Origin of the sequence: Sphingomonas sp. YR710, assembly GCF_900101455.1 — a bacterium.
Taxonomy (GTDB): domain Bacteria; phylum Pseudomonadota; class Alphaproteobacteria; order Sphingomonadales; family Sphingomonadaceae; genus Rhizorhabdus.
In genome coordinates this window covers 113,428-200,005 of record NZ_FMZJ01000008.1, presented here as the reverse complement: position 1 = coordinate 200,005, position 86,578 = coordinate 113,428, and the positions used below count along the sequence as shown (strand labels likewise).

General features: G+C 63.5%; 77 protein-coding genes, 1 tRNA gene and 1 pseudogene (1 of these 79 cut by a window edge). 39 read left to right on the top strand and 40 right to left on the bottom strand.

Annotated features, from left to right (window positions below):
- Positions 1-221: 221 nt before the first annotated feature.
- Together rpoC and rpoB are read right to left on the bottom strand one after the other, a co-directional pair.
- Positions 222-4,475, bottom strand: coding sequence for a DNA-directed RNA polymerase subunit beta' (rpoC, locus tag BLS13_RS11710; protein ID WP_093452278.1), 4,254 nt, complete (start codon positions 4,473-4,475; stop codon positions 222-224).
- A gap of 150 nt (positions 4,476-4,625) precedes the next feature.
- Positions 4,626-8,768 carry a DNA-directed RNA polymerase subunit beta gene (gene rpoB, locus BLS13_RS11705; RefSeq protein ID WP_093452276.1) on the bottom strand — a complete coding sequence of 1,381 codons (4,143 nt, stop codon included), beginning with the start codon at positions 8,766-8,768 and terminating at the stop codon, positions 4,626-4,628.
- Between the two features lie 369 nt (positions 8,769-9,137).
- On the opposite strand from rpoB, the gene BLS13_RS11700 reads away from it, so the two are divergent.
- The gene (locus BLS13_RS11700) at positions 9,138-9,545 is read left to right on the top strand and encodes an endonuclease domain-containing protein (protein WP_093452274.1); all 408 of its coding nucleotides are present in this window, start codon (positions 9,138-9,140) and stop codon (positions 9,543-9,545) included.
- A 67-nt stretch (positions 9,546-9,612) separates the two neighbouring features.
- Here the strand turns inward: BLS13_RS11700 and rplL are convergent, their stop codons facing one another.
- The 7 genes from rplL to BLS13_RS11665 form a co-directional block, all read right to left on the bottom strand.
- Complete coding sequence (rplL, locus tag BLS13_RS11695; RefSeq protein ID WP_093452272.1) at positions 9,613-9,987, bottom strand: 50S ribosomal protein L7/L12; 375 nt, start codon at positions 9,985-9,987, stop codon at positions 9,613-9,615.
- A 58-nt stretch (positions 9,988-10,045) separates the two neighbouring features.
- Positions 10,046-10,573, bottom strand: coding sequence for a 50S ribosomal protein L10 (gene rplJ, locus BLS13_RS11690; RefSeq protein WP_093452270.1), 528 nt, complete (start codon positions 10,571-10,573; stop codon positions 10,046-10,048).
- A gap of 265 nt (positions 10,574-10,838) precedes the next feature.
- Complete coding sequence (rplA, locus tag BLS13_RS11685; RefSeq protein ID WP_093452268.1) at positions 10,839-11,534, bottom strand: 50S ribosomal protein L1; 696 nt, start codon at positions 11,532-11,534, stop codon at positions 10,839-10,841.
- A 4-nt stretch (positions 11,535-11,538) separates the two neighbouring features.
- The gene (gene rplK, locus BLS13_RS11680) at positions 11,539-11,970 is read right to left on the bottom strand and encodes a 50S ribosomal protein L11 (protein WP_037526157.1); all 432 of its coding nucleotides are present in this window, start codon (positions 11,968-11,970) and stop codon (positions 11,539-11,541) included.
- An 86-nt stretch (positions 11,971-12,056) separates the two neighbouring features.
- Positions 12,057-12,596: a transcription termination/antitermination protein NusG gene (nusG, locus tag BLS13_RS11675; RefSeq protein WP_037526245.1), complete on the bottom strand. Its 540-nt coding sequence runs from the start codon at positions 12,594-12,596 to the stop codon at positions 12,057-12,059.
- A 22-nt stretch (positions 12,597-12,618) separates the two neighbouring features.
- On the bottom strand, positions 12,619-12,816 hold the full coding sequence (gene secE / locus BLS13_RS11670) for a preprotein translocase subunit SecE (protein WP_093452322.1): 198 nt from the start codon (positions 12,814-12,816) through the stop codon (positions 12,619-12,621).
- A gap of 155 nt (positions 12,817-12,971) precedes the next feature.
- Positions 12,972-13,047: transfer RNA gene (locus tag BLS13_RS11665), tRNA-Trp, on the bottom strand.
- Between the two features lie 160 nt (positions 13,048-13,207).
- Here BLS13_RS11665 and BLS13_RS11660 point away from each other — a divergent pair.
- Positions 13,208-13,552 (top strand): hypothetical protein, encoded by a 345-nt coding sequence (locus tag BLS13_RS11660; protein WP_093452320.1) that lies wholly within the window; start codon positions 13,208-13,210, stop codon positions 13,550-13,552.
- On the opposite strand, the gene BLS13_RS11655 is transcribed toward BLS13_RS11660, so the two are convergent.
- Positions 13,549-14,607, bottom strand: coding sequence for a DUF3667 domain-containing protein (locus tag BLS13_RS11655; protein WP_176943554.1), 1,059 nt, complete (start codon positions 14,605-14,607; stop codon positions 13,549-13,551). The genes BLS13_RS11660 and BLS13_RS11655 overlap by 4 nt on opposite strands.
- Positions 14,608-14,686: 79 nt before the next feature.
- On the opposite strand from BLS13_RS11655, the gene BLS13_RS11650 reads away from it, so the two are divergent.
- From BLS13_RS11650 to aat, 12 genes are all read left to right on the top strand, one after another.
- Complete coding sequence (locus tag BLS13_RS11650) at positions 14,687-15,967, top strand: glutamate-5-semialdehyde dehydrogenase (protein WP_093452266.1); 1,281 nt, start codon at positions 14,687-14,689, stop codon at positions 15,965-15,967.
- Entirely contained in the window at positions 15,964-17,277 is a 1,314-nt protein-coding gene (locus BLS13_RS11645) for a dicarboxylate/amino acid:cation symporter (RefSeq protein ID WP_093452264.1), read from the top strand. The genes BLS13_RS11650 and BLS13_RS11645 overlap by 4 nt, the downstream gene beginning before the upstream one ends.
- Before the next feature lie 67 nt (positions 17,278-17,344).
- Positions 17,345-17,974 carry a nicotinate-nucleotide adenylyltransferase gene (locus BLS13_RS11640; RefSeq protein ID WP_093452263.1) on the top strand — a complete coding sequence of 210 codons (630 nt, stop codon included), beginning with the start codon at positions 17,345-17,347 and terminating at the stop codon, positions 17,972-17,974.
- A gap of 8 nt (positions 17,975-17,982) precedes the next feature.
- A complete protein-coding gene (gene rsfS / locus BLS13_RS11635; RefSeq protein ID WP_037526164.1) occupies positions 17,983-18,375 on the top strand; it encodes a ribosome silencing factor in 393 nt (130 codons plus the stop codon).
- A 19-nt stretch (positions 18,376-18,394) separates the two neighbouring features.
- Positions 18,395-18,817, top strand: coding sequence for a 23S rRNA (pseudouridine(1915)-N(3))-methyltransferase RlmH (locus tag BLS13_RS11630; protein WP_093452261.1), 423 nt, complete (start codon positions 18,395-18,397; stop codon positions 18,815-18,817).
- A 374-nt stretch (positions 18,818-19,191) separates the two neighbouring features.
- Complete coding sequence (locus BLS13_RS11625; protein WP_256325833.1) at positions 19,192-20,223, top strand: murein hydrolase activator EnvC family protein; 1,032 nt, start codon at positions 19,192-19,194, stop codon at positions 20,221-20,223.
- A gap of 84 nt (positions 20,224-20,307) precedes the next feature.
- Positions 20,308-21,651, top strand: coding sequence for a S41 family peptidase (locus BLS13_RS11620; RefSeq protein WP_093452258.1), 1,344 nt, complete (start codon positions 20,308-20,310; stop codon positions 21,649-21,651).
- Positions 21,652-21,867: 216 nt separating this feature from the next.
- Entirely contained in the window at positions 21,868-22,341 is a 474-nt protein-coding gene (locus BLS13_RS11615) for a disulfide bond formation protein B (protein ID WP_093452256.1), read from the top strand.
- Positions 22,341-22,862 (top strand): demethoxyubiquinone hydroxylase family protein, encoded by a 522-nt coding sequence (locus BLS13_RS11610; RefSeq protein WP_093452255.1) that lies wholly within the window; start codon positions 22,341-22,343, stop codon positions 22,860-22,862. Before BLS13_RS11615 ends, BLS13_RS11610 begins: the two co-directional genes overlap by 1 nt.
- A gap of 43 nt (positions 22,863-22,905) precedes the next feature.
- Positions 22,906-23,301: a hypothetical protein gene (locus tag BLS13_RS11605; RefSeq protein WP_093452316.1), complete on the top strand. Its 396-nt coding sequence runs from the start codon at positions 22,906-22,908 to the stop codon at positions 23,299-23,301.
- Between the two features lie 95 nt (positions 23,302-23,396).
- Positions 23,397-23,810, top strand: coding sequence for a hypothetical protein (locus BLS13_RS11600; protein ID WP_093452253.1), 414 nt, complete (start codon positions 23,397-23,399; stop codon positions 23,808-23,810).
- A gap of 87 nt (positions 23,811-23,897) precedes the next feature.
- The gene (aat, locus tag BLS13_RS11595; protein ID WP_093452252.1) at positions 23,898-24,626 is read left to right on the top strand and encodes a leucyl/phenylalanyl-tRNA--protein transferase; all 729 of its coding nucleotides are present in this window, start codon (positions 23,898-23,900) and stop codon (positions 24,624-24,626) included.
- Between the two features lie 35 nt (positions 24,627-24,661).
- Here aat and BLS13_RS21210 read toward each other — a convergent pair.
- The 6 genes and pseudogenes from BLS13_RS21210 to BLS13_RS11565 all read right to left on the bottom strand — a co-directional run.
- Positions 24,662-24,877: pseudogene (locus BLS13_RS21210) on the bottom strand (DUF2155 domain-containing protein); the annotation flags it as partial.
- Positions 24,878-25,116: 239 nt separating this feature from the next.
- Positions 25,117-25,614 carry an outer membrane lipid asymmetry maintenance protein MlaD gene (gene mlaD, locus BLS13_RS11585; protein WP_093452250.1) on the bottom strand — a complete coding sequence of 166 codons (498 nt, stop codon included), beginning with the start codon at positions 25,612-25,614 and terminating at the stop codon, positions 25,117-25,119.
- A 3-nt stretch (positions 25,615-25,617) separates the two neighbouring features.
- Complete coding sequence (locus BLS13_RS11580) at positions 25,618-26,007, bottom strand: NADH:ubiquinone oxidoreductase subunit NDUFA12 (RefSeq protein WP_093452249.1); 390 nt, start codon at positions 26,005-26,007, stop codon at positions 25,618-25,620.
- 54 nt (positions 26,008-26,061) lie between these two features.
- Positions 26,062-26,550, bottom strand: coding sequence for a DUF192 domain-containing protein (locus tag BLS13_RS11575; RefSeq protein ID WP_176943553.1), 489 nt, complete (start codon positions 26,548-26,550; stop codon positions 26,062-26,064).
- Positions 26,551-26,552: 2 nt separating this feature from the next.
- Positions 26,553-27,149, bottom strand: a complete 597-nt coding sequence (locus tag BLS13_RS11570) for a cold-shock protein (RefSeq protein ID WP_093452247.1) — start codon at positions 27,147-27,149, stop codon at positions 26,553-26,555.
- A gap of 75 nt (positions 27,150-27,224) precedes the next feature.
- Entirely contained in the window at positions 27,225-27,779 is a 555-nt protein-coding gene (locus tag BLS13_RS11565) for a regulatory protein RecX (RefSeq protein ID WP_176943552.1), read from the bottom strand.
- 172 nt (positions 27,780-27,951) lie between these two features.
- Here BLS13_RS11565 and BLS13_RS11560 point away from each other — a divergent pair, with 172 nt between their 5' ends.
- Positions 27,952-29,676, top strand: coding sequence for a fatty acyl-AMP ligase (locus BLS13_RS11560; protein ID WP_093452244.1), 1,725 nt, complete (start codon positions 27,952-27,954; stop codon positions 29,674-29,676).
- 80 nt (positions 29,677-29,756) lie between these two features.
- Complete coding sequence (locus BLS13_RS11555) at positions 29,757-30,644, top strand: HpcH/HpaI aldolase/citrate lyase family protein (RefSeq protein ID WP_093452242.1); 888 nt, start codon at positions 29,757-29,759, stop codon at positions 30,642-30,644.
- A 6-nt stretch (positions 30,645-30,650) separates the two neighbouring features.
- On the opposite strand, the gene BLS13_RS11550 is transcribed toward BLS13_RS11555, so the two are convergent.
- The 3 genes from BLS13_RS11550 to BLS13_RS11540 form a co-directional block, all read right to left on the bottom strand.
- Entirely contained in the window at positions 30,651-31,103 is a 453-nt protein-coding gene (locus BLS13_RS11550; RefSeq protein WP_093452241.1) for a MaoC family dehydratase, read from the bottom strand.
- Positions 31,103-32,944: an acetyl/propionyl/methylcrotonyl-CoA carboxylase subunit alpha gene (locus BLS13_RS11545; protein ID WP_093452239.1), complete on the bottom strand. Its 1,842-nt coding sequence runs from the start codon at positions 32,942-32,944 to the stop codon at positions 31,103-31,105. The genes BLS13_RS11550 and BLS13_RS11545 overlap by 1 nt, the downstream gene beginning before the upstream one ends.
- A 118-nt stretch (positions 32,945-33,062) precedes the next feature.
- On the bottom strand, positions 33,063-34,664 hold the full coding sequence (locus tag BLS13_RS11540; protein WP_093452237.1) for a carboxyl transferase domain-containing protein: 1,602 nt from the start codon (positions 34,662-34,664) through the stop codon (positions 33,063-33,065).
- 242 nt (positions 34,665-34,906) lie between these two features.
- Here BLS13_RS11540 and BLS13_RS11535 point away from each other — a divergent pair, with 242 nt between their 5' ends.
- From BLS13_RS11535 to BLS13_RS11515, 5 genes are all read left to right on the top strand, one after another.
- On the top strand, positions 34,907-35,236 hold the full coding sequence (locus BLS13_RS11535; RefSeq protein WP_093452236.1) for a helix-turn-helix domain-containing protein: 330 nt from the start codon (positions 34,907-34,909) through the stop codon (positions 35,234-35,236).
- Positions 35,226-36,941 (top strand): SulP family inorganic anion transporter, encoded by a 1,716-nt coding sequence (locus tag BLS13_RS11530; RefSeq protein WP_093452234.1) that lies wholly within the window; start codon positions 35,226-35,228, stop codon positions 36,939-36,941. The genes BLS13_RS11535 and BLS13_RS11530 overlap by 11 nt, the downstream gene beginning before the upstream one ends.
- Positions 36,938-37,255, top strand: coding sequence for an alkylphosphonate utilization protein (locus BLS13_RS11525; protein WP_093452233.1), 318 nt, complete (start codon positions 36,938-36,940; stop codon positions 37,253-37,255). The genes BLS13_RS11530 and BLS13_RS11525 overlap by 4 nt, the downstream gene beginning before the upstream one ends.
- Positions 37,256-37,448: 193 nt before the next feature.
- Positions 37,449-38,183 (top strand): alpha/beta hydrolase, encoded by a 735-nt coding sequence (locus tag BLS13_RS11520; RefSeq protein ID WP_093452231.1) that lies wholly within the window; start codon positions 37,449-37,451, stop codon positions 38,181-38,183.
- 80 nt (positions 38,184-38,263) lie between these two features.
- Positions 38,264-39,439, top strand: a complete 1,176-nt coding sequence (locus BLS13_RS11515; protein ID WP_093452229.1) for an acetyl-CoA C-acetyltransferase — start codon at positions 38,264-38,266, stop codon at positions 39,437-39,439.
- A gap of 53 nt (positions 39,440-39,492) precedes the next feature.
- Here BLS13_RS11515 and BLS13_RS11510 read toward each other — a convergent pair whose 3' ends face one another.
- The 4 genes from BLS13_RS11510 to BLS13_RS11495 form a co-directional block, all read right to left on the bottom strand.
- Positions 39,493-39,894 carry a PRC-barrel domain-containing protein gene (locus tag BLS13_RS11510; RefSeq protein ID WP_093452228.1) on the bottom strand — a complete coding sequence of 134 codons (402 nt, stop codon included), beginning with the start codon at positions 39,892-39,894 and terminating at the stop codon, positions 39,493-39,495.
- A gap of 335 nt (positions 39,895-40,229) precedes the next feature.
- Positions 40,230-41,114, bottom strand: a complete 885-nt coding sequence (locus BLS13_RS11505) for a crotonase/enoyl-CoA hydratase family protein (protein ID WP_093452226.1) — start codon at positions 41,112-41,114, stop codon at positions 40,230-40,232.
- A gap of 97 nt (positions 41,115-41,211) precedes the next feature.
- Positions 41,212-42,099, bottom strand: a complete 888-nt coding sequence (locus tag BLS13_RS11500) for an LLM class flavin-dependent oxidoreductase (protein WP_093452225.1) — start codon at positions 42,097-42,099, stop codon at positions 41,212-41,214.
- 96 nt (positions 42,100-42,195) lie between these two features.
- Positions 42,196-43,020 (bottom strand): class I SAM-dependent methyltransferase, encoded by an 825-nt coding sequence (locus tag BLS13_RS11495; protein ID WP_176943551.1) that lies wholly within the window; start codon positions 43,018-43,020, stop codon positions 42,196-42,198.
- 534 nt (positions 43,021-43,554) lie between these two features.
- Between BLS13_RS11495 and BLS13_RS11490 the strand changes: the two genes are divergently transcribed.
- From BLS13_RS11490 to BLS13_RS11475, 4 genes are all read left to right on the top strand, one after another.
- Positions 43,555-44,844, top strand: coding sequence for a CmpA/NrtA family ABC transporter substrate-binding protein (locus BLS13_RS11490; protein ID WP_093452221.1), 1,290 nt, complete (start codon positions 43,555-43,557; stop codon positions 44,842-44,844).
- Between the two features lie 28 nt (positions 44,845-44,872).
- The gene (gene ntrB, locus BLS13_RS11485) at positions 44,873-45,829 is read left to right on the top strand and encodes a nitrate ABC transporter permease (RefSeq protein ID WP_093452220.1); all 957 of its coding nucleotides are present in this window, start codon (positions 44,873-44,875) and stop codon (positions 45,827-45,829) included.
- Between the two features lie 36 nt (positions 45,830-45,865).
- Positions 45,866-46,669, top strand: coding sequence for an ABC transporter ATP-binding protein (locus BLS13_RS11480; protein ID WP_093452218.1), 804 nt, complete (start codon positions 45,866-45,868; stop codon positions 46,667-46,669).
- Positions 46,670-46,872: 203 nt separating this feature from the next.
- Positions 46,873-48,141 (top strand): alginate export family protein, encoded by a 1,269-nt coding sequence (locus tag BLS13_RS11475; RefSeq protein ID WP_093452217.1) that lies wholly within the window; start codon positions 46,873-46,875, stop codon positions 48,139-48,141.
- Between the two features lie 419 nt (positions 48,142-48,560).
- Here the strand turns inward: BLS13_RS11475 and BLS13_RS11470 are convergent, their stop codons facing one another.
- Entirely contained in the window at positions 48,561-50,255 is a 1,695-nt protein-coding gene (locus BLS13_RS11470; protein ID WP_093452215.1) for a bifunctional protein-serine/threonine kinase/phosphatase, read from the bottom strand.
- Positions 50,256-50,329: 74 nt separating this feature from the next.
- Here BLS13_RS11470 and BLS13_RS11465 point away from each other — a divergent pair, with 74 nt between their 5' ends.
- Complete coding sequence (locus BLS13_RS11465) at positions 50,330-51,538, top strand: nitrate/nitrite transporter (RefSeq protein WP_093452214.1); 1,209 nt, start codon at positions 50,330-50,332, stop codon at positions 51,536-51,538.
- Between the two features lie 151 nt (positions 51,539-51,689).
- Here BLS13_RS11465 and BLS13_RS11460 read toward each other — a convergent pair whose 3' ends face one another.
- Positions 51,690-52,118 (bottom strand): PIN domain-containing protein, encoded by a 429-nt coding sequence (locus BLS13_RS11460; RefSeq protein WP_093452212.1) that lies wholly within the window; start codon positions 52,116-52,118, stop codon positions 51,690-51,692.
- Positions 52,115-52,417 (bottom strand): hypothetical protein, encoded by a 303-nt coding sequence (locus BLS13_RS11455; RefSeq protein ID WP_093452312.1) that lies wholly within the window; start codon positions 52,415-52,417, stop codon positions 52,115-52,117. The genes BLS13_RS11460 and BLS13_RS11455 overlap by 4 nt, the downstream gene beginning before the upstream one ends.
- 343 nt (positions 52,418-52,760) lie before the next feature.
- Here BLS13_RS11455 and nirB point away from each other — a divergent pair, with 343 nt between their 5' ends.
- The 4 genes from nirB to cobA are packed head-to-tail and all read left to right on the top strand — an operon-like array spanning position 52,761 to position 58,992.
- A complete protein-coding gene (nirB, locus tag BLS13_RS11450; RefSeq protein WP_256325832.1) occupies positions 52,761-55,262 on the top strand; it encodes a nitrite reductase large subunit NirB in 2,502 nt (833 codons plus the stop codon).
- 5 nt (positions 55,263-55,267) lie between these two features.
- A complete protein-coding gene (nirD, locus tag BLS13_RS11445; protein ID WP_093452211.1) occupies positions 55,268-55,609 on the top strand; it encodes a nitrite reductase small subunit NirD in 342 nt (113 codons plus the stop codon).
- A 1-nt stretch (position 55,610) separates the two neighbouring features.
- Entirely contained in the window at positions 55,611-58,190 is a 2,580-nt protein-coding gene (locus BLS13_RS11440) for a nitrate reductase (RefSeq protein ID WP_093452209.1), read from the top strand.
- Positions 58,177-58,992 carry a uroporphyrinogen-III C-methyltransferase gene (cobA, locus tag BLS13_RS11435; protein WP_093452207.1) on the top strand — a complete coding sequence of 272 codons (816 nt, stop codon included), beginning with the start codon at positions 58,177-58,179 and terminating at the stop codon, positions 58,990-58,992. Before BLS13_RS11440 ends, cobA begins: the two co-directional genes overlap by 14 nt.
- Positions 58,993-59,371: 379 nt before the next feature.
- On the opposite strand, the gene BLS13_RS11430 is transcribed toward cobA, so the two are convergent.
- The 3 genes from BLS13_RS11430 to BLS13_RS11420 form a co-directional block, all read right to left on the bottom strand.
- Positions 59,372-60,181 carry a MipA/OmpV family protein gene (locus BLS13_RS11430; protein WP_093452205.1) on the bottom strand — a complete coding sequence of 270 codons (810 nt, stop codon included), beginning with the start codon at positions 60,179-60,181 and terminating at the stop codon, positions 59,372-59,374.
- A gap of 111 nt (positions 60,182-60,292) precedes the next feature.
- The gene (locus tag BLS13_RS11425; RefSeq protein WP_093452203.1) at positions 60,293-60,802 is read right to left on the bottom strand and encodes a hypothetical protein; all 510 of its coding nucleotides are present in this window, start codon (positions 60,800-60,802) and stop codon (positions 60,293-60,295) included.
- A gap of 130 nt (positions 60,803-60,932) precedes the next feature.
- Positions 60,933-61,118 carry a hypothetical protein gene (locus tag BLS13_RS11420; RefSeq protein WP_143011940.1) on the bottom strand — a complete coding sequence of 62 codons (186 nt, stop codon included), beginning with the start codon at positions 61,116-61,118 and terminating at the stop codon, positions 60,933-60,935.
- Between the two features lie 351 nt (positions 61,119-61,469).
- Between BLS13_RS11420 and BLS13_RS11415 the strand changes: the two genes are divergently transcribed.
- The 4 genes from BLS13_RS11415 to BLS13_RS11400 all read left to right on the top strand — a co-directional run bounded on the left by BLS13_RS11415 (position 61,470) and on the right by BLS13_RS11400 (position 65,984).
- The gene (locus BLS13_RS11415) at positions 61,470-62,084 is read left to right on the top strand and encodes an RNA polymerase sigma factor (protein WP_093452199.1); all 615 of its coding nucleotides are present in this window, start codon (positions 61,470-61,472) and stop codon (positions 62,082-62,084) included.
- Positions 62,074-63,045 carry a FecR family protein gene (locus BLS13_RS11410; protein ID WP_176943550.1) on the top strand — a complete coding sequence of 324 codons (972 nt, stop codon included), beginning with the start codon at positions 62,074-62,076 and terminating at the stop codon, positions 63,043-63,045. Before BLS13_RS11415 ends, BLS13_RS11410 begins: the two co-directional genes overlap by 11 nt.
- Complete coding sequence (locus BLS13_RS11405) at positions 63,032-65,410, top strand: TonB-dependent receptor (protein ID WP_093452195.1); 2,379 nt, start codon at positions 63,032-63,034, stop codon at positions 65,408-65,410. The genes BLS13_RS11410 and BLS13_RS11405 overlap by 14 nt, the downstream gene beginning before the upstream one ends.
- 145 nt (positions 65,411-65,555) lie before the next feature.
- Positions 65,556-65,984 carry a GlcG/HbpS family heme-binding protein gene (locus BLS13_RS11400; RefSeq protein ID WP_093452193.1) on the top strand — a complete coding sequence of 143 codons (429 nt, stop codon included), beginning with the start codon at positions 65,556-65,558 and terminating at the stop codon, positions 65,982-65,984.
- A gap of 173 nt (positions 65,985-66,157) precedes the next feature.
- Here BLS13_RS11400 and BLS13_RS11395 read toward each other — a convergent pair whose 3' ends face one another.
- The 9 genes from BLS13_RS11395 to BLS13_RS11355 form a co-directional block, all read right to left on the bottom strand.
- The gene (locus BLS13_RS11395; RefSeq protein WP_218123271.1) at positions 66,158-67,189 is read right to left on the bottom strand and encodes a diguanylate cyclase domain-containing protein; all 1,032 of its coding nucleotides are present in this window, start codon (positions 67,187-67,189) and stop codon (positions 66,158-66,160) included.
- Positions 67,186-68,220, bottom strand: a complete 1,035-nt coding sequence (cheB, locus tag BLS13_RS11390; RefSeq protein ID WP_093452192.1) for a chemotaxis-specific protein-glutamate methyltransferase CheB — start codon at positions 68,218-68,220, stop codon at positions 67,186-67,188. The genes BLS13_RS11395 and cheB overlap by 4 nt, the downstream gene beginning before the upstream one ends.
- Positions 68,217-70,463, bottom strand: a complete 2,247-nt coding sequence (locus BLS13_RS11385) for a hybrid sensor histidine kinase/response regulator (RefSeq protein WP_093452190.1) — start codon at positions 70,461-70,463, stop codon at positions 68,217-68,219. Before BLS13_RS11385 ends, cheB begins: the two co-directional genes overlap by 4 nt.
- Positions 70,460-71,164 (bottom strand): chemotaxis protein CheW, encoded by a 705-nt coding sequence (locus BLS13_RS11380; protein WP_093452189.1) that lies wholly within the window; start codon positions 71,162-71,164, stop codon positions 70,460-70,462. The genes BLS13_RS11385 and BLS13_RS11380 overlap by 4 nt, the downstream gene beginning before the upstream one ends.
- Before the next feature lies 1 nt (position 71,165).
- Complete coding sequence (locus BLS13_RS11375) at positions 71,166-72,386, bottom strand: CheR family methyltransferase (protein ID WP_093452187.1); 1,221 nt, start codon at positions 72,384-72,386, stop codon at positions 71,166-71,168.
- Positions 72,383-72,883 carry a chemotaxis protein CheW gene (locus BLS13_RS11370; RefSeq protein ID WP_093452186.1) on the bottom strand — a complete coding sequence of 167 codons (501 nt, stop codon included), beginning with the start codon at positions 72,881-72,883 and terminating at the stop codon, positions 72,383-72,385. Before BLS13_RS11370 ends, BLS13_RS11375 begins: the two co-directional genes overlap by 4 nt.
- Positions 72,880-74,511, bottom strand: coding sequence for a methyl-accepting chemotaxis protein (locus BLS13_RS11365; RefSeq protein ID WP_093452185.1), 1,632 nt, complete (start codon positions 74,509-74,511; stop codon positions 72,880-72,882). Before BLS13_RS11365 ends, BLS13_RS11370 begins: the two co-directional genes overlap by 4 nt.
- Before the next feature lie 413 nt (positions 74,512-74,924).
- Positions 74,925-75,878, bottom strand: a complete 954-nt coding sequence (locus BLS13_RS11360; RefSeq protein ID WP_093452183.1) for an SDR family NAD(P)-dependent oxidoreductase — start codon at positions 75,876-75,878, stop codon at positions 74,925-74,927.
- A gap of 158 nt (positions 75,879-76,036) precedes the next feature.
- Positions 76,037-78,163, bottom strand: a complete 2,127-nt coding sequence (locus BLS13_RS11355; RefSeq protein ID WP_093452182.1) for a beta-glucosidase family protein — start codon at positions 78,161-78,163, stop codon at positions 76,037-76,039.
- Between the two features lie 370 nt (positions 78,164-78,533).
- Between BLS13_RS11355 and BLS13_RS11350 the strand changes: the two genes are divergently transcribed.
- Together BLS13_RS11350 and BLS13_RS11345 are read left to right on the top strand one after the other, a co-directional pair.
- Positions 78,534-80,963: a TonB-dependent receptor gene (locus tag BLS13_RS11350; protein WP_256325831.1), complete on the top strand. Its 2,430-nt coding sequence runs from the start codon at positions 78,534-78,536 to the stop codon at positions 80,961-80,963.
- An 82-nt stretch (positions 80,964-81,045) separates the two neighbouring features.
- Positions 81,046-82,440, top strand: coding sequence for a DUF1593 domain-containing protein (locus BLS13_RS11345; RefSeq protein ID WP_218123270.1), 1,395 nt, complete (start codon positions 81,046-81,048; stop codon positions 82,438-82,440).
- A gap of 13 nt (positions 82,441-82,453) precedes the next feature.
- On the opposite strand, the gene BLS13_RS11340 is transcribed toward BLS13_RS11345, so the two are convergent.
- Entirely contained in the window at positions 82,454-83,485 is a 1,032-nt protein-coding gene (locus tag BLS13_RS11340) for a LacI family DNA-binding transcriptional regulator (RefSeq protein ID WP_093452178.1), read from the bottom strand.
- 228 nt (positions 83,486-83,713) lie between these two features.
- Between BLS13_RS11340 and gtdA the strand changes: the two genes are divergently transcribed.
- Genes gtdA through maiA form a run of 3 tightly spaced genes read left to right on the top strand, consistent with a single transcriptional unit; the run spans position 83,714 to position 86,083 of the window.
- Positions 83,714-84,760, top strand: coding sequence for a gentisate 1,2-dioxygenase (gene gtdA, locus BLS13_RS11335; RefSeq protein WP_093452176.1), 1,047 nt, complete (start codon positions 83,714-83,716; stop codon positions 84,758-84,760).
- Complete coding sequence (locus BLS13_RS11330; protein ID WP_093452174.1) at positions 84,757-85,455, top strand: fumarylacetoacetate hydrolase family protein; 699 nt, start codon at positions 84,757-84,759, stop codon at positions 85,453-85,455. The genes gtdA and BLS13_RS11330 overlap by 4 nt, the downstream gene beginning before the upstream one ends.
- The gene (maiA, locus tag BLS13_RS11325) at positions 85,448-86,083 is read left to right on the top strand and encodes a maleylacetoacetate isomerase (RefSeq protein ID WP_093452173.1); all 636 of its coding nucleotides are present in this window, start codon (positions 85,448-85,450) and stop codon (positions 86,081-86,083) included. Before BLS13_RS11330 ends, maiA begins: the two co-directional genes overlap by 8 nt.
- A 247-nt stretch (positions 86,084-86,330) precedes the next feature.
- On the opposite strand, the gene BLS13_RS11320 is transcribed toward maiA, so the two are convergent.
- On the bottom strand, positions 86,331-86,578 hold the final stretch of the coding sequence (locus BLS13_RS11320; RefSeq protein WP_256325830.1) for an MFS transporter. The gene runs 1,027 nt beyond the window's last position; 248 of the gene's 1,275 nt are visible here — the last part of the coding sequence; its start codon lies off the right edge, out of view; the stop codon is at positions 86,331-86,333.

The following is an 86,578-nucleotide window of genomic DNA, read 5'->3' as shown; positions in this document are numbered from 1 at the left end:
TAAGGGCTGGCCTCCAAACCCAGCCCAAAGCTTGAATCACATCCAGGCCGCTTTGGGAATCCACCCTCGATTCAAGCTATTCACAGTGCGCTCTAGCAGAAATTTGGGGGCGGCGCGAAGGATATGTTGCGCCGCACAATCGAGCATCGCGAAGCCCAGCCAAAAACAAAACCCCGCCGGATCGCTCCGGCGGGGTTTCATTTACATCAGCCTATCGAACCTCAGATCGCTTCGGCATCCGTGCCATGGCTTTCGCCGACGACCGCGCCCAGCGCATCGTCACCGGTATCGGCTTCGATCGGCTGACGCAGTTCGGCTGCTCGCTCCTCGGCCGCGGACTGCGGCGCGATCAGCGATTCCTGCCAATTGCGCTGCTGCACGCGGAGCGCAGCGTCGCGGCTGGAGGCGGTGACGCGCAGGCGGCTCATGCCGGCGCCGGTGCCCGCCGGGATCAGCCGGCCGACGATGACGTTTTCCTTCAGGCCCGTCAGCGTGTCGATCTTGCCCTGCACCGAAGCCTCGGTGAGAACGCGGGTCGTTTCCTGGAAGGACGCCGCCGAGATGAAGCTGCGGGTCTGCAGCGACGCCTTGGTGATGCCCAGCAGAATCGGCTTGCCCGTGGCGGGCTCGCGACCTTCGGCGACGGCCTTGGCGTTCAGCTCGTCCATTTCCTCACGGTCGACCTGCTCGCCGGCCAGCAAAGTGGTATCGCCGCCGAACGTGATCTCAACCTTCTGCAGCATCTGACGAACGATCGTCTCGATGTGCTTGTCGTTGATCTTCACGCCCTGGAGTCGATAGACTTCCTGGATTTCCGACACGAGATATTCGGCGAGCGGCTCGATGCCGAGCACCTCGAGAATATCGTGCGGATCGGGTGAACCGCCGATCAGATTATCGCCGCGCTTGACGTAGTCGCCTTCCTGAACGTCGATCACCTTCGACTTCGGCACCAGATATTCGACGGCGTCCGATCCGTCGTCCGGGCGGATGATGATCTTGCGCTTGGCCTTATAGTCCTTGCCGAATTCGACACGGCCCGAGACCTTGGCGATGATCGCATTTTCCTTCGGCTTGCGCGCTTCGAACAGTTCGGCAACGCGCGGCAGACCGCCGGTGATGTCGCGGGTCTTGGCGGACTCGCGGCTGACACGGGCGAGCACTTCACCCGCCTGCACCGTCTGACCGTCCTCGACCGAAAGCATCGCACCCGGCGCCAGCATGTAGCGCGCGGTTTCACCCGAGCTTTCGTCAAGCAGGGTCAGGCGCGGACGAAGATCCTCCTTGCGGCTGGTGACGCGATATTCGATCACGACCTTCTGGCTGATGCCGGTGGCTTCGTCGGTCTGCTCGGTCAGGGTCTGGTTCTCGATCAGATCCTGGTACTTCACCACGCCGCCGGTTTCCGTAATCACCGGCATGGTGAACGGATCCCATTCGGCGATGCGATCGCCCTTGGTGACGATCGCCTGGTCTTCGAGCAGCAGATAAGCACCATAAGGGAGGCGGTGCACCGAGCGCTCACGACCTTCGCTGTCGATGATCGCCAGTTCGCCATTGCGGCTGAGCGACACACGCCGGCCGCGATGATCGGTGATCGTGCGCAGTTCGCGATATTCGATCTTGCCGTCCGCGATCGCCTCGAGGTTCGACTGCTCGTTGATCTGCGCCGCGCCGCCGATGTGGAAGGTCCGCATCGTCAGCTGGGTGCCCGGTTCACCGATCGACTGCGCCGCGATGACGCCGACCGCTTCGCCGATGTTCACCGGCGTACCACGGGCGAGATCACGCCCGTAGCAGGCCGCGCAGACGCCGCCCTTCGATTCGCACACCAGCGGCGAGCGGATCTTGACGCCGAGGATGCCGATGCTCTCGATCAGCGTGATATGCGCTTCGTCGAGCAAGGTGCCCTCGTGGATCGCGACCTGATTGGTCTTCGAATCGACGATGTCCTCGGCCGTGGTGCGGCCCAGGATGCGCTCGCCCAGCGACGCGATGGTCGCGCCGCCCTGAACGATCGCCTTCATGTCGAGCGCGCGCTCGGTGCCGCAATCGAGTTCGACGACGACGCAATCCTGCGACACGTCGACCAGACGGCGGGTGAGATATCCCGAGTTCGCGGTCTTCAACGCCGTATCCGCGAGGCCCTTGCGGGCGCCGTGGGTGGAGTTGAAATATTCGAGGACGGTCAGGCCTTCCTTGAAGTTCGAGATGATCGGCGTCTCGATGATCTCGCCCGACGGCTTGGCCATCAGGCCGCGCATGCCGGCAAGCTGCTTGATCTGCGCCGCCGAGCCACGGGCACCCGAATGCGCCATCATGTAGATCGCGTTGATCGGGGCTTCGCGGCCGTTGGGCAGCTTCTTGACCGCCTGGATCTCCTTCATCATCTCGGCCGCAACACGGTCGCCGCAACGCGACCAGGCATCGATCACCTTGTTATACTTTTCCTGCTGGGTGATCAGGCCGTCCTGATATTGCTGCTCGAAATCCTTGACGAGGCCCTTGGTCTCATCGACCAGCGGCACCTTCGAGTCCGGAATGATCATGTCGTCCTTGCCGAACGAGATACCGGCCTGGAACGCGTGGCGGAAGCCGAGCGACATGATCGCGTCCGCGAACAGCACGGTCTCCTTCTGGCCGGTGTGGCGATAGACGATGTCGATGACGTCGCCGATCTCCTTCTTGGTCAGCAAGCGGTTGATCGTCTCGAACGGAACCTTGTGGCTCTTCGGCAGGGTTTCGCCCAGCAGCATACGGCCGGGCGTGGTTTCCACCCGCTTCATATACTGCTTACCGTCTTCGTCGGTCTGGGGCACGCGGGTGATGACCTTGGTGTGCAGGGTCACCGCCTTGGCGGCGATTGCATGATGCACTTCCTGCATGTCGGACATCAGCATGCCCTCGCCGGGCTCGCCTTCCTTGAGCATCGACAGATAATAGAGACCCAACACCATGTCCTGCGACGGCACGATGATCGGCTTGCCGTTCGCGGGCGACAGGATGTTGTTGGTCGACATCATCAGCACGCGCGCTTCCAGCTGCGCTTCGAGCGACAGCGGAACATGGACGGCCATCTGATCGCCGTCGAAGTCGGCGTTGAACGCCGAGCAGACCAGCGGGTGAAGCTGGATCGCCTTGCCCTCGATCAGCACCGGCTCGAATGCCTGGATGCCGAGACGGTGGAGCGTCGGCGCGCGGTTCAGAAGCACCGGATGCTCGCGGATCACCTCGTCGAGGATGTCCCAGACTTCCTTGCGCTCCTTCTCGACCCACTTCTTCGCCTGCTTGAGGGTCATCGACAGACCCTTGGCATCGAGGCGGGCGTAGATGAACGGCTTGAACAGCTCGAGCGCCATCTTCTTCGGCAGGCCGCACTGGTGAAGCTTGAGCTCCGGACCGGTGACGATGACTGAACGGCCCGAATAGTCGACGCGCTTGCCGAGCAGATTCTGGCGGAAGCGGCCCTGCTTGCCCTTGAGCATGTCGGACAGCGACTTGAGCGGACGCTTGTTGGCGCCCGTGATCGTGCGACCGCGACGACCGTTATCGAACAGAGCGTCGACGGACTCCTGCAGCATGCGCTTTTCATTGCGGACGATGATGTCCGGCGCGCGCAGCTCCATGAGGCGCTTGAGGCGGTTGTTACGGTTGATCACGCGGCGATAAAGATCGTTGAGATCCGACGTCGCGAAGCGACCGCCGTCGAGCGGCACCAGCGGGCGCAGCTCGGGCGGAATGACGGGGACGACTTCGAGGATCATCCATTCGGGGCGGTTGCCCGAATCGATGAAGCTCTCGACGACCTTCAGCCGCTTGATGATCTTCTTGGGCTTCAGCTCGGACTTGGTCTCGGCAAGTTCCTTGAGCAGTTCCTCGCGCTCGCCGACCAGATCGAGGTCTTCGAGCATGCGGCGGACCGCCTCGGCGCCGATGCCGGCGGAGAAGGCGTCTTCACCGTACTGGTCCTGCGCTTCGAGCAGCTCGTCTTCGGTCAGCAGCTGATATTTGTCGAGCGCGGTCAGGCCGGGCTCGATCACGATATAGGCTTCGAAATAGAGCACGCGCTCGAGCTGCTTGAGCTGCATGTCGAGCAGCAGGCCGATGCGCGATGGCAGCGACTTCAGGAACCAGATGTGCGCGACCGGAGCGGCGAGCTCGATATGGCCCATCCGCTCGCGGCGAACCTTCGAGACGGTAACCTCGACGCCGCACTTCTCGCAGACGATGCCCTTATACTTCATCCGCTTATACTTGCCGCACAGGCACTCGTAATCCTTGATCGGACCGAAGATGCGCGCGCAGAACAGGCCGTCACGCTCGGGCTTGAACGTGCGATAGTTGATGGTTTCCGGCTTCTTGATCTCACCGAAGGACCAGGAGCGGATGCGCTCGGGCGATGCGATGCCGATCTGAATCTGGTCGAAGGTTTCCGGCTTCGCCATCGGATTCGCGAAATTGGTCAGTTCGTTCATAGTCCCGCTTCCTTTCTAGGCCCTCTCCCGCTTGCGGGAGAGGAGGGGCCCACCGCCTTGGCGGTGGGAGGTGAGGGTCTTCTTCGTTGAAGAAGAAAGAAGACCCTCATCCAACCTTCTCCCGCAAGCGGGAGAAGGCTCTGTTGTTTGTTACTCGGCTGCTTCGGCCAAACCGGTCTTGTCCTCGATCGCCGAAAGCTCGACGTTGAGGCCCAGCGACCGCATTTCCTTGACGAGCACGTTGAAGCTCTCCGGAATGCCGGCCTCGAAGGTATCGTCACCCTTGACGATCGCCTCATAGACCTTGGTGCGACCGACGACGTCATCGGACTTCACCGTCAGCATTTCCTGCAAGGTGTACGCCGCGCCATAAGCCTGCAGCGCCCACACTTCCATTTCACCGAAGCGCTGGCCACCGAACTGCGCCTTACCGCCCAGCGGCTGCTGGGTGACGAGGCTGTACGGCCCGATCGAACGTGCATGGATCTTGTCGTCGACCAGATGGTGGAGCTTCAGCATATAGATGTAGCCCACCGTGACCTTGCGATCGAACTCCTCACCGGTGCGTCCGTCGAACAGTTCGACCTGGCCCGAGGTGTTGAGCCCGGCAAGCGTCAGCATCTGCGAAACATCGGCCTCGCGGGCGCCATCGAACACCGGCGTTGCCATCGGCACGCCGTTCTTCAGCAACCGCGCCATCTCGACGATCTGATCGGGCGTCCGTGCGTCGATCTCGGCGTGATACTGCTCGCCATAGACCGTCTTGAGACGATCGATCACCACCTGGGGCGCCAGGCCAGGTTCCGGATTCGGATTGGCTTCGCGCCACCCTTCCAGAGCCTCGGTGATCTGCTTGCCCAGACCGCGCGATGCCCAGCCCAGATGCGTTTCGAAGATCTGGCCGACGTTCATGCGCGACGGCACGCCCAGCGGGTTCAGCACGATATCGACCGGCGTCCCGTCGGCAAGGAACGGCATGTCCTCGTTCGGCAGAATGCGGCTGATCACGCCCTTATTGCCGTGACGGCCGGCCATCTTGTCGCCTGGCTGCAGCTTGCGCTTCACCGCAACGAACACCTTGACCATCTTGAGCACGCCCGGGGGCAGCTCGTCGCCGCGTTGGAGCTTCTCGACACGATCCTCGAACTTCTTGACGATCAGGCTGACGGCTTCGTCATACTGCGCCTTGACCGCTTCCAGATCGCTCTGGCGCGCATCGTCGGCGACCGCGAACTTCCACCATTCGCGACGCTCGACCGTTTCCAGCAGGTCGTCGTCGATCGTGGCACCCTTGCGGACGCCCTTCGGTGCGGCGGTCGCAACCTGGCCGAGCAGCATTTCGCGCAGACGCGCAAAGTTGGCACGGTTCAGGATCGCGCGTTCGTCCTCGCGGTCCTTGGTCAGCCGATCGATCTCTTCGCGCTCGATCGCCATCGCGCGCTCGTCCTTGTCGATGCCGTGACGGTTGAACACCCGGACGTCGACGACGGTGCCCGAAACACCCGGCGGCAGGCGCAGCGACGTATCGCGCACGTCCGACGCCTTTTCACCGAAGATCGCGCGGAGGAGCTTTTCCTCGGGCGTCATCGGGCTTTCGCCCTTCGGCGTGATCTTGCCGCACAGGATGTCGCCCGGCTCAACCTCGGCCCCGATATAGACGATGCCGGCCTCGTCAAGGTTGCGCAGGGCTTCCTCGCCGACGTTCGGGATATCGCGGGTGATGTCTTCCGGCCCGAGCTTGGTGTCGCGCGCCATCACTTCGAACTCGTCGATGTGGATGGAGGTGAACACGTCGTCCTTCACGATCCGTTCGGAAATGAGGATCGAATCCTCATAATTATAGCCGTTCCAGGGCATGAACGCGACCAGCACATTGCGGCCGAGCGCGAGTTCACCGAACTCGGTCGAAGGACCGTCGGCGATGATGTCGCCGGCCTCGACCACTTCGCCGACCTTCACCAGCGGACGCTGGTTGATACAGGTCGACTGGTTCGAGCGCTGGAACTTCATCAGCGTGTAGATGTCGACGCCCGACTTGCCGGCATCGATATCGCCCGAAGCGCGGATCACGATACGGGTCGCATCGACCTGATCGACGATACCCGCCCGACGGGCGCCGATCGCGGCACCCGAATCGCGCGCAACCGTCTCTTCCATGCCGGTGCCCACGAACGGGGCCTCGGCGCGGACGAGCGGCACCGCCTGCCGCTGCATGTTCGATCCCATCAGCGCGCGGTTGGCGTCATCGTTTTCCAGGAACGGGATCAGCGATGCCGCCACCGACACGAGCTGCTTCGGACTCACGTCCATCAGCGTGATCTGATCGCGCGGGGCGATCAGGAATTCGCCGGCTTCGCGCGACGAAATCAGATCCTCGACGAACCGGCCTTCGCTGTCGAGCTCGGCATTGGCCTGCGCGATCGTGTGCTTGGCCTCTTCCATCGCCGACAGATAGACGACGTCATCGGTGACCTTGTGATCGACAACCTTCCGATACGGCGTCTCGATGAAGCCGTACTTGTTGACCCGGCTGAACGACGCCAGCGAGTTGATCAGACCGATGTTCGGGCCTTCCGGCGTTTCGATCGGGCAGATACGGCCATAATGGGTCGGGTGAACGTCGCGGACTTCGAAGCCCGCGCGCTCGCGCGTCAGACCGCCCGGCCCGAGCGCCGACACGCGACGCTTGTGGGTAACTTCGGACAGCGGGTTGGTCTGATCCATGAACTGCGACAGCTGCGACGAGCCGAAGAATTCGCGGACCGCGGCCACTGCCGGCTTGGCGTTGATCAGGTCGTTCGGCATTGCCGTCGACACGTCGACCGACGACATACGCTCCTTGACCGCACGCTCCATGCGCAGCAGGCCGACGCGATACTGGTTTTCCAGAAGCTCGCCCACCGAACGCACGCGGCGGTTGCCGAGATTGTCGATATCGTCGATCTCGCCCTTGCCGTCCTTCAGATCGACGAGCGTCTTGACGACAGCCAGGATATCCTCGCCGCGCAAGGTCGTGATCGTGTCTTCGACATCGAGCTCGAGGCGCATGTTGAGCTTGACGCGGCCGACGGCCGACAGGTCATAGCGTTCCGGATCGAAGAACAGGCCGGAGAACAGAGCCTCGGCCGTTTCCTTCGTCGGCGGTTCGCCAGGACGCATCACGCGATAGATTTCGGACAGCGCATGATCGCGCTCCTCGACCTTGTCGGCCTTCAGCGTGTTGCGGATCCACGGACCGGTCGAGACATGATCGATATCGAGCAGTTCGATATGATCGATCCCGGCCTTATCGAGCAGTTCGAGATTTTCGGGCGAAACCTCGTCACCGGCCTCGATGTAGATGCGGCCGGTGCTCTCGTCGATCAGGTCCAGCGCCGAATAGCGGCCGAAGATCTGGTCGGTGGGGATCAGCAGCGTGGTGAGGCCATCCTTGCCGGCCTTGTTGGCGGCACGCGGACTGATCTTGGTGCCGGCCGGGAATACGACTTCGCCGGTCTCGCCGTTGACGACATCGAACTGCGGCTTCTGGCCACGCCAGTTCTCCGACAGGTACGGAACCTTCCAGCCGCCATCGCCGCGGACATAGGTCGCGGTTTTGTAGAAATGGTTGAGAATTTCCTCGCCATTCAGGCCCAGCGCATAGAGCAGCGTCGTGACCGGCAGCTTGCGCTTGCGATCGATGCGGACGTTGACGATGTCCTTGGCGTCGAATTCGAAATCGAGCCACGAACCGCGATACGGAATCACGCGGGCAGCGAACAGATATTTGCCCGACGAATGGGTCTTGCCACGATCATGATCGAACAGCACACCCGGCGAACGGTGCATCTGGCTGACGATCACGCGCTCGGTGCCGTTGACGATGAACGTACCGTTCTGCGTCATGAGCGGCATGTCGCCCATGTAGACGTCCTGCTCCTTGATATCGAGCACCGAACGGGTTTCGGTATCGGGATCGACCTCGAACACAATGAGGCGGAGCGTCACGCGCATCGGCGCCGCATAGGTCATGCCGCGATGACGGCATTCCTCAGTGTCGTACTTGGGATCTTCGAGTTCATACTGGACGAAATCGAGTTCGGCGGTGCCGGCGAAGTCGCGGATCGGGAAAACCGACCGCAGCGTCTTTTCAAGCCCCGAAACATAGCCATCGGCCGGGCGCGAGCGCAGGAAATGCTCATAGCTTTCACGCTGCACCTCGATGAGGTTCGGCATCTGCACGACTTCGTGAATATTTCCGAAGACCTTGCGGATGCGCTTCTTGGCGGTTGTCGGAACTGCCTGGGTTGCCATTAAATCGTCCCTCGCATCGTCAAAAAAAGTCCGCCTCGCAGCGGGATCGCGGCCGATTCGCAGGACAAGTCCCACGAAAAAAAGTGCGGGTCCGGGCCTTCGGAACCGCACTGCCTGCGTTTGGTGAAACCCTTGAAATCCTTCTCCAATTCGTCGCGTCCCGTTCGCAAGGCGGGCCGTGTCCCGGAGAGGCAAGGGCGGCGCTCCCTTTTAACGGGCGAGCATCTGCCGATGTCTGTAGATGGCGCTATATAGTTAGCGTGCCCTTCGAAGGGAAGCCCCCTTCTACTCCCCTTTTTTGCTCCCCTCCCTGCAAGGGAGGGGTTGGGGGTGGGTAGCGAGCGCCAGCGAGCATGCTACGCTGTGGAAATGAAACGTGTTGCCGAACACATGACCGCCAACGCCCGCGCACTCCGCAACGGCACGACCAGGACGGAACGCGATCTCTGGCACGCCCTATCTCGCTACCGGCCGAAATTCACGCGCCAGTTGCCCATTGGACCTTACATTATCGATTTCGCCTGCCGCGAGGCGAAGCTGGCGATCGAACTGGACGGAAGCCAGCATCTCGACACAACTGCATATGATGAGCGGCGCTCGGATTACCTCGCCAGCCTCGGCTGGAAAGTCATCCGCTACTGGAACGGTGACATCATCGAGAACCTTGACGGTGTCGTCCAACAAATCCTCTCGGAAGCCGCCGAGTGCCTCGGCGGCACCCACCCCCAGCCCCTCCCTGCAAGCAGGGAGGGGAGGAGGAGAAGAAACGGCAAATAGAAAAAGGCGACCTCCTTTCGGAAGCCGCCCCTTTCGATCCGATCGCCCCGAGGGGCAACCAAAAAGCTTACTTGAGTTCGACGGTCGCGCCGGCTTCCTCGAGCTGCTTCTTGATCTTCTCGGCTTCGTCCTTGCTGATGCCTTCCTTGACGGCCTTCGGAGCCGACTCGACCAGCGTCTTGGCTTCGGTCAGGCCGAGGCCGGTGATCACGCGAACTTCCTTGATCACGTTGATCTTCTTGCCACCGTCGCCGGTCAGGATGACGTCGAATTCGGTCTTCTCTTCGGCAGCCGGAGCGGCTGCGCCGGCACCGGCAGGTGCTACTGCAACAGCGGCAGCAGCGGAAACGCCCCACTTCTCTTCGAGGAGCTTGGAAAGCTCCGCGGCTTCGAGAACGGTCAGGGCCGAAAGGTCGTCAACAAGCTTCTGAAGGTCTGCCATTTTAAGTCTCCATGCGGGCGATCACGCCCAATATGTTTCAGTCAGTTGATATCGAAGATCAGGCGGCTTCCGCCGTCTCGTCCTTCGCCGCATAAGCGGCGAGTACCCGCGCAAGCTGGCCGGCCGGAGCCTGAACGATCTGGACGATCTTGGTCGCGGGCGCCTGTACGAGGCCCACGATCTTGGCGCGCAGTTCGTCGAGCGACGGCAGCTCGGCCAGCGCCTTCACGCCGGCCACGTCGAGGACCGTGTCACCCATCGCGCCGCCGACGATTTCCAACTTGTCGTTGGTCTTCGCGAAATCCACGATGACCTTGGCAGGTGCAACGGGATCGACAGACGTGCTGAGTGCGGTCGGGCCTACGAGCAAGTCATGCAGACTGCTGTAGGTCGTGCCCTCGACGGCAATGCGGGCGAGCTTGTTCTTCGATACCTTGTAGCTGGCACCGGCTTCGCGCATCTTCGTACGGAGCACAGTGGACTGTGCGACCGTAAGCCCAAGATTGCGGGTGATGATCACCACGCTGGTCTTGGAGAAGCTGCTCTTCAGATCGGCGACCAGCTCGGCTTTTTGAGCTCGATCCATGCCTTACTCCTTAGAACACCCGGCAGAACATCTGCCGGGCTGTTGAGCCACGGGACCGATACGCCGTCCCATGACCCGTCCGAGGGGTCGGTCGCCTGACTGAAAGACTCGTGGAGCCTTCTGGCAGACCCGGGCCATCCGAAGATGGAACCCGGAAAACTTTTCCCCGTCTTGGCAGGACATTAAGCCGGGCGGATTCCCGGCACCTGCTGTCTCGGACGGTACTATTCCCCTCCCCCGCGCAGGCGGGAGAGGGGGAATTCGGTTACGCCGAAATCTCGGCGACATCGACCTTGACGCCAGGGCCCATCGACGAGCTCAGGGCGACCTTCTGGAGGTACTTGCCCTTGGCGCCCGCCGGCTTGGCCTTGACGATCGCATCGACGAACGCGTCGAAATTCGCGCGCAGGTCGGCGGCCGGGAAGCTGGCCTTGCCGATGCCGCTGTGGATGATGCCGGCCTTCTCGACGCGGAACTCGACCTGACCGCCCTTGGCGGCCTTGACGGCCTCACCGACGTTCATGGTCACGGTGCCCAGCTTCGGGTTCGGCATCAGGCCCTTCGGACCCAGGATCTTGCCGAGACGGCCGACGATTCCCATCATGTCCGGGGTCGCAATGCAGCGATCGAAATCGACCGTGCCACCCTGGATGGTTTCGAGCAGGTCTTCGGCACCGACGACTTCGGCGCCAGCGGCGCGGGCTTCGTCAGCTTTGGCGCCACGGGCGAACACGCCGACGCGAACGTCCTTGCCGGTGCCCTTGGGCAGCGTGACGACGCCGCGGACCATCTGGTCAGCGTGACGCGGATCGACGCCGAGGTTCAGCGCGACTTCGATCGTCTCGTCAAACTTGGCGGTGGCATTCTTCTGCGCCAGCGCGATCGCTTCGTCGATCGCATGCAGCTTCAGCGGGTTGACCGCCGCGGCCATGGCTTTCGCCTTCTTGCTCAGCTTTGCCATGATATCAGCCCTCCACCACTTCGAGGCCCATCGCGCGGGCAGAGCCTTCGATGATGCGGGTTGCCGCCTCGAGATCGTTGGCGTTGAGATCCTTCATCTTCGCGGTCGCGACTTCGGCGAGCTGCGAACGCTTGATCTTGCCCGCGACCAGCTTGCCCGGCTCCTTCGAACCCGACTTCAGGCCGGCGGCCTTCTTGAGCAGATAGGTTGCCGGCGGCGTCTTGGTGACGAAGCTGAACGAACGGTCCGCATAGACCGTGATGACGGTCGGCAGCGGGGTACCTACATCATGATCGCCGGTCGACGCATTGAACGCCTTGCAGAATTCCATGATGTTCACGCCGCGCTGACCCAGCGCAGGGCCGATCGGCGGCGACGGATTGGCCTTTCCGGCCGGAACCTGGAGCTTGATATAGCCCGTAATCTTCTTTGCCATTACTCTTCACCCTTCAAGGTTTAGCGGTCCATGCGGCTTCCCGAAGGTCGCCTCCCGCAACATTCCCCGGCCAAAGCCGGAAAAACTCATTTCATTCGTTCGACCTGCTCGAACTCGAGCTCGACCGGGGTTGCGCGACCGAAGATCGATACCGACACCTTCACGCGACTGCGGTCGAAGTCCAGTTCCTCGACGACGCCGTTGAAGCTGGCGAACGGACCGTCCAGCACCTTCACCTGGTCGCCGATCTCGTAATCGACCTTCAGCTTCGCCTTCGGCGCAGCCGCTGCGGCTTCATCCTTGGTATTCAGGATGCGCGCGGCCTCGGCTTCGGTGATCGGCTGGGGCTTGCCCATCGACCCCAGAAAGCCCGTTACCTTCGGCGTGTTCTTCACCAGGTGATAGACATCGTCGTTCATGCTCAGCTTCGCCAGCACATAGCCGGGGAAGAATTTGCGATCGGACGTAATCTTCTTGCCACGGCGAACTTCGGTGATCTTCTCGGTCGGAACCTCGACGGCTTCGACCAACGCTTCCAGCCCGAGGCGGGTCGCGTCCGAAAGGATCGCTTCCTTCACCTTGTTCTCGAAGCCCGAATAGGCGTGAATGATGTACCAACGCGCCATGAACGCCATCGTCTCCGTTTAATCAGTTCAGCATCGACAGGAGCAACCGGACGATCCGGCTGAAAATCTGATCGATACCGAAGAAGAATACCCCCAGCAGCATCGTCATGATCCCCACCATGATGGTGGTCGTCACGGTTTCCTTGCGGGTTGGCCAAACGATTTTCCGTCGTTCTGCCTGCACCTGCTTCCAGAATTCGCCGGGTGAAGTCTTCGCCACGCCCAAACCTTTTCAATCGAAGCCCGACGAATCGGACCTCGTGATAACCCAAAAACACGACATGAGGCCATGTTCCGCTTCAGCCTTCCGGCCGGCGGACCAGACCTCATCTCACACTCGACCCCGTCGGCCTTAACCCGTCATCCCCGAAAGGATGGCAGGAGTGGGGGGACTCGAACCCACGGCCCTCGGTTTTGGAGACCGATGCTCTACCAACTGAGCTACACTCCTCCGGCGCCGAGACGCGGGCACATAGCGAGGGGGGCAGACTAAGGCAAGGGGCGAGTAACGCCGACACGAAGATCCGCGCGATCATCTTATGCCCGATGATCATGGGCTGCCGCGCCCATCCGCGGGTGACAGCCGCCGCAGGAATGGTATGCTGTGCCCCATGAGACCGCTCCTCGCCTCGCTGCTTCTTATTGTCACGTCGTCGGCCGTGGCCACCGTACCGGCCGCGCAAAATTATAGCGACCAGGTGGCGAAGCTGTCGGACATCCAACAACGGGCCGTGATGCGGCGCGCGATTCTCGATGGCGGGCAATATTGCCGGCAAGTGCTCTCCACCCACCGACAGGGGCCTTACAAAAATCTGGTGATGTGGACCGCCCATTGCGCCAAGGGCGGCGACTATGCCGTCTATATCGGCCCCGACGGATCGGCCCAGGTGCGGCCATGCGCCGACCTCGCCAAGCTCAAGCTGCCGGTTTGCCAGCTGCCGCCTGCCCGGCCCTAGTGAGCGCCCACGGTTACCAGGAAGATGAAGAAGATCAGCGCCGACGTGTAAGCTGATATGACCAGCGCCACCATGCGCCACGCCGCGCGGAACCGGCCAAGGCTATAGGCCTCCTTCAACTGGCGATACATGTGCCACGGCGGGAAGAAAAAGAGGATGAGCCAGACGAGAGCCTGAGGGACGCCGATTGCGGCGGCGATGCTCAGGATGGCCACCGTCAGGGTCATCGCCGACAGCGAATAGGTCGCGAAGATCGCATGGTCGTACATGCCGACGTCGCGCCGGAACATGAACAGCATCCAGATGAACGGCAGCGAGATCGGAATCAATGCCCAGGAAAATTTATAGGCGCTCGACTGCAGTTTATACGCCATCAGCCCCGGATTTTCCTTGGCGTGGCTGAGGATTCGATCGATCTGCTCGATGCGCGAACTCGGCACGAAATTGACGGCTGCCGCTCCCGGAGCCTTGCCGTCCGCCACGATCGCGAGGCCGGCCATCTCGCCGCGAAGGTCCGATAGCTCCTCGTCAATATCCTCGGTCGATTTCGCGGCGGCCACGGCCGCGGCGCGGCGTGCGAGTAATTTGGTCAGTTGGTCATTATCCTTGACCAGCTCCCGTTTTGCGTCGGCTCGGGCATCAGCTGTGGCGGGCCTTGCTTGATGGCCGGTCGGCCCGCCCACCCAGGAAAAGGTCGCCGCCATCAGGAAGACCGAGAACAGGAACAACGCCATCGGGGACACGAACTTCACACGCTCGCCCTGCACATAGCGGCGGGTCAGGTCGCCCGGATGCCAGAACAGCATCGGTAATGTGTGCCAGGTACGCCCTTCGAAGTGGAACACCCCGTGGGCAATGTCGTGGAACAGGGCCATCGCCGTACGATGGACATGGCCCGATTGCCCGCATCGATGGCAATGCGCGCCCATCAGTTGCGCGCCGCAGTTCAGGCAGGCGCTACCTTCGACATGATCGTGCGCACCGGCGCCAGCGATCGCGCGCGCGGCCAATGTCCCGGTGGCGACATCGGCGATTGCTTCGAATTCCCCAGTCATGGGGCTGATAGCTAACATTGACCCGATCCAAGCGCGAGTGGGTTTGGGGCGGAATGACGAATATGCTAGGGCTTCCGGCATGTCCGCTACAGCTACACTCGACCGCCCTCTGGATGCCACCGCCCTGATCGCCGATATGGGCGGGCGGGCGCGCCGTGCCGCCGCGATTCTGGCCGGCGTGCCAACCGCGCAGAAGGCGGCCGCGCTGACCGCCGCTGCCCGGGCCATCCGGGCCGGCGTCGACGATGTCGTTGCCGCCAATGCCGCCGATGTCGCCAGCGCCCGCGCTGGTGGCCTGTCGGCAGCGATGATCGATCGGCTTGTCCTCAATCCGGAGCGGATCGAAGGCATTGCGGCAGCGCTCGACGCGGTTGCAGCGCTCCCCGATCCCGTCGGTCAGCAGATCGACGAAACGGTACGGCCTAACGGCCTGGTGCTGCAACGGGTCCGCGTGCCGCTCGGCGTTATCGGCATCATCTATGAAAGCCGGCCGAACGTAACGGCCGATGCCGGCGCATTATCATTGATGTCGGGCAACGCCTGCATCCTGCGCGGCGGATCGGAAGCGAGCGGCAGCAACAAGGCCATCCACGCCGCGATGCTCACCGGCCTGCGCGTGGCCGGGCTGCCCGAAGACGCGATCCAGCTGATCCCCACCACCGATCGCGCGGCCGTGGGCGCGATGCTCACCGCCGCCGGACTGATCGACATCATCGTGCCACGCGGCGGCAAGAGTCTGGTCGCGCGCGTACAGGATGAAGCGCGCGTGCCGGTGCTCGCGCATCTCGACGGCATCGTCCATCTCTATATCGATCGCGCCGCCGATCCCACCAAGGCGCAGGCGATCGCGGTCAATTCCAAGATGCGCCGCACGGGCGTCTGCGGCGCGACCGAAACCGTGCTGATCGACCGCGCCTTCGCCGATCCCGCTCCGATCCTGGCCGGGTTGATCGACGCCGGGTGCGAGGTCCGCGGCGACGCTGCGGCGCGGGCGATCGACACGCGGGTACTGCCCGCTTCGGCCGAGGACTGGGATACCGAATATCTCGATTCGATCGTCTCGGTCGCCATGGTCGACGGCGTCGACGGCGCGATGACGCATATCGCCGCCCATTCGTCGCACCATACCGATGCGATCATCACGGAAGACCAGCCGACCGCCGATCGCTTCCTGCGCACGGTCGACAGCGCTATCGTCATGCACAACGCCTCGACGCAATTTGCCGATGGCGGCGAATTCGGGCTGGGCGCGGAAATCGGCATATCCACCGGCCGGCTCCATGCGCGCGGCCCCGTCGCGCTGGAAGGGCTCACCACATATAAGTGGGTGGTGCGTGGCACCGGGCAGCAGCGCCCATGACCGCAGCCGCCAAAGGATCGGTCTTCCGCTCGTTCGGCTTTCAGGTTCTGGCCGGCATGGTGGCGGGACTCGTACTCGGTCTCGTTGCCCGCGCGCTGGGCCCGGGTCCCGGCGGTGACCCCAACGCGCTCGCACAAGCACTCGATACAATCGGGACGATCTTCGTCCAGTTGCTGAGGGCGCTGGTGGCGCCGCTGATCTTCGCCGCGATCGTCACCAGCATCGTCAACCTGCGCAACCTCAACAACGCCGCCCGGCTCGTCTCGCAGACCTTGCTGTGGTTCGCGCTGACGGCCTTGATCGCCGTTTCGATCGGCATCACGCTCGGCCTGCTGATCCAGCCCGGCCTGTCCAGCGGCGTGGCGATCGCCGAGGCGACAACGCCGAAGACGATCGGATCCTGGCTCGATTTTCTCAAAGGGCTTGTGCCCGCCAATGCGCTGGGCCTCTATGCAACCAGCAAACCGCTGAGCAGCGGCGCGATCACGACCAACCTGAATTTCAACGTGCTGCAGATCATCGTGATCTCGATCGCGGTTGGCGCGGCGGCGCTGCGCGCAGGTGCGGCCGCCGAGCCGTTTCTGGCGTTCGTCAAATCGCTGCTGGTGGTGATGCGCAAATTGCTCTGGTGGGTGATCCGGCTGACCCCGATCGGCAGCATCGGCATGTTCGGGAACGCCGTCGCCAATTATGGCTGGGACGCGCTGGCGAGGCTCGGCTGGTTTGCAGCAGCGGTCTATGTCGGCCTCGCGATCGTACTGCTGGTCGTTTACCCGACCCTGCTGCTGTTCAACGGAATTTCGCCGCGGCGTTTCTTCGCGGGCGCCTGGCCGGCAATCCAGCTCGGCTTCGTCTCGCGCTCGTCGGTGGGAACACTCCCCGTCACCGAACGCTCGGCCGAGGTCCTCGGCGTGCCGAACAACTACGCCGCCTTCGCCGTGCCGCTCGCCGCCACCACGAAGATGGACGGCTGCGCGGCGATCTATCCGGCGATCTCGGCGATATTCGTCGCGCAATTCTATGGCCTGCCGCTGCACCTGATTGATTACGGATTGATCGTCTTCGTCTCGGTGATCGGATCGGCGGCAACGGCGGGGCTGACCGGCGCTGTGGTGATGCTGACCCTGACGCTCTCGACACTCGGCCTCCCGCTCGAAGGCGCCGGCCTGTTGCTTGCAATCGATCCGATCCTCGACATGGGGCGAACGGCCGTAAACGTCGCGGGCCAGATCCTGGTGCCGATGATCGTGGCGAAGCGCGAGGGGATATTGCAGGAGCCGCTGCCGCAGGGATTGCCGGCGGAGGCGTGATATTTTCGGCGAAACATTTGCGGAGCGCGCCGCCTCTCCCTGCACAAGGAAGGGGTGATCTAGCGTCATGATCCCCACCGGCTTGCTCGGGGGCAGCTTCAATCCCGCCCATAACAGCCATCGCCGTATCAGCCTGTTCGTGATCGACGCGATGGGGCTCGATGAGATGTGGTGGCTGGTCTCGCCGGGCAATCCGCTGAAGCCGGTCGAGGGGATGGCCCCGCTGTCCGCCCGGCTCGCCTCGGCGCGGAAAATGGCACGCCGGGCACCGATTCACGCGACCGCGATCGAACAGCGACTCGGCACGCGCTACACCGCCGATACGCTCAAAAAACTGGTACGGGCCTATCCCAATCGCCGCTTCCTGTGGGTGATGGGAGCAGACAATCTGGCGCAATTCCACCGTTGGCGCGACTGGCGGGAGATCGCCCGCACGGTCACCATTGCTGTTGTCGCCCGTCCGGGGTATGATAGCCATGCCCGCGCTTCGAGGGCGATGGGTTGGTTGCGGCGCTTCGTCCGGCCCGGGACCAAGGCAAAAGACTGGACAACATGGAGTCCGCCAGCGCTCGTGCTGTTGCGCTTTTATCCCGATCGCGGTTCCGCAACCCGGCTTCGCGCCAAGGCACCATGCTGGCATTCGTCATATAACCAAAAGGCGCTGCGCGATCCGGTTTCGCGCAGGCCGGTTCGTTAGGAGGTACATTGACCGCCCAAAGTAGCATCAAGCCCCGTGCTTTGGATGCAGATCCTTCAGCCGCGCTCCATGAGCTCGTTCTGAAATCGCTCGACGACGACCAGGCCGTCGAAACCGTCACCATTCCGCTCGCCGGCAAATCGTCGATCGCCGATCACATGGTGATCGCCAGCGGCCGTTCGACGCGCCAGGTGGCATCGATGGCTGCCAAGCTGGTCGATCGGATCAAGGCCGAAACGGGCCGTGCCGCCCGGATCGAAGGCCTGCCGACGGCTGACTGGGTGCTGATCGATGCAGGAGACGTGATCGTCCACCTGTTCCGTCCCGAAGTGCGCAGCTTTTACAATCTTGAACGCATGTGGAATTTCGGCGACGCCCCGGCTCCGGTGGCCGAGGTCTGACGCCCGACAGCAGACCCAATTGCTGCTCCACATCGTCGCGCGGGGGAAGATCGGCCGTAGTCCCGAGGCCGATCTGGTCGATCGCTATATGCGGCGTATCAGCTGGCCGACGCGTGTCACCGAGCTCCCCGATCAGGGCGGCAGGATGCCACCGCGTGATCCGGGTACGATCCTGATCATGCTCGACGAGAAAGGCGAAGCGATGGGTTCGCTCGCCTTTGCCGAGAAGCTCGGCCGCTGGCGCGACGACGGCCGACGCGAGGCGCGTTTCCTGATCGGCGCGGCGGACGGCTTCGACGAGAGCCAGCGGGCCGACGCCGATATATTGCTGTCGTTCGGCAAGGCGACCTGGCCCCACATGCTGGCCCGCGCGATGCTCGCCGAGCAATTGTGGCGCGCGACGAGCATATTGGCCGGTCACCCGTACCATCGGGAGGGGTGAGGATGATACATGAAACCCCCTCCCATTCGTCACCCCCGCGAGGGCAGGAATCTGTTCTGTTGGCAAGCCCCTCCCCTTCAGGGGAGGGGTTGGGGTGGGGCGTCCGCGTCTCACCGAGACCAGCGCCGAGGAGGAGAGGCCCCACCCCAACCCCTCCCCTGAAGGGGAGGGGCTTAGGTTTCTCTAAACTCTTCGTGGGGATGGCGGCTTTGATTGAAGCGGGTACACTCTTGCTCTCTCCAATCATGCTCACCGCTGCCGAACGGGCCCGCGATCCATCCGTTATCGAACAACGACAGGCTCTCTCTGCATCCCGGCGCATCGCAGCCCAGGCCGAACGCCGCTCGGCCCAACTGGAGGCCCAGGCCAGGGCAATGACCGAAGCTGCGGGCCGCTCGCGCGCCGAGCAGGTCGCCGCAGCCGCCGCCATCCAGTCCGCCGAAGCGCGCATAGCCGCGGCCGAGAGCCAGGTCGCACTGATCGATCGACTCCGCGCCGAGCAACGGGCCCGGCTGGCCGATCAGCAAGGGCCGATCATCAAATTGACCGCAGCGTTGCAGACGATGGCCCAGCGGCCATCGGCGCTTGCGCTCGTGCAACCCGGATCGGTGACCGACATGATCCACGTGCGGGCACTGCTGGGCTCCACACTGCCGATCATCCGCGAGCGCACCGCAAGTCTTCGCGCCGAGGTGGCCCGCGGCAATGCCTTGCGCCGCCGCGCCGATCTCGCCGTCGCCGAGCTCCAGCATGATCGCGAGCAGCTCGAAATCCGCCGCAAGGCGTTGGCCCAGCTCGAAGCCGATCAGCGCCGCCGGTCGCAGCAATATGTCGACAGCGCCATGATCGAGCAGGATCGCGTGATCGCGATGAGCGAAAAGGCCAGGGACATCACCCAGTTGATCGCCGACCTGGGCGATCAGGCCGATATCCGCGCGCGGCTGGCGAGCCTGCCCGGGCCGATATTGCGCCCGGCGGTGCCCGGCGCTGCCGCGATGCCGGCGCCGCGTCCGCCCGATGCCGGCACTTCGGGCGCCCTGCCGTCCTATCGCCTTCCGGTAATCGGCAAGATCGTCGCCGGCATGGGCGAAATCTCCGACGCCGGCGTCCGCGCGAAGGGGATTACGTTGACGACCGCCCGCGGGGCGCAGGTGGTGGCGCCCGCCAAAGGCCGGATCGCCTTCGCCGGCCCGTTCCGTAGCTATGCCGCGATCGTCATCATCGATCATGACGGCGGCTGGACCACCTTGATCACCGGCATGCGCGCGCTGGCCGTCAAACCTGGCGAGACCATCTGGCAGGGCAGCCCGATCGGCACCGCCGATGGCGCCCAGCCACGCATCACCGTCGAGTTGCGTCATGCCGGCCAGCCCGTCGACATCCTGCCGATCGCTTCGGCGGGATGATAGATTTCGGCAAGGATTTGGGGATATTTCCAGAACGTGAAAATAGCTGTACCATGGCGGTACTCCGGGAAAGAGCGTGAATCGATGAAGAAGACCTTGTTGCGTTCGATCGGCCTTGTCAGCGTGTTCGCGCTGATCCCGGCATTCACCACCGCCTTCGCCGCCGTTGACGTCAGCACATACAAGGAACTCGATCAGTTCATGAGCGTGTTCGAGCGGGTGCGATCGGACTATGTCGACAAGGTGGACGATCGCACCTTGATCAAGGGCGCGATCGACGGAATGCTGGCCAGCCTCGATCCACACAGCGCATATCTCGATGCGCGCGACCGGCAGAATATGCGCACGCAGACGCAGGGCGCCTATGGCGGCCTGGGCCTCTCCGTCACAATGGAGGATGGCGCCGTCAAAATCATGACCCCGCAACAGGACACGCCAGCCTGGCGTGCCGGCCTGAAATCGGGCGACTATATCACCCATCTCGACGGCAATCTGCTCTATGGCGGGACGCTCGACGAAGCCGTCGACCAGATGCGCGGCAAGCCCGGAAGCAAGATTTCGCTGACGATCGTCCGGCCCGGCCGTGACAAGCCGTTCGACGTCATCCTCACCCGCGAACTGATCCAGCTCAAGCCCGTCAAATGGGAGGTGAAGGATCAGGTCGGCATCATCAACATCAACACCTTCGTCAACAGCGGCACCGGCGATGCGGTCCGTTCGGCGATCTCGGGCATCCAGAAGTCGATCGGCCACGAACCGCTTGGCTATGTGATTGATCTGCGTTCAAACCCCGGTGGCCTGCTCGATCAGGCGATCGACGTGTCCGACATCTTCCTCGATCATGGCGAAATCGTCTCGCAACGCGGCCGCGAGAAGACCGATATCGAACGGCGCTATGCGACGTCTGGCGATCTGGCGCGCGGCCTGCCGATCATCGTGCTGGTCGATGCCGGCAGCGCGTCGGCCGCCGAAATCGTTGCCGGCGCGTTGCAGGACAATAAGCGGGCTTTGGTGATGGGCGAACGCAGCTTCGGCAAGGGTTCGGTCCAGACGGTGATCGAACTGTCCGACGATACCGCGCTCAAGCTGACCACCGCACGTTATTATACCCCGTCCGGCCGTTCGGTGCAGGAAGGCGGCATCAAGCCGGATATCGCCGTGCCGCAGCTCAGCGATCCCGATTACAAGGATCGCCCGCGCCTGCGCGAAGCCGATTTGCGCAAGCATCTGATCAACGAGGCGAAGGTCGACGACAAGGTGCTCGAGGACGACGGTAAACCCGATCCGCGCTTCATCCTGACCGCCGACGCGCTCAAGAAGCAGGGGATCGAGGATTTCCAGCTCAACTATGCGATCAAGACGATCTCGCGCATGGCCCAGGCGCCGCTGCGGACGGCGCTTGCCTCGGTCAAGCGCGGGGCACGGTAATTCACCTTAATTCCTCCCCGAGCTTGCTCGGGGAGGGGGACCGCCGAAGGTGGTGGTGGGGTAATCCCCAACTCTCCTCCCCGATGTCTTCGCGTGTTCAATCGTTGCGCCACCCCCTCCACCATCCTGCGGATGGTCCCCCCTCCCCGAGCAAGCTCGAGGAGGAAATTAGGAAGCGACTAGCGCATTCCGATACGATCAGAGTAAACACATCCCATGACTTCGTTCGCGAAAGCCCGTCTCGCCACGCTGATCCTGCCGACCGCGCTGATGGCGGGGGCGCTGGGATCGCAATATATCGGCCATCTCTTTCCATGCGAGATGTGCCACTGGCAGCGCTGGCCACATTATGCGGCAATCGTTCTCGCGTTGCTCGCCTTCCTGGTGCCCGAAAAGCCATTGGGCCGGATCTGTGTCGCACTGGCCATCGCCGCGATCTTGACGAGCGGCGCGATCGGCGTGTTCCATGCCGGCGTCGAATATCATTGGTGGAAGGGCATCACCCGCTGCGCCGCCACCGTCACCGGCGGCAGCCAGACCGATATCCTCGCGCAGATCATGGCAACCCCGATGATCCAGTGCGATCAGCCGCAATGGACCCTGTTCGGCATTTCGCTGGCGGGCTTCAATGCCTTCTTTTCGATCCTCGGAGGCCTGACGATCATCAACCTGTGGCGAAAGGGCGCCTGATGCCGACCGACAAGCGCCAGCGCGCGGACATGCTGCGGGTCGATCAGGCCGGCGAATATGGCGCGACCCGCATCTATGCGGGCCAACTCGCGGTGATGGGCGGACGCGGCCCCGATGCCCGCACGATCGCCCGCATGGCCGATCAGGAGGCCCGACATCGGCAGATCTTCGATGCGATGTTGGCCAAACGCGGCGTGCGGCCGACAGCGCTGCAGCCGCTGTGGAACGTCGCCGGGTTCGCGCTAGGGGCAGCGACCGCGTTGATCGGGCCGAAAGCGGCGATGGCATGCACAGCAGCGATCGAAACCGAAATCGATCGCCATTATGGCGAACAGCTCGACGCGCTCGGCACCGACGACCCTGAACTCAGCGAAAAAATCGCCGAATTTCGCAGTGAAGAAGTCGATCATCGCGATACTGCGCTGGCGGCTGGCGCGGAGCAGGCGCCGGTCTATCCGTTGCTCTCCGGCGCAATTCGTCTCGGCTGCCGCATTGCCATCGGGCTGTCGCGCCACATATAACGGTCCGGGATCAAGTCCCCAATTTCTCAGCAGGATGCCGCCGATGATCACGAACCGCACATTCCTCTCGGCGCTTTCTGCTGCACTGGCGCTATCCGCCACACCCTTGCTTGTGGCCCCGGCGGCAGCGGCAGATCGTGTATTGGTGATCTATGGCAATGACAAATGCCCGACCAGCAATGGCGAGGAGATCGTCGTCTGCTCGCGCAAGCCCGAAGGCGAGCGCTATCGCATCCCCGAAGAGCTGCGCCACACCACCAATCGCGGCAATGAGAATTGGGGCGATCGGGCATCCAGCCTCGAATATGTCGGCCGCACGGGCATCCAGAGCTGCTCTACGAGCGGATCGGGCGGCGCCACCGGCTGTTTCAAGGAACTCGCCCGCAAGGCATGCGACGAGCATAAGGATGACGGCAAGAAATGTGGCCTCAAATTCTGACCGTTCAGCACTGCGAAAGCCCGTTGGCGTAAGCGAAGCCGCACGGAACATGTGCGTCGCTGTGGCGTCTGTTCCGCAACCGATCGGAGACCGACATGCGCAACCGCTTTCTTGCCGCTTTGGCGCCGATCGCTTTGCCCCTGCTCTTCGCTCAGCCGGTGGTCGGTGCCGAGCTGAACGAGCCCGCTCCGGCCCGGATCAGCGCCCTTGTCGTTTATGGCAACGATCCATGCCCGAACAGCAAGGATGACGAGATCGTCGTCTGCGCGCGCCAGCCGGAAAACGAACGCTATCGCATTCCCAAGGAACTACGGAAAAAGAAGCCCGAAGCCGTCGCGCAAAGCTGGGTCGCGCGGGCGCGGACACTGGACATGGTGAGCCGCCTTGGCACCCCCGACAGTTGCTCACCGCAGGGATCAGGCGGGCAGACCGGCTGTTTCCGCCAATTCCAGGAACTCGCGCGGCAGGAGCGAGAGGCACAAAAGGCGCAAGCCGCCGATCAGCCTTGATCCTGTTGCGGACGCAGGGAAATCGGCTAGACTTCACATCGTCCGCATATTGCCGCTTCGGCAGGAGGGGATGAAGGGGCTATATCGATGAAGATGATCGATCCCGAACTCCTGCTGCGGGCCTATTCGATCGGCGTCTTCCCGATGGCCGACAGCCGCGGTGCCGATGATGTCTATTGGGTGGAGCCGAAAAAGCGCGGCATCCTTCCGCTCGATAGCTTTCGGCTGTCGCGATCGCTGGCCAAAGTGCTGAAATCGGACCGGTTCACAGTGACAGCCGATACCGCCTTCGCTGACGTCGTATCGCACTGCGCCGAACGCACATCGGATCGCCCCGACACATGGATCAACCCGGCGATCGAGACGGCCTATGCCGATTTACATCGGCGCGGCCATGCTCACTCAATCGAAACGTGGCAGAATGGGGAATTGGTCGGCGGCCTTTATGGCGTGCGGCTTGGCGGCGCTTTTTTCGGCGAGAGTATGTTCAGCCGCGAGAGCAACGCCTCCAAGGTTGCCTTGGCGCACCTCGTGGCACGCCTGAAAGTCGGCAGCTTCCAGCTGCTCGACTGCCAGTTCATTACCGATCACCTGGCCTCGCTGGGCGCGATCGAGGTCAGTCGCGACATCTATGTCGGATTGCTGGATGCGGCGCTCGGCGTCGGCAAGGGGCCGGTCGTACCCGGCGAAATGGCGGGGGCCTTTTCGTCGCCGGCCGACTTCTTCGCGCTCGACGGAATCGAGCCGGTAATCCGTACGGTATCGGGGCCGATATCGGGATGGACCATCGCACAGCTTTTGGGCCAAACGTCATAAACCGCATCTTCGACGGCGTTGAGTGAGGGTGATTCCTTGTACAACCATCCGGAAAATGGCCGACGCCAGCTGCCGTCACGGTTCCGTACATCGACCTGGACGAACGCACCGGTGAGCTTCTGATCCTCCCACGGCGCGGTTGTCTCGCAGGTGCGCAGCCGCACCACGACATCGCCCACACGAACCGCCTGGCCGGGCCGTAAGGTCAGGTCCCGCGATTCACCGCTTCGCTTGTTGAGCAGGCCGAGCACCGCCACACGTTCGGCCAGCGGTGTTTCGGCCGTGACCAAAGGCCGCTCGGGCGGCGGCGCGGGCTTCGATAGGGCCTCCGTCGCATTGTCACCGGACTCGGACGGCCCCGCAGGCGCCGGGGCCACGGTGCTTTCCTCATCCGGAACCACCGCCTCGACCGGCTGACTGCCCAGGGCATAGGCTTGCCACGCGGCCAATCCGAGCCCGCCGAGCGCGAGCGCGCCCAGCGCGATCCGCTTCACGGTGCTTTCTTTTCCGCTGGCTTGGCATCGGTCGAGGAACTGCCGGATTTGTTGATGAACTGGCCCACCATGCTCATCAGATCCATCGCGCCCTGCGTATCGGCGATTGTGTCGCCATCCTTGAGCGGCGCCGGATCGCCACCGGGCAGCAGCGAGATGAATGTCGCCCCGAGAAACCCCTCGGACGTGATCGCGGCGCTGCTGTCGGCAGGCAGCTTCACCGCAGGATCGAGCGCCAGCGTGATCTTCACCTGAAAGCTTTGCGGATCGAGCTCCTGTTGTGTGACAGTACCGATCTTCATGCCAGCGACACGTACGTCGCTGCCGACATTCACGCCCGTGCTGTTCGGAAACAGCGCGGTGACGTGAATAGCGCCCGGCCTGTCGCCGCCGCCCGTCCGCGCCCATGCAAACCAGACGAACCAGATCGCGAAAATAACGACGAACAGACCGACCAGGGCTTCGCCCAGATTTTCACGAAACAGGGTCTTCATAGCTCAGTTCGGGCTCCACGCCTCATAATCGCCAGTAGCGGCCGCACGGATGCCGCCGCGCTCCAGCGCGCCCGACGGCCGATAGGCAGCCTCGCTGCCTGTAAGATTAGGGACCGCCGGCTTTTGCCAGACGCGTGGCGACGGCAAATGATCCGGCGTAACATCCACACTGTGATGCAACCAGCCATGCCATTCGGCAGGAACCCGGCTGGCATCGTTGGGGCCACTGTAGATTACCCAGCGGCGCTTGCGGCCGTCGGTGGTCTCCCCGCCCTCATAATAGATGTTGCCCAATGCGTCCGCGCCCACGCGCGTCCCATTGCGGCGGCTGAACAGCAGGGTGCCGATCGTTGCGCCATCCCACCAGGTGAAGATTTTCCCGAGTATCGCCATATCCCCGCTTAGCCCGGACGAGTGCGCCGGCGCAACCGATTCAGATCATGTCTTTCAGGAAGCCGGTCCGCCGGGCCACCGGACAAGATCACCCGCCTGTAGGCCATCCTTCTCGGCACCGCCCCCGATGATCTCCAATACCGCGATCACCGGCTCTCCCGACGATACCTGATCCAGGCTCTGCGGCGTGGTATTGGCGGCGATCCGCGCAATATGGCCATCGGCACGGATGAAGATCATGTCGAGCGGGATCAGCGTATTTTTCATCCAGAACACCGCCCAGCGCGGCGATGCCATCGGGAAGATCATGCCGCCATGATCGGGCAAGCCGGTGCGGAACATCAGCCCACGCTCCTGCTCCGCATCGGTCCGCGCCACTTCGACGTGAAAGTGGACTGTCTTGTTCCTGTTCGCGGTCACGATATCCAGCGGCGTCAGCTTCGCCGCGACGACAGAGGTTCCGGGTTTGGCCGACGACGGCGCACACCCGGCAACCGCGATCAGCGCACAGACGAGCGCGGTACGAACCTTCGATGCGGTCACGATCAATCCTGAAACAATTCCACGGCAAGCGGCCCCTTGCGCCCCTCGGCAATCCGGGCCTTCATCCGCGTTTCCGGGATGAGATCGGCCAGCCCGGCACGGCGAACTGTTTCCATATGGACGAAGATATCCTGCGGATCATTGTCGCGCACGACAAATCCGTAGCCCTTCAACCGGTTGAACCACTTTACCGTCACGTTCTCAGGCGCGCCGGCGCGATCTACCAGCGCCGCGGGATCGACACGATCGGCATTGCGCTTGGCGATCAGATCAGGGTCAGGGCCGGTAGCGGTCGAAAGATCGATCGCCAGAATGCGGCGCGCCTGCAATCCCCGATCGCGCGCCACGACCTCGCACGCAATCCGCGCGCCTTCGGGCAAGGTGCGGCGACCATGATCGCGCAGAACGGAAAAATGAACCAGCACATCGCCACGATCGCCATCAGCAGCGATGAAGCCGAAGCCACGGGTGGCATCGAACCATTTGACGGCCCCCACAACCGTTTCCGCTGGCTCGTTCGCGCCGAATCCCGCGCGGTCATCCGAACCCTCAAGGCCCAGATCGCGCAGCGAAACAGACGCAACAAACTGTTCATTCATCGTTACGACACCCGCTGTTCTTGCTGCTTTTTATCATAGTTCCGCAACGAAGCGAAACCGCTTTTATTATCGGCCTCAATCGGCGTCCGGCGAAACGTTTTCCTCATCAGGATAGCCCCCCTGATCAACCGCTCTCAATATCCTTAGTGAGACGCCGAGCCCGTGCCCGGCCCGCATCATCGCGGCAAGAGATTTGCGAATTTCATCGGAATTTTGCGGTTTTTTTGAAAATGGGCCGAGCTTTCGCCGCCGCGCGCAGGCCAACGCCGCCGCATCCGCCGATTGTTCGAGCGTGCCCTGCAGCATATCGGCTGTCTCTCGATCGATCCCGGCGGCCCGCAAACTGGCCTCGATCCGCCTCCCGCCATAGCCGCGCCGCAACAACGATGCGGCTTTGCTTTCGGCATAAGCAGCATCGTTCACATAGCCGCGTTGCGAAAATCGTTCCACCAACGACTCGACATCGGCAGGCTCCTCGCCATCCCACCCTCGATCCGCGAGCTTGCGTTGCAAGTAAGTGTTCAGCTTCGCGCGGGTAGTGGCGTAGCGCGCTGCATAACGCAGCGCGGCCTGTTCGAGGCTGCTTGCCGTATAGGGTTTCGATGACGGCTTTGTGATGATAGGCGACATACGCCATGATTGTGCCACAGTCGGGCCGGATTTTGAACGCGGCTTGTCCCTACGAAGTCAGCTGTGAAGGCTCGTCTGTTCGATATGCGGGCCGAATTGCCGAATGAAGGGACCTGCGAACGTGCTCGATCAGCTTAGCCGCAGGACAAGTGCGAAAGGAAATCGCGATATTATGGCATTGGAGCCGACGCCGACGGTCGATGCGCTGCCGCGCCGCTTTGCCGATTTCGAGACGCTGATCGATGCGCTCGATTATGCCGCGAGCGGCGAGCGTGGGCTGAACTTCCACGATGCCCGCGGCCAGCTTTCACAAGCTTACCCCTTTTCCACGCTGCGCACCGACGCGCTCGCAAATGCCTGCCGCCTGATCGAACATGGCATCCGGCCCGGCGATCGCATCGCGCTGGTTGCGGAGACGGGGCGCGACTTTGCCGCAATGTTCTTCGGCGCCGTCTATGCCGGTGCCTGGCCGGTGCCGTTGCCGCTGCCGACATCCTTCGGTGGCAAGGACAGCTATATCGATCAGCTTGCTGTGCAATTGGGTAGCTCGGATCCGAAAATGCTCTTCTATCCGATCGAGCTCGCCGAAATGGCCGGCGCCGCAGCCGCGCAACGCAAGGTCAACGGGCTCGATTACGAAGGCTTCGCGGCACGTGACGTGAAGCCCGCCACCCTGCCGACGCTATCGCCCGACGATATCGCCTATCTGCAATATTCGAGCGGATCGACCCGCTTCCCGCACGGCGTGGCCGTCACCCATCGCGCGCTGCTCAACAACCTTGCGGCACATGCCTGGGGGATGATGCTGGAACCGCAGGACCGCTGCGTCTCGTGGCTGCCATGGTATCATGACATGGGACTGGTCGGGTGTTTCCTGTCACCGGTCGCCAACCAGGTTTCGACCGATTACCTGAAGACCGAAGATTTCGCGCGCCGGCCGCTTGCCTGGCTCGATATGATCAGCCGCCATCAGGGCACCACCGTCAGCTATTCGCCGACCTTCGGCTACGATATCTGCGCGCGGCGCATGTCGAGCCAGACCAAGGCGTCGGACCGGTTCGATCTGTCGCGCTGGCGGCTGGCCGGCAACGGCGCCGACATGATCCGCCCCGATGTCATGCAGAATTTCGTCGATGCCTTTGCCGAGGCCGGCTTCAAGGCAAACGCCTTCCTGCCCAGCTATGGCCTGGCCGAGGCGACGCTTGCGGTGTCGATCATGCCACCGGGCGAAGGCATTGTCGTCGAACTGGTAGAAGAGACGCAATTGTCGGGCGGCAGCGATCCGCAGGATCGTCCGCGCCGCTTCCGCGCGATCGTCAATTGCGGCAAGCCGGTGCGCGACATGAGCGTCGAGATCCGCGACGAGGATGGGGTGCCTTTGCCCGAGAAGATGATCGGCAAATTATGGGCGAAAGGCCCGTCGATCATGCAGGGCTATTTCCGCGACGATGAGGCGACCGCCGCCTGCATGTCCGACGGCTGGCTCGATACTGGCGACATGGCCTATCTGAGCAACGGTTCGATCTACATCGTCGGTCGTGCCAAGGACATGATCATCATCAACGGCAAGAACCACTGGCCGCAGGATATCGAATGGGCGGTCGAACAATTGCCCGGTTTCAAGGCGGGCGATATCGCGGCCTTCGCGATCACCACGCCAGGCGGCGAGGAAACCCCGGCCGTGCTCGTCCAGTGCCGCACCTCCGATCAGCAGGAACGCGCGCGTCTGCGCGATCAGATTCGCGAGAAGGTCCGCGCGATCACCGGCATGCATTGCGTTGTCGAACTGGTGCCGCCGCGCACCCTGCCCAAGACGAGTTCGGGCAAGCTCAGCCGCGCCAAGGCCCGCAACCTCTATCTGGCCGGCGAAATTCAGGGCTATGATATCGCGGCCTGACCTGGCGCGACGCTTCCGTGGCCGCACGAACAGGCCTCCCAACGAAAAAATGGCGGCCTAAGCCCCGAGAGGAACAGAAAATGGCAGTTCGCGGAGAAGTCTTCAGCGCACGATCATGGCTGTTCGCCCCGGGCGACAGCGAGAAGAAGATGGAGAAGGCGGCGGCCGGTCCGGCCGACATCGTCCTTATCGATCTTGAAGACGCGGTCGCCGATTCCGAAAAGCCGACGGCGCGGACGATGGTCCTCGATTTCCTGAAGAGCCAACAATCGGGCCACGAACGGCTGTGGGTCCGCGTCAATCCGCTGGATGGCCCCCATACGCTGGCGGATCTGGTGGCGGTGATGCCAGGGCGTCCAGGCGGCATCATGCTGCCCAAGGCCTGCGGCCGCCCCGACGTCGAACGGCTCGACCATTATCTGTCGGCGCTCGAAGCCGCCAACGGCATCGAGCAGGGCGCGACCAAGGTGATCGTGCTCGCGACCGAAACCGCCGCGGCCATGTTCACGACCGGCGACTATGCCGGCGCGCCGCGGGTCGTCGCGCTGACCTGGGGGGCCGAGGATCTGGCCGCCTCGATCGGCGCCAGCGAGAATTACACGCCCGACGGGGCCTATAGCTTCACCTTCGAACTGGCACGCAGCCTGTGCCTGCTCGGTGCCGCAGCCGCGGGCGTCGCACCGATCGACACGATCCAGGGCGATTTTCGCGATCTCGACGGGCTGCGCAAGCGTGCGGAGATGGTGCGGCGCTCCGGCTACCGCGGTATGTTGGCCATCCATCCGGCGCAGGTCGACGTGATCAACGAAGCCTTCGCGCCCAATGCGGACGAACTCGCGGCCGCGCAGGAGATCGTCGATCTGTTTGCCGCCAATCCGGGGGTCGGCGCGATCGGCTATAAGGGCGGCATGCTCGACCGCCCCTATCTCGCCCGCGCGCAGCAATTGCTCAAGCTGGCGCGCCGCTGACGGCGGTCAGCCGTCCTTGCGCTTGAGCAGGGCCATACGCAGGCAGCGGCACACGACTTCGCCCCGCTGGTTGATCAGTTCGTGGGTGAAGGTGACGATTCCCGCGTTCGGGCGCGATTTCGATTCCCGCAACTCGCTGATCTCGCTGGTCGCCCGCATCGTATCGCCGAGGAATACCGGCTTGGGCATGACGAGCTTGTCATAGCCGAGATTGGCGACGAGCGTGCCCAAAGTCGTGTCGCTGATCGTCAGCCCGATCATCAGCGCGAAGGTGAAGGTGCCGTTGACGAGGATCTGGCCGAACTCGGATGCCCGGGCCGCCTCGGCATCGATATGCAGCGGCTGCGGATTGTGGGTCATCACCGAGAAAAGCAGATTGTCAGTCTCGGTGACCGTGCGCCTGATTTCATGATCGATCCGGTCGCCGATCTGCCACTCGTCGAAATGCCGCCCCGCCATCAGATATCCTTCTCGATCCGCGCCAGCACGGCCTCGACCTGAACCTGCGCGCCGGGCGCCGCATTGAGTTCGGCCACCACGCCGTCGAACGGCGCGGCCAGGCTATGTTCCATCTTCATCGCCTCGAGGGTCAGCAGCTTCTGGCCCTTCATCACCCTGTCGCCGGCCGCGACCGCGACCGCGATCACCCTGCCCGGCATGGGCGAAAGGATCACCCCCGACGATGCCACCCCGCCGGTCGAACCATCCTTGCGCCAGGGCGTCAGCAGCCAGGCCTGCCCCTGGTCGGTGACGAGCGCCGATGCGGCGGGCTTATCGCACCCCTCGCCCTCCAGCATGACGTCGACCGGGTTGCCATCGAGCAGAAAGAGGGCGCTTCGGACCCGTGCCGCGTTGAGCCGGAAACCCGCCTGATCCGCCTGCGGCACCAGCGCGATGGCCGCACGCGTCAGCGCTTCGGGCGATGGTGTCGGCGGCGCCCCCATTGTCTCACCGTCGCGGCCGATCAGGCCGGTATCGACATCGCCGGCGACGAACGCCGGATGCTCGAGCGCCTTCACGAGGAATGATGCATTGGTCTTGACCGGCCACACCGCGGTGCCAGCGAGGATCCGCCCCAGCCTCTTGCGCGCCTGATCGCGATCATCGCCACGCGCAATCAGCTTGGCGATCATCGGGTCATAGAAAGGCGAAACTTCGCCACCCTGATAGACGCCGGTATCGACGCGGCGCCCCTCGCCTTCGCCGAAGCGCAGCACATCGAGCGCGCCGATACTCGGCAGGAAGCCCCTCGCGGGATCCTCGGCATAGAGCCGCGCTTCCATCGCCCAGCCGTCGATCGAAAGCTCGCCCTGCGCCTTCGGCAATTTCTCGCCACTGGCGACGCGAAGCTGCCATTCGACGAGGTCGACGCCGGTGATCTCCTCAGTCACCGGATGCTCGACCTGCAGCCGCGTGTTCATTTCCATGAACCAGATGCGGTCCGCGCGCAGCCCTTCCGACGCATCCGCGATGAACTCGACCGTGCCTGCGCCGACATAGTCGACCGCCTTGGCCGCGCGTACCGCTGCGGCGCAGAGCGCGGCACGTGTGTCCGCATCCATGCCTGGCGCCGGCGCCTCCTCGATCACCTTCTGGTGACGACGCTGGAGCGAGCAGTCGCGTTCGAACAGGTGGACGATGTTGCCATGGCTATCGCCGAACACCTGCACCTCGATATGGCGCGGACGCGGGATATATTTCTCGATCAGCACATGGGCGTTGCCGAACGACTCAATGGCCTCACGCTGGCACGAGGCTAGCGCATCGACGAAATCCGCAGGGCTTTCAACGAGCCGCATGCCCTTGCCGCCGCCGCCGGCAACCGCCTTGATCAGCACAGGATAGCCGATCTCGCCGGCCTGTTCCGCGAGGAATGCCGGATTCTGATCCTCGCCCATATAGCCGGGCGTAATCGGCACGCCGGCCTCGGCCATCAGTTTCTTGGCCGCGTCCTTGAGGCCCATCGCACGGATCGCATGCGGCATCGGCCCGACCCAGACGAGCCCCGCCGCGAGTACGGCTTCCGCGAACCCGGCGTTTTCCGAGAGGAAGCCATAACCTGGATGGATAGCCTCGGCGCCGATCGCCCCGGCCGCAGCAAGGATCTTCTCACCGACCAGATAGCTTTCACGCGCTGGGGATGGGCCGATATGGACAGCCTCATCAGCCTCGCGAACATGCAATGCCGAGGCGTCGGCATCCGAGTAAACCGCAACGGTGCGTATGCCCATCTGGCGCGCAGTGCGGATGATCCGGCACGCGATTTCGCCACGATTGGCGATGAGGAGGGAGCCGATCATGATGCGAGCCTGCCAGGGCAGCGGCTGCGGAAACCGCCCGCCTGCCCCACCACCATCCTGCGGATGGTCCCCCTCCCCGTTCCGGGGAGGAATGAAGAAGAGTAGTACGCCATCGTCATTACATCCTGAAAATGCCGAAGGCCGGCCGTTCCGGGATCGGTGCTTCGAGCGTCGCCGTCAGCGCGAGCACGAGCACGTCGCGCGTCTGCGCGGGATCGATCACGCCATCGTCCCACAGCCGCGCCGTCGCGTGATAGGGATTGCCCTCATCCTCATATTTCTGACGGATCGGCGCCTTGAAGGCCTCGGCTTCCTCTGGCGTCCATTTGGCGGCGTCACGGTGGACGGTCGCGAGGACGCTTGCCGCCTGTTCGCCGCCCATCACCGAGATCCTGCTGTTCGGCCACGTGAACAGGAAGCGCGGGCTATAGGCCCTGCCGCACATCCCGTAATTTCCGGCGCCGAAGCTCCCGCCGATCAGCACGGTGATTTTGGGCACCGAAGCCGTTGCCACGGCCGTCACCAACTTGGCGCCATGCTTGGCGATACCCTCGGCCTCATATTTGCCGCCCACCATGAAGCCCGAGATATTCTGGAGGAACAGCAAGGGAATCCGCCGGTGGCAGGCCAATTCGATGAAATGCGCGCCCTTCTGCGCGCTTTCGGAAAACAGCACGCCGTTGTTCGCCAGGATCGCGACCGGCATGCCCCCGATATGCGCGAAACCGCAGACCAAAGTGGCGCCGTAGTTCGCCTTGAACTCGTGAAACTCACTGGCGTCGACGATCCGCGCGATCACCTCGTGGACGTCATAAGGCGCGCGCACATCATCGGGGATGATCGCGTAGATGTCCTCGGCCGGATAAAGCGGCGCACGCGGTTCGCGTAGCGGCAGGCCGTGCGGATGGACGGGCCCCAGATGGCTGACGATGTCGCGCACGATGGTCAGCGCATGCTCGTCATTTTCGGCAAGATGATCGGCGACGCCCGACCTGCGCGCATGCAACTCGCCACCACCCAGATCCTCGGCGCTGATCACCTCGCCGGTGGCCGCCTGAACGAGCGGCGGACCGGCGAGGAAGATCGTGCCCTGATTCTTCACGATCACGGTCTCGTCGCTCATCGCGGGAACGTAAGCGCCCCCCGCGGTGCAGCTTCCCATCACGCAGGCGATCTGCGGGATGCCCCTGGCGCTCATATTCGCCTGGTTGAAGAAGATCCGGCCGAAATGATCGCGATCCGGGAACACTTCGGACTGGTGCGGTAGGTTGGCGCCGCCGCTATCGACAAGATAGATGCAGGGAAGATGATTTTCCGCCGCGATCTCCTGCGCGCGCAGGTGCTTCTTCACCGTCATCGGATAATAGGTGCCGCCCTTCACCGTCGCATCGTTGGCAACGATCATGCACTGGCGACCGGATACGCGGCCGATCGCAGTGATGATGCCGGCGCCGGGGATTTCGCCCTCATACATGTCGCAGGCGGCGAGTTGCCCGAACTCGAGCAGTGGCGAGCCCGGATCGAGCAACCGTTCGACCCGTTCGCGTGGGAGCAGCTTGCCACGGCTCGCGTGGCGCTTGCGGGAGGCCGTATTGCCGCCCAGCGCCGCTTCGGCCACCCGGGCACGCAGTTCGTCGGCAAGCCCGCGATTATGGCACAGCCGCGCTTTGGCCTCGGCGCTCTCCGCGTTGAGCGAAGTCGGCAATATCGGCGCGCTCACAGGCCCGACCCGTTTCCGTCGAAGCCAGAAGCTGTTTCACCCATCGACGACACCCTCTTCCCGATCTGTCGATCGCTTCTAGCCGCTCGCGTAGCCCCGCGGAAATTGAAATGTCGATATCCACGAAAGGCATCATCGGCTGGCTTCATCCTGGCCCTCATCGCCGCATCATTATAGGTGTACATAATATCTTTTACCTATTATATATATGTATATTGATGTATAAAACATCATGAGGCACCATGATCACGTCGCAACAAATGCGCGCAGCGCGCGCGCTTCTCGGGATCGACCAGCGCCAGCTCGCTGCCTTGGCGACGGTTTCGCTGCCGACGATCCAGCGTATGGAGGCCTCTGACGGGCAGGTCCGCGGCGTCGTGGAAACGCTGGTCAAGGTCATCCGCGCCCTTGAAGATGCCGGCGTCGAACTGATCGGCGAAAATGCCCCAAGCAGCGGCGCCGGACGCGGCGTTCGGCTCAAGGAAAGCCTCGCCGGGCGCTCCCCGAAGCGTGTGATGTCGATGTTGTTCGATCAGGCCGAGAGCAGCGGGGAGGACGGCAATGGCCACTGACTCGCCCTGGGCCGCCTTCACGCCGAAGCTGGTCACCGTGTTTCGCGAAGGCTATTCGCTTTCGCGGCTGCGCAAGGATGCGGTGGCCGGCCTCACGGTCGCGATCGTCGCCTTGCCGCTGGCGATGGCGCTGGGCATTGCCAGCGGGGCGTCGCCCGACAAGGGGCTGATCACCGCCGTCATCGCGGGATTTCTGATCTCGGCGCTCGGCGGTTCGCGGGTGCAGGTCGGCGGACCGACCGGCGCCTTTGTCGTCGTCGTGTTCAATGTCATCGCCCAGCACGGTTATGACGGGCTGCTGCTGGCGACGCTGATCGCGGGGCTGATCCTCGTCATCGCGGGCTATGCCAAGCTTGGCGGGCTGGTGAAATTCATTCCCTATCCGGTCGTCACCGGCTTCACCGCCGGGATCGCGATCATTATCGCGTCCAGCCAGGTCAAGGATTTCCTGGGGCTCGCGATCGCGCATGTGCCCGCTGACTTCCTGCCGAAATGGCAGGCTTATTTCGACGCGATCGGCACGGTCCAGCCCGCGACCCTCGCGATCGGCGCCGGATCGCTCGGGCTGATCATTGCCTTGCGCAAATGGGCGCCCCGGCTACCCGGCTTCCTGATCGCCGTGGTCGTGGCGTCGGTAGTCGTCGCGGTGCTGCACATACCGGCGGCGACGATCGGCATGCGCTTTCCCGACATGCCCTCGGGCTTGCCGGCGCCCGCTTTGCCGGCCCTCTCGCTGGCGAAGATTCAGGCGGTGCTGCCATCCGCCTTCACCATCGCGTTCCTCGCGGGGATCGAGGCGCTTCTGTCTGCGGTCGTGGCGGACGGCATGATCGGCTCGCGCCACCGGTCGAACCAGGAACTGGTCGGTCAGGGCGTGGCGAACATTGCCTCGGCGCTGTTCGGCGGACTGCCAGCGACAGGCGCGATCGCGCGGACGGCTACCAACATCAAGGCCGGCGCGCTGACGCCGGTTGCAGGAATCCTCCACGCAGCCTTCCTGCTGCTCTTCATCCTGTTCGGGACGAAGCTGATGGCCTTCGTCCCCATGGCGGCGCTGGCGGCGATCCTGTTCATGGTCGCGTTCGGGATGAGCGAATATGAGCGGTTCATCGGTCTCATGCGAATGCCGAATGGTGATCGCGCCGTCCTGCTGCTGACCTTCGGGCTGACCGTGCTGGTCGATCTCACCGTGGCGATCGGCGTCGGCGTGACGTTGGCGTCGCTGCTGTTCATGATGCGGATGAGCGGGACAGTTCAGGTCGACGCGGGCGGCGACGAGGGCGACGACGTCCATCAACGCGAATTGCTGCCGCCCGGCGTCGAAGTGTTCCGGATCAACGGTCCGTTCTTTTTCGGCGTCGCCAACGAATTGCTCGATACGCTGCGGCGCATCGGCTCCACACCCCGCGTCATCATATTGCGGCTCGAACTGGTGCCCCTGCTCGATTCGAGCGGCGTGAGCGCCATCGACCATCTGGTCGAACAGGCGCACGCCGCGGGCACGCAAATGATCCTGTCCGGCGCCGGGCCGCAGCTCCTCGATATGCTGAACCGCACACGGCTCGGGCCCGACAGCAGAAGGGTCGCCCATAGCGCGAGCTTCCCCGATGCCATAGGGATCGCATCCGCGATGGCCGGCGCGGACGCCGAATCCGCGCATATGCGCAACCAGGGCCAGATATCGCCGATGGAGACAGACCAGTGACCGAAGCCGACGACGAATATGTCTATGACGAGGAAAGCGGCGAATGGATCAGCGCGGCCGACGCCGCCACGAAGAAGGCGACATCCTTGCAGCCCGACACGGTGGAAGTGCGCGATGCGATCGGCAACCTGCTTGCCGACGGCGATAGCGTCACCCTGATCAAGGATCTCGCGGTGAAGGGCGCGAACCAAACGATACGGCGCGGCACGGTGATCAAGTCGATCCGGCTGACGGGCGACGCGCAAGAGATCGATTGCCGGTACGAAGGCATAAAGGGGCTGGTGCTGCGTGCGGAGTTCGTCAGAAAGCGCTGATCTGCCCCGACAGACAGGTTCACCCAGCCTTATTCGATACCCCCCTTACAGGCAGGACCGAGCGGTCCTTGGCGCACCGGGACACCTGCGGTACGCAGCATCTGCGAAGGTGGCGCCGCGATCACCGCATTGCTGAGCGCGATTGAGAGGGACTAGCCAGGCACTGGCCGGAGCGGCGCATAGGGAGGAGTGGATGCGATTCATATTCGTCCATGGCGGATTCCACGGTGCGTGGTGCTGGGAAAAGCTCATCCCCGAATTCACCCGGCGCGGCCATGCCGCGCTTGCCATCGATTGCCCGGGTCATGGACAACGCGCCGCTGAAGACGCCACCCTGGCCGGCTATCGCGATGCTGTCGTCGACGTCATCGAGCAGGGCGACATCATCGTCGCCCATTCCATGGGAGGGCTTACCGCTACCGTGGCAGCCGATGCCGCGATCGATAAAGTTGGCCATATCGTCTATCTGGCGTCCAGCCTGCCGGTCGAGGGCCAACCCACCTTTCCAGTCGGAGGCGGCAATCCTTCGCAACGTCCTTCGCCCGCCGGGCTGATCGATGGCGGGCGGAAGATGCAACTGATGCCGCGCGACGAAGCCGTCGCCGCTTTCTATCATGATTGCTCGCCCGAGATCACGGACTGGGCGTTACGCCACCTTACCCCGCAACCCGTCGCGCCATTGATCGAGCCGGTATCCGTGCCGCGCTTCTGGACATCCGCCCCCCCGCGCAGCCTGATCCTCTGCAGCAACGATCGGGTGAGTGCCGCCAGCGAAGGTCGCCAGATGCGCATGAGCGAGCGGCTCGGTGTCAAACCGCTCTCGCTCGATAGCTCGCATTCGCCCTTCCTCAGCAAACCCGCCGAATGCGCCGAGGCGATATTGGAGTCGTTGAAGCGGCCGGGGACGGGTCCGGTCAACCCCGGCTGATCGCACAGATTTGCCGCGATCCTATCGATGAAACCGATCATGATCGCCTGCCCATGACGTCACCCAAGAGGAATTGATCGATGCCCGAAGCCTATATCGTCTCCGCCCGCCGCACCGCCGGCGGCCGTCGCAACGGCCGGCTCGCCGGCTGGCACCCGGTCGATCTCGGCGCCGCCGTGCTCGACGCGCTGGTGGCCGAGACCGGCATCGATCCGGCGGCAATTGACGATGTCATCATCGGCTGCGTCAGCCAGGTGGGCGAGCAGGGTTTCGCCTTCGGCCGCAACATCGTGCTCGCATCGAGCCTGCCTGACAGCGTGCCGGCGGTGACGATCGATCGCCAGTGCGGCTCATCACAACAGGCTCTGCATTTCGCGGCGCAGGCGGTGATGTCGGGCACGCAGGATCTGGTGATCGCCGGTGGCGCCGAGAGCATGTCGCGGGTCTGGATGGGATCGCCGCTGACCCTGGCCGCGCAGGCCGGCATGGGCGAAGGGCCGGTCTCGAAGAGCATCCAGCAGCGCTATGGCGTAACCGAATTCAACCAGTTCGTGGGTGCGCAGGCAGTGGCCGACAAGCATGGCATCGATCGCGCGATGATGGACCGCTTCGCGCTCGGTAGCCATCAAAAGGCGGCGGCCGCGATCGCGGCGGGCGCATTCGCCAAAGAAATGGTCCCGCTGACGGTCACGACCGCGACCGGCGAGCAGATCATCCATGATCGCGACGAGGGCGTGCGCCCCGACTCCACGCTCGAATCGATCGGGTCGGTCAAATTGCTCGCCGAGGGCGGTTCGCTGACCGCCGCAACCGCCAGCCAGATTTGCGATGGCGCCAGCGGCGTGCTCGTCGCGTCGGCGGCGGCGGTGAAGACGCACGGGCTCACCCCGCTCGCGCGCATCGTCAACCTCACGGTCACCGCCGGCGATCCGGTGATCATGCTCGAAGAGCCGATCCCGGCGACCCGCCGTGCGCTCGCGCGCGCCGGCATGACGATCGACGATATCGACCTGTTCGAGGTCAACGAAGCCTTCGCCTCGATCCCGCTCGCCTGGCTCAAGACGCTCGGCGCCGATCCCGACCGGCTAAACGTCCATGGCGGCGCGATCGCGCTTGGCCATCCGCTCGGCGCATCGGGCACCAAGCTGATGGCCACCCTGATCCACGCGCTGCATAAGAAGGGCAAGCGTTACGGCCTGCAGACGATGTGCGAGGGCGGCGGCATTTCCAACGTCACCATTATCGAGCGGCTCTGAACCGCCGGGCTTCGCAGCCCTGACGTTATCCAGGTGGCGTCAGGGTTGCGGCGTCACCAATAAGGCACCGCGCCATAGGCGCCGTAATAGGTGAAGATCCGCTCGCCGTAACTCAAGTGGCTGGAACCACCGAGATCGGCCAGTTCGTAGCGATCATAATAAGGGGCGTCCGCCAGCGTGGCCTTGTCGAGCGGCACGACATAACCTCCACGCTCGGGATCGTAATCGAGCATCGGCCAGGGAAGCGGATGGAATTTCTCGCCGATGCCGAGAAATCCACCGAATGACATGATCGCATAGATCACCTTGCCGCTGGCCTTCTCGATCGAGAGATCGTCGACATGGCCGATCCGCTCGCCCGCCTTGTTGAAAACGGGTGTGTTGTTGACGCGGCTGCCAAGGATCAGCGCATGTTCAGTCCGGTCGAGCGCCGCGCCGGATGTTGCCTCATTCATGATCCATCTCCTGTCAGCCTCGCCCATTCAGCCTTTGCGCATGGCGAGGCGAGGAACCACGGAAACAACCCCGGACCCTCGAGGTTCGTTCCGTCACGTGATGGTTCGATCGACCTAGGGGCGATTACCCCCATCCGCTAAATTCAGGAATTAGGGAGGCCTTCGAATGGCATATGATGCCCTCCCACGAATCGTCATTCCCGCGAAAGCGGGAACCCACGGTTACGGCACACTTGAACCGGTAAGTGCCGCTGTCCATGGGTCCCCCCGTTCGCGGGGATGACGATGAAGGGGATGCCTGCGCTTAAAAAGGATTGTTATATTTCAGCTGTATGTCAGCCATATGGCCGCTCGGTCCACCATGGAAAGAAGTCGGGCATGTCCTCGGAAACTTTGAGGGGAAACACGGCCGGACGCTTTTCGAGGAAGGAAGCGACACCTTCCTTGGCATCCGCGCTCAACGTACGCGAAAGCACACTGCGACTTTCGATCTTGTGCGCCTCCATCGGATCATCGAGCCCCAGGCCGCGCCACATCATCTGCCGTGTCAGCGCGATCGAGACCGGGGCGGTGTTGTCGGCGATCCCGCGCGCGATGGCGTAGGCGGCCGGAAGAAGCTCCTCCGCGGGGACCACCTGTGACACAAGGCCGCCAGCCAGCGCCTCGGCTGCGGGGAAGACCTCGCCGGAATAACACCACTGCAACGCCTTCGATATCCCCACGACGCGAGGCAGAAACCATGTCGAGGCGCATTCCGGTACGATTCCGCGCCGCGTGAAGACAAATCCGAACCGCGCATTCTCGCTTGCAAGACGGATGTCCATCGGCAGCGTCATCGTCACGCCAACCCCGACTGCCGCGCCGTTGATTGCACCGATGATGGGCTTTTTCAGCGCAAAAATGCGAAGACCCAGTTCGCCCCCGGTATCGCGGGCAGCCGGCGATGCATAATCAAGGCTACCATCGGGCTTGCGGATCGATCCACCTTCGGGATCGAAAAATCCGTCAGGGCCTCCGGATATATCGGCACCGGCACAAAATGCCTTTCCAGCACCGGTCACGACGACAACGCGCACCGCATCATCGGTGTCGACCCGGTCAAATGCGTCGAACAGCTCGTTCTTCATCAACGTATCGAGTGTGTTCATTTTTTCGGGTCGGTTGAAGGTGATCGTGGCGATCGCCTGATCAACTTCATAGCGGATCGTGGTATAGTCCATATTCCCCTCCGTAACCTTCGAATGTTTTGGCTCCTTCACGGTCGCACGAGCCACCGCCACTGCCGGGAATCTGCTGGCCCGGCATCCATTCGAAACGTCACTTTGCGCTCATCGGGCCAATGATCTCGTCGCCGAACTCTTTCAAGGTCGCCGGCGATGCCAGATCAGAGAACCATGCATAAACGCGTTCGACACCCCGCGCCGCCAGGCCATCAAAATAATCGCGGAGTTCGGAGGCGGTTCCTATCTTCGTTCCCGAACGCCCCAATCGCTTCGCGGCTTTGTCTGCCACTTCCTGACGCACGGCACCGACACCGACATAGCCCAGTTTCTGCTGGACAGAGATCCGGGCCGTCCCGATCTGCGCGCGCAAATCCTCAAATGCCTGGCCCTCGAACTTGTCCTTGTAGCGGGTATCGAGATTCCACCAATCGGCATGCTCACGAACAAGCGCCAACGTCTTCGGGCCCGAGCCGCCGATCAGAATCGGAATTCGATTCAGCGGCTTCGGTGCCAGCACCGCGCCGCGCAACGTGTGAAAGCGGCCTTCATAATCGACACTCTCTCCGGACCAGAGCGCCTTCAAAACCTCAAGCGTCTCGCGCAGGCGCTCGACGCGGTCACGCGGCGCCTCCGGTCCGACGCCGAACTTTTCGAAATCCGGCGTCCATGAACCCCAGCCGATGCCTAGTTCGAACCGGCCATTGGACGCGTGATCGAGCGATACGGCATGATGCGCCAGCAAGGCGGGGTGACGAAATGGATCACAGGTCACCAGCGAACCAACCTTGAGCCGCGTCGTATGCGCCGCGATCCAGGTGTTGACGGTGGTGGCTTCAAAGGTGGGCTGGCCGATGGCGCCGGGCGCTTCGATATGGTCCATACCCGTGATGCCGACGAAACCTGCTTGCTCGGCGGCTTGTGCCGTCGCGACCAGCTTGTCGAACGACGTCCGAAATTGCGGCAAAAACAGGACGAATTCCATTAGCATTTCCTTTGGACCGGTGCCGGCCAATTGCTCCGGCCCCGCGCACATGCCACCGGATGTGGTGGCATGTGCGCGGGGCGGAGGACGTTCGTATCAGACGATCGCGGCGATCGAGAGCTGGAACTCGGGTATGATCAGCCCATCCGTCCGGCCCTTGAGATAGGCTTCCCGCGCGGCCACCTGCGTGAGGGGTTCGATCCGGCTGAAGCCCGCCTCGCGCAACATATCGCTCATCTCCTCCAATGAGATGAAGGAGACAAAATGGACGGGATCGCTGGCCCTGGCACGCCGTTGTTCCTGGGCGCCGGGTTCCACGATCGTCACGACGATCTCCGATCCCGCCGGGCGTTCGCCTGCCCAGCGCAAGGTGGTACGGATCGCTTCGCGCGTCAGATATTGGGTCACGCCCAGCCAGGAGATGAAGCATGGTTCGTCGGCGGCGAAGCCCTGCGCGGCCAGCGCCTGATCGATCGACATCCGTTCGAAATCGCACGGCACATAGCGCACCTGCCCGGGCGTTTTCAGGCCCAGCTGCTCGATCCGCTTCTTCTTCCACGCCTGGAAGGGCGGGTCGTCGACTTCGAAAACGATCATCGATTCCAGAGCGTCGCCCATTCGCAGCGCATAGGAATCAAGCCCGGCGCCCAATACGACATATTGATTGAGCCGACCGCGGGCAGCGGCCAGACGATCCTCCGTGAAACGGCTGCGCAATACGCATGAGGCGGCCATTTCAAGCGGAACCTTCGCCGTAAATTCGCGGATTTCGTCGTCGCTCATCTCAAGCAACTGCGGTGCGAATTGATCCCGGAAGATCTTGGGCTCCGCCCCTTCCAGAAAGTGCCCGGCCCGCATCGCCGCTGCCATGAAAGCAGTGCGATGAACCTCGGACAATGCGCCGTCAGAACCAGATGACATCTCGATTTCCTCTCCTATCCACTTCCACTCGCGCCAATATGCTTTTTTTTGAAGGCACGACTTTATTCGGCGCCCCAGCAGCGCCAACGCACGATAGGCATTCTGCTCGTGCGTCATGCGATTCTGTCAACCGCAGGCGAACGATGCCATATCGGAAGCGACCACACATCGTGCGAAGTACACATGGGCAGGGGGTTTCTCTCCGCACCTGCCTTTGTCGCCGGTCCGCCGTCACCGCGGCCGGGACCGGGCCAAAACCACGCCGTCGCAATCGCTTACTTTCACCCGGCGCCCGATCGGCCTTCGCCACATGACGCATAAATGTCACAACGTGTATGATTTCGAATTTTGCACTTGCGAAAGGATCGCGATTCGCGCAGCCTAACCGGGTCGCGCAATGATGCCGCGGCACAGCATTGGATCGCCCCAACGATGGGGCCGGTCCATCCGGAACACAGCAACGTCGCTGCACACCCCCGCACTCGCGGTGGTCGTGAGCGGCGTTTTTTTCGTTTTTACAGCTCGGGGGCAGCAATGGCGAACGACAAGAGCAAGGGCCTGGATCGGCGCGAACTACTGAAGATCGGCGGAGCCGCGGGAGCGGCTGCCGTGCTGGGCACAACGATGGCGACGGCCGTGCATGCGGCACCGGTGGGCAAGCCGGAAGTGACGGGCGCAAAGCTCGGCTTCATCGCACTCACCGATGCTTCGCCGCTGATCATCGCCAAGGAACTCGGGCTGTTCGCCAAATATGGCATGCCCGATGTGGTGGTGGCCAAGCAGGCGAGCTGGGGCGCGACGCGTGACAATATCGTGCTCGGCAGCGCCGGCGGCGGCATCGACGGCGCGCATATCCTGTCGCCGATGCCCTACATGCTGACGCTCGGCACGATCGGCAAGGCGACGCCGATGAGCATTCTTGCGCGCCTCAACGTCAATGGGCAGGGCATCTCGGTCGAAAAGGCCTATCTCGGCGCCAAGGCCGATATCAATTCGGCGCGGATGAAGCCGCTGATCGCGCAGCGCAAGGCGGCCGGCCGCAAGATCACGATGGCGATGACCTTCCCGGGCGGCACCCATGATTTGTGGATCCGTTATTGGCTGGCGGCGCAGGGCATCAATCCCGACCTCGATGTCGAACTGATCACCATCCCACCGCCCCAGATGGTCGCCAACATGAAGGCGAAGACGATGGAGGCGTTCTGCGTCGGCGAGCCATGGCCCGACCAGCTGGTTGCGCAGGGCCTCGGTTATACCGCGGTGTCGACCGGCCAGCTCTGGATGGACCATCCCGAAAAGGCGTTCGCGATGCGCAGCGACTGGGTTGCCGCCCATCCCAACGCGGCAATCGCGCTGACGGCGGCGATCATCGAAGCGCAGCGCTGGTGCGACAATCCCGCGAACACCGCCAAGCTGGCCGAGATCATCGGTGGGCGCGACTGGCTCAAGGTCCCGGTCACCGACATCCAGGATCGCCTCGCGGGCAATTTCACGATGGGCGACGGCCGCGTGTTCAACAACGCGCCGTTCAAGATGAAGTTCTGGGCCTCCAACGCATCCTTCCCGTATAAGAGCCATGATCTGTGGTTCCTCACCGAGGATCAGCGCTGGGGCAAATTGCCGGCCAATCTCGACAAGACCGCCGTGATCGCCAAGGTCAATCGTTCGGATATCTGGCGCAAGGCCGCCGCGCTCGCCAAGGTGCCGGCTGCGCAAATCCCGAAATCGGAAAGCCGCGGCGTCGAGAAATTCTTCGACGGCAAGGTTTTCGATCCCGGCAATCCGGCCGCCTATCTCGCCAGCCTGAAGATCAAGAAGGTCTGATCTCGCGCAGATTTTGAGGAGTAGTCCGATGTCGTCACCCGTTCGCCTCGTGCATACGTCGGCCGGCTATTTGCCGCCCAGCGTCGCGGCGCCTCAGAGCGCCGAGATCATCCCTTATCCGAACGCACCCTCCGTTCAGGCTCAGGAGGTTCCGATCAAGCTCCCCCATCCGCTTGCGGAAAAGGCGCGCGACGTCGCTGCGAACGTCCTGCCGACGCTGATCATGCTGGTCGTCCTGCTCGGCATCTGGCAGATCGCGTGCGGACATGAAGGCGCGACCTTCCCCAGCCCCTCCAAGGTCTGGACGGAAAGCCGCGAGGTCATCCTGCATCCGTTTAAGAACGTTACGATAGACGGGTGGCACATCAAGATCCAGGATGGCGGCGACGTCGGCATTGCCGGGCACGTGCTGCGCAGCCTCGGTCGGGTCGCCTTCGGCTTCAGCCTGTCCGCGACCTTCGGCATCGCGCTCGGCATCCTGATCGGGCAGAGCAAGACCGCCTACCGCGCGCTCGATCCGATCTTTCAGATCCTGCGTACCGTGCCGCCGCTCGCCTGGCTGCCGATCAGCCTGGCGATCTTCCAGCAAGCCGGGCCCTCGGCGATCTTCCTGATCTTCATCACCGCAATCTGGCCGGTGATCCTCAACACCGCCGCCGGCGTCCAGAATATCCCGCCCACCTATCGCAATGTCGGCCGGGTGCTCTCGCTCAACCCGTTCGAATATTTCATCAAGATCATGCTGCCGGCCACGGTACCGTACATGTTCACAGGGCTTCGCGTCGGCATCGGCATGAGCTGGCTGGCGATCGTCGCGGCCGAGATGGTGCAAGGCGGCACCGGCATCGGCTTCTTCATCTGGGACAGCTATAACAGTTCGCTGCTCACCGACACGATCGTCGCGCTCATCTGGATCGGGCTCGTCGGCTTCGCTCTCGATCGCATCGTCGGCTGGATCGGCCGCCGCGTCGCTCGCGAAGTGTGATCCCGTCCTCTCTCTTCTCTTGTTGGAGTTACCAGCATGAAACAGCGTAGCTATCTCGCTCTCGAAGATATCGGCGTCGCCTTTCCTACCCCGAAAGGGCCATTCCAGGCCCTGAAGGGAGTCGACCTCTCGATCGAAAAGGGCGAATTCGTCGCGCTGATCGGCCACTCGGGTTGCGGCAAATCGACCCTGCTCAACATCGTCGCCGGGCTGACCAAGCCGACCCGCGGCGTCGTCTTCCTCGAAGGCGACGTGATCGACAAGCCCGGACCCGACCGCGCGGTGATCTTTCAGGACCATTCGCTGCTGCCGTGGATGACGGTGGAAGAAAATGTCCGCCTCGCGGTCGACAAAACGATGGCCGGCAAGAGCCGCGCCGAGCGCCGCGACTGGGTGATGCACAATCTCGATCTGGTGCAGATGACCGCCGCCGCCGCCAAACGCCCCGCCGAATTGTCGGGCGGCATGAAGCAAAGGGTGGGCATCGCCCGCGCGATCGCGATGAGCCCGCGCGTATTGCTGATGGATGAGCCGTTCGGCGCGCTCGACGCGCTCACCCGCGCCAGCCTTCAGGACGCGGTGATGACGATCCAGACCAAGCTCAAGAACACCGTGATCATGATCACCCATGATGTCGACGAGGCAGTGTTGCTCGCCGATCGCGTGGTGATGATGACCAACGGCCCGGCGGCGACGATCGGCGAGGATCTCCACATCGATCTGCCGCGCCCGCGCAACCGGATCGAGATGGCGGACACGCCGGCCTACAACCATGCCCGCCACGACATATTGGAGTTCCTGCATCAACGTTTTTCGAATCCAATGGATCGGGCGGCGTAATGCGCGGCTGAGGATCTTTCTGCATTCCCGCTCTTCATAGAAAATATTCGGAAGAAAAGGACGAGGAAGAAGTCCGTCACCCGGCCTCGCCCACAATTGGGAGAAGCATAGAAGGCAAGGGCTAGAAAAGGCCCAACCTGGGAGAGGATGCCGACAAAGCATCCGATGAGTTCAGCTTCGATACTTCAATAAGGGGGAAGATCATGCGATTCCTGACATGCTGCCTGCTGTCTTCAGCAGTTGTGATTCCGGCTGCGGCCAATGCCGATGGCCTCAAGCCGATCATCGATACGCGGCTACGCTATGAAAGTGTCGATCAGACCGGGCTACCCAAGAACGCGGACGCGCTGACGGCGCGAGCCCGGGTCGGCGTGGAAGCAACCGAGGGCAAATTCAGCGCGATCGTCGAAATCGAAGGCACCGCCGCCATCACCACCGACTATTTCAACGGCGTCAACCTCAAGTCCGCCAGCTATCCGATCGTCGCCGATCCGGCCAATATCGAATTCAACCGCGTTCAGCTTCAGTATAAAGGCCTGCCCAAGACGGTCGTCACCGTCGGCCGCCAGCGCATCAACCTCGACGACCAGCGTTTCGTTGGCTCGGTCGGCTGGCGGCAGAACGAGCAAACCTTCGATGCCGTGCGGATCGAAAACACCTACATCAAGGATCTCAAGATCGACGTGACCTATAGCTGGTCCGATCGCACGATCTGGGGCATCAACGGTGGCGAAAATGGCTTCACCAACCGGCCGCAGTCGATTGGCGGCGACAATGTGTTCGCGAATGCCGCTTACAAGACCAAATATGGCCTGGCGACTGCATTCTATTATCGTGTCGACGAGGACGAACCCGTCGTCGCCCTGCTCCGCAACAGCAGCGCAACCTATGGCGGCCGCTTCGCTGGAACCTATGCATTCAGCAAGACCTTCAAGTGGAACTACGCCGTCAGCTATGCGCGTCAGACGTCGAACAAGACCAATCCGCTGATCTATGCCGCCGACTATTTTCTGGCTGACGGCTCCTTCGACATCAAGGCGTTCAAGCTCGGCGCCGGCGTCGAAATCCTCGGCAGCGACAAGAGCGTCACCACCAAGGCGACCGGTCTTCCGCTCGCCGGCGGCTTCGCCTTTCAGACGCCGTTCGCCACCCTCCACAAATTTCAGGGCTGGGCCGACAAGTTCCTGACGACCCCGGCGCAGGGCATCGTCGATTATTATGGCTCGGTCGGCTATGGCTGGAAGAAGATCGGGGTGTTCGATACGATCGGCATCAGCGCCATCTACCATCGCTTCAACAGCGATGTCGGCAAGATCAATTATGGCCAGGAATATGACGCTCAGATCGTCGCCAAGGTGAAGAAATATACCTTCACCGCAAAATATGCCGACTATGAGCGCAAGGGCATTGCGAGCTTCGCCGGCGATGCCGACACGAAGAAGTTCTGGTTGTCGGTCGAGTGGGCGCTTTAATCTCCTTTGCCAGGCCAACCACAGGCAGCAGGATATAATTATGCAGCTATTAAATGCACCCACCCCCAATCGTCATTCCCGCGAAAGCGGGAACCCACGGTGAAGGCATACTGGAATCGGTAGGTGCCTCCGTCCATGGGTCCCCGCTTTCGCGGGGATGACAAAGGGAGCGGCAGCTCGCCCATTCTCGGGCAGCCCCTGCTGCGGTGCAATGAACGCACTTGCAGCCGGGCCTGAATTCCGGCAGTAGGCCAACGAATTCAGGCAACGCTGCCTGCACGATTTCACGGTGCCGAACCCGATGACGGGCCCGGGCACTGCAACATACAGCAAAGCCGCTGTTCGGTCCCTGCGTCGCAGGTGGCCGGGCAGCGGCTTTTGTCGTTTCGGCGGAGGCAGACGTGGTGAAAGGTTCGGGCTCAGCGCGCGAAAAGCGCCGCGATCAACGCAATGGCGAGCAACGCCGCAACGCCCTGCCAGAAGCGTACCGGATCACGCTCGATCAACGGCCGCTTGCGGGGCGGTCGGATAGCGTGCGAACCGCCGCTTTCAAGCGTGGCGATCAGCTCCTGGACGTCGCCGAAACGCGCCTGCGGATCGACCGAAATCGCACGCAGGATCAGCGCCTCGAGCCAGCCAGGCATATCGGGGCGATGCCGCGAAGGCAGAGCCGGCCGGCCGAAGCGCGGATGGCTGAACGGCTCGATCTCGCCAAAGGGATAGCTGCCGGTGAACATCCGGTAGAGCGAGACGCCCAGCGCATATTGATCGCTGGCTTCGCTCGCGCCGGCGCCGTCGAACATTTCGGGCGCCATATAGCTCGGCGTGCCCGGCGCCTCGTCACCGACAAACTCGTCCACCTTCGGCAATCGCGCGACACCCAAATCGATCAACTTGAGCCCGCCGCCATGGGTCAGCAGCACGTTATCCGGCTTGATATCGCGGTGGATGATGCCGCGCCGATGGAGCGCCGCTATGCCGCGCGCCAGCCGCGCACCGATATCCACTCCCGCGCGGATCGACATCGGCGCGCGCAGCAGGCGCTCTTCGAGCGTCTCGCCCTCATAATATGGCATGGCGACGTAGAGCCGGCTCTGCCGCTCGGGCGGAATGGCGATGGCGGCCCCCACATAGGGGCTCTCGACCCGCGCGGCGATCAGAGCCTCGCGCGTGAACGACAGGCGCGCGCCGCGTTCGGACAGCAGAGCGGGCTTGGGAAATTTGAGCACGCATTCGCCGCCCATCGCCCGATCGCGCGCCACGAACAGCCGCGTGTAGCGGCCGTCCGAAATCATCCGCTCGAGCGCGAAGCCGTCGACGAGATCGCCGGTCACGGGCGGCGGCTCGATCGGCAATTGCTGGACGCGCGCCGCCACCGCATCCTGATCGACCGGCGGCAGCGCGATCACATCGATGACGAGCGCAGTGATATTGTCTTGCGATCCGGCCGCGAACGCCGCCTCAACGATCGCCTCGGCATCGCCTTGTGCCGATCCATGCTCGTTGAGAAGCGTCGCGATCGCCTTGGCGGACAGCACCCCATGTACGCCGTCGCTCGCCAGCAGCAGCCGATCGTGCATCGCCAGATCCTGCGTGCGTCGATCGAGCCGCATGGTCGGCTCGATCCCCACGGCGCGGGTCAGAACATGGCGCTGATCGGGATGGGTGCGGACATGATCGTCAGTCAGCGGGGTGAGCTGGCCATCGCGAAAATGCCAGGCACGGCTATCGCCGATGTGCAAAACCGTCGCCTGCCGGCCGCGCAGGACGAGCGCGGTGAAGGTCGTCGCGCAGCCGGCAAGCCGCGTGTCGGTGCGCCCCATCTGATGCACCCAATGGTTGAGGCTCGCGAGGACGCGCTCGGCCGCAGCGGCGATGCCGATCGTCTCGGGTTGCGCATAATAGCCATCGATGAAGCCGCGCACGACGGTTTCGGCCGCCACGCGCCCGCCCTTCGCGCCGCCGACGCCGTCCGCCACCGCGGCGACGATCCCCATCCGCGCCCGTTCGGCAGCAGTGCCGAGCCACAAGGCCCCGAAATCCTGATTGTCCTGCCGTCGACCGGCAATCGACGCGAAGCCGGACGCAATATCGATCCGGCCCTCGGTCGTCATATCCACCCCTTGTTTTGCAATCCCTTTCCACCAATAGCAGCCATGTCAAGCATGGCCCTTTCACGGAGCCCATCATGAAAAGCAGCTTCTGGAGCGCCGGCCATCGGCCAACGCTCATCGCCGCCTTCCTTTATTTCGATCTGGCCTTCATGGTCTGGGTGTTGCTCGGGCCGTTGGCGCCGGAGATCGCCAAGACGCTTGGCCTCACCCCGGCGCAAAAGGGCCTGATGGTCGCCGTGCCAACTCTGGCGGGCGCGATCCTGCGCGTCGTCAACGGGCTGCTCGTCGATCGCATCGGGCCGAAGCGTTCGGGCGCGATCAGCCAGGTGATCGTGATCGTAGGGCTGCTGTTCGCATGGCTGCACGGGGTGAACAGCTTCGCCGGCACGCTCGCATTGGGCGTGATTCTCGGCTTTGCGGGCGCCAGCTTTGCGATCGCGCTGCCACTTGCCAGCCGCTGGTATTCGGGCGAGCATCAGGGCAAGGCGATGGGAATTGCCGGCATGGGCAATTCAGGCACAGTCTTCGCATCGCTGTTCGCGCCGACCCTCGCCAAATTGTTCGGCTGGAACGCGGTGCTGGGCCTCGCCTGCATTCCGCTGTCGATCGTGTTCGTGGCCTACATGATCATGGCCAAGGACGCGCCCGACGCGCCGCCGGCCAAACCGCTCGCCGCCTATCTCGAGCCGCTCAAAATGGCCGATGCCTGGTGGTTCATGCTGTTCTACGCCGTGACCTTCGGCGGCTTCGTCGGGCTCGCTTCGTCGCTCTCGATCAATTTCACCAGCGAATTCGGACTGACGACGGTGGTTGCCGGCTATTGCAATGCCGGCTGCGTGTTCGCCGGATCGCTGGTCCGTCCGATGGGCGGCGCGCTCGCCGACCGGATCGGCGGGATCAAGACGCTGTCGATCGTCTATGTCGTCGCTGCGCTCGCGCTGGCCGGCGTCAGCACCGGGCCGTCCTCGCTGGCCGTGGCACTCGGTTTCTTCGTGGTCGCGATGCTCGCGCTCGGCACCGGCAATGGCGCTGTCTTCCAACTCGTTCCCCAACGTTTCCGCGCCGAGATCGGCGTGATGACCGGCCTCGTCGGCTTCGCCGGCGGCATCGGCGGCTTCTACCTCGCCTCCAGCCTGGGCTTCGCCAAGCAGCTCACCGGCACCTATCAGGCCGGCTTCCTGATCTTTGCGGCGCTCGCGCTGGTGGCGCTGGGCGGCCTGACCGCGGTCAAGCGCAAGTGGCGGACGACCTGGGGCGCCGCGATCCAGGGGGTGCGGATCTGATCGCGGGGCATCGGCCCCACATGCCTCTCAGGCGCGTTTCGATGATATTCGGGTCTGCCAGATCCAAGAACTGGCAGACCCCTTTCCTTTTCGTTACGAAATCGGGGATGAACGCCGGGTCAGATAGCTGCAGTAACGTCCTGTAGAGGAATCATGCTCCTCGAAGCGGATTGAGAAGTTCGATTCCCGCAAAGTCCCTGACATTGTCAGTCACGACCACACAGCCATTCGCTTCAGCTATCGCCGCAATGACCATATCGAGCGCACTGCGCGGCCGGCCACTTGCCTTGCCTGCTGCCATCAGTCGCCCCCAAGCAAGGGCCGCTTTTTCATCGAAGGCCAGGATGCGGCCAGAGAACAGGGCTGGTGGTCCTTCTGGGCCTGAAAACCAGCCCTCCAGATCGCGCCGTTTTCGGCCCGCCGGCAATTCCAATATTCCGCGGTGGAGCTCGCCTATCGTCAGCGACGATAGGTATAGGTCGGTATCGATCTGGGCGCCGAGCCAATCCAGTAGGTCTTGCGAAGGTGAAGGCCGCGTGACATTGCTGATGATGTTGGTGTCGAGCAAGTAGCGCGTCAAAGGTCAATCATCCGTCCTGCAATGATTGGGCGCTCAACATCGATATCCGCGCCGACCAGCGGCGATCGCCGGAGAGCCGCAAGGATACCCCCCTTACGAGGCGGCTCTCCCGAGATGCTCGTCGCGACGGAGGCACGGATTCGCGCGGCTTCGGGACTGTCTTCGGCAAGGCATTTTGCGAGCGAGCGGATGAGATCACGATCGCCCTCGAGCCCGAGCACCTCGAATCGCGCGAGACCGCGCTCGCTCAGGCGATCCCGATAGGTCTTGAGGGCACGCTTCTGGGCAGCGTTAGTCACGGACAGCTCCTTATAGCAGGATATATAGCCTGAACATCGATGCGGTTCAACCGATAAGCCAGCCGATCCTTCCTCCGAGAAATATGACGGCCGCCGCAAATCTTGTGCGATGCAATAAACGCACTTGTCGCCCACACGAATCTGCGGCATTGCGGGGGCATCCGATCCAGCAGTGTTGCCGGATCGACTTATAGCCGCCGACCTCGAGGATGAGGCCCGGAGGCGCATCGAACCGATGGACGGCTGAGGCCGGACACAGGCAAGGATGATTGGCAAGGCCGCCATGCAAGCACTCGTTTTTCGAGTGTTCGCATGGCGGCCTTTTCCGTTTCGGAGCATGAAGATGGACATAAGGGCGCAGGAATTCGGGACAGGCGAAGCGGCGGCAGGCAGCCGGCAGCATCTCGTCGTCATCGGCAACGGCATGGCGGGCTGCCGCGCGATCGAAGAATTGCTCGCGCGCGATCCTGGTCGCTATCGGGTGACGATCGTCGGTGCCGAGCCGCATGTGAATTACAATCGCATCATGCTCTCTCCCGTGCTCGCCGGCGAGAAGACCTTCGACGAGATCGTGATCAACGATCGCGCCTGGTATGACGACAATCGGATCGATCTGATCACGTCCGACGCCGCCGAGGCGATCGACCGCGATGCGAAAACCGTGCGGCTCGGCTCGGGCCGGATCATCGCTTATGACAAGCTCCTGATCGCAACAGGATCGAACCCGTTCATCATCCCGGTGCCAGGCCACACCCTCCCCGGCGTCATCAGCTTCCGGGATATGAATGACGTCGGATCGATGCTGTCCGCCGCGGAACAGGGCGGCGATGCGGTGGTGATCGGCGGCGGCCTGCTCGGACTCGAGGCTGCGCACGGGCTCAACCTGCGCGGCATGAAGGTGACGGTAATCCATCTGATGCCGACCTTGATGGAACGCCAGCTTGACGAAGCGGCCGGGTGGCTGCTCAAGCATGCACTCGAAGGACGCGGCCAGACGATCCTGACCGGGGCCGACACAGCGGAGATCGTCGGGGACGGCAAGGTCGAAGGCGTCCGGCTCAAGGACGGTACCTTGATCCCGGCGAGCATCGTCGTGATGGCGGTCGGCATCCGCCCGTCCGTCGCGCTGGCCAAACAGGCCGGGCTTGCGGTCGGCCGCGGAATCCAGGTCGACGATCATATGGTGACCTCCGATCCTGACGTGCTCGCGGTCGGCGAATGCGTCGAGCATGACGGGCAGGTTTACGGCCTCGTCGCCCCTCTGTGGGACATGTGCCGCGCACTCGCTGACGGGCTCACCGAGCGTCACACCGGCTATAAGGGCTCGGTCACCTCGACCAAGCTCAAGGTCTCCGGCATCGACGTCTTCTCGGCCGGCGATTTTGCAGGCGGCGCGGGCGCCGAGGATATCGTGCTCCGCGATGCATCGCGCGGGGTCTATAAGCGCGTGGTCGTCGCCAACGACAGGCTGATCGGCGCGGTGCTGTACGGCGATACCGCCGATGGCGGCTGGTATTTCGATCTGATGAAGAAGGGCGAGGATGTCTCCTCGTTCCGCGACATGCTGATCTTCGGCCAGTCCTACGCCCTTGGGGGTGGGCAAGCGGACCCTAAGGCGGCCGTTGCAGCGCTCTCGGACGATGCCGAGATTTGCGGCTGCAACGGCGTCAGCAAGGGCAAGGTCGTGGCATCGATCGAAGGCGGCGCCTGCACGCTCGATGCGGTGCGCGCCATTTGCAAGGCGTCGGCTTCATGCGGATCGTGCACCGGGTTGGTCGAGACGCTGCTCGCCGTCACGCTGGGCGATGACTATTCGGGCGAACGCACCACGAAGACGATGTGCAAATGCACGAGCTTCGGCCATGACGAGGTCCGCAAGGCGATCGTCGAGCGCGGCCTCAAGGAAATCCCCGAGGTCATGCAGGAAATGAGCTGGTCGACGCCGGACGGCTGCTCGTCCTGCCGCCCTGCCCTCAACTATTACCTGCTCTGTGCGTGGCCCGGCGAATATCGCGATGACCAGCAGAGCCGCTTCGTCAACGAGCGCATGCACGCCAACATCCAGAAGGACGGCACCTATTCGGTCGTCCCGCGCATGTGGGGCGGCATCACCAATCCGCGCGAACTGCGCGCGATCGCCGACGTGGTCGAGAAATATAATGCGCCCATGGTCAAGGTTACCGGCGGCCAGCGGCTCGACATCTTCGGAATCAAGAAGGATGATCTGCCTGCGGTATGGGCCGATCTCAACGCCGCCGGCATGGTTTCCGGCCATGCTTATGGGAAGGCGCTGCGCACGGTGAAGACCTGCGTCGGATCCGAATGGTGCCGGTTCGGGACGCAGGATTCGACCGGGCTCGGTATCCAGCTCGAACGGATGAGCTGGGGCTCCTGGATGCCGCACAAGTTCAAGATCGCGGTATCGGGCTGTCCGCGCAATTGCGCCGAGGCGACGATCAAGGATTTCGGCGTGATCTGCGTCGACAGCGGCTATGAACTGCTGGTCGGAGGCAATGGCGGGATCAAGCTGCGCGGCACCGAATTGCTCTGCAAGGTGGCGACCGAGCAGCAGGCGCTCGACCATTGCGCGGCGTTCATCCAGCTCTATCGCGAGGAAGCCCGCTATCTCGATCGTACCGCGCCGTGGATCGAGCGGGTCGGTATCGACTATGTCCGCCAGCGGATCGTCGACGACGAAGTCGGCCGCGAGGCGCTGACCGCGCGCTTCCTCTACTCGCAGAGCTTCATGCAGGACGATCCCTGGGAGAAGCGCGCCGCCGGCGCCGAACGCGAATTGCACAGCCCGATGGGCATCTTCCAGCCCATCGCCCTCGCAGCGGAGTAAGCATCATGGTGACCGCAGACTGGCTCGACATTGGCCGCCTCAACGAAATTCCGGTGCGCGGATCGCGGACCGTGCAAGTACCCGGCGGCGAGGAGATCGCGATCTTCCGCACCGGCGACAACAGGGTTTTCGCGCTGGTCAACCGCTGTCCGCACAAGGCCGGGCAATTGAGTCAGGGCATCGTCCATGGCCACAGCGTCGCCTGCCCCCTGCACAACTGGACGATCGCGCTGGCGACCGGCGAGGCGCAGGGCGAGGACAAGGGCTGCACGCCTGTCGTTCCGGTTCGTGTCGACGCCGGCCGCGTGCTGATCGCGCGGGCAGCAGCAATTGCTGTAGCAGCCTGAAATGACCAGCACCCGCACCACCTGCGCCTATTGCGGCGTCGGCTGCGGCATCCTGGCGACGCCGGGGCCGGATCGCGCGGTGCAGATCGCGGGCGATCCGGAACATCCCGCCAATCGCGGCAAGCTCTGTTCGAAGGGCACGCATCTTGGCGAAACGGTCGGGCTCGAAGGCCGGCTGCTTCACCCGATGATCGGACGCGAACGGGCCAGCTGGGACGAGGCGCTCGATCTGGTCGCCAATGAATTCCGTGCCGTGATCGCCGAACATGGTCCGGACAGCGTGGCCTTCTACGTCTCCGGTCAAATCCTGACCGAAGATTATTATGCCGCCAACAAGCTGATGAAAGGCTTCATCGGTTCGGGCAATATCGACACCAATTCACGGCTCTGCATGTCGAGCGCGGTTGCCGCCCATATCCGCGCATTCGGCGAGGATGTGGTGCCCGCGAGCTATGACGATATCGACGCGGCCGATCTGATCATCCTCGTCGGATCGAACACCGCCTGGTGCCACCCGGTGGTCTGGCAGCGGATCGAAGCGGCCCGCGCCGCTCGCGGCACCAAGCTGGTGGTGATCGATCCGCGCCGCACCGAGACCGCAGAGGGCGCCAACCTGCATCTGCCATTGCGGCCCGGCACCGATGTCGCTTTGTTCAACGGACTGCTGGCGCGGATGCGCGACCGGCAATTGCTCGATCGCCAATATCTCGACGAATATGTCCAGACGCCCGACGGGTTTTGGAGCCACTTGTCGGCCGACGTCGCCGAGATCTGCGATCTCGATCCCGTCGCGCTCGATCGCTTCTACGAGCTTTTTGCGCAAAATCCGCGCACTGTCACGCTCTTCAGCCAGGGCGTGAACCAGTCGGTACAAGGCACCGACAAGGCGAATGCGATCATCAACGTTCATCTCGCCACCGGCCGGATCGGCAAGCCGGGCGCCGCGCCCTTCTCGATAACCGGCCAGCCCAATGCGATGGGCGGCCGCGAGGTCGGCGGCCTCGCATCGACGCTCGCCGCGCACATGGATTTCGCAACCGACAATGTCGATCGGGTCGGCCGCTTCTGGAACGCGCCGGCGATGGCATCGAAGCCGGGACTGAAGGCGGTCGATCTGTTCCGCGCGGTCGGCGAGGGCAAGATCAAGGCCTTGTGGATCATGGCGACCAATCCCGCTGTCAGCATGCCCGATGCCGGCGCTGTGCGCGCCGCGCTGGCCACCTGCCCGTTCGTCGTCGTCTCCGACGTGATCGCCGATACCGATACGACGCGCTTCGCGCATGTCCGGCTGCCGGGCGCCGCCTGGGGCGAGAAGGACGGCACCGTCACCAACAGCGATCGCACCATTTCCCGCCAACGCCGCTTCCTGCCGCTGCCGGGTGACGTGCGGGCGGACTGGTGGGCGATGGCCGAAGTCGGCAGAAGGATGGGATTTGCAGAAGCGTTCGACTGGGATGGTCCGGCAGCGGTGTTCCGCGAGCATGCAGCGCTGACCGCATTCGAGAATGACGGCGCACGCAAGCTCGATCTGGGCGAAGTCCAGACGATCGACGATGCCGGCTATGACGCGATGGCGCCTTTCGTCTGGGGCGGCACGCCGTTCGCAGACGGCCTTTATTCGCATGCCGATGGCAAGGCGCGGCTGATCGCCGTCCGGCAATTGCCGCTCGACGATGCGCCGATGATCCTCAACACCGGCCGCTATCGTGATCAGTGGCACACGATGACGCGGACCGGGCTCAGCCCCAAATTGTCGCAGCATCGCCGCGAGCCGCTGATCGAAATGGAGCCCGAGGATGGCTATTGGCACGGCCTGGTCGACGGCGATCTGGCCCGGGTCACAACCCCTCAAGGAACCAGCATCTTCCGGGTCGCGTTCACGCCCGGCCAGCGCCGCGGCGATGTGTTCGTGCCGATCCACTGGACCGACCGCACCGCTTCGGGAGGGCGCGCCGGCCTGCTGCCCGGCGATGCGGTCGATCCGATTTCGGGCCAGCCGGGCTTCAAGCTGACGAGCGCGCGGATCGACAAGGTCAGCCCGAAATGGCGCGGCTTCCTGATCGCGCGCGGGGCCCCGGTCGAGGACCCCGATTGCCTGTGGTGGGCGAAGATCCGCGTCGCCGGCGGCTGGCTGATCGAACTGGCCGGCGACGGCGATCCTGCCGAACTGCGCACCCTGATGCCGGCTGGCCATGAGGTCGAGATGGCCGATCCGGTGCGCGGCACCTTCCGCGCCGCCGTGGTTACCGACGATCACGTGCAGGCCGCCTTGTTCACCGCCACCGATGGGCGGTTGCCGCCGCGCGACTGGCTGATCGCACAACTCGCCGAGGCCGAAGCCGCGAACCCGGCGGCGTTGCTCGCCGGCCGGCCGGCCCAGGCGCTCCCCGATCGCGGCCCGATCATCTGCGCCTGCTTCGATATCGGGCTCAACACGATCGTCGAAGCCATTGGCAATCAGGCGCTGACCAGCGTCGCCGAGGTGGGCGCTGCCATTCGCGCCGGCACCAATTGCGGATCCTGCCGCCCCGCCATCGCAAAACTCATCCCGCACAAGGAATTGCTCGATGCCGCAGAATGACCTGATCGAGGCCGGCACCGTCTGGCTGGTGGGCGCGGGCCCCGGCGATCCCGATCTGCTGACCCGCAAGGCCGAACGCTTGATCGCGACCGCCGACATCGTCTTTTACGACGCGCTCGTCGGCCCCGGCGTGCGCGAGCTGATCCCGGCGCATGTCGAACAGGTCAATGTCGGCAAAAGATCGGGGCGCCATTCGAAGGATCAGCGCACGATCAACGATCTTCTGCTCGAAGCCGCACAGGCCGGGCGCAAGGTGGTTCGGCTCAAGGGCGGCGATCCCTCGATGTTCGGCCGGTCGACCGAGGAGATTGCGCATCTCGCCGCGCATGGCATTCCGGTCCGGATCTGCCCCGGCGTGACCGCCGCCAGTGCGGCGGTTGCCGGCGCCGGCGTGTCGCTCACCCTGCGCGGACAGGCGCGCAGCGTGCGTTTCCTGACAGCGCATGTGCGCGGCGACGAACCGCTCGACCTCGACTGGAACGCGCTTGCCGATCAGCAGTCGACGCTCGCCATCTATATGGGCCGTGAAGCCGCGCCGCAGATCGCCCGCGCGCTGATCGATCATGGCATGGCCCCCGACATGCCGGCGTTGATCGCGGTGAACGTGAGCCTGCCCGGAGAGCGCTATCTCTTCACCCGGCTCGATCGCATGGCGCAACTGGTGCCGGTCGTCTCGGGCGACGAGCCAGCGGTGTTGCTGATCGGCGAAGCCGTGCGCCGCTGCGCGGAACAGCAGGGCATTGAGAACGCCGTTGCAACGCCGATGGCGTCCATGGCGGCCGACATCGCCGCGATGCGATAACGCCCAATTCATTTCATCGATTCGCTATCGCGCTTTCGAGCAGCCGCTCGGAGCGCACCTTGCAGACCCATATATGGCAGAAATCTGCGCGCCAAGCCGGCTGCCGCTTCGACTTGACAATACTAACGTAGCTTAGTATAAGCCACGTTAGTATGCTGCATCGCGCCATTGCGACGCACGTCAGATTGAAAGGAAATGTGTAATGGATCGCTTCGAAGGACTTCTGATGTTTGCCGCCTTTCTTGGCACGCAAACGCTGGCTCTCAGCCTGTTTTTCATCGGCTGATATTCCGAGTTTCGCCTTCTGCCGGCGATAACGCATAGGCCGAAGCCTCTGACGCTGATGGCCGCAAGATCGCCGGGCAGAATCCGAATTGGCTTACGAGCCGAATCGATAGGATAAGGACAGGAAGCCGACGGGCTGCGTCTTATGATAGACGAGCGGGCTGTCCTTCATCTTCCCGAGCAGGGTAGTCACCCCGCCCGAAGCGCCCAGACTGATACGGCTTGTCAGGCGGTAATTGGCGGTCAGCATCGCCGATGCATCCTTGAAGCCGCTGCCGGTATGGAATTCGGGAAGCCCGGACGCCAGCGACTGCCGGGCAGAGACGCCAAAATAGCGATCATTGTGCTTCTTGTCGGCCCATGTCGTTCCGATCGTGGGAATGAGCGTGAGGCGCGAGGAAATATTGACCGGATAGGACAGGCTCGCATCTGCGATCAGGCCCTTGGTCCCGCCCGAGAAGCCCTTGGTCGCGCCGACGGTAGCGATGAAGCCGCCCTTCCTGACATTGGCGTAGATTCGCCCGCCGACTCCGAATGCAAGCTTGCCTATTCCCGCGGGCGCATCCTTGGCACGGTAGCCGGGCATTACACTCACGCCACCGCCGATGGTCAGCACGCCCGTATCGATGGCATTGACGCCGATGCCGTTGCGCAGATTGGCGTAGAATCGTCCCCAGGCCACATCGATCGCCGGTACCGGCATCACGATATATTTATCGGCGCCCTGATAGGCCGGCACGTAGCTGGCCCCCGCGCCGATGATGATATGATCCTTGCTATTCCCCTGATCCTCAGGCTGCGATGCATCGGCGCTCTGCGCCTGCGCGGACGTGCCCGGTACCGCGAATAGAAACGCGATGGCCGCCGCGAACAGGCTGGAACGGGATGTGATCGGATTATGCATGTGGCAGTCTCTCATATTGGGTCCATGGAATGCCGTGGACGTCGGGGGGGATGCTGGGTGTTCGCCTGGCCGTGCCGGTCTGGTGCGGGACGGCATCAGCGGCGGCGTTGGTCAGGAAGCCGCTGGCCAGAACCTGCTTATCCAGGTGCGGCCTTTGCGGCGGGGCGGCGCGGAGCGCTTGTCGATCTCGTCAATCTGCCCGGCCGAATACCCCGCCTCGCGAAGTGCCTCGGCGGCTGCGTCCGCTTCGGGGTCCGCGTGGCGAAACAGGATCGCGTAACGTCGCAGCGCTTCGAGCCGGGGATTGGCGAGCACGAACGTGCGACGGGGACCGAACAACAGGATGGCAAGACCGCTCCTGGCGTACCGGCCTGGCGGCTTCACGCTCGTGATGGGATCGCCAAGCGACAAGGCGATGGTGGTGCGCTCGATCGCGGTTAGCTTGTCATCGGCAGATAACACGACCGGAGCACCGGGATTCCGCGCTACGATGGCGGCCGGCGGCGGCATGATGGCCTTCTTCCGATAGACCGGACTGACATAGGCGAAGCGCACAGGCGCCGCCGGCCGGAAGCGGTTAACCCGCGGAATATCGACGACGATCGTTTCTGCGAAGGGCACGAGACATTCTCCATTCCCCCCTGAGACACCGGGGGGAGAAGCGATCCCCACCAAGAAATTCGGTGTTCGTGTGTGAACGCCATCGCGGTCGGCACAGCGGCCCGAAAATCGCGGGCGTGCCACGCGCAACTCATTTGCGGGTGGCGTTGCCGACGCGCGGAGCCAACAACCCGAACAGCACGACCAGGACGATCATGACCAGGAAAAGCGCCGCCAGATCATCCCCCAGCAATCGGCTTAGCCAACGCTGGGCGCCAACCGTCGCCATCGCGCCGCCGCCCAGTGCGACGACGAGATGGCGACGATTCGATCTCATCCGGATCGCCTTCGCGGGGCTTGCCGCAAGGGTATCCACGGCAACCCGCACGGCCGCATGCGATCCTTTCTCCGGCATGTGGCGGCACGGATCGCCGGATTGCAAAGGCGCAGCGGAAGGCGCGGCGGCAGGCACGGGTGGAACCGCGATGGCCGGTAGATCGTCGGGCACGGATCATTCTCCAATCGCCCCTGTGACACCGGCTGCGGGACCCACCCTCACCACAAAGTTCGACGGATCCGGTGGCGCCGATCGCGATTGCGGTGAGGGCTTCCGCCAGTCTCATTTGACCGCTGACCGATCCCTGCTATTCACGGCCCAGAAAAGCGGATCGCCATTTGGCGGCCCCCAATGAGCGGGGCTCGCGCTCCGTACCTGATTGAGGACGTCAAGCAGATCATGTCGAGTAGCGGGCTGCTCGGAGCCTTCATGGATGCGCGCGCCGCCCTGCTGCATTATCTTATGGTGCGTGGCGCCTCAGCGGACGAGGCAGAGGACATCCTTCAGGAAGTCAGCCTCAAGCTGTCCGCCGGGGGGATCGGCCCGGTCGAGCAACCGCGCGCCTATCTCTACAAGATGACCAACAACCATTTCCTGCTTCACCGTCGTACCGCGCATCGCCGGACGCGGCGCGAGGAGGATTGGGTGGATGCCCAGGGCGGTGATGATCGGGAAGTCGACGAGCAACCCTCGGCGGAAACGCGGCTGATCGCACGCGAGCAGCTCGCGATCCTCCAACGGACACTGGACGGATTGCCCGAGCGGACCCGCATGATTTTCCGGCGTTTTCGGATCGACGGCGAGCCCCAGCGCCAGATCGCAGCTGATATCGGCATCAGCCTGAGCGCCGTCGAAAAGCATCTGGCGCGGGCCTATGAAGCCATCGCAACAGCGAAGCTTCGTCTTGATGGGGATCCAAGGGACTCGCGGTATCTCAGCGGGGGGGGAGATCGTCATGGATACTGAAATGCCGGAGCCGCTACGTGCGCTTGCCATCGAATGGCATATCCGGCTTCGCCATGGCGGCGATGCCGACTGGGAAGCGTTTGCCGAATGGCTGGGCGAAGATCCGGCTCATGCGGAAGCCTATGACCTGATCGAACAGACCGACCAGGCGATCGAGCCATTGCTGCCGGACCTGGTCTTCCACGAAGCCGCCAATGATGCGGGTGACCCGCCGCAGGAATATGAACCCGTGCGCCGATCGGGCCGCTGGCTATGGGGGAGCGGAGCGCTGGCGGCGTCGATCGCGCTGACCATCGGCCTGGGCCCGCACCTTCTGTCCAGCCGCTACGAGATTCTGACGGGACCGGGCGAACACCGCACCGTGATGCTCGACCCCACGACGAAGATCATGCTCAACGGATCGACGCGGATGACTTTCGATCATGACAATCCGCGCTTTGCCGCGCTTGCGTCGGGCGAAGCGCTGTTCCAGATCCGCCATGACAGCGCCCGCCCCTTCCGTCTCGAAGTGGGCGATAATCGCGTCGAGGATGTAGGGACAGTGTTCAATGTCGTCCATGATGCCGACGAAGTCCGGGTCGCCGTGGCGGAAGGCAAGGTGATCTACAACCCCGGCAGGGCGCCTGTCGCACTGGACGCGGGACAGGCACTCGTCGATCGCCCATCGTCCGGAACCGTTCGCGTGATACGCACGGCTGCCGAGGCGGTCGGCACTTGGGAAAAAGGGCGGCTGATCTATGCGGGTGAACCGCTGTCCCAGGTGGCGAGCGATCTTGGCCGTTCGCTCGGAATCCGTATCACCGTATCGCCCGCTATCGCCGGCCGATCCTTTTTCGGAACCATCGTGCTCGATGGTACGGGAGCCGAACAGCTGCAACGACTTGCGCCTGCCCTGAACGTTACCCTGCAATCCGATGCCGACGGATGGACAATGAAGCCTGCTGACGGTGCGGTGCATTAGGTGGACGGCGGCAGCCGCGAGTGTCGCTTTCGCCCTTGGCGCCGCTGCTGCAGCCCATGCGCAGGGCTGGAACATAAAGCCGGGCCGTCTCGGTGATGTCGCCGGAGCGCTTGGCGCGCAGGCCGGAATCACGATCACCATTACCGACCCTGACCTTGCGACCAGGCCCTCCCCCGGCGTTCGCGGCGACCTTCCTTTACGTGCAGCACTGGCGCGCGTGCTGCACGGTATCGATGCGGAGGCCATTTTCTACGATCAGGCTACAATCCGGATCGTCTGGCGGCGCAGGCAGCCCCGACCTTCCAACAGGCCGCCCGCCGCACCGGTCGCTCCGGCTGCGCAGGAGCCGACAGAAATCATCGTCACGGCGAGCAAGCAGAACATGCTGCTCGACCATTATCCCGGTTCCGTAAAATTCATGGAACTGGAACGGGGCTGGCTTGCGGGCAACGCCGCGGCGGGAACCTCCGCGATCATCCGGCTGACGCCGGCGCTCGGTTCGACCAATCTTGGCCCGGGACGCGAGAAGATCTTCATCCGCGGCATCGCCGACAGCAGTTTCAGCGGCCCGACACAGGCCACGGCGGGGCAGTATCTTGGCGACGTCCGGCTCAACTACAACGCACCGGATCCGAACCTCAATCTCTACGACATGAAACGGGTCGAGATACTGGTCGGTCCGCAGGGCACGCTGTATGGCGCATCTTCGCTGGGCGGGGTCATCCGCCTGATCCCCAACCTGCCCGACACCAACAGAATTTCGGCAACGGCATCCGCCAACACGGGCTTCACCCAGCATGGCGGGATCAGTCAGGACGGCGCGGCAATGCTCAACCTTCCGGTGGTCGACGGCCGGTTCGCCGTTCGCGTCGTCTCCTTTGGCGGGCGTGCGGCCGGCTATATCGATTCACCGGCCCGGGGTCTGCGCAACATCAACGGCACCACGAGCTATGGCGGTCGCCTGAGCCTGCGGGCCGAGGATCTGGACGGATGGACAATCGACCTCGGCTCTCTCCTCCAGCATATCGTCAGCGATGACGGGCAATATGTTTTGCGCGGTGATCCCCCGCTCACGCGCAACACGCTGATTCCACAACCTTTCAAAAATGCCTATCGGCTTGCTTATGTCTCCGCCCGCCGGAAGTTCGGCAGCATCGAACTGGTTACGACCACGTCGCTCGCACGCCACAAGCTGACGACGGTGTTCGATGCGACCGGATATGGCGGCACAACCACGCCGACGCGTTTCGAAGAAAATAATGACATCAAGCTGTTCTCGCACGAAACGCGCTTGTCGGGCGGCAGCCCGCGTGTACCCTGGGTCGCCGGGGTAACAGTTCTGGCGAATCTGAGCGTTCTTTCCCGATCGTTGGGGCCGCCGCAAGCGCCGATGCAGATCACCGGCGTCGCCAATAGCCAGGCGGAAGCGGGCATGTTCGGTCAGTTCTCCTTGCCCCTTACGCGCACGCTGACCGCCATGGCCGGCGAGCGGGTCACCATCGCGCGCAGCACCGGTGCGCTGATTGACGAGCCGATCGACAAGAGCCAGAAGTCCTCCCGAAGTGCGACCCGCTTTTCCGGGACGCTGGCACTCGACTGGCATCCCGGCGGGCCGCTGTCCGCCTTCTTCCACTACCAGCAGGGATATCGCGCCGGCGGTTTGGCCGTTGCGCCATCGGAATCGGGACTGAAAAGCCAGCGCTTCGTCGCCGACAACCTGTTCATGAAGGAATTCGGCATCCGGATGGGCGATGCCACCCGTGATCGGCTTTCCGCCCGCGCCACGATCTTCGTGGCCAACTGGCACAACATCCAGGCCGATCTGATCGACAGCTCGGGCCTACCTTACACCACCAATATCGGACGCGGCATTATCTATGGAATCGATGGCGAGATTTCGTGGCACCCGTCGGCCGCACTTGCGCTCAGCGCGGCAGCATTTGTCAACGACAGCAACTTGGCCGATCCGGCACCCGGCTTCGCGGCCAGCAGCGGGCAGGGCATTAAGCGCATAGCCCGGACGTTACCGAATATCGCCCGAAATGGCGCGCACTTCGCCATGGATTGGCACAAGGAGATCAGGCCGCGCACGATGCTGACCGCCGACGCATCGCTGCGTTTTGTCGGCCTGTCACAGCTCGGGCTGGGGCCGCTGCTCGACATCCCGCAAGGCAGCTATGTGGTGGCCGACGCCGGAGCGCGGATCGATTTCGGCCGGTTCGCTGTGTCATTCAAAATCGACAATATCGGCAATATTCAGGGCAACAGTTTTGCCTATGGCAACCCTTTCGGCGTGGCGCGCCGCGACCAGATAACACCGTTACGCCCGCGCACCTTCAGGCTTGGCCTGGACGTTCGCTTCTGACGTTTCCGCAGCCGGCCGCTGCGCATGTTGGCCATGAAGCAGGCGTTTTTCGACTTCCGCCGCGGCACGCTGCCGCTTGCGCACCCTGTCGATATATAGCAAGCAGCGCCGCATTCAGTTGCTATGTCGTCACAAGGAAATGCCCTTGACCAAGATCAGCCTCGCACAGGCAAAAGTGATTATCGCCGCAGCATTTGAGAAGGGGGCCGCACTCAACCTCAAGCCGCTGAGCATCGCCGTGCTTGATCCGGGAGGGCACCTGATTGCCTTTGAACGATCGGATGCCGCTTCCACCCTGCGCCCGCAGATCGCGATCGGAAAGGCAAGCGGCGCGCTGGCGCTGGGCGTCTCTTCCCGAACCATCGGTACGATGGCTGCCGAGCGCCCGACCTTTGTGGCATCGCTTGGCCCCATCGCGCCTAACGGAATCATTCCGGCCGCCGGGGGCGTCATTGTCGTCGATGGTCAGGGCCAGCCGATTGGCGCGGTCGGCGTCACCGGCGACACTTCCGATAATGACGAGATCTGCGCGCTGGCCGGCCTCGCCGCTGCGGGACTGACACCGCAGGGCTAAGCGAAAGCGATTGCGGTTAATATCCCGTGACGCACATGCGAAGCGGCGGGACGACTATGTCATGATGATCGATGAGGCAGGTTACAACCGCCCCTCTCGCAAAGATCCATGGCACGCGGGTCAGATCTCATAAGATTCCGATCGAGGGGGGCCGCAATACCTTCGGCTCCATCTCACATTTTCCAGATCTCGTTCAGGATGTCGAACCACGGCGCGCATTTCACCATCGCCTGGTTCTTGCCCATCCGTTTCGCTTCATAGAGCGCTTCGTCAGCAGCGTGGACGAGGTCCGCGGGATTATACCCTTCCCGCGGGATCGCCATCGCGCCTCCCACACTGACAGTGACAAATGTACTGGTGCTGGATCCCTCATGCTCCAACTGCAGGGCTTGCACATCCCGGCACAATTTGGTCGCCACTTCCTCCGCATAGGTCAGGGACGGCGTATCCAGGACCATGATGAATTCCTCCCCGCCAAAGCGTGCGGCCAGGTCCGTGGTTCGCAGGCAGTTTGCGCGGATGGTGTTCGCGACCTGCCTGAGGACCTCGTCGCCGGCCAGATGCCCATAGTGATCATTATATTTCTTGAAGTCGTCGACATCGATCATGAGCACCGACAGGGGGCTTTGCCGCCGTAGCGAATGCTCCCATTCAGCCGTCAGATATTCATCGCAGTGGCGGCGATTGCTGAGGCCCGTCAGGCCATCTGCCAGAATCAGCCGCTGCAATTCGAGATTCGCCAACATCAGCTGTTGTTGGCTTTCGCGCAGGGCGCGATACGCCTGATCGCGTTGCAGCTGGGTCTGAAAGGCGTGCGAATGATAGCGAATGCGCGCGACAAGTTCGATCCGGTCCGGCAGTTTCACCAGATAGTCGTTGGCGCCCGCCGAAAATGCCTCGCGCTTGATCGAGGCATCCTCCTTTGTCGAAAGAACGATGATCGGGACGCGAGACGTGACGGGGTCCTGCCGGTATCGCCGGACGAGGTCGAGACCGTCGACATCGGGCATCACCAGATCTTGCAGGATCACAGTCGGCTGAACGGCCTCCGCGACGCGGATCGCATCGGCAGGATCCCGGCAATAATGAAAATCGATGCCTGCCTCGTCGGCCAGCGCCCGGCGCAAAGCTTCCCCGACGATTGCCTGATCGTCGACCAGCAGCACCATCGCGCCATATTCTTCGGACGGAGGCAATATCGTCATGAGGAAGCGCCCTTTTTCGCCAAAACGCCCACCATCCGGACAAGCCGGGGTGCGATATCGGGTAACGGCAGAACTTCGACCGCGGCGCCGATCTTCGCTGCGGCCGCAGGCATGCCGTAAACGACGCTCGTCGCCTGGTCCTGCGCAATCGTTGGAAAGCCATGGTCGCGCATCCGCTTCAGACCTTCGGCACCATCGCGGCCCATGCCGGATAACAGCACACCGAACGCATCACCCGGCCACATGGCTTCGACGCTGTTGAAAAAGACATCGACCGAAGGTCGATAGGGATGGCTGACGGGCTCGGCCGAATAACCGAGGTGGATGCCGTCGCGCACAACCAGGTGGTTGCCGGGAGCCGCCAGAAATACCGTTCCCGGCGTGAGCGCATCACCATCCCGCGCGATCCGTACGGCCAACGCACTATGTTGCTGTAGCCAGGTCGCAAGACCGGCGACGAAATTCTCGTCGATATGCTGGACGATCACCACCGCGGCGGAAATATCGCCGGGCAAGCCGCTGAGTACGGTCGCCAGGGCGGATGGCCCTCCCGCCGATGATCCGATCGCGATCAACGCCGGCCGTTTTCCGGGCGTGGGACGATCCCACTCGGGCAACCGCGCGCCCCCCGGAGCATCGCCGATCAGCACCTCGATTGCCGCGATCTTGCGCAGCAATGATAGCGTCGATTCTCCAGGCTCATCCGTATCGAACATCGGCGTATCGATCGCATCGAGCGCGCCGTAGCCCAGCGCGTCGAACACATAAGGTGTATTGCGGCCGACGCTGCCCGTCACCAGCAGGATCGGGCACGGCGCCTCCGCCATGATCCGGCGCGTGGCCTCCACCCCGTTCATCACCGGCATCAGCAGGTCCATCAACACCAGATCGGGCGGGTCGCGGCGGCAATGTGCGATCGCCTCGACGCCGTTCGCCGCCACCCAGGCAACCTGGTGCTGCGGTGCCAGCGCCAGCGCGTGCCGCAGCGCCGCGATCGCGATCGGCATGTCGTTGACCAGTCCGATCCTCATGCGTCGGGTTCTCCGATCAGATCGATCACGGCTTGCAGCATCGCCGCATCATGGAAGCTGCTCTTGGCGAGATAATGGTCCGCCCCGGCTTCGAGCCCGCGCCGGCGATCCTCCTCGCGATCCTTGTAGGATACGATCATCACCGGCAGCGCCGAGAGGCGATGATCCTGCCGGATCAAAGTCACCAGTTCGATGCCATCCATGCGCGGCATATCGACATCGGTGACGACCAAATCGAACTGACCGGCCCGCACCGCATTCCATCCATCCATGCCGTCAACCGACACCTCCACCTCATAACCATGCTGGGCAAGCAGCTTGCGTTCCACTTCGCGCACCGTCAGCGAATCATCGACGACCAGCACGCGCTTGCGGTGCTGCTGCACGATATCGCGCGCCTCGCGGCGAACCGTGCGCAAGCGCCCCCCCGACGTCAGCTTCTCGATCGATCGGATCAGATCGGCGACATCGATAACCAGGATCGGCGTGCCATCCTCCGCCAGCGCCGCCGCCTCGATATCCGGCACCTTACCCAGCCTGGCATCCAGCGGCTGCACGACGATTTCGCGTTCCCCGATGAAGCGATCGATGACCACCCCGTAGCTGTCATGCTGGTTCCGCACGATGACGACGGGAATCTCCTCGCCCACCAGATCGGGCTCGCCGCGATCGAACAATTGATGCGCCGTCACCAGCCCCACGCGCGCGCCATCGAAGGCGAAATGCTGACGGCCCTCAATCGTCTCGATGTCGCTTCGCATGACAGTGAGCGCCCGCACCACCGATGCCAGCGGGAAGGCATAGGGTTCGCCGTCGATTGCGACCAGCAGCACTCGCACCACCGACAAGGTCAGCGGGAGCTGGAACTGGAACATCATGCCGCCACCGTCGCGGATCGATGCGCGCACGACGCCACGCACCTGGCGCGCCATAGCCTGCACGGCATCCAGGCCAACGCCGCGGCCCGACACGTCGGTGACGCTACCCTTCATCGAGAAGCCGGGCAGGAACAGGAATTCCATCAGTTCGGCCTCGCTCAACCGTCCCGCCGTCGCCTCATCAGTCAGACCGCGCCGAACGAGCGCCCCTCGCAGCACGCGCAGATCGATACCACGGCCATCGTCAGACACGCTGACGTGGAGCAGCCCGGCGCTGTGATGCGCCTCGATGCGAATGACGGCTTCGGCGGATTTACCCGCGCGCAACCGCTCGTCCGACGTCTCCACGCCATGATCGATTGCATTGCGCAGCAGATGGCCGAGCGGGGCGTCGAGCAGATCCGATATGTCGCGATCGATGCTGGTCGACCGGCCCGATATTTCCAGCCGAACCTGCTTGCCGAGATCGCGCGCCAGATCGCGGACCATGCGCGGGAAGCGCCCCATGCCATCGTCGAATGGCCGCATCCGGCATGCGAGCGCCTCATCATATAGCCGTTGCGAAAGCCCGGTCGCGCGCTGGTCGATCGCTTCGATTTCGGACAGGCAATCGAGCACGAACTGTTCGTTGGCACGTGCTCTCTGTTCGGCTTCGTCGAGCAGCGCCCGCGTCAGATCGTCGAGCGATCCCGGCGGCAGCGCCTCGCGATATAGCCCGACCGCCGTCACCGACGTACCGCTCATCCTCTTCAGCCGCAGCAGCTTGTCCGCGAATGGGCGCAAGCGGCGCGATTCGATCAACGATTCGCTCGCGAGGCCGAGCAGCCGGTTGAGATTGGCGGCACTGAGCCGCAACATCGAATCCGTCGCGCGCCGATCATTATGAGCAGCGGCGAGGCCATCATCCCCATCGGCTTCGGGCGGTGCCGACTCGGGCATGGATACAGGCGCCGGCGCCTCACGGACCACCTCCCCCGCCACGATCAGCTGCGCATCGAGCAGGAAGCGACGGACATCAGTCATCGGCAGCTTCGCCTCGCTTTCGGCGCGGCCGATCGTCAGCAGCAGATCCATGCCACGGAGCAGCAGATCGATCTCCGGCCGGTGCAGGACAATGCGCCCGGCCTGCGCCGAGACCATGATCTCTTCCATGACATGCGCGATTTCGACGCCGACTTCGAGATCAACGATCCGCGCCGCGCCCTTGATCGAATGCGCCGCGCGCATGCAGGCTTCCAGATGATCGGCGGCGGTAGGGTCGCGTTCGATCGCCAGCAGCCCTTCGGTCATCACCTGCGCCTGGGCCTCGGCCTCGGCCCGAAACAAATCGAGCATCGAAAAGCTGCTGAAATCCTGCCCGCTCATGCGAGGCTTCTATCGATCGCGTCGAACAGCAGCCGCTCGTCGAGATAGCCTACCGTCCTTTGCTGCCACGCGAGCATTCCGCGCGTAAACGGCTTGCCGCTGCCCGCGAGAATGGCTGGCACCGCCGCCAGTGCCTCGACGTCGAAGCGCAATACGCCATGAACCTCATCGACCGGCAGCACGATACGCTTTCCCTGCCACCCCGCGACGACCAGCCTTCTATGTGCGGTTCGGACGTCCTGCCCCTCACCTTCGGCCACGGCGTCAAGACCGAGCAGCCCGGCGAGCGCCACGCACGCCAGGATTTCGCCACGAATATTGGCGATGCCCAGCACCGTGCCGTTCGTCCGCCGGGGCAAAGAATGGATCGGGCGGAGTTCGGCGACCTCCTGGATCGCCGTCGTCGGCAATGCCAGCCATTCGGCGCCGACACGAAAGATCAATGCCGATCCGCTGTCCCGCCGTTCACCATCAGCGATCTCGCTCTGCGCGACATGACGGCTCCATTCCGCAAGATAGCCGTCCGGCGGCGCCCGATCGAGGAGACCAAGCGCCGCCGCTGCGTGGACCGGGCAGTTGCGGCAATGAACATGGCTGACCAGTTCGGGGCAAGACTTGTCGCCACGAACGCCGATCCGGTTCCAGCAATCGTAGATCGCGTCGTCCGGCGCTTCCGACAGGGTATCGTGCGCGGTTGCCATATCAGCCCGCCACCAGCCTGCGATTCAGCCGTCCGCGCAGCGCACCGGCGCCAGCCTTGTCGCCCATCTTCTCGCGCAGCAAGGCGAGATGCGCGAGCGCCTCGGGATGCGACGGATCGAGATAGAGCGCCTTTCGATAATAGGTCGTTGCATGCTGCAGGTCGCCGGCGGCATCAGACAGCAAGCCGAGCAGATAGAATAAGCGGGTCGAGGGGCCTTGCTTGTGCAGGCAATCCCGCGCGAGCGGTAGCGCCTCGTCGAGCCGTCCGAGATCGGCAAGGCGCTGCACCTCGTCGAGCAATGGCGCGGGATCGACTCTAGCGGGGCGGGCGATCGGGGCCGGTGCCATCGCCGGCCGCGCCGGAACCGGGCGGGGCGGCAATCCCACGCGCGGCTTTGCCTTGACCGAGCGGGGTTTCAGCGCGGCATCGGGTACATCTCCGCCCTTTCGGAAGGCGGCTGCCATCGGAATCCGCATCGACGCGTAACCGCGCCGCAACGGCAGGCTGGCTTCCGACGCGCCGACGAAGAGCAATCCGTCCGGGACAAGCAGCCGCGTCAACATGTCGACGGCATGATCCTGCGTCGCGGGATCGAAATAGATCAGCACGTTGCGGCAGAAGATGATGTCGTAGCTGCCGGCCGCCAACGTCTTCAACGGATCGATCAGATTGCCGATCGCAAAGCGCACCTGCGCGCGCACCCGATCGATCAGCTGGTGGCCTGCCGGTGTTGCTTCGAACCAGCGATCGCGAAAGCTCAGATCGTCGCTGCGAAACGCATTGCGGCCATAGTGCGCGGCCGCAGCGGCGTTGAGCGAACGCGCGCTGATATCGATGCCGTCGATATGGAACATCTCCGGCGCCAGCCCGGCGTCGAGCAGCGCCATAGCTATCGAATACGGCTCCTCGCCGGTCGAACAAGGCAGGCTCAGCAACCGTTGCGGCCGGCCGGTGCGAAAACGGCGATCGACCACAATGCCCGCCATCGCGTCGATCGCCTCTCGTGCACGGAAGAACCAGGTTTCGGGGACGACGACCGTATCGACCAGCGCCTGCTGCTCGCTGGCCGAATCCTCAAGATGGCGGATATAATCCGCCAGGCTCGCCTTGCCGCAAGCCACGCGTCGCACCCGCACCGCATGCTCGATTGCCGAGCGGCCGATCGACTCCGCATCGAGTCCGATCCGTCTTTTGAGCAGTGCTTCCACCTGCTCGATCATGCGCCGGCTCCGACCGTTCGGAACAGCATGTTGCGTATCGCGGGGGACAGCAGTTTGCCGGGATCGATCCACTGGATCATGCCCCCGGGATCGGGCGCCACCGGCCCCAGCCACGGGGTGTGCTTGTCATAAACGTCGGCCGGCACAAAAGCGTCGGCAGGCCGGCGCATCATGCCCGTAGCCTGTTCGGCGATCAGGCCGAGCCGATGGCTTCCGCTCGCATCGTCGTAGCGGCACAACAGGATCCGCGTGCTCAGCCGCAATCGTGCCGGCCAGCCGAGCGCCAGCGCATTGACATCCACCACCGGAACCGAAGTGCCGCGATAGTCGATCAGGCCCGCGATCGCCGGTGGCGATCCTGGCAATGCCTTGATGTCGATCATCGGCAACACCTCGATCACATGATCGGCCGCAATCGCATAGCGATCGGCGCCGAGCCGGAACAGCAGAAACAATAAGTCGCCGCGAGCGCGGATCGCCTGCATATTGTTGATCATGAAGCCTGTAGCCGGAACCGCGAGACGCTTTCGCGTAACGCGCTCGACACGTCCTTCAGGCTGTCGACTGCAAGGTTCGACTGGCGCAACGAGTCCACCGTCTGGGTCGCGACCTCGCCCAGCTGACCGAGCGCCTCACTGATCTGGCCTGCGCCGGTCGCCTGCGCCTGCATCCCTTCGTTGACGATCTCGAAATGCGGCACCAGCCCCTGCACCTGGGTGACGATCTGCGACAATTGCCCGCCGACCTCGCTGACGTCGCGCATGCCGACGCGGACGGTTTCGGAAAATTTGTCCATGCCGACGACCCCCGCCGACACCGCCGACTGGATATCCTTCACCATCTGCTCGATATCATAAGTGGCAACCGCCGTCTGATCAGCCAGGCGGCGGATCTCGGTGGCGACGACGGCGAAGCCGCGGCCGTATTCGCCCGCCTTCTCCGCCTCGATCGAAGCGTTGAGCGACAGCAGGTTGGTCTGGTCGGCAACCTTGGTGATCGTCGTCACGACCTGCGTGACGTTGGCCGCCTTCTCGTTGAGCAGCCCGAGCTTGGCGTTGATCGCGCCGGCCGCCTCGACCACCTCGCGCATCATCTCGTTCATGCGCGCCAGCCCCGCCTGACCGCTGCCCGCCAGCCCCGCCGTCTGTTCGGCGACGCCCGACACCTCCTCCATCGTGCGGACGAGTTCACGCGACGTGGTCGCGATCTCGCGCGAGGTCGCGCCGATCTCGGTCGTGGTGGCGGCAATCTCGCTCGCGGTCGTCTGCTGCTGCTTGGATGTCGCCGCCACCTCGGTAATCGACGTGTTCACCTGGATACTGGATTTCTGGACCTCTCCGATGAGGCCCGTGAGGTCGTCGATCATCCGGTTGAAACCGGTGCCGAGCGTGCCGAACTCGTCGGCGCGATCGATCGCGACCCGCTCGCTGAAATTGCCGCGCCCGATATTGTCGACCAGCGCCGTGAGGCGATACAACGGCCGCGTGATCGCGCGGAGCAACAGATACCCGCTGATCGCGGCGAGGACCAGCGCGACAAGGAGGCTCAGCCCGATGCCCAGTTCGGCAACACCGATCGCGGACAATATCTCGCTCGTGCCCTTGTCGACGGCACGCCGGTTATAATCCTGCACCACTTGCAGCGCCGACTGGACCTTCGCGGCGAGCGGTTCGAACCGCTCCGTCATGATCCTGTGGACGTCATCGCGTCGTCCAGCGCGGCTTGCGGTCAACAGGTCGTCCTCCAGCGCCCGGTATTGCACGCACGCCGCTGTGGCGGCACCGAAGTTAATCCTGTCCTGCGCCTGCCGGATGCCCTCCTCATAGCGCTTCATCAGGCTATCGGCGCGGCGACGTCCGGCTTCGATCTGCGCCTCGATATTGCGGATCGCGTCAGCGTTATCGAGCGTCACATGCGCCTGATCGAGCGCCGCCTGATCGCCCCAGGCGTCCATCGTCTGCGTGCTGAGATCGAGCCCTGGTTGGGTCTCCCGCTGCATCTCGCCGGCCTGCCTGTCGATATGGGCGAGCTGGACATAAGCGAAGCCGCTCATGACGACCATCAGGGTCAGCACGGCCAATATGGTGAGGATTATCCGCAACCGGATCGTCAGGCCATCGAACATTGCGCTTCAATCTACCTCCAGATTCGTGCGCAGTTCGCATGGTCAGACCCCGAACTTTGAACGCAGTTCCTCGCCGTAAGGCTCAGAAAGGCCACGCTACGCCAGTCGCGCGGCCCGCACTTGTCCGGGAAAAACCGTAACTGGACCGCCCCGAATTCGTTCGGCTCCAGCTCCGCAACGATGGGGAGTTTGTCTGACGGCTCGCTCAGGCGAATGAAGCCGCCCACTCGATCCGGCCCGATCGAGACGCCAGCAAGATCAATGCCTGACGTGCGTCAGGTCATCGCCAAAATACGCAGCACCCGGCGTCCCGGATCGCCGTGGCCGTCGAACGAGCTCCCGCTCGGCGCTTCCGCCGGCCACCTTATGCGCTATTCGCTCGCATGGTTCAGGCCTATCGACGCAATGAACGCTCAGCCGGGCTCATAGGCCTTGGGCACCAGCAACGCGGTCGCCGAACTGGTGCCGGTAACGCTGGGATCATAGGGGTTTGTCGCTGGCGTCAGCATAGTCTCGTCGAGGATGGTATCGATGCCGTCGCGCACGTCCTCGATGGTAAGATCGGGCTTTTCGATACCGTCCGTCATGCAGATCTGACGGGAAGAAACCTTGCCGCCGCCCGCATGAAACAGCATGCCGCTGACCTCGCATGAGGAATGGGCGAGATAGGCGACGGCAGGCGAGACGAGGCCGGGGCGGAACATCGTCTCAAAGGCCTGCCGCGCCGCCGGATCAGGGATGGTAAAATGGCGCGTGCCGTTACGCGTGGCGGCCCCAGGGCTCAGCGCGTTGACCCTGATATTATGTGCTGCGCCTTCCACCGCGAGGCCGCGTGTCAGACCGAACACGCCGAACTTGGCCGCGCCATAGCCGGTCATGCCCGGCATCCCCATCATCCCGCCCGACGTCGTATTGACGATGCGACCATAGCCGGCCTTTCGCATCGGCCCCCAAACTGCGCGCGACATCCAGATCGCGCCCATCAGATGGACCTCGATCATCGTCCGGATATCGGCCGAGCTGATCTCATCGAACGCGGCGAGAAAACCGACGCCGGCATTGTTGACCAGAATGTCGACGCGGCCCCAGCGATCGAGCGCGGCTTCGACGATCGCCTTCGCGCCGGCTTCATCCGCCACGCTGTTGCCATCGGCCACGGCCTCGCCCCCGGCGGAAACGATCTCGGCGGCAACGGCCTCGGCACTGGCGGGCACCCGCTCGCTGCCGAGCGGCTCGCGCCCGAGATCATTGACGATCACACGCGCGCCGCGCTCGGCCAGCAGCATCGCGTGCGAGCGGCCAAGACCGGGATTGCCCCCGCTGCCGGTGACGATCGCCACCCGCCCGTCGAAACGCAATGTGTCCATGCCAAGGCTCTCCCATTGGTGTCTTTGGCGGCCACCGTGACACGAGACTGGCGGCAGGAGCAAGTTTGCTCGCAGCCGAGCCTCACCGGCCGACGTGGATCACCGGCAAGGCATGTGGTGCCTTCGTGACCCGGCGTTCGGGATCCGAGGCACAATCATCAGATCGTGATGCTCGTACCCAGCAGGCTTTCGGATGATCCACCCACCATGATCCGGTAATCGCCCGGTTCGAGCACCCAGCCATGGGTCGCGACATCGCGATAGCGCAGCGAATCGAGCGACACGGTAAAGCGCACGATCCGCGTTTCGCCGGGCGCCAGATCGACACGGTCGAACCCGCGCAGCAGCTTGACGGGTTGTTCGACCACCTGCCCGGGATGCCCGACATAGCATTGCACCACTTCCGCGGCGGCAACGGCACCGACATTGCGCACCGCCACCGAGACCTCGATGCCGCCGCCGGCACGCCGCGCCTTCAGCGCGCGATAAGCGAAGCGCGTGTAGGACAGCCCATGGCCAAAGGCATAACGCGGGCTCAGCCCCTCCCGGTCGAACTTGGTGTAGCCATGCCACAGGTCATAGTCGATCGCGTCGGCATCCCGATCGAACCAGGGGTAATCGGTCGCATTCCGCGCCACTGTAAAGGGCAGCTTGCCGGACGGGACTGACAGGCCGAAAAGCAGGCGGGCCAGCGCGTTGCCTCCCTCCATTCCCGCATAGAAGCCCATCAAGATGGCATTCGCCTGATCGCGCCATTCCTCGACCAGAACCGCCGATCCGGCGACGATGACGACAACGACCGGCTTGCCGCCTTCGGCTGCGGCGCGGATCAGCGCGATCTGCGCGTCAGGCAGGCCGAGCGACCGGCGATCGCCGCCGATGGGCCGATCGGATATGCTGGGACGAGGCGGGATGCCCTTCTTGATATCGGCTTCCTTGTCGGCGCCCAGCGCGATGTCACCGATGATATATTCGCCCTCCTCCTCGGCCGTATAGCCGACGACGACGATGGTCGCGTCCGCCTGTGCGGCGGCCGCGCGGGCGGCGTCGAGGTCGCTCTCGTCCGCATGGAGGATCGCATTCGCGCCCAGCAGCGCCTGCAACCCTTGAAGCGCGGTGACGACATAAGGAGAGCTGACGCGGCTCGATCCATTGTCTCCGGTATTTTCCAGTGCAGCGAGTCGACCGAGCACGGCCACGCGCTTCACGCGGGCCTGCGACAACGGCAGGGTGCCATCATTCTCCAGCAGGACCGCGCATTTCTCTGCCGCTTCCAGTGCCAGCGCGCGATGCGTGTCGCAGGCGATGAGGTCGGCCGGGTAAGCGGGCATCGGGTCCTCGGTCTTCGCGAAGCGCAGCTGCGTGCGCAGGATGCGGCGACAGGCGCGATCGACCACGAAGGGCGCGACCGCACCATTATCCACTGCCGCAATCAAATGTTCGCCAAAGACGAGCGGTTCCGGATTTTCGACGTCCAGCCCGGCTGTCGCGCCATAGACCTTGTGTACGCCGCGCACCCAGTCCGAATGGACGAAGCCCTCGAAACCCCATTCCCCACGCAGGATATCGGTCAACAGGACATGGTTCTGGCCGCAATATTCGCCGTTGACCTTGTTATAGGCCGTCATGACGGTCGCTACGCCCGCATCGAGGCAATATTTGAAATGCGGCAGATAGACTTCGTGCAGCGCGCGCTCGCCGATGCGAACATCCACCTTGAAGCGGGCGTTCTCCATCGAGTTGACGGCGAAATGCTTCACCGTGCCGATGACATTATGGGTCTGGATGCCGGTGCCCATTGCGGCGCCCATGACGCCCAGATGCCAGGGATCCTCGCCATAGGTCTCCTGCGCGCGTCCCCACGCGGGATGGCGCAGCAGGTTAATGCAGACGGCGCCGGAAAAGCTGCAGTCCTGCGCACGCGCCTCAATGCCCATCACCTGTCCTACGCGATGTTCCAGATCGGTGTCGAAGGTCGCGCCGCGCGCCATGGTACAAGGAAAACAGGTCGAACCGGTGCGCGTCACGCCACGCGGGCCATCGGTGAAATAGAGCGGCGGAATGCCGAGCCGCTCCACCCCTCCGCCCGCGCGATAGGGCCGAGCGCCCCAGACGCGATCATCCTCGCGCAGCGCGTCGAAGAAGCCGCTACCGGACATCATTCCGACTTTCTCGGCGAGGGTGAGCTGCGCGACGATGTTGTCCGCTTCCGCGTCGATTGCCGCGATCATGGGCGACCGTGCGCTGTCGCCGGGTTCGTACGGCTCCGCCGCTGTGCCATTCATTACAGGATCATCCTCTCGACTACGGGCCTGGATCGCGAATCCCGTGCACCATTTATATAGCGCTAAACTGTCTTAGGGAAATTGTCGAGGGGTCGGATTTTGTCAATATCCTCGGTTGGCAGCGCGCGGATCGGGATGCTTCCAGCAACAATATCCAATGAAACATACCATTGTGAAGAGCTTCCCTCTTTGCCCACGTCCGCCATTGGTAAATTGATTCCGCGATTGACAATCGCCGGCGAGAGGTTCAGATCGGGCTTAAGTTTAGCGCTATTCTAGTGACTGAACCTGTTTTGCAGGAGGGGATGGCGAGCAACGGCTGCTTGTGCCCTCCCTAGATCGAAGGTTTTCGGAGGGGACGATGAGAAAAATGGTACGACCTCGGCATTTCGGTATGGTCAGCGGTCTCGCGCTGGCATTCGCTTCATTTCCCGCGGCGGCGCAGACCGACCCCGCCCCGGCCCCCACTCCGGTCGATGCCGCGCAGGTGGCTTCGACTCCCGCATCGGCCGAGCCGGAAGCCACTGAAATCATCGTAACGGCGCAGAAGCGCTCCGAGCGTCTGGTGCAGGTGCCGCTCGCCGTGACAGCGATCAGCGGGTCCGCGCTCGCTGGCCAGCAGATCAACGACACGTCAAGCCTGACGCGCGCCGTTCCATCGCTCAGCTTCCAGGCGGGCAATAATCCCGGCAACGCCAGCTTCCGCATTCGCGGCGTAGGCACGCAATTGTTCAGCCTCGGCGTCGAATCGGCGGTGTCGGTGGTCGTCGACGGTGTCGTCGCCCCCCGCCAGGCGCAGGGCTTTTCGGACCTCGCCGATCTGGAGCGGGTCGAGGTCCTGCGCGGACCGCAGGGCACGCTGTTTGGCAAGAATGCGACCGCCGGTGTCATCAGCATCGTAACGCAGCGCCCCGGCAAAGAGTTTGGCGGCAGCGTCGAAGCGACCGTCGCGGAGCAGGGCGAATATCGCGTCAACGGCACCGTCACCACGCCGATCAGCGAGACGCTGCGCGCGCGGGTCAGCGGATTTTACAACGATGTTGGCGGCCATATCTACAATGTTGCCAAGAACAAGGACGTCAACGGCTACAAGAGCTGGGGCGTTCGCGGCAAGCTGGCGTGGGATGCTACGCCGGATCTCACCTTCCTGTTGACCGGCGACTATCGCGAAATGGATGCCGACGGCAATTCGCGTGTACCGGTGCGTGTCACGACGGCGGGTATCGCCACCTTGCTGGGTCCGGACGTGATCGCGTCGCCCAGCAACCGCAACGTGTCGAACGACGACCTCAGCTATTATCGCACCAAATCGACGATCGTCTCCCTCCAGGGCGACTGGGATCTGGGCGCGGCGACGATTACGTCGATTTCCGCATTCCAGCGCTATATCGAGGCCGATCAGTTCGAGCCGGATCAGATCGCGTCCGATCCGCTGCGCTTTGTCGGCACCTTCCCTTATGCGCAGTGGAACCAGAACTCGTCGCGCTTCGCCTATAACAACTATTCGGAGGAGCTGCGGATCGGGTCCAACGGTAACCGCGATTTCACCTATGTCGCCGGCATCTTCTACGCGCATCTCGACCTGGACCGCGCCGGCGTGCGCCGCCGGCTGAACTGCAGCGCGGGCGCGGCGATCGGCGGGGCCTGCACCGGCACGGTCACGGCCACCTCCTCCGGCTACTCGGGCAATTTCACCAGCGACAATGTCGCCGCCTTCGGACAGATTGACTGGCGCCTCGTCGGCGGCCTGCATCTCATCGCGGGCCTGCGCGAACAACATGAGAAGCAGACGGTGACGGGATCGGTGTTCGGCCCGCTAGTCGCCGGCGACACACTGTTCCCCGGCACGCCGATCAATAGCGGCACGCGCTCGCGCAGTGGCTCGGCAACCACCGGCAAGGCGGGGCTCCGCTACGAGTTCAACCGCAACCTGCAGGTCTATGCCTCCTATACGCGCGGCTACAAGGCATTCGCGCTCGACATCGACATCACCGACTATGCCAATCAGACCGGCATCGCGCCCGAACATGTGAACGCCTATGAGCTTGGCGCGAAATGGCAGGCGCCCGGCGGGGTGTTCGACATCAGCACGGCGCTATTCCGCTCGGACTTCCAGAATCTTCAGATTCAGTCACTGCTGACCAACGTCGCCACGGGCACGTTCGTCACGGTGCTCGGCAATGCCGGCAAGTCCCGCTCGCAGGGCTTTGAGGTCGAGGCGACCGCGCGCCCGTCCCGCAACTTTTCGGTCGCGGCCAATTTCACGCTGATCGATGCCACGGTCGACGTGCCGGGGCAAAGCTGCCCCATTCAGTTGCAGACCGGGGTCACCGCCTACAGCAGCAATTTCCCGGTCAACCAATGCTATGCCCGCACCACCACTGTCGGCGGCGTCACCACGACATCCAGCCCGATCATCGATGTGGTGGGCGGCCAACTGCCCGCGACACCGCGCTACCGGGTCGGCGTTACGCCGCGCTACGAACGGGCATTCGGTAATCTGTCCGGTTTCGTGCAGGTGGCGCTCAACTATCAGAGCGATACCATCTTCGCCCTCAACCAGGACCCGCTGTTGAAGCAGGACGGTTATGCCATCGTGGACGCCAGCATTGGCCTGCGGCAGATCGACAGCCGCTGGAACGTCACGCTGTTCGTGCGCAATCTATTCAACCACACATATTATTCGCAGCTGAACCACGGCACCATCCTGGCGAATGCGACGAACGGGACGGATCTGTGGGCGAACATCAATAAGGATGCCAATCGCTATTTCGGCACCACCTTCGGCGTGAAGTTCTGACGCGAGTGACTCGGCTGGCTCCTCCTCGCGGGGAGCCGGCCGTGTGATTGGGCGGCTGCCCGAAATGTGCGATGAACGGACCATGCCGATGCCGTTTGCCCGACTGCTCTTCGCCTGGCTTATGCTGCTGGCATCGGCGGCAGCGGTGGCTGGCCCTGCGATCTCCGTCGCGCCCAAACCCCGCGTCATCGTCCTGACCGACATCGGCAACGAGCCGGACGACTCCGAATCGCTGGTCCGCTTCCTGCTCTACACCGACCAGTTCGACGTCGAAGGGTTGGTCGCCGCGACATCGGTGTGGCAGCGCGACCATGTTCGCACCGATCTGATCGCAGAACGGATCGACGCCTATGCCGCTGTTCGTGCCAACCTGATCCGTCACGACCCGGCCTATCCCTCCGCTGCCGCGTTGCGATCGATGGTACGCGCGGGGACCCCGCTTTATGGCATGGCTGGCGTCGGCGACGGGCACGACAGTGCGGCGTCCCGGCTGATCGTGGGTGCGGTGGACCGGGCCGACACGCGACCGGTCTGGGTACTGGCGTGGGGTGGTGTCGTCGATCTGGCGCAGGCGCTTTGGACCGTGCGGGCGCAGCGCTCACCCGAGCAATTGCGGGCCTTCATCGCGAAGCTACGCGTTTATTCGATCTCGGATCAGGATGACGCAGGGCCATGGCTGCGCCGCACTTTCCCCGATTTGTTCTGGATCGCCAGCATCCATGGCTGGGGCCAGTATAATATGGCGGCATGGTCCGGCATATCCGGCGACCGCCTCACGGCGGAACGCTGGCCCGATCGGGAGATGGTGCTCGATCCATGGCTGGCGACGAATGTCCGCCGCGGCCCGCTGGGCGAGCTATACCCCTTGCCCGCGTTCATCATGGAGGGGGACGCGCCCTCTTTCCTCTACCTCATCCCTACCGGGCTGGGCGATGCGGAACATCCCGACTGGGGCGGGTGGGGCGGCCGTTATATGCGGGCGGAGCCAGATGGCGGGCTCTATGCCGATACAAAGGATATATTCGTGCGGGACGGTGCGCTGTGGGCGGGCAATCAGGCAACGGTCTATCGCTGGCGCGGCGCCTTTCAAAATGATTTCGCCGCGCGGATCGGCTGGACGCTGACGCCGCATTACAACGAAGCCAATCATCCCCCGGTGGTGACCATCGCCGGCGCGGCGGGGCTCGGCGCGGTCAGGCTGTCCGGCCGATCGGGCGAAAGTCTGGCGCTCGATGCGATGGGTACGCGCGATCCGGACGGTGACGCACTCTCCTATCGCTGGTGGCAATATCGTGAGGTGGGCGGCATCCCGCCCCAGCCGCCAGCCGTGATCGAGGCACCCAACGCGGCGCGCACGCGCGTCACGCTGCCGGTCGTGACCAAGCCCACCGTGCTGCATCTGATCCTCGAGGTCCGGGATGCAGGAACGCCGCCGCTAACCCGCTATCGTCGCGTCATCATCGACATGCAGCCCTGAACCTGCCCCCCGATCAGGTCGATTCACGGGTAATAACAGCATAAGCGATGCGTTCGCTGACCGGCTCCCCGCCCGGCCCCTCGCCATGATGGCGGGCGACCAGCATCGCCGTCGCGCGTTCCGCCATCACCTCTATTTCCTGCCGGACGGTGCTGAGCGGCGGCCAGATCTTCACGGCGATGGGTGCGTCATCGAAACCGGCGATCGCAAGATCGTCCGGCACGCGCAGACCGCGCCGGTGCGCGACCAGACTGACCCCGGCCGCCATGTCGTCATTGCTGGCAAAGATCGCGGTAGGTCGCCGGGAGAGGTCCAGCAGGGTTGCCGCCGCGGCGAGGCCGGACTCGAATGTAAAAAGCCCGGGCTGGATCAGCGCCTCATCCTCGCGGATACCATGCGCCGCGAGCGCCGATAGGAAGCCGCGCAGACGGCTGGTGCTGGAGGAATGATCGGCAGGCCCGGTGATGAAGCCGATGCGCTCGTGGCCGCGGTCTATCAGATGTTCGGTCATGTCCCGCGCGGCCGCCACTTCGTTGACGCCGATCGTGTCCATGTCGGGCAGGCCAGCGCCATGGGCGATGGCGGCAAGCGGGATGGCGAGCTCGCGGGCGAAGGACGTGCCGCTGAGAATCTCGCTATAGGGCGGCGCCAGCAGGATGGCGTTAGCGCCGTTGCGAATCAGCGATGACACCGCGGCAGCGGCATCATCGAAATCGAAGCTGTCGCACTTGGCGACGATCACCTGAGCGTTCAGCCGCGCGGCCGCATTGAGCGTGCCGACCAGCATCGCGCTGAGAAAGGCGTTTTGGGCATTGCGATAGACAATGCCGATCCGTGTCTGTCGTGCGGACGCCAGCGCGCGGGCGGCGGTGTTGGGCACATAGCCCAGTTCCTCGATCGCGGCCATGACGGCAAGGCGGGTCTCCTCCCGCATCTTCTTCGTGCCGTTGACGGCGTTGGACACGGTCATCGGCGAAACGCCTGCCCGTTCCGCCACGGTCTGGAGCGTGATCGCCTGTCCTGATCGTCGCGGCGCGCGGGCCATATCTCGCTTTCATCGTCGGCCGGGCCAGATAGGCCAGACGCGGGGAGGTTTAGCGTTATGCCGTGACCCGCAGCACCAGCGATAGCCGCAGCCTGCGGGGAAATGAAGGCTCTTCCGTCGCGAGGCGCAGACATCTGCTCCCGATGAAAATTTGCTATTGAGGAATCAATTGTCTTTATGCAAAAGGATCTCAGCGCCCACGAGGGGTGCGAATGGGAGTGAGGCGGCATGGTCCTGGCCAATGATCAACGCGCGCAGTTGGAGGCGCTCTATGCCGAGATGCTGCCCGAACATCTGACGCCTTTATGGGAATCGCTCGCCGAATTGGTCCGCCCCCAGCCACGCTCGCCGGCGCGGGTGCAACGCTGGTCTTATGACGTCGCGCGCGGCTACCTCCTGCGGGCCGGCGACCTGATCAGCGCGGAGCAGGCGGAACGGCGCGTTCTGATACTCGAGAATGCGGGTCTTGCAGGGCAATCCGCCATTGTGCCCAGCCTTTATGCCGGGCTGCAACTGATCCTGCCGGGCGAGATCGCGCCCAGCCATCGCCATAGCCAATGCGCGCTTCGCTTTGTTTTGGAAGGCGATGGTGCGTTCACCGCGCTGGACGGCGAGAAGGCGATCATGCGACCGTTCGATCTCGTGCTCACACCCGGCGGTCAATGGCATGACCATGGCAATCCCTCCGATCAACCGATGATCTGGCTGGACGGGCTGGATATTCCCACGGTGCGTCATTTCGACGCGAGCTTTGCCGAGCATCTGTCGGAAAAGGCGCATAAGGAAACCGCGCCACCCGGCGATACGCTGGCCCGTTACGGCCATAATATGCGCCCCATGCGCGGATCGACGGCCGATCGCCGCCCGGTGCATCAGCCGCTGTTCCACTATCCCTATGCGCAGTGGCGCCCCGCGCTCGACGCTATGGCGCGATCGGCCGAGGTCGACCCGCATCTCGGCCATGCGCTGGAGTTCCTCAACCCCGCCGACGGCGGGGCGATCATGCCCACGATTTCCGCGCATGTCCGCCTGCTTCCCGCCGGCTTCGAGACGCGGCCCCGGCGTTCGACCGACGGCACCGTGTTCGTCGTGGTGGAAGGAACGGGCACCGCGCGGGTGGAAGGGCAGGACATTGCCCTTGGTCCGCGCGACATCATGGTGGTGCCGTCCTGGCATGAACTGGTGTTGCTCGCTGCAACAGATCTGGTGCTGTTTGCCTATTCGGACAAGGCTGCGCAAGAAAAATTGAACCTCTACAAGGAGATGAATGAATGAGTGCTCTTTTCAAGCTGCCGCCGCAGCCGGCTGCGGCAACCAGCGATGGTCAAGAATTTCCGGTCCGCCGCGTTTTCTGCATCGGCCGCAACTATGCCGCCCACGCGCGCGAGATGGGCAAGGATCCGGACCGCGAGCCGCCCTTCTTCTTCACCAAATGGGCCGAGACGGTCGTTCCCAGCGGCACGACCATCGCCTATCCCCCGGAAACCACCAATTTCCATTATGAGGCAGAACTGGTCGTCGCGATCGGCAAGGCCGGGCGCGCCATCACCCAGGAGGACGCGCTCGATCATGTCTATGGCTATGCCACCGGCCTGGACATGACACGCCGCGACCTCCAGTTCGAAGCACGCGACAAGGGCCGCCCGTGGGATACCGGCAAGAATGTCGAGCAGTCCTCGCCGCTGGGCCTCATCCATCCCGCCAGTGCGGTCGGCCATCCTTCAACGGGCGCGATCACCCTCACTGTCAACGGGACGATCAAGCAGGATGCCGATCTGGCCGACCTGATCTGGGACGTGCCGGAAGTCATCGCATATGTCTCGCGATTCTATGGGCTGGAGCAGGGCGACCTGATCTACACCGGAACGCCCGCCGGCGTCGGCCCGGTGGTGGAGGGAGATACGATCGTCGTTTCGATCGCCGGCCTGTCCGATTGCACGATCAAGGTCGGCGGCAAGGCAGGTGCCTGATCCTGTCCTGCACGGCTTCTTCCGCTCGGGCGCATCCTATCGGGTGCGGATCGCGCTGAATCTGAAAGGCGTGGCCTACTCACAGGTCTCTCATCATTTGCGCAAGGGGGAGCATCGCTCCCCCGCCTTCCTTGCGCTCAATCCTCAGGGCCTTTTGCCCGCGCTGGAGGTCAATGGCGCCGTCCTCACGCAGAGCCTGGCGATCTGCGACTATCTGGACGAGGTGTATGCGGCGCCCGCGCTGCTGCCCGCCGATCCGATCCGCCGGGCAAAGGTCCGCGCGGCAGCGCAGGTGATCGCGTGCGACACCCACCCTGTCCAGAACCTCAAGATCCTGGACCGCGTCCGCGCGCTAGGCGTTGGCGAGGACAAAGTGACAGGCTGGGCGGTGCAGGCGATCGAGGAGGGGCTGGATGCCTTCGACCGACTGATCGCGGACGAAGCGGGGCCATACAGCTTCGGGGCGGCGGTCACGCTGGCGGACCTCTGCCTCGTGCCACAACTCGTCAATGCGCGCCGGTTCGGCGTGGCCCTACGCTGGCCTAAACTGCTGGAGGTGGAGGAAGCATGCCTTGCCCTCGATGCCTTCCGCCGCGCCGCGCCGGAGAACCAGCCGGACGCGGAATAAGACCAGGTTGCAGTGATCGCGACCTATAAGCCCCTCCCCTTCAGGGGAGGGGTTGGGGTGGGGCAGAGCCGCATGCGGGGCATACGCGGAGAGGCCCCACCCTTGCCCCTCCCTCCCCTGAAGGAGAGGGGTGAAAGAGTCCCTCGCAACGCCACCCGGAATAAAATCCATCTGAATTTCGAAAAGGGGCCGGAGAGGCGCTCTCCGCCGCTCTACTTGAATGAATGCGCCTCAGCCGGCCGTTCAATCACAATGCCGTTTCCACACCGCCGCCACCGATCTCCGTCATCCGCTGGCGATAGTCGCGCAGGCCGGTCCAAAGAACCAGCACTGAGAGCGGCGAGGCGATTGCGCAGACCAGAGAGATCGCCTGCGGCAGGCGCTGGGGGTCAGCGAAGACATAATCGGTGCACAGCGCGATCGCCATCGGCCCAAGCGCGGCACCAATCAGGTTGATCGTCAGCATATACATGGCCGAGACAAGCGCGCGCATGC

Bases quoted from the DNA above. Each gene is read 5' to 3' on its own strand.
- rpoC (WP_093452278.1), bottom strand. From the start codon at position 4,475: ATGAACGAACTGACCAATTTCGCGAATCCGATGGCGAAGCCGGAAACC.
- rpoB (WP_093452276.1), bottom strand. From the start codon at position 8,768: ATGGCAACCCAGGCAGTTCCGACAACCGCCAAGAAGCGCATCCGCAAG.
- BLS13_RS11700 (WP_093452274.1), top strand. From the start codon at position 9,138: ATGAAACGTGTTGCCGAACACATGACCGCCAACGCCCGCGCACTCCGC.
- rplL (WP_093452272.1), bottom strand. From the start codon at position 9,987: ATGGCAGACCTTCAGAAGCTTGTTGACGACCTTTCGGCCCTGACCGTT.
- rplJ (WP_093452270.1), bottom strand. From the start codon at position 10,573: ATGGATCGAGCTCAAAAAGCCGAGCTGGTCGCCGATCTGAAGAGCAGC.
- rplA (WP_093452268.1), bottom strand. From the start codon at position 11,534: ATGGCAAAGCTGAGCAAGAAGGCGAAAGCCATGGCCGCGGCGGTCAAC.
- rplK (WP_037526157.1), bottom strand. From the start codon at position 11,970: ATGGCAAAGAAGATTACGGGCTATATCAAGCTCCAGGTTCCGGCCGGA.
- nusG (WP_037526245.1), bottom strand. From the start codon at position 12,596: ATGGCGCGTTGGTACATCATTCACGCCTATTCGGGCTTCGAGAACAAG.
- BLS13_RS11660 (WP_093452320.1), top strand. From the start codon at position 13,208: ATGAGACCGCTCCTCGCCTCGCTGCTTCTTATTGTCACGTCGTCGGCC.
- BLS13_RS11655 (WP_176943554.1), bottom strand. From the start codon at position 14,607: ATGACTGGGGAATTCGAAGCAATCGCCGATGTCGCCACCGGGACATTG.
- BLS13_RS11650 (WP_093452266.1), top strand. From the start codon at position 14,687: ATGTCCGCTACAGCTACACTCGACCGCCCTCTGGATGCCACCGCCCTG.
- BLS13_RS11645 (WP_093452264.1), top strand. From the start codon at position 15,964: ATGACCGCAGCCGCCAAAGGATCGGTCTTCCGCTCGTTCGGCTTTCAG.
- BLS13_RS11640 (WP_093452263.1), top strand. From the start codon at position 17,345: ATGATCCCCACCGGCTTGCTCGGGGGCAGCTTCAATCCCGCCCATAAC.
- BLS13_RS11625 (WP_256325833.1), top strand. From the start codon at position 19,192: ATGACCGAAGCTGCGGGCCGCTCGCGCGCCGAGCAGGTCGCCGCAGCC.
- BLS13_RS11620 (WP_093452258.1), top strand. From the start codon at position 20,308: ATGAAGAAGACCTTGTTGCGTTCGATCGGCCTTGTCAGCGTGTTCGCG.
- BLS13_RS11615 (WP_093452256.1), top strand. From the start codon at position 21,868: ATGACTTCGTTCGCGAAAGCCCGTCTCGCCACGCTGATCCTGCCGACC.
- BLS13_RS11610 (WP_093452255.1), top strand. From the start codon at position 22,341: ATGCCGACCGACAAGCGCCAGCGCGCGGACATGCTGCGGGTCGATCAG.
- BLS13_RS11605 (WP_093452316.1), top strand. From the start codon at position 22,906: ATGATCACGAACCGCACATTCCTCTCGGCGCTTTCTGCTGCACTGGCG.
- BLS13_RS11600 (WP_093452253.1), top strand. From the start codon at position 23,397: ATGCGCAACCGCTTTCTTGCCGCTTTGGCGCCGATCGCTTTGCCCCTG.
- aat (WP_093452252.1), top strand. From the start codon at position 23,898: ATGAAGATGATCGATCCCGAACTCCTGCTGCGGGCCTATTCGATCGGC.
- mlaD (WP_093452250.1), bottom strand. From the start codon at position 25,614: ATGAAGACCCTGTTTCGTGAAAATCTGGGCGAAGCCCTGGTCGGTCTG.
- BLS13_RS11580 (WP_093452249.1), bottom strand. From the start codon at position 26,007: ATGGCGATACTCGGGAAAATCTTCACCTGGTGGGATGGCGCAACGATC.
- BLS13_RS11570 (WP_093452247.1), bottom strand. From the start codon at position 27,149: ATGAATGAACAGTTTGTTGCGTCTGTTTCGCTGCGCGATCTGGGCCTT.
- BLS13_RS11565 (WP_176943552.1), bottom strand. From the start codon at position 27,779: ATGTCGCCTATCATCACAAAGCCGTCATCGAAACCCTATACGGCAAGC.
- BLS13_RS11560 (WP_093452244.1), top strand. From the start codon at position 27,952: ATGGCATTGGAGCCGACGCCGACGGTCGATGCGCTGCCGCGCCGCTTT.
- BLS13_RS11555 (WP_093452242.1), top strand. From the start codon at position 29,757: ATGGCAGTTCGCGGAGAAGTCTTCAGCGCACGATCATGGCTGTTCGCC.
- BLS13_RS11550 (WP_093452241.1), bottom strand. From the start codon at position 31,103: ATGGCGGGGCGGCATTTCGACGAGTGGCAGATCGGCGACCGGATCGAT.
- BLS13_RS11545 (WP_093452239.1), bottom strand. From the start codon at position 32,944: ATGATCGGCTCCCTCCTCATCGCCAATCGTGGCGAAATCGCGTGCCGG.
- BLS13_RS11535 (WP_093452236.1), top strand. From the start codon at position 34,907: ATGATCACGTCGCAACAAATGCGCGCAGCGCGCGCGCTTCTCGGGATC.
- BLS13_RS11530 (WP_093452234.1), top strand. From the start codon at position 35,226: ATGGCCACTGACTCGCCCTGGGCCGCCTTCACGCCGAAGCTGGTCACC.
- BLS13_RS11520 (WP_093452231.1), top strand. From the start codon at position 37,449: ATGCGATTCATATTCGTCCATGGCGGATTCCACGGTGCGTGGTGCTGG.
- BLS13_RS11515 (WP_093452229.1), top strand. From the start codon at position 38,264: ATGCCCGAAGCCTATATCGTCTCCGCCCGCCGCACCGCCGGCGGCCGT.
- BLS13_RS11510 (WP_093452228.1), bottom strand. From the start codon at position 39,894: ATGAATGAGGCAACATCCGGCGCGGCGCTCGACCGGACTGAACATGCG.
- BLS13_RS11505 (WP_093452226.1), bottom strand. From the start codon at position 41,114: ATGGACTATACCACGATCCGCTATGAAGTTGATCAGGCGATCGCCACG.
- BLS13_RS11500 (WP_093452225.1), bottom strand. From the start codon at position 42,099: ATGGAATTCGTCCTGTTTTTGCCGCAATTTCGGACGTCGTTCGACAAG.
- BLS13_RS11495 (WP_176943551.1), bottom strand. From the start codon at position 43,020: ATGTCATCTGGTTCTGACGGCGCATTGTCCGAGGTTCATCGCACTGCT.
- BLS13_RS11490 (WP_093452221.1), top strand. From the start codon at position 43,555: ATGGCGAACGACAAGAGCAAGGGCCTGGATCGGCGCGAACTACTGAAG.
- ntrB (WP_093452220.1), top strand. From the start codon at position 44,873: ATGTCGTCACCCGTTCGCCTCGTGCATACGTCGGCCGGCTATTTGCCG.
- BLS13_RS11480 (WP_093452218.1), top strand. From the start codon at position 45,866: ATGAAACAGCGTAGCTATCTCGCTCTCGAAGATATCGGCGTCGCCTTT.
- BLS13_RS11475 (WP_093452217.1), top strand. From the start codon at position 46,873: ATGCGATTCCTGACATGCTGCCTGCTGTCTTCAGCAGTTGTGATTCCG.
- BLS13_RS11470 (WP_093452215.1), bottom strand. From the start codon at position 50,255: ATGACGACCGAGGGCCGGATCGATATTGCGTCCGGCTTCGCGTCGATT.
- BLS13_RS11465 (WP_093452214.1), top strand. From the start codon at position 50,330: ATGAAAAGCAGCTTCTGGAGCGCCGGCCATCGGCCAACGCTCATCGCC.
- nirB (WP_256325832.1), top strand. From the start codon at position 52,761: ATGGACATAAGGGCGCAGGAATTCGGGACAGGCGAAGCGGCGGCAGGC.
- nirD (WP_093452211.1), top strand. From the start codon at position 55,268: ATGGTGACCGCAGACTGGCTCGACATTGGCCGCCTCAACGAAATTCCG.
- BLS13_RS11440 (WP_093452209.1), top strand. From the start codon at position 55,611: ATGACCAGCACCCGCACCACCTGCGCCTATTGCGGCGTCGGCTGCGGC.
- cobA (WP_093452207.1), top strand. From the start codon at position 58,177: ATGCCGCAGAATGACCTGATCGAGGCCGGCACCGTCTGGCTGGTGGGC.
- BLS13_RS11430 (WP_093452205.1), bottom strand. From the start codon at position 60,181: ATGCATAATCCGATCACATCCCGTTCCAGCCTGTTCGCGGCGGCCATC.
- BLS13_RS11420 (WP_143011940.1), bottom strand. From the start codon at position 61,118: ATGAGATCGAATCGTCGCCATCTCGTCGTCGCACTGGGCGGCGGCGCG.
- BLS13_RS11415 (WP_093452199.1), top strand. From the start codon at position 61,470: ATGAGCGGGGCTCGCGCTCCGTACCTGATTGAGGACGTCAAGCAGATC.
- BLS13_RS11410 (WP_176943550.1), top strand. From the start codon at position 62,074: ATGGATACTGAAATGCCGGAGCCGCTACGTGCGCTTGCCATCGAATGG.
- BLS13_RS11395 (WP_218123271.1), bottom strand. From the start codon at position 67,189: ATGACGATATTGCCTCCGTCCGAAGAATATGGCGCGATGGTGCTGCTG.
- cheB (WP_093452192.1), bottom strand. From the start codon at position 68,220: ATGAGGATCGGACTGGTCAACGACATGCCGATCGCGATCGCGGCGCTG.
- BLS13_RS11385 (WP_093452190.1), bottom strand. From the start codon at position 70,463: ATGAGCGGGCAGGATTTCAGCAGCTTTTCGATGCTCGATTTGTTTCGG.
- BLS13_RS11380 (WP_093452189.1), bottom strand. From the start codon at position 71,164: ATGGCAACCGCGCACGATACCCTGTCGGAAGCGCCGGACGACGCGATC.
- BLS13_RS11375 (WP_093452187.1), bottom strand. From the start codon at position 72,386: ATGATCGAGCAGGTGGAAGCACTGCTCAAAAGACGGATCGGACTCGAT.
- BLS13_RS11370 (WP_093452186.1), bottom strand. From the start codon at position 72,883: ATGATCAACAATATGCAGGCGATCCGCGCTCGCGGCGACTTATTGTTT.
- BLS13_RS11365 (WP_093452185.1), bottom strand. From the start codon at position 74,511: ATGTTCGATGGCCTGACGATCCGGTTGCGGATAATCCTCACCATATTG.
- BLS13_RS11360 (WP_093452183.1), bottom strand. From the start codon at position 75,878: ATGGACACATTGCGTTTCGACGGGCGGGTGGCGATCGTCACCGGCAGC.
- BLS13_RS11355 (WP_093452182.1), bottom strand. From the start codon at position 78,163: ATGAATGGCACAGCGGCGGAGCCGTACGAACCCGGCGACAGCGCACGG.
- BLS13_RS11350 (WP_256325831.1), top strand. From the start codon at position 78,534: ATGGTACGACCTCGGCATTTCGGTATGGTCAGCGGTCTCGCGCTGGCA.
- BLS13_RS11345 (WP_218123270.1), top strand. From the start codon at position 81,046: ATGCCGATGCCGTTTGCCCGACTGCTCTTCGCCTGGCTTATGCTGCTG.
- BLS13_RS11340 (WP_093452178.1), bottom strand. From the start codon at position 83,485: ATGGCCCGCGCGCCGCGACGATCAGGACAGGCGATCACGCTCCAGACC.
- gtdA (WP_093452176.1), top strand. From the start codon at position 83,714: ATGGTCCTGGCCAATGATCAACGCGCGCAGTTGGAGGCGCTCTATGCC.
- BLS13_RS11330 (WP_093452174.1), top strand. From the start codon at position 84,757: ATGAGTGCTCTTTTCAAGCTGCCGCCGCAGCCGGCTGCGGCAACCAGC.